The organism is Mesorhizobium sp. WSM4307 (assembly GCF_007003945.1).
Taxonomy (GTDB): Bacteria; Pseudomonadota; Alphaproteobacteria; order Rhizobiales; family Rhizobiaceae; genus Mesorhizobium.
The window spans coordinates 163,228-261,470 of record NZ_VFTB01000012.1 but is presented as its reverse complement, the minus strand read 5'-3'; the positions used below and the strand labels follow the sequence as shown (position 1 = coordinate 261,470).

General features: G+C 64.6%; 87 protein-coding genes and 2 pseudogenes (1 of these 89 running past the window's edge). 31 read left to right on the top strand and 58 right to left on the bottom strand.

Translation table 11 applies throughout. The features are described from left to right. A partial coding sequence (locus tag FJV83_RS28350; RefSeq protein WP_142887461.1) for an alpha/beta hydrolase occupies positions 1–1,532 on the bottom strand: 1,532 nt, incomplete at its 3' end. Between the two features lie 195 nt (positions 1,533–1,727). Here FJV83_RS28350 and FJV83_RS28345 point away from each other — a divergent pair. Next, positions 1,728–2,363: a class I SAM-dependent methyltransferase gene (locus FJV83_RS28345; RefSeq protein ID WP_142885572.1), complete on the top strand. Its 636-nt coding sequence runs from the start codon at positions 1,728–1,730 to the stop codon at positions 2,361–2,363. A gap of 134 nt (positions 2,364–2,497) precedes the next feature. Here the strand turns inward: FJV83_RS28345 and FJV83_RS28340 are convergent, their stop codons facing one another. After that, positions 2,498–4,000, bottom strand: a complete 1,503-nt coding sequence (locus FJV83_RS28340; protein WP_095775187.1) for an ATP-binding protein — start codon at positions 3,998–4,000, stop codon at positions 2,498–2,500. 312 nt (positions 4,001–4,312) lie between these two features. Continuing rightward, a complete protein-coding gene (locus tag FJV83_RS28335) occupies positions 4,313–4,966 on the bottom strand; it encodes a glutathione S-transferase family protein (protein ID WP_142885591.1) in 654 nt (217 codons plus the stop codon). Between the two features lie 167 nt (positions 4,967–5,133). On the opposite strand from FJV83_RS28335, the gene FJV83_RS28330 reads away from it, so the two are divergent. Continuing rightward, positions 5,134–5,442: a hypothetical protein gene (locus tag FJV83_RS28330; RefSeq protein WP_019859393.1), complete on the top strand. Its 309-nt coding sequence runs from the start codon at positions 5,134–5,136 to the stop codon at positions 5,440–5,442. Between the two features lie 86 nt (positions 5,443–5,528). Here the strand turns inward: FJV83_RS28330 and FJV83_RS28325 are convergent, their stop codons facing one another. The 4 genes from FJV83_RS28325 to FJV83_RS28310 form a co-directional block, all read right to left on the bottom strand. After that, positions 5,529–5,900 carry an endonuclease domain-containing protein gene (locus tag FJV83_RS28325; RefSeq protein WP_142885571.1) on the bottom strand — a complete coding sequence of 124 codons (372 nt, stop codon included), beginning with the start codon at positions 5,898–5,900 and terminating at the stop codon, positions 5,529–5,531. Between the two features lie 102 nt (positions 5,901–6,002). Then, on the bottom strand, positions 6,003–6,833 hold the full coding sequence (locus tag FJV83_RS28320) for an aldo/keto reductase (RefSeq protein ID WP_142885570.1): 831 nt from the start codon (positions 6,831–6,833) through the stop codon (positions 6,003–6,005). A gap of 140 nt (positions 6,834–6,973) precedes the next feature. Continuing rightward, positions 6,974–7,606, bottom strand: a complete 633-nt coding sequence (locus FJV83_RS28315) for a PQQ-binding-like beta-propeller repeat protein (RefSeq protein ID WP_095789377.1) — start codon at positions 7,604–7,606, stop codon at positions 6,974–6,976. Between the two features lie 102 nt (positions 7,607–7,708). Beyond that, on the bottom strand, positions 7,709–8,929 hold the full coding sequence (locus tag FJV83_RS28310) for a helix-turn-helix domain-containing protein (RefSeq protein WP_142885569.1): 1,221 nt from the start codon (positions 8,927–8,929) through the stop codon (positions 7,709–7,711). Positions 8,930–9,316: 387 nt separating this feature from the next. Between FJV83_RS28310 and FJV83_RS28305 the strand changes: the two genes are divergently transcribed. The 3 genes from FJV83_RS28305 (at position 9,317) to FJV83_RS28295 (ending at position 11,585) form a co-directional block, all read left to right on the top strand. Further along, on the top strand, positions 9,317–10,066 hold the full coding sequence (locus FJV83_RS28305) for a thioredoxin family protein (protein WP_142885568.1): 750 nt from the start codon (positions 9,317–9,319) through the stop codon (positions 10,064–10,066). A 194-nt stretch (positions 10,067–10,260) separates the two neighbouring features. Further along, the gene (locus FJV83_RS28300) at positions 10,261–10,530 is read left to right on the top strand and encodes a hypothetical protein (RefSeq protein WP_095775183.1); all 270 of its coding nucleotides are present in this window, start codon (positions 10,261–10,263) and stop codon (positions 10,528–10,530) included. Between the two features lie 50 nt (positions 10,531–10,580). Beyond that, entirely contained in the window at positions 10,581–11,585 is a 1,005-nt protein-coding gene (locus FJV83_RS28295; protein ID WP_095775182.1) for an NAD(P)-dependent alcohol dehydrogenase, read from the top strand. A 44-nt stretch (positions 11,586–11,629) separates the two neighbouring features. On the opposite strand, the gene FJV83_RS28290 is transcribed toward FJV83_RS28295, so the two are convergent. Both FJV83_RS28290 and FJV83_RS28285 read right to left on the bottom strand, forming a co-directional pair. Next, on the bottom strand, positions 11,630–12,388 hold the full coding sequence (locus FJV83_RS28290) for an ABC transporter ATP-binding protein (RefSeq protein WP_095775181.1): 759 nt from the start codon (positions 12,386–12,388) through the stop codon (positions 11,630–11,632). Next, the gene (locus FJV83_RS28285) at positions 12,381–13,541 is read right to left on the bottom strand and encodes a hypothetical protein (protein ID WP_142885567.1); all 1,161 of its coding nucleotides are present in this window, start codon (positions 13,539–13,541) and stop codon (positions 12,381–12,383) included. The genes FJV83_RS28290 and FJV83_RS28285 overlap by 8 nt, the downstream gene beginning before the upstream one ends. A gap of 216 nt (positions 13,542–13,757) precedes the next feature. Between FJV83_RS28285 and FJV83_RS28280 the strand changes: the two genes are divergently transcribed. Further along, on the top strand, positions 13,758–14,030 hold the full coding sequence (locus FJV83_RS28280) for a hypothetical protein (protein WP_019859410.1): 273 nt from the start codon (positions 13,758–13,760) through the stop codon (positions 14,028–14,030). Positions 14,031–14,049: 19 nt separating this feature from the next. Here FJV83_RS28280 and FJV83_RS28275 read toward each other — a convergent pair whose 3' ends face one another. The 7 genes from FJV83_RS28275 to FJV83_RS28245 form a co-directional block, all read right to left on the bottom strand. Beyond that, positions 14,050–14,280, bottom strand: coding sequence for a bestrophin family ion channel (locus tag FJV83_RS28275; RefSeq protein WP_348629235.1), 231 nt, complete (start codon positions 14,278–14,280; stop codon positions 14,050–14,052). 14 nt (positions 14,281–14,294) lie between these two features. Then, the gene (locus tag FJV83_RS28270) at positions 14,295–15,443 is read right to left on the bottom strand and encodes a substrate-binding domain-containing protein (protein ID WP_095789354.1); all 1,149 of its coding nucleotides are present in this window, start codon (positions 15,441–15,443) and stop codon (positions 14,295–14,297) included. Positions 15,444–15,516: 73 nt separating this feature from the next. After that, positions 15,517–16,503 (bottom strand): ABC transporter permease, encoded by a 987-nt coding sequence (locus FJV83_RS28265; RefSeq protein ID WP_095775177.1) that lies wholly within the window; start codon positions 16,501–16,503, stop codon positions 15,517–15,519. Beyond that, complete coding sequence (locus FJV83_RS28260; protein ID WP_095775176.1) at positions 16,500–18,071, bottom strand: sugar ABC transporter ATP-binding protein; 1,572 nt, start codon at positions 18,069–18,071, stop codon at positions 16,500–16,502. Before FJV83_RS28260 ends, FJV83_RS28265 begins: the two co-directional genes overlap by 4 nt. 103 nt (positions 18,072–18,174) lie before the next feature. Further along, positions 18,175–18,921, bottom strand: a complete 747-nt coding sequence (locus FJV83_RS28255; protein WP_095793513.1) for a DeoR/GlpR family DNA-binding transcription regulator — start codon at positions 18,919–18,921, stop codon at positions 18,175–18,177. A 92-nt stretch (positions 18,922–19,013) separates the two neighbouring features. Further along, a complete protein-coding gene (locus FJV83_RS28250) occupies positions 19,014–19,250 on the bottom strand; it encodes a hypothetical protein (RefSeq protein ID WP_142885566.1) in 237 nt (78 codons plus the stop codon). A 4-nt stretch (positions 19,251–19,254) separates the two neighbouring features. Beyond that, positions 19,255–19,869, bottom strand: a complete 615-nt coding sequence (locus FJV83_RS28245; RefSeq protein ID WP_142885565.1) for a TetR/AcrR family transcriptional regulator — start codon at positions 19,867–19,869, stop codon at positions 19,255–19,257. Positions 19,870–20,114: 245 nt separating this feature from the next. Here FJV83_RS28245 and FJV83_RS28240 point away from each other — a divergent pair, with 245 nt between their 5' ends. Genes FJV83_RS28240 through FJV83_RS28230 form a run of 3 tightly spaced genes read left to right on the top strand, consistent with a single transcriptional unit; the run spans position 20,115 to position 23,877 of the window. Further along, positions 20,115–20,588 (top strand): (2Fe-2S)-binding protein, encoded by a 474-nt coding sequence (locus FJV83_RS28240; RefSeq protein WP_095789350.1) that lies wholly within the window; start codon positions 20,115–20,117, stop codon positions 20,586–20,588. Further along, positions 20,585–21,568: a xanthine dehydrogenase family protein subunit M gene (locus FJV83_RS28235; RefSeq protein WP_142885564.1), complete on the top strand. Its 984-nt coding sequence runs from the start codon at positions 20,585–20,587 to the stop codon at positions 21,566–21,568. Before FJV83_RS28240 ends, FJV83_RS28235 begins: the two co-directional genes overlap by 4 nt. Continuing rightward, complete coding sequence (locus FJV83_RS28230) at positions 21,565–23,877, top strand: xanthine dehydrogenase family protein molybdopterin-binding subunit (protein WP_142885563.1); 2,313 nt, start codon at positions 21,565–21,567, stop codon at positions 23,875–23,877. Before FJV83_RS28235 ends, FJV83_RS28230 begins: the two co-directional genes overlap by 4 nt. 57 nt (positions 23,878–23,934) lie before the next feature. On the opposite strand, the gene FJV83_RS28225 is transcribed toward FJV83_RS28230, so the two are convergent. After that, positions 23,935–24,945, bottom strand: a complete 1,011-nt coding sequence (locus tag FJV83_RS28225) for an NAD(P)-dependent alcohol dehydrogenase (protein WP_095775171.1) — start codon at positions 24,943–24,945, stop codon at positions 23,935–23,937. 96 nt (positions 24,946–25,041) lie between these two features. Between FJV83_RS28225 and FJV83_RS28220 the strand changes: the two genes are divergently transcribed. Then, entirely contained in the window at positions 25,042–25,971 is a 930-nt protein-coding gene (locus FJV83_RS28220) for a LysR family transcriptional regulator (RefSeq protein ID WP_095775170.1), read from the top strand. 89 nt (positions 25,972–26,060) lie between these two features. Here the strand turns inward: FJV83_RS28220 and FJV83_RS28215 are convergent, their stop codons facing one another. Beyond that, positions 26,061–26,444 (bottom strand): SgcJ/EcaC family oxidoreductase, encoded by a 384-nt coding sequence (locus tag FJV83_RS28215; RefSeq protein ID WP_095775169.1) that lies wholly within the window; start codon positions 26,442–26,444, stop codon positions 26,061–26,063. Positions 26,445–26,586: 142 nt separating this feature from the next. Here FJV83_RS28215 and FJV83_RS28210 point away from each other — a divergent pair, with 142 nt between their 5' ends. Both FJV83_RS28210 and FJV83_RS28205 read left to right on the top strand, forming a co-directional pair. After that, the gene (locus FJV83_RS28210) at positions 26,587–26,796 is read left to right on the top strand and encodes a hypothetical protein (protein WP_095775168.1); all 210 of its coding nucleotides are present in this window, start codon (positions 26,587–26,589) and stop codon (positions 26,794–26,796) included. Positions 26,797–26,830: 34 nt separating this feature from the next. Continuing rightward, positions 26,831–27,220 carry a VOC family protein gene (locus tag FJV83_RS28205; protein WP_142885562.1) on the top strand — a complete coding sequence of 130 codons (390 nt, stop codon included), beginning with the start codon at positions 26,831–26,833 and terminating at the stop codon, positions 27,218–27,220. A gap of 236 nt (positions 27,221–27,456) precedes the next feature. Here FJV83_RS28205 and FJV83_RS28200 read toward each other — a convergent pair whose 3' ends face one another. The 3 genes from FJV83_RS28200 to FJV83_RS28190 form a co-directional block, all read right to left on the bottom strand. Further along, complete coding sequence (locus FJV83_RS28200) at positions 27,457–28,215, bottom strand: slipin family protein (protein ID WP_095775166.1); 759 nt, start codon at positions 28,213–28,215, stop codon at positions 27,457–27,459. Next, positions 28,212–29,633: a nodulation protein NfeD gene (locus FJV83_RS28195; protein ID WP_142885561.1), complete on the bottom strand. Its 1,422-nt coding sequence runs from the start codon at positions 29,631–29,633 to the stop codon at positions 28,212–28,214. Before FJV83_RS28195 ends, FJV83_RS28200 begins: the two co-directional genes overlap by 4 nt. Before the next feature lie 317 nt (positions 29,634–29,950). Further along, a complete protein-coding gene (locus tag FJV83_RS28190; protein WP_095789346.1) occupies positions 29,951–31,096 on the bottom strand; it encodes a helix-turn-helix transcriptional regulator in 1,146 nt (381 codons plus the stop codon). Positions 31,097–31,375: 279 nt separating this feature from the next. Here FJV83_RS28190 and FJV83_RS28185 point away from each other — a divergent pair, with 279 nt between their 5' ends. Together FJV83_RS28185 and FJV83_RS28180 are read left to right on the top strand one after the other, a co-directional pair. Further along, positions 31,376–32,338: an AraC family transcriptional regulator gene (locus tag FJV83_RS28185; protein WP_142885560.1), complete on the top strand. Its 963-nt coding sequence runs from the start codon at positions 31,376–31,378 to the stop codon at positions 32,336–32,338. Between the two features lie 230 nt (positions 32,339–32,568). Beyond that, entirely contained in the window at positions 32,569–37,113 is a 4,545-nt protein-coding gene (locus FJV83_RS28180) for an autotransporter domain-containing protein (protein WP_142885559.1), read from the top strand. Between the two features lie 59 nt (positions 37,114–37,172). Here the strand turns inward: FJV83_RS28180 and FJV83_RS28175 are convergent, their stop codons facing one another. The 5 genes from FJV83_RS28175 to FJV83_RS28155 form a co-directional block, all read right to left on the bottom strand. Further along, positions 37,173–38,054, bottom strand: a complete 882-nt coding sequence (locus tag FJV83_RS28175) for a DMT family transporter (protein WP_095775162.1) — start codon at positions 38,052–38,054, stop codon at positions 37,173–37,175. Positions 38,055–38,193: 139 nt separating this feature from the next. After that, positions 38,194–38,880 carry an aspartyl/asparaginyl beta-hydroxylase domain-containing protein gene (locus tag FJV83_RS28170; protein WP_095775161.1) on the bottom strand — a complete coding sequence of 229 codons (687 nt, stop codon included), beginning with the start codon at positions 38,878–38,880 and terminating at the stop codon, positions 38,194–38,196. A gap of 177 nt (positions 38,881–39,057) precedes the next feature. Beyond that, positions 39,058–40,353 carry an HlyD family type I secretion periplasmic adaptor subunit gene (locus FJV83_RS28165; protein WP_095775203.1) on the bottom strand — a complete coding sequence of 432 codons (1,296 nt, stop codon included), beginning with the start codon at positions 40,351–40,353 and terminating at the stop codon, positions 39,058–39,060. An 11-nt stretch (positions 40,354–40,364) separates the two neighbouring features. Continuing rightward, the gene (locus tag FJV83_RS28160; protein WP_142885590.1) at positions 40,365–42,098 is read right to left on the bottom strand and encodes a type I secretion system permease/ATPase; all 1,734 of its coding nucleotides are present in this window, start codon (positions 42,096–42,098) and stop codon (positions 40,365–40,367) included. A gap of 309 nt (positions 42,099–42,407) precedes the next feature. Next, positions 42,408–44,843, bottom strand: coding sequence for a hypothetical protein (locus tag FJV83_RS28155; RefSeq protein WP_185973348.1), 2,436 nt, complete (start codon positions 44,841–44,843; stop codon positions 42,408–42,410). Between the two features lie 476 nt (positions 44,844–45,319). Here FJV83_RS28155 and FJV83_RS28150 point away from each other — a divergent pair, with 476 nt between their 5' ends. Continuing rightward, positions 45,320–46,168 carry a response regulator transcription factor gene (locus FJV83_RS28150; protein WP_142876934.1) on the top strand — a complete coding sequence of 283 codons (849 nt, stop codon included), beginning with the start codon at positions 45,320–45,322 and terminating at the stop codon, positions 46,166–46,168. A 48-nt stretch (positions 46,169–46,216) separates the two neighbouring features. On the opposite strand, the gene FJV83_RS28145 is transcribed toward FJV83_RS28150, so the two are convergent. From FJV83_RS28145 to FJV83_RS28120, 6 genes are all read right to left on the bottom strand, one after another. Continuing rightward, positions 46,217–47,707, bottom strand: a complete 1,491-nt coding sequence (locus FJV83_RS28145; protein ID WP_142885557.1) for an efflux transporter outer membrane subunit — start codon at positions 47,705–47,707, stop codon at positions 46,217–46,219. An 11-nt stretch (positions 47,708–47,718) separates the two neighbouring features. Beyond that, positions 47,719–50,862, bottom strand: a complete 3,144-nt coding sequence (locus FJV83_RS28140) for an efflux RND transporter permease subunit (protein WP_142885556.1) — start codon at positions 50,860–50,862, stop codon at positions 47,719–47,721. A 3-nt stretch (positions 50,863–50,865) separates the two neighbouring features. After that, entirely contained in the window at positions 50,866–52,161 is a 1,296-nt protein-coding gene (locus FJV83_RS28135; protein ID WP_142885555.1) for an efflux RND transporter periplasmic adaptor subunit, read from the bottom strand. Further along, positions 52,145–52,531 (bottom strand): hypothetical protein, encoded by a 387-nt coding sequence (locus tag FJV83_RS28130; protein ID WP_142885554.1) that lies wholly within the window; start codon positions 52,529–52,531, stop codon positions 52,145–52,147. Before FJV83_RS28130 ends, FJV83_RS28135 begins: the two co-directional genes overlap by 17 nt. Further along, complete coding sequence (locus FJV83_RS28125) at positions 52,512–52,724, bottom strand: hypothetical protein (protein WP_095789336.1); 213 nt, start codon at positions 52,722–52,724, stop codon at positions 52,512–52,514. The genes FJV83_RS28130 and FJV83_RS28125 overlap by 20 nt, the downstream gene beginning before the upstream one ends. A gap of 132 nt (positions 52,725–52,856) precedes the next feature. Beyond that, positions 52,857–53,537 (bottom strand): hypothetical protein, encoded by a 681-nt coding sequence (locus FJV83_RS28120; protein ID WP_095793534.1) that lies wholly within the window; start codon positions 53,535–53,537, stop codon positions 52,857–52,859. A 224-nt stretch (positions 53,538–53,761) separates the two neighbouring features. On the opposite strand from FJV83_RS28120, the gene FJV83_RS28115 reads away from it, so the two are divergent. The 7 genes from FJV83_RS28115 (at position 53,762) to FJV83_RS28085 (ending at position 61,482) form a co-directional block, all read left to right on the top strand. Then, on the top strand, positions 53,762–54,487 hold the full coding sequence (locus tag FJV83_RS28115) for a response regulator (protein ID WP_095775152.1): 726 nt from the start codon (positions 53,762–53,764) through the stop codon (positions 54,485–54,487). Then, a complete protein-coding gene (locus tag FJV83_RS28110) occupies positions 54,484–55,725 on the top strand; it encodes an ATP-binding protein (protein WP_095775151.1) in 1,242 nt (413 codons plus the stop codon). Before FJV83_RS28115 ends, FJV83_RS28110 begins: the two co-directional genes overlap by 4 nt. Positions 55,726–56,042: 317 nt before the next feature. Beyond that, positions 56,043–56,387: a hypothetical protein gene (locus tag FJV83_RS28105; protein ID WP_095789334.1), complete on the top strand. Its 345-nt coding sequence runs from the start codon at positions 56,043–56,045 to the stop codon at positions 56,385–56,387. Then, positions 56,387–57,559, top strand: coding sequence for an acyltransferase (locus tag FJV83_RS28100; RefSeq protein WP_142885553.1), 1,173 nt, complete (start codon positions 56,387–56,389; stop codon positions 57,557–57,559). The genes FJV83_RS28105 and FJV83_RS28100 overlap by 1 nt, the downstream gene beginning before the upstream one ends. Further along, positions 57,556–58,662 (top strand): glycosyltransferase family A protein, encoded by a 1,107-nt coding sequence (locus FJV83_RS28095; protein WP_142885552.1) that lies wholly within the window; start codon positions 57,556–57,558, stop codon positions 58,660–58,662. Before FJV83_RS28100 ends, FJV83_RS28095 begins: the two co-directional genes overlap by 4 nt. 4 nt (positions 58,663–58,666) lie before the next feature. After that, positions 58,667–59,698 (top strand): glycosyltransferase, encoded by a 1,032-nt coding sequence (locus tag FJV83_RS28090; RefSeq protein WP_095793539.1) that lies wholly within the window; start codon positions 58,667–58,669, stop codon positions 59,696–59,698. Next, positions 59,698–61,482 (top strand): ABC transporter ATP-binding protein, encoded by a 1,785-nt coding sequence (locus tag FJV83_RS28085; protein WP_142885551.1) that lies wholly within the window; start codon positions 59,698–59,700, stop codon positions 61,480–61,482. The genes FJV83_RS28090 and FJV83_RS28085 overlap by 1 nt, the downstream gene beginning before the upstream one ends. Before the next feature lie 478 nt (positions 61,483–61,960). Here FJV83_RS28085 and minE read toward each other — a convergent pair whose 3' ends face one another. From minE to FJV83_RS28010, 15 genes are all read right to left on the bottom strand, one after another. Then, a complete protein-coding gene (minE, locus tag FJV83_RS28080) occupies positions 61,961–62,233 on the bottom strand; it encodes a cell division topological specificity factor MinE (RefSeq protein WP_027047075.1) in 273 nt (90 codons plus the stop codon). Beyond that, a complete protein-coding gene (gene minD / locus FJV83_RS28075) occupies positions 62,230–63,045 on the bottom strand; it encodes a septum site-determining protein MinD (protein WP_010910549.1) in 816 nt (271 codons plus the stop codon). Before minD ends, minE begins: the two co-directional genes overlap by 4 nt. Positions 63,046–63,150: 105 nt before the next feature. Continuing rightward, positions 63,151–63,972, bottom strand: a complete 822-nt coding sequence (gene minC, locus FJV83_RS28070; RefSeq protein WP_142885550.1) for a septum site-determining protein MinC — start codon at positions 63,970–63,972, stop codon at positions 63,151–63,153. Between the two features lie 217 nt (positions 63,973–64,189). Next, positions 64,190–65,887: a response regulator receiver domain gene (locus tag FJV83_RS28065; protein ID WP_142885549.1), complete on the bottom strand. Its 1,698-nt coding sequence runs from the start codon at positions 65,885–65,887 to the stop codon at positions 64,190–64,192. Then, a complete protein-coding gene (locus tag FJV83_RS28060; protein ID WP_142885548.1) occupies positions 65,884–68,808 on the bottom strand; it encodes an ATP-binding protein in 2,925 nt (974 codons plus the stop codon). Before FJV83_RS28060 ends, FJV83_RS28065 begins: the two co-directional genes overlap by 4 nt. A 28-nt stretch (positions 68,809–68,836) precedes the next feature. Beyond that, positions 68,837–69,295, bottom strand: a complete 459-nt coding sequence (locus FJV83_RS28055; RefSeq protein ID WP_210248215.1) for a very short patch repair endonuclease — start codon at positions 69,293–69,295, stop codon at positions 68,837–68,839. Next, positions 69,288–70,316 carry a DNA cytosine methyltransferase gene (locus FJV83_RS28050; protein ID WP_210248214.1) on the bottom strand — a complete coding sequence of 343 codons (1,029 nt, stop codon included), beginning with the start codon at positions 70,314–70,316 and terminating at the stop codon, positions 69,288–69,290. Before FJV83_RS28050 ends, FJV83_RS28055 begins: the two co-directional genes overlap by 8 nt. Positions 70,317–70,481: 165 nt before the next feature. Further along, positions 70,482–70,631: a hypothetical protein gene (locus FJV83_RS28045; protein WP_010910556.1), complete on the bottom strand. Its 150-nt coding sequence runs from the start codon at positions 70,629–70,631 to the stop codon at positions 70,482–70,484. Between the two features lie 15 nt (positions 70,632–70,646). Continuing rightward, positions 70,647–70,964, bottom strand: a complete 318-nt coding sequence (locus tag FJV83_RS28040; RefSeq protein ID WP_142885547.1) for a DUF2934 domain-containing protein — start codon at positions 70,962–70,964, stop codon at positions 70,647–70,649. Positions 70,965–71,079: 115 nt separating this feature from the next. Continuing rightward, positions 71,080–71,685, bottom strand: a complete 606-nt coding sequence (locus tag FJV83_RS28035; protein WP_246691932.1) for a BA14K family protein — start codon at positions 71,683–71,685, stop codon at positions 71,080–71,082. A 120-nt stretch (positions 71,686–71,805) separates the two neighbouring features. After that, positions 71,806–72,327, bottom strand: a complete 522-nt coding sequence (locus tag FJV83_RS28030) for a DoxX family protein (RefSeq protein ID WP_142885545.1) — start codon at positions 72,325–72,327, stop codon at positions 71,806–71,808. Between the two features lie 537 nt (positions 72,328–72,864). Further along, on the bottom strand, positions 72,865–73,344 hold the full coding sequence (locus FJV83_RS28025) for a tetratricopeptide repeat protein (RefSeq protein WP_142885544.1): 480 nt from the start codon (positions 73,342–73,344) through the stop codon (positions 72,865–72,867). 176 nt (positions 73,345–73,520) lie between these two features. Further along, positions 73,521–74,492, bottom strand: coding sequence for an MBL fold metallo-hydrolase (locus FJV83_RS28020; RefSeq protein WP_142885543.1), 972 nt, complete (start codon positions 74,490–74,492; stop codon positions 73,521–73,523). A gap of 112 nt (positions 74,493–74,604) precedes the next feature. Continuing rightward, on the bottom strand, positions 74,605–74,826 hold the full coding sequence (locus tag FJV83_RS28015) for a DUF680 domain-containing protein (RefSeq protein ID WP_142885542.1): 222 nt from the start codon (positions 74,824–74,826) through the stop codon (positions 74,605–74,607). Between the two features lie 53 nt (positions 74,827–74,879). Then, positions 74,880–75,128, bottom strand: a complete 249-nt coding sequence (locus tag FJV83_RS28010; RefSeq protein ID WP_095775135.1) for a DUF680 domain-containing protein — start codon at positions 75,126–75,128, stop codon at positions 74,880–74,882. Positions 75,129–75,549: 421 nt separating this feature from the next. On the opposite strand from FJV83_RS28010, the gene FJV83_RS28005 reads away from it, so the two are divergent. The 3 genes from FJV83_RS28005 to FJV83_RS27995 are packed head-to-tail and all read left to right on the top strand — an operon-like array spanning position 75,550 to position 80,774. Next, entirely contained in the window at positions 75,550–79,680 is a 4,131-nt protein-coding gene (locus tag FJV83_RS28005; RefSeq protein WP_142885541.1) for a Pls/PosA family non-ribosomal peptide synthetase, read from the top strand. Then, a complete protein-coding gene (locus tag FJV83_RS28000) occupies positions 79,677–80,132 on the top strand; it encodes a GNAT family N-acetyltransferase (protein WP_142885540.1) in 456 nt (151 codons plus the stop codon). Before FJV83_RS28005 ends, FJV83_RS28000 begins: the two co-directional genes overlap by 4 nt. A 3-nt stretch (positions 80,133–80,135) precedes the next feature. Further along, complete coding sequence (locus FJV83_RS27995) at positions 80,136–80,774, top strand: 4'-phosphopantetheinyl transferase superfamily protein (RefSeq protein WP_142885539.1); 639 nt, start codon at positions 80,136–80,138, stop codon at positions 80,772–80,774. Between the two features lie 7 nt (positions 80,775–80,781). On the opposite strand, the gene FJV83_RS27990 is transcribed toward FJV83_RS27995, so the two are convergent. The 3 genes from FJV83_RS27990 to FJV83_RS27980 form a co-directional block, all read right to left on the bottom strand. Beyond that, a complete protein-coding gene (locus FJV83_RS27990; RefSeq protein ID WP_142885538.1) occupies positions 80,782–81,876 on the bottom strand; it encodes a KamA family radical SAM protein in 1,095 nt (364 codons plus the stop codon). Positions 81,877–82,074: 198 nt separating this feature from the next. Continuing rightward, positions 82,075–82,965, bottom strand: a complete 891-nt coding sequence (locus FJV83_RS27985) for an NmrA family NAD(P)-binding protein (protein ID WP_142885537.1) — start codon at positions 82,963–82,965, stop codon at positions 82,075–82,077. Next, the gene (locus FJV83_RS27980; RefSeq protein ID WP_142885536.1) at positions 82,962–83,144 is read right to left on the bottom strand and encodes a DUF1127 domain-containing protein; all 183 of its coding nucleotides are present in this window, start codon (positions 83,142–83,144) and stop codon (positions 82,962–82,964) included. The genes FJV83_RS27985 and FJV83_RS27980 overlap by 4 nt, the downstream gene beginning before the upstream one ends. Positions 83,145–83,360: 216 nt before the next feature. On the opposite strand from FJV83_RS27980, the gene gcvA reads away from it, so the two are divergent. Next, positions 83,361–84,272 carry a transcriptional regulator GcvA gene (gcvA, locus tag FJV83_RS27975; RefSeq protein ID WP_142885535.1) on the top strand — a complete coding sequence of 304 codons (912 nt, stop codon included), beginning with the start codon at positions 83,361–83,363 and terminating at the stop codon, positions 84,270–84,272. A 147-nt stretch (positions 84,273–84,419) separates the two neighbouring features. Here the strand turns inward: gcvA and FJV83_RS27970 are convergent, their stop codons facing one another. Then, a complete protein-coding gene (locus FJV83_RS27970) occupies positions 84,420–84,632 on the bottom strand; it encodes a 4-oxalocrotonate tautomerase family protein (RefSeq protein ID WP_095789312.1) in 213 nt (70 codons plus the stop codon). Positions 84,633–84,756: 124 nt separating this feature from the next. Further along, positions 84,757–85,515: an SDR family oxidoreductase gene (locus FJV83_RS27965; RefSeq protein WP_142885534.1), complete on the bottom strand. Its 759-nt coding sequence runs from the start codon at positions 85,513–85,515 to the stop codon at positions 84,757–84,759. A gap of 103 nt (positions 85,516–85,618) precedes the next feature. Here FJV83_RS27965 and FJV83_RS27960 point away from each other — a divergent pair, with 103 nt between their 5' ends. Together FJV83_RS27960 and FJV83_RS27955 are read left to right on the top strand one after the other, a co-directional pair. Then, the gene (locus FJV83_RS27960) at positions 85,619–86,512 is read left to right on the top strand and encodes a LysR family transcriptional regulator (RefSeq protein WP_095789310.1); all 894 of its coding nucleotides are present in this window, start codon (positions 85,619–85,621) and stop codon (positions 86,510–86,512) included. Positions 86,513–86,633: 121 nt separating this feature from the next. Further along, entirely contained in the window at positions 86,634–87,569 is a 936-nt protein-coding gene (locus FJV83_RS27955; protein WP_142885533.1) for a hypothetical protein, read from the top strand. 96 nt (positions 87,570–87,665) lie between these two features. Here the strand turns inward: FJV83_RS27955 and FJV83_RS27950 are convergent, their stop codons facing one another. The 3 genes from FJV83_RS27950 to FJV83_RS27940 form a co-directional block, all read right to left on the bottom strand. Next, entirely contained in the window at positions 87,666–88,784 is a 1,119-nt protein-coding gene (locus tag FJV83_RS27950; protein WP_142885532.1) for a substrate-binding protein, read from the bottom strand. A 71-nt stretch (positions 88,785–88,855) separates the two neighbouring features. Next, positions 88,856–89,128 carry a hypothetical protein gene (locus FJV83_RS27945; protein WP_010910579.1) on the bottom strand — a complete coding sequence of 91 codons (273 nt, stop codon included), beginning with the start codon at positions 89,126–89,128 and terminating at the stop codon, positions 88,856–88,858. Between the two features lie 90 nt (positions 89,129–89,218). Continuing rightward, positions 89,219–90,796: an HD domain-containing phosphohydrolase gene (locus FJV83_RS27940; protein WP_142885531.1), complete on the bottom strand. Its 1,578-nt coding sequence runs from the start codon at positions 90,794–90,796 to the stop codon at positions 89,219–89,221. A gap of 266 nt (positions 90,797–91,062) precedes the next feature. Between FJV83_RS27940 and FJV83_RS27935 the strand changes: the two genes are divergently transcribed. Further along, positions 91,063–92,886, top strand: coding sequence for an adenylate/guanylate cyclase domain-containing protein (locus tag FJV83_RS27935; protein ID WP_142885530.1), 1,824 nt, complete (start codon positions 91,063–91,065; stop codon positions 92,884–92,886). Between the two features lie 563 nt (positions 92,887–93,449). Here the strand turns inward: FJV83_RS27935 and FJV83_RS27930 are convergent. Next, a pseudogene (locus FJV83_RS27930) lies at positions 93,450–93,974 on the bottom strand (zinc-binding dehydrogenase); the annotation flags it as partial. A gap of 3 nt (positions 93,975–93,977) precedes the next feature. Between FJV83_RS27930 and FJV83_RS27925 the strand changes: the two are divergent. After that, positions 93,978–94,502 (top strand): annotated as a pseudogene (locus FJV83_RS27925) (substrate-binding domain-containing protein); the annotation flags it as partial. A gap of 59 nt (positions 94,503–94,561) precedes the next feature. Here FJV83_RS27925 and FJV83_RS27920 read toward each other — a convergent pair. Together FJV83_RS27920 and FJV83_RS27910 are read right to left on the bottom strand one after the other, a co-directional pair. Next, positions 94,562–95,584: an ABC transporter ATP-binding protein gene (locus tag FJV83_RS27920; RefSeq protein WP_142885529.1), complete on the bottom strand. Its 1,023-nt coding sequence runs from the start codon at positions 95,582–95,584 to the stop codon at positions 94,562–94,564. Positions 95,585–96,496: 912 nt separating this feature from the next. After that, positions 96,497–98,047, bottom strand: a complete 1,551-nt coding sequence (locus FJV83_RS27910; protein WP_142885527.1) for a serine hydrolase — start codon at positions 98,045–98,047, stop codon at positions 96,497–96,499. Positions 98,048–98,222: 175 nt separating this feature from the next. On the opposite strand from FJV83_RS27910, the gene FJV83_RS27905 reads away from it, so the two are divergent. After that, a protein-coding gene (locus tag FJV83_RS27905; protein WP_142885526.1) for an acyl-CoA synthetase crosses the window boundary here: on the top strand, positions 98,223–98,243 show its start. 1,626 nt of this gene lie beyond the right edge of the window; only the first 21 of its 1,647 coding nucleotides appear in the window; it begins with the start codon at positions 98,223–98,225; its stop codon lies beyond the right edge, outside the window.

The following is a 98,243-nucleotide window of genomic DNA, read 5'->3' as shown; positions in this document are numbered from 1 at the left end:
CCCCTTACCATCCCCGCAATCCCCTCCAGCAGCGCCCTCTGCTCGCCCACCCAGAACCAGTGGTCCTCCCCCTCCACCTCGACAAACCGCGCCCCCGCTATCCGCGCCGCCAGATACCGCCCGGCCTCGACCCGCACCGCCCGGTCGCCGGTGCGGTGCAGCACCAGCGTCGGCGCCCTGACCTTTGACAGCAGCGGCCGCACGTCGGCGTCGCGCAGCGCCTGCAGCAGGCCGGCCACCGCGCCGGGGCTGGAGGCGGCCCGGAGCAGGCCGGCCCACCAGGCGCGCGCCTGGCGGTCGGAGGCGAGGCTGGGCGCGAAGGTTTCGATTTCCGCCGGGCCGCCCCAGCCGGCGAGCAGGCGCTGCTGCCACAGATCATATTGCGCCGAGGTGAGCGCGAAGGGATAGTCGGGCGCGCGGCTGCCCTTGGCGAGCGAGCCCCACAGGACCAGGCCGGTCAGGCGGTCGGGATGGTCGACGGCGAAGCGGATGCAGCCCGGCCCGCCCTCCGAGGCGCCGACCAGCACGGCGCGGCGGCTGCCGGCCGCGTCCATCACCGCCAGTATGTCGCGCGCTGTGGCCTCGACGGTCGGGCGGGCGCCGACGCGGTCGGACAGGCCCATGCCGCGCCGGTCGAACAGGATCAGCCGGCCGAGCCGCGACACCGCACCGAGCCAGGCGCGGCAGCTCCTGTCTTCCCAGATGCGCTCGACATGCGAGATGAAGCCGGGAACGAGCACGATATCGGCCGGGCCGCTGCCCATCGTCTGGTAGGCGATATGGATGCCGTCCACGGCGACATAGCGGGTTCTCGGCATCTCCGCTTCGGCATCGCTGGCGCGCAGCAGAGCGAGCGTCGCCGGGTCGGGCGCCACGCCGAGTTCGTCGCGCAGCAGCCGCGTACAGGTCTCGCCCTGGCGCTCGGCGGCCGCCCGGTCGCCGGCGGCCAGATGGGCGCGGATCAAATGGCGGTGTGCGCTTTCGCTCAACGGGTCGAGGGCGGCAAGGCGCGTTGCGTGCATCACGGCGCCGCGCGCGTCGCCGCCGGCGATCCTGGCCTCCACCAGCCGCTCCAGCGCCTGCACCAGCCGGCTGCGCAAGGCCTCGCGGCGGAAGAACACCCATTCCTCGAATTCGGGACAATCCGGCAGCGCGAAGCCGGCGAGATAGTCGCCGGTGTAGAGGCCGGCGGCCTCGTCGAGCAGACCGGCATCGCAGGCATGGTCGAAGGCGATGGCGTCGGCCTCGACCGGGAGCCCCGGGCGCAGGCTGAGCGACGCCGCGCCGGCTGATATCATCTCCTCGCCGAACGCGACGCGGATCTTGTACAGCGTGCGCCGCAGGCGGGCGCGGGCGGCTTGCGCGTCGGCCTCGGGCCACAGCAGCGTGGCGGCGACCTCTCGCGCCACCGGTCCTCCGGCCTCGGCAAGGTAGATGACAAGCGCGGCCGCCTTGCGCAAGGCGAGCTCTACCCGCCGCCCGTTCAGCCGGAACTCCGGAAAACCCAGAAGTCTGAGTTGTATCGGCTCCATCGATCCGCACGCGGCCGCGCAAGGAGAGGACGTTGAGGGGACGCCGGCCTTCTATCCACCCCCCGGTTTCGCGCCGATCCGGCCCGATCAACTCCCTTGGAGCGAGAAATGTCACCGGTCAATACATCAAGCCATCGCACTTCAGAACCGCTTGGCGGCTGCCGCGTCCCTGCCGCCGGGCATGGAGGCTGAATCATGTGCCAGACCTGCCTCTCCTGGTATGCGCGCTGCGTCGCCCCCTATTTCGTCCATGCCGGCTGTTCGGCCGGCACATTCACGCGGATGCGCAGTCGCGTCATCCCGAGGGCTGAAGGTGTCGTCGTCGAGGTCGGCTTCGGCTCGGGCCTCAACCTGCCCTATTACGACGCCGCCAGGGTGGAGCGGCTGGTCGGCGTCGACCCCGACGGCACCATGCTCGGCCTCGCCGCGCCGAAGAGCCGCGCCATGCCGTTCGCCGTCGAATGCATCCGCGCCGGCGGCGAAAGCCTGCCTTTGGCCGATGGCATCGCCGACACGGTGGTCGTCACCTATGCCTTCTGCACCATTCCGGACCCCGAGGCCGCGCTCAGCGAAATCCGCCGCGTCCTGAAGCCGACAGGCCGGCTGATCTTCATCGAGCACGGCCAGGCCGAGGGACCGCGCTGCCGCCGCTGGCAGCAGCGGCTGAACCGGTTGTGGGGTTCGATCGCCGGCGGCTGCCACCTCAACCGCGATCCGCTGAGCCTGATCGGCGGGGCGGGTTTTCGCCTGCTCGAGGTGCAGCACGGCCGGTTTCCCCTGCCCCTATGGCAGTTGGGCAGCCACCACGCCGGCATCGCGGCCGCAGGCTGACCGGCCTGCACCGGCCGCGCGTTCATTTGACCGCTGGCCTTGCAGGGAACCCAGCCTGCAAGGCTGCCCGGCCCAGGGTCATCTTGCCCCGTTCATCGATGTCGCGCCGCACTTGCCTGGCGCCATGGCCGCCCTCACAGCGCCAGGCTCCCCTGCTCCGCCTCCTCGGCATCGGGGTCGCCGGGGGCGGTGGCCCAGGCGAGTTCGACCAGCGTCACGGTGCGCTTTCCGGTGCCGTCGAGCTGGCAGACGATCAGCCCCTGCTCCTCGATATAGGTCAGCAGGCGCCGGGCGCGGCGCAGCGAGTGCGAGCCATAGGCGCGTGCGATCGCGGCGTCGCTCGGGCACGGCCAGCCTTCCTTCGCCGCCCGCGCGATCATCATGAACACGCCCTGCATGTCGTCGGGCAGCAGCGAGGCGCGCACGGAAACGTCCCGCCAAGCGTCGTCCTGCGTCGTTTCGGAGCCGAGGCCTGCGCGGGCGCGCGTCAGCATGCGGCGGAATTCGGCGAGGTCCGGCACCACCGAGGCCAGGCCCTCGATGCGGCAGCGCACCACGAATTCCTGATAGAGCACGCCGATCACGCGAAAACCCGCATCGGGCTGTGCCAGGATGGCGCGCAGCACGCGGTCGACCCGCTCGCGCCGTTCCGCCAGGTCCTCGGCGCTGATTTGCGGCTCCGCCGGTTCGGGGCGGATTTCCAGCGCCGCCGATTTCGCCGCCATCAGCTGGTCGAGCAGGTCCGGCGACGCCACCCGGCGCGGCGTGCGCACCGTCTCGGGCGGCGGCGCCGCCAGGATGATCGCGCGGGCATCCTCCAGCGCTGCCTCCGGCATCGCCATCAGCCGCGGCGTGCCGTTGCGCGGACTGGTGTCGGTCGGGCCGATGCGCAGGCCGAGCGGCCGGCGCGACAGTGCCGGCCCCAGCGCCATGAACTGCCCCCGCTCCAGGTCGCGAAAAGCTTCCGCCTGGCGCCGCTCCATGCCGAGCAGATCGGCGGCGCGCGCCATGTCGATGTCGAGGAAGGTGCGGCCCATGAGGAAATTGGAGGCTTCGGCCGCGACATTCTTGGCGAGCTTGGCCAGACGCTGCGTGGCGATGATGCCGGCCAGCCCGCGCTTGCGGCCACGGCACATCAGGTTGGTCATGGCGCCGAGCGAGAGTTTGCGCGCCTCGTCGGAAACCTCGCCGGCCACCGCCGGCGCGAACAGCTGCGCCTCGTCCACCACCACCAGCATCGGATACCAGTGGTCGCGGGCGACCTCGAACAGCCCGCCGAGGAAGGCGGCGGCGCGGCGCATCTGGTTTTCGGCGTCGAGCCCTTCGAGGTTGAGCACGGTGGAGACGCGGTGGATGCGCGCCCGCTCGCCGGCCGCCTGCAGGCCGCGCTCGGTGTGCTCCTCGGCATCGATCACCAGATGGCCGTAGCGCTCGCCGAGCGAAACGAAGTCGCCTTCGGGATCGACAATGGTCTGCTGCACCCAGGGCGCGCTCTGCTCCAGCAGCCGGCGCAGAAGATGCGATTTGCCGGAGCCGGAATTGCCCTGCACCAGAAGGCGGGTCGCCAGCAGTTCCTCGAGATCGAGGTTCGCTGGGGCGCCCGCCGTGGTGTGTCCCATCTCGATCGCAACGGTCATGTCTCGACTCAAAAAGGTCTCCTGCGCGGCATGGGGCTTAGCAACCCAGGCGCGGCCCGTCGAGCACCGATGGCCGGCGGCCCGGTGTTGCGCACAGTTGTGAGGAAAGGGCCGCCAGGAACGGCCGCCGTCAGCCGCCCCTGTGGATAGTAACCACTCATTCACCATGGGCCGGCGTTGCGGTTGCGGAGGCCGGCCATCCGTTTAGCCTGACCTTGCATCGCGCCCCAACGAGATGCACCCCAACGCCCCAGACGGCGGCCGGCGTCTTCAAGTTTCGTTTCTGTATGCGCCGGTCGTCAGTTTTGTCAGCTACAGCGCCGCACCTTGCCGCGGCATCGGTGCCAGGGGCGGTGCATCCAGGCCCTCGAAAGGGTCGCGCCAGGCGTCGATGGCTTCGAGCCGGCGATACCAGCGGTCGAGCGCGGGATAGTCGCCGAGCGGCAGGCCGGCGGCATCGTTGAACGGCAGGAAGGCCGCCATGCGGAAATCGGCATAGGAAAGCGACGTTCCGACCAGCCATTGCCGGCCGGCCAGTTCCGCCTCCAGGATCGCGGCCCCCTTGTGGAACTCTTCCAGCCCCTTGCTGACCTTGTCCTCGTCGATCGGCCCGATGCCATAGCGCTGCTTGGTGCCGCGCTCGAAATGCACGGTGTCGCAGGCGCGCATGAAATTCTCCTTGCCCCAGCTCAGCCAGCGGATCATGTCGGGTTCGTCCTCGCCGGTGCGCCAGAAATCGGAACGCGCCGCGCGCGACAACCGGCAGGCTATGGCGTCGGCCTCCCACAGACTGCCGCTGGGCCATGCCAGGATGGGAATGGAGAGGTTGGGATTGAGCGGCCGGAATCGCTCCGCTTGCTCCGGCGCAAAGGGTGACGCGAATTCGAAGGCCACCTCGGCCTTGAGATGGCGCGCCACCGCGACCGCCAGGCGCGGATTGGGATTGCGGCTGAAATACAGTGTCATTTCGCCCACGGCCGGCTCGATCTTGTCATTCATGAGTGTCTCTCCTCGTCCTGGCGAACATGCCAGACCAAGGACGCGTCTGGCAGGCGCAATCCGACAAAGTGTGGGTTGACCACCATCGATGGCGAGGCGACACTTCATATCGCACCAAGGCAGGAGGAATTGCGATGGACGAGCCCGAACGGTGGCGCCACATGTCGACGGCACCCAAGGACGGCAGCCGGATCCTGGTCACGGTCCGTCCCTCCGAACAGGGGCCGGCGGAAGTCGACCTCGCCTACTGGTCGCGCGGCGACCAGTTCGCCGGTGAAGGCTGGCGGGCATCGGATTCCTCGCCCGGCCGCGTCGTCGAATATGCCGAACCGGAGCTGAAGTGCTGGATGCCCATGCCCTCGGCCAACCTCAGCCGCGGCGGCTCGATGCCCGCCCCCTGGGAAGGCGACGACGCACAACAGCTGGATGGGTCCGGGATTTAGCGAACGCGGCCGGCGAAGCCGCCAATCTCCCCCCTCGTGGGGGAGATGTCCGGCAGGACAGAGGGGGGCGCTGTCCCGCCAGCCTATCAGGGTGTGCCAGCTAGCCCTGCAACGATGATGATATGCTGGCAGACATTGTCGATATCGCGGATGACATCGTCGTTCCAGAACCGCAAAACAGTCCAGCCATCCTGTTCCAGGCGCTTTGTCCTTGAGGCGTCGGCGGCTGCAAGGTCTGCATCAGCATGCTGAGAGCCATCGAGCTCCACGATGAGCTTTTTCTGCGGACAGGCAAAATCGACGATATGGCCGGCGATCGGGAGTTGCCGGCGAAAGCCAAGCCCCATCAACCGATGTGCGCGAAGCGCATTCCAGAGCTTTAACTCGGCATCGGTCATGGCTTTGCGCATGGACCGTGCGTGCAATCGATTCTGTGGAGGCAATGGAGTATGAGGCATGGCTGCCTTTTAGATTGACGCTAGCGCCCTACGGCGCCCCCCTCTGTCCTGCCGGACATCTCCCCCACAAGGGGGGAGATCGGCAGCTTCCCTGCAGGCTCTTCAAAACAAAAATGCCGCCGTCGCCGGGTTCGGTCCGTCGCGGCCATCGGCCGAATCCATGCCCGCGATCGTCTTCAGGTCCTGCGCGTCCAGCTCGAAGTCGAAGACATCGAAATTGGCCGCGATGCGGTCCTGGCGGACCGATTTGGGGATGACGATCAGCCCTTGCTGGAGATGCCACCGGATGATCGTCTGCGCGGCGGATTTGCCGTGCTTGCGGGCGATGCCCGCGATCGTCGGATCGCCGAGCAGCCGGCCGCTGCCGAGCGGGCTCCAGCTCTCCGTCTGGATGTCATGCCCGGCATGAAATTCCCTGAGCGCGCGCTGCTGGAAACGCGGATGCAGCTCGATCTGGTTGGCCACCGGGACCACGCCGGTCTCGCCGATGATGCGCTCCAGATGGTCCCTGTTGAAATTCGAAACGCCGATCGACTTGATGCGCCCCGCCTGCTTCAGCTCGACAAGGGTCTTCCAGGCCTCGACATATTTGTCGCGGCTGGGCACCGGCCAGTGGATCAGGAACAGGTCGATCTGCTCGATGCCGAGCTTCTTCATCGTGTCGTCGAAGGCGCGGAGCGCCGCGTCGCGCTCGTGCGCGCCGTTGCGCAGCTTCGAGGTGATGTACAGCTCGCTCCTCGGCACATCGGCGGCGCGGATCGCCTCGCCGACGCCCTCCTCGTTCTGGTAGCCCTGCGCGGTGTCGATCAGCCGGTAGCCGGCCTTGATCGCCCAGCCCACCACGTCGGCGGTGATGCCGCGATCGACCTGCCACACGCCAAGGCCCAGCTGGGGAATGGCGGTGCCGTCGTTCAGCGTGATCGGTTCGGGCATGGTCGGATCCTTTGCGAAGAAATGTCCGGGCGGTCGCCCGACCCAGCCTATCTAAGGCACGTGCCGGGACGACGACCAGTCGCCGGCGGATAAATTCGCCGGCGACTCACGGACTTGATGTCTTCGTCAGGAGAACCGGCTCATTTCGGCCGGCGCACCGCCCGCACCATCGGGGTGGAAGTGCTGCCGCAGAACAGGCGGTCGCCACCGTCGGATTCCAGCCCCGAGACGGTCATGCCGGCAGGCATGTCGAGCCTCTCCAGAAGCTTGCCGGTTTTCGGGTCGACGCGGCGCAGATCGCTCTCGTCGCCCTCCAAGGTGGCGTGCCACAATTCGCCATCCACCCAGGTCACACCGGTGACGAAGCGGCTGGATTCGATGCTGCGCAGGATTTTCCCGGTCTCGGGGTCGATCTGGTGGATCTTGCGCTCGCGGTACTGCCCCACCCAGAGCGTGCCTTCGGCCCAGGTGAGCCCGGAATCGCGGCCGCCGCCGGGCGCCGGGATCGTGGCGAGCACCGCGCCGGTATCGGGATCGATCTTCTGGATGCGATCATTGGCGAGCTGGAAGAAATGCCGGCCGTCAAAGGCGGTGCCGGCATGTGCGGCGACATCGATCGAACGCAGCGTCTGACCGCTTTGCGGATCGAAGGCGTTCAGCCTGTCGCCCGAGGCAAACCAGACGTTCTCGCCGTCATAGCTCACCCCATGTATCCGCTCCACACCCGGAAAGGGTCCGTATTCGCACAGGATTTCGGCCGGTGAATGCTTCATGTCTTGATCCTCGATTGTGGTCGTCATCCGCTGATCTTCGGTACGGGATTTAGGCGTGTCGAGATTCCGGTCAGGCCGGCCTCACCTGAATCTCGCCACAACTTAGCCGTTCGGCAGCGGCGCCGGGAGTAACAAGGTGGTCGTGAATCCGGCCACCGGCGGCGTCATCCAGCGGCGCGCCCGGCCATGGCCGAAAGACTGCACCTTGCCGGCCTCGGCGAGCGGCTCGAGCGCCCGCTGCACGCTGCGCTGGCCGGTTCCGAGCGCCAGCGCCAACGCCGAGCTCGACCAGGCTTCGCCATCGGCGAGCAAGGCCAGCACGGCGGCGTGCCGTTCTTCGATCGGCCGCGCCAGCACCATCACCGCGCGCGCCAGGCGCGGCGCCAGCGTGAAACCGCGCTTGGTGGCGCTGATGTCGGCAAGTGCTGCAAGCTCGGCGCGCAGCCGGCCGATCTCGACGCGCAGCCGGGCGCGGTGCGATTCATCGGCATGCTTGCCGCCAAAGGCCCGCGCCACGAGTTCCTCGCGCGAGACATCTCCGGGCGAGGCTTCTGCGAGTGCGCGCGCCAGCGCGAACAGCACCGGCCGGCTCGCCAGCGAGACTGTTCGGTCCCCGGCGCGCACGGTGTAGCGAAAGGCATCGACGACCAGCGCCGGCGATGCCTGCAGCGCCTCGACCTCCTCGAGCAGCAACGGCCGCTCCGTGCCTTGGGTGATCAGCCGCGCCGCCGGCGTTTCCAGCGCCAGGGATGCGCTGTCGACTTCGGCCATGAGGCCTGGAATACCCGCCTGGCGGGCGGCGTTGCGCGCCCATTCCAGCGCCGCGCGCGCCGGCCGGGTCCGCAGGCGCCGCATGGCGATGCCGGCGACGGCGAGCTCATGCGCGGCCCGTGCAGCTGGCGGCAGCGGCGTCGGGTCGAGCCCGGCCAGCACATGCTCGGCCTCGTCGAGCCGGCCGATCAACAGTAGGCGCCGCACCTTGAGATGACCCGCATGCGCCGCGTTCAGCCGGTCGCCATGCTTTTCCAGCGTCGTGCGCGCCGCGTCGAGCGCCTTGGCCGGCCAGCCCAGGTCACGCGAGACCAGCGCGATCTCGGCCTCGGCGACGATGCATCTGGCGCGCGCGACGGCCTCTTTCGGGCTGAAGGCGCGCGCCGCCCGCCGCAACAGAAGCTTGGCGCGGTCGAAGTCGCCGAGCTGCGCCATGGCGATGCCGCGCAGCGCCAGCGCCGGCGCATCCTCGCGCAAGGCGACGCGGTCGAGCGCGCCGAGCGGATCGCCCGCCGCCAGCGCCAATGCCGCCGCGGTGATCAGCGAGTCCATGCAAATCCCGTCAAACTTGTAACTCCCACCGCGGCACGTTTGCGCCCTAGCTTAAATCACCACCGCCGGTCAGCAAGTCGCAACGGCGCGATGGAGACCTAGCCATGTGGCTGAGGCCGTCATCGGCACCGTTGACGCCAATTCCGGCACTCGCTAGCCTGAGCATCTCAGGTATTAACAGTAAGCATCTCATTAGGGATAGTTGAAAATGCCTGCAACCGACAATCTCGAACACACCGCACGGCCCCGCCACCCCTGCTGCGCCGGGCCGGACGATTCCAATCCCGTCGCGGATGTAACTCACCCCACCCCGCCTCATCGCTCTACCCTGGATCCCAACGCGATCGCAGGCCGCGACGGCGCCATGACTGACAGAGGAGAAGACCAATGACCAAGCACATGACGATGAAGACCCCGCCGGTCGTTTCGCGGCAGGAATGGGACGCCGCCCGCGAAAAGATGCTGGTGAAGGAGAAGGCGACGCTCCGCGCCAAGGATGCGCTCGCCGCCGAACGCCGGCGCATGCCGTGGATGGAAGTGGACAAGGCCTATGTGTTCGAGGGCCCCAACGGCAAGGCAAGCCTGCTCGACCTGTTCGAAGGCCGCCGCCAGCTGATCGTCTACCGCGCCTTCTACGAGCCGGGCGTCTATGGTTGGCCCGATCATGCCTGCCGCGGCTGCTCGCTCGGCGCCGACCAGGTCGGCCACCTCGCCCATCTCAACGCCCGCAACACCACGCTGGCCTACGCCTCGCGCGCGCCGCAGGCTGACATTGTCAGGCTGAAGGCGCGGATGGGCTGGGAGATGCCCTGGTACACGATCACCGACAGCTTCGACAAGGATTTCGGCGTCGACGAATGGCACGGCCACAACGTCTTCATCCATGACGGCGACCGCGTCTTCCGTACCTATTTCATCAGCATCCGCGGCGACGAGCAGATGGGCACGGTCTGGAGCTATCTCGATGCCACCCCGCTCGGCCGCCAGGAGATCTGGGAGGATTCGCCCGAAGGCTATCCCCAGACGCCGCTCTACAGCTGGTGGAACTGGCACGACAATTACGAAGCTGGCGCCGACAAGAAATGGGCCGAAGTGGCCGCCGCCGGCGAAGCCGCCTTCAGGGACAAGGGTGAGTAGCAGGAACTGGCGAGAACCAAGCCCCTGTCCAGCCTGGGTTCCTCGCTCGAGCGAGGTGGCTCGGCGAAGCCGAGACGGAGAGGCTGCGCCCGAAGGTCCCCTCTCCGTCCGCTTCGCGGACACCTCTCCTCCGCCTGTAGCGGGGGCGAGGAACCCAAGTTCTGACGGGCCGCAACCATCACGGGATCAAGATCATGAGCGATATCCATTCTGGTACCGGCAGCGCGACCCCTGAAAACACCAGCACCCTTGGCATCGCCGACTGGCTATGCCTCGCGGCGGCACCCACCTTCGCCCTGATGGCCCTGCTCTCCTGCCTTCAAGGCGGCGACGCGGCGATGCTGTGCATGGGCGCCTCGCCGCTGACCGGCCCGTTAACCGGGATGCCGGCCATGTATCTCCTGATGAGCGCCTTCCACCTGGCGCCCTGGCTGCGGGTGATTTCCGGCCGCCAGATTCGATAGCGCCGGCGCGCGCCGCCTGCATCAAACATCCCACATTTCGGAGAAGGCAGATGAAGCTCGTCAGGCTTAGAGCGCCGGGTGGCCTGGACAGGCTCGACCTGGTCGAGGAAGATCCGCCCCAGCCGGGACCCGGCGACGTGATGGTCAGGATCCGCGCCTGCTCGCTGAACATGCGCGACGATTTCGCCGTGCAGGGCAAGACACCCCTGGCCGACCGCCGCGTTCCGCTGTCCGACGGTGCCGGCGACGTGATCGCCGTCGGCAGCAATGTCGATGCGCTCAAGCCCGGCGACAGCGTCGTCAGTGTCTTCTATCCCTGGTGGCTGGATGGCGACATGACGCCCGCCACCAGGCGCGACATCCCGGGAGAAAGTTTCGACGGCTTCGCCAGCGAATATGTCTGCATGCCCGCGCAGGCCTTCACCAAAGCTCCCGCGGGCTATACGCACGCGCAAGCGGCGGCGCTCACCTGCACCGGCGTCACTGCCTGGCGAGGCCTGGTCGTGTGCGGCAAGGTCAAGCCCGGAGACACGGTTCTGGTTCTCGGCACCGGCAGCGTGTCGCTGTTTGCGCTGCAATTCGCCAAGGCCGCCGGCGCCAGGGTCATCGCCACCTCCTCCGATGAGGAAAAGCTGGAGCGGTTAAGCCGCCTCGGCGCCGACGCCGTCATCAACTACAAGGCCGTGCCGGACTGGAGCCGCAAGGTTCGAGAGTTGACGGACGGACGCGGCGTCGATCACGTGATCGAAGTCGGCGGCCCGGCCACGCTGGCGCAATCCCTAACCGCCTGCCGGACAGGCGGCCACATCGCCCTGATCGGCGTGCTCACCGGCTTTGCGGCTGATGTCTCGATCCCGGCCATATTCTCGAACCAGATCCGCATCAGCGGCATTTCGATCGGCAGCCGGGCGGACCAGGAGGACATGATCCGCGCGATAGAGGCCAATCGCATCAAACCCGTCATCGACCGCCGCTTCCCCCTGCGCGAGATAGCCGCCGCCTTCACGCACTACGCAGCGCGGAAGCATTTCGGCAAGGTATGCCTGGAGGTTTGAGCCCTGCGTGACCGCAGCGATCGCGAAACGACTGCAACGTGCCCTCACCCATCGACCGCCTGGACCGTCAGTGCCTGCATGACTTCGGCTTCGAAGGCGCCGGGCATCTGGCCAGCCTCGGCCAGTTGCCTTGCGTGCCAGTCGCGCGCCATGCGGCCATCGGCCAGGAGGACGGCGCGGTTGCACAGTCCCGGCACCGCTTCCACGACATGGGTGGAGATGATGACGGCATGGCGGCCACTGGAAGCCAGGGCCAGGATGATGCGCTTCACCTCAAAGCCGGCGAGCGGATCGAGGCCGTTCAGGGACTCATCGAGGATCAGCAGCGGTGGCGCGCCAAGCAAGGCCGCGGCAATGGCGATCTTGGCCCGCGTGCCGAGTGAATATTCGGCGATCGGCCGTTCAATCCAGCGCTTGAGCCCGAGCCGTTCGGCGACATCGACGCCAGGCCAGTCGTCTTCGGCGCAACCGCGGATCGAGGCGACGAGTTGAAGGTATTGCCGCCCGCTCAGCGCCGCCGGCAGGTCGGATGGATCGACGGCAAGGCCGAAGCCTGACTTGGCGCGTTCCGGTGCCCTGGCAAGGTCGGCGCCGTCGATCGCCACGGTCCCTCCGAGCGGCCGGATCTGGCCCGTGATCGCCCTGAGCAAGGTGGACTTGCCCGAGCCGTTGGCGCCGAGCAGGCCCAGCACGTCGCCCCGTTCGAGCGACAGATCGATGCCGCTGACGACCGCGCGACGACCATACCCGGCGCTGAGCCCGCGAACCGCGAGGATTTCGGCGGGATCGACGCTGCTATCCATGGCGATATCTCCGTTGCGCCTGGTGCCACAGAAACAGGACAAGGGCGGCAAAGCCGATCAGCACCGTGCGCCCATATTCGAGCGTCTCGTAGCTGGCGTAGGCAATGGCGCCGAGGAAGCTCAGCGCGGCAACGAACGGCGCGGTCATGAAATAGGCGGCAAACACCGCATAGGCGCCGTTCAGCGCCAGCAGCCAGAAGCCGCTGGCGAGCGGCATCGCCCAGGCCGACGGCTCCGCCGCCAGGGCGGCGCCCGCCGGCAAGAGAAAGAAGGCAAGCGACAACTGCAGCGGCAGCCGCGCCAGGCGCAGCCAGGCCCTGACGAAGCCGAGCGGAGCCGTGCGCAGCACCGGCGAGCCGAGCGGATGGAACCGAGCGCTCAGCATGAACACCAGAAGGCCCCCGGTCAGCCCTGCCATGGCCGCCGGCACGGCATCATGGTGGACAAGGCTGATGGAGCCGGCAACGACCGCCGCGAGGCCGAAAAGGATGCCTGCTCCCGCCAGCCGCCATGAAAACCTTACGCGCCCGGCGGGCAGACCCCAGGCCCAGCTCGAGAGCCAGGCCGGCGTCGATCGATCGAAGGCGCCGAGCGACGGGCGGCGCCCGCCCGGATCGCTCACCGGATCGGTATTGTCGGCGTGGACCAGGCCGCGAGCGCTCCGCAGGCGCAGCACCGCCGCCGCGCCAAATCCGGCGCCAAACAGCATCGCGGCACCGAGACCCCAGGCCGGCGCCAGTGGCTTTGCGATGACGAAACAGCCAAGGCCCACTGTCGCCGCGACGATGAAGGCAAGGGGAACGCCCAGCGCGCATGCCGCCACCGCCGCCATGCGCCGGCGCTCCATGAGTGAAAGCGGCAGTGCTTTCAGGAACGGCGCGAAGGCACACGACAGGCAAAGTCTTGCGATTGCACTGCCGGCGAAGCCGCCAAGGCAAAGAAGCGATCCCGGCAGGCCGGCCGTCCACAGCGCCTGTGCCTGCCGCAGCGCGGTGGATGCCGCCTGCAAGGCGACGACGATGTCGGCAATGGCGTAGGCGAGCAGCGCCCCGCCGCCAGCGACGATCCATGCAAGGTCGCGTCGGCGCATCGAGCGCAGGCCAGCCGAGAGCTCGCGCCAAATCAGGGTCAGGACAAGCCTGTCGTGCCGCATTGTTCCATCTTTGCGATCGCCAGCGGTTGGACATCGACATAGGTCGGCGACGATTGTGCCGCCAGTAGGGCCGTCGTGGCTCAGTCCCCGGGACGGACGTATATCAGCAACCGCTAATTGACAGTCTACGGGAAACAGCGCTCACTGGCCCGTACAGGTGGATCGCAGCATCAGGCGGGCGATATCGACCGCCGGCGTCACCCTGGGGAGGATGCCATGCCAACCGTAATCGGCCATCACAACATCTCGAAAGACAGCAAGCACTGGCTCAGTTCACCCAAGCGCAAGGAGCTTTTCGGCTCGCTGGGGATCACCAACATCCGCACCTTCGTCGATCCGCAGAACCCGAAGCGGGTGGCCGTGATGATGGACGTGCCGGACATGGACAAGATGGCCGCGCTGATGCAGAGCAAGGCGGCCGCCGACGCCATGGCGCACGATGGCGTGGTGCCGGAATCGCTGGTGATCCTCGTCGAAGCGAAAGCGTAGCCGCGCCAGATCAGGCACTTCAGGTTGCGATGTCGTTGACGGGCAGCAAGGGCTTGGGCAGGTCAGCCTCGCCAAGTCCGGCGCGCAGTTCGATCTCGATGTCGCGGCAGATCTGCGAGATCGGAACGTCGTTGGCATTGCCTTCGAATGGGTTGGCGCTGCCCTCGCCGACCTGGTCGAGAGACATGTAGGCCCAGCCCAGAATGGTCGTTCCGGCTGGTGGCGCGGGGTCTCTCCCGCGCCCACGCAATCACCTCAATTACCTCAATTGCACTTCGGCTTGGCGCTGTTGCAGGCGTCGACGAGCTCGGCCGGCGGATCCTTGTGGAAGACGGTCTTGAAGGATTCCAGCACGTTGGACTGCACCACCGGCAGCGACTGCACGCCGACCCAGGCCGGCGTGGGTTGCCCGATCAGCGCCTTCATCATCGCCATCGCTTCGGCCACACCCTGGTCATAGGGGCGCTGAGAGCCGGTAGCCTTGAGCGGGCCGCCCTTGGCGATTTCGATCGCCGACTGCAGGCCGAGATCGACCGTGGTGATCGGAATGTCGATGCCTTGCGCCCGCATCGAGGACAGCGTGTCCAGCGCCGGCTGGTCCCAGACCGCGAACAGGCCCTTCACATCCGGATTGCCGGTGAGGAAGTCGCCGGAGATCTGCGAGACCTTCGAGGGATCGGTGAAGTCGACCTGCTTCATGACGATGTCGGGCCGGTTCTTCTTCATCCACTCGCCGACGCCCTTGGTGCGCTCATTGGTGCTGAAATAGTCGACGCCGAAATTCACCAGGCCGATCGTGCCGCCCTTGGGCATGCAGGAGGCCAGGATCTGCGCAGCGATCTGGCCGTTGCCCTGGCTGTCGGCCGAGATCATCGAGGCAAAATCCTTTGGAGATGAGAGGCCAACCGGGATGCTATCCATGAACACCAGCTTGATGCCGGCCTCGCCCACCTTCTTGTAGGTCGGCGCCGTCGCGGTGAAATCGACGGGAATGGAAATGATGCCGTCCGGATGCTGCTGGATGGTGTTCTCGATATCGGCGATCTGCTTGTCGACCTGATATTCGGCCGACGCCACGCCGGTGACGGTGACGCCATATTTGGCCAGCGTTTCGCTAATGCCTTGCACCTGCAATTGCGACCAGTCGAGGTTCACCGTCTGCATGGAAATGCCGACCTTGAACTTGCCGGCCTTGACCTTGGCGGCCTCGTCATCGGTCAGCTTCAGCTCGTCGGGCGAGGCTGCCTTTTCACCGTGCGGGCCTTGGCCGACAATGCCCTTGGGGCCGAGCGTCGCCATGTCGACGCCGCTAACGCAGGTGTCCGGCGTTTGCGCGAGGCTGAGGGTCGTCGACAGCGCGAAGGCGCTGGCGGCGAGGCTCAATGTGCAGAAAAGCGAGTGAACCGATTTCATGACTTCCTCCGTTGATTGTTGATATTGTCTTGCCGTTTGGAGCCGGCGGCTTCTGCTGATTTCCGCGTGCGCCTTACCTCCTCGTGAACGCGACAGCGGCGACGATGATTGCTCCTTTAATGACGAGTTGCAGTGACGAGCTGACGCCGAGCAGCACCAGCCCGTTGTTGAGCGTGCCGATGATCAGGCTGCCGAGCAGCGTGCCGAGCACGAAGCCGCGGCCGCCGAACAGGCTGCAGCCGCCAAGGATGACCGAGGCGATGACATCGAGCTCCATGCCTTGCACCACATCGGGCCGCGCCGCGTGCGAGCGCGCCGACAGGATCAGCGACGCCAGCCCGGCGAGCGTCCCGGTCAGCACGAAGGCAAGCGTCGTGACCTGCTTGATATGCACGCCGGAATAGAGCGCGGCCGTCGGGTTGCCGCCGGCGGCGTAAACCCGCCGCCCATAGACGCTGTAGTGCAGCAGCAAGATGCCGGCGATGGTGACGCCGAGCGTCCACAGGATCGGCGCCGGGATACCGAGCACCGAGCCTTCGCCGAAGATCGCGAAATAGTACTCGTTGGTGATGATGACCGGCTTGGTGTTGGTGACCATCAGCGCCAGCCCGCGTGCGCCGCTCAGCGTGCCCAATGTCACCAGGAAGGACGGGATTTCCAGACGCGTGGTCAAGACGCCGTTGAGCAGCCCGATCAGCGCCCCGGTGCCCAGCCCGGCCACGGCGCCGACGACCCAGTTGTTGGCGACAAAGGCCATCGCCAGCGACGCGCTCATGCCCGAAAGTGCCAGCGTCGAGGCCACCGACAGGTCGATCTGCCTGGAGATGATGACGAATGTCATGCCCACCGCAATGATCGACACCAGCGTCGTCTGACGGCCGATGTTGAGAAAATTGTCGATAGACAGGAACCATGGTGACGCCAGGCTGAAAACGATCAGCATGACGGCGAAGGCGACATAGAGCATGTAGGGACGCTCGCCCTTGAGCAGATGCTGCAAGGCCGAGCGCCCGCTCGGTTGGTTGGTGGCGGCTTTTGCCGGGCTCTGGATGTCGGTCATGCCGCGTGCTCTTCCGATGGCTGCGAAAGTTGAATGAGGTGATGCAGGTCCTCGGCGCTGCCGAATTCCGGCCGCGCGATCGTCCTGGTGATGCGGCCATCGACGACGATCGAGATGCGGTCGCAGAGCTGCAGCAGTTCGGAGAGATCCGAAGACACCAGCAGCACCCCGCTGCCGGCCGCCGCAGCAGTGCGAATGACGCCGTAAATCTCCTCGCGCGCGCCGACATCGACCCCGACCGTCGGCTCGTCGAGCAACAGCACGCGCGGTCGTGGCTCGTTCCATTTGCCGAACACGACCTTCTGCTGGTTGCCGCCCGACAGGTTCTTCACCATGGTCGACGCGCTCGGCGCCTTTACCGCTAGCCTGCGCATCGCCGCATTGGCGTGTTCGCTCGCCGGCCGGCGCTGCAGCCAGCCAAGGCGCGAGAAATAAGGCAGCCGCGGCAGGGTCAGATTGCGCTCGATCGAATGTTCGAGGACCAGGCCCTGGACGTGCCGGTCCTCCGGCACCAGTGCGATGCCTTGCCCGATCGCCGCCGCCGGGTCTGTTCCCTTCAGCGACACGCCGTCCAGGCTGGCCTCGCCCGACTGGATGGGCCGCAGGCCGAAGATGGTCTGCAGGATTTCGGTGCGTCCGCTGCCGATCAGCCCGGCAAGGCCGTGGATTTCGCCCGCGCGCAATTCGAGACTGGCCCCGTCGAGCCGGTCATTGCTGACGCCTTTCAATTCGAGCACGGGCTTTTCAGAGGAACCGGCGGACGGCGCCTGCCCTTGTCCGGATGCGGCGCCATCTGCTTTCAGCACAGCGTGATCCGGCCCGACGATCGCGCCGACCAATTGCCGCATATTGGTTTGCGCCGTGACGAAAGTCCCGGCGTTCTGGCCGTCGCGGAACACCGTCACCCGGTTCGAAATGCGGAACACTTCGTTGAGGCGGTGGGTGACGTAGATCACCCCGACGCCGCGTGCTGCGACTGCACGGATCGCCTCGAACAGGATCTTCTCCTCATCATCGGTCAGCGCCGAGGTCGGCTCGTCGAGGATGAGCAGGCGGACATCGCCCATCAGCGCCTTGGCGATCTCGGTCATCTGGCGATAGGCGAAGGGCAGCGAGCCGACCATGGCGCGGGCATCGAGCGGAATGTTCTGCGATTTGAGGAAGGCCTCGGCCTGCGCCACCAGCTGGCGCTTTTTCAGGAAGCCGAGCCGCGTCTGCGGCTCTCGCCCCAAAAGCAGATTGTCGGCGACCGACAGCGACTCGACCAGACTCAGATCCTGGTAAACCACCGCCACGCCGGCATCGCGCGACTGGGCGGGCGAAGAAAACGAGACAGGCTTCCCGTCGATTTCGATCGAGCCGCCATCATGCACGTGCACGCCGCTCAGGATCTTGATCAGCGTCGACTTGCCGGCGCCGTTTTCGCCGAGCAGTGCGTGGACTTCACCGGACAGGATCTCGAGGCTGACGCCGCGCAGCGCATTGACGCCGCCGAACCGCTTCCTGACGCCCTCGACGCGCAGCAAGGGAGCCTCGGAAATCAGCGCAATCGAACCCTGTTCGACCATGACGCCCGCACTTCCTCCCGTTGACGCGTCCCCTACCCCCGTCGAGTCCCTTTTGAGACTTCTCTTACTTTTTTTGTGACTTTTCCATCAGACCAGTAAAATGTCAAACGGCCTGCGGCAGGAATGAATCCGGCCCGACCTCGCCATGTTCGGTGATGATGGCGTCGAAGCCGTCCATGGCCGAAAAAAAGGCCCGCTTGAGCTTGCCGATCTTGCTCGAGTCGATGACCAGATAATTTTCGCGCGCCAGGCTCATCACCTTCTGCTTCACCACCGCTTCGTGGAAATGCTCGCAGGTGGCGCCGCGCTTGGCGTCGACGCCGGCGGCCGACAGGAAGGCTGCGTTGATGCCGACGCTGTTCAGAATGTCGAAATCATGCGTGCCCGAGAAAGACGCCGAGGCCGGATGATAGACACCACCCAGCATGATGATGGTGACATTGGGCTTGCGGCTCAGGCGTTCCGCGACATTCATGGCGTAACATATTGCCGTTATTTGATAATTGTCGGGAATGAGATCGATCAGATGGATCAGCGTCGTGCCGCAGTCGATGAAGATCGTCTCGTCGGGCCGTATCTTGCGCACCGCATGCACACAGGCTTCGCGCTTTGCCGCCGCATGGCTGTCGGCCGCGGTCGCCAGTTCATAGGGAATATCGGCCTCGATCTCGGCCGCCGCCAATATGTGCCCGCCGAGATAGGCGATCTGCCCCTGGTTGGTGGCGATGTCACGCCGCACCGTCATCTCGGAAACGCCGAGCAGCGCTGCCGCTTCGCTGAGATGGATAACCCGCCGCTGCGACAGCAGATCGATAAGCCGTGCCGTCCTTTGCGCCTTGCGAGCCGTCATGCGTGGGCCTGTGCATCCCTTGAAATGTGAGGATTTTAACAACCGCTCGCATTTGGTTGCAAGCCCTGCGTCCCGCTTCGCTCTAGATCTCTTTAGGTGCGGCGCGAAAGATAATCGCGAAGGCGATGCAAGCGCCGTTGAATCTCCAGCTTATCGAAGAGAAATGGGCCGCCGCCGGGTCTATAGCTCGCGAGATCTATGACCACGTCTTGAACAAGCTGATCGTCGGGATGGGCCGCGTCGAGCAACGCTTCCAGATTGTTGTCGGCTGCCAGGCTGGTGTCCTCCCCGCTGACGAACCTTGTCAGCAGCAAGCTGAGGTCGTCCACGATGTCAGCCCTTCCCCGCCCCGAACCGCAACCCGTCCATCAACAGCTTGACCAGCCGCCGCGAACGGTCGCGCCACTCCGGCGTATCGGGCGCTGAGTAGATGCCCGACAGCGCGTACAGCACGTCGGAGGCATCGACGTCGCCACGGATGGTGCCGTCGGCCACCGCCGCCTCGACCAGTTGGCGCAAGGCCTGCGAGACCCGCCCCGACGTGTCGGAGAACAGGGTGGAATTGGTTGTCAGCAGGATGCGCAGGCTGGTCGCCAGGCCACGCTTGGTGGCGATGTAGTCGACGAAGCGCCGCATCCATTCTTCCAGCGCGACATCGGAGGGATGTTTCGCGGCAAGCTCGCCGGCGGCGGCGCACAGCGCCTCGACCTCGCGGCGGTAGACCACCTCGACCAGATGCTCGCGCGTCGGGAAATGCCGGTAGAGCGTGCCGATGCCGACGCCGGCGCGACGCGCGATCTCCTCCAGCGAGGCATCGATGCCGCGCTCGGCAAACACCGAAGCCGCCACCTCGACCAGCCGGTCGCGGTTGCGCCGGGCATCCGCGCGCAGCGGCTTTTCCTCTGCGGCGGTCTTCGTTTCGGCGATCGCGGACGGCTCGACGGCCAATTTTTTCTCCACATTGTGTCAGGGGCTTGAACCCGGCCGGGTCAGCCCCCACGTAATAAACGGAGGCACCTCCGCTTTAGTGGAGTGCCTTCATCATATAAGAAGGGGAACGGGTATGTCACGTCTTTCAAAGCCGCAAGCCACAGCTCCCCTGCCAGCCGGGGATTGACGAAGACGCCCTTGCCCTCCCCCGCCCCGACACCAGATCATTCCCCTCAGCGTCAAGCAACTGGAGCCAGACGCCCATGACGAAAATCCCCGTCCATCTCGACATCAACGGCCGGCACCACGAATTGCAGATTGAGCCGCGCGTGACGCTGCTCGATGCTCTGCGCGAGCGGCTCGGCCTGACCGGCACCAAGAAGGGCTGCGACCATGGCCAGTGCGGCGCCTGCACCGTGCACATAGACGGCGAGCGCGTGCTGGCTTGTCTGACGCTGGCCGCGCAAGCCGAGGGCCGCGCCATCACCACCATAGAGGGGCTTGCACGGGAGGGCGAACTGCATCCCGTGCAGGCTGCCTTCCTCGAACGGGACGCCTTCCAGTGCGGCTATTGCACGCCCGGCCAGATCATGTCGGCGGTGGCCTGCATCCGCGAGGGCCATGCCGGCTCCGACGAGGAAATCCGCGAATACATGGCCGGCAATCTCTGCCGCTGCGGCGCCTATCCGCACATCGTTGCCGCCGTCCGCCAGGCAGCCCAGGAGTTCGCATCATGAGGGATTTTTCATACCTGCGCGCCACTTCCACTGACGCCGCACGCCAGGCGGCCGCCCTGCCCGGCGCCATGCTGCTGGCCGGCGGCACCACGCTGATCGACCTCGCCAAATGCGGCGTCGCCGAGCCCGACACGTTGGTCGACATCACCCATCTCAAGGGGCTCGACCGGATCGCGGTCGACGAGCGCGGCGCCACCATCGGCGCGCTCGCCAGAATGGGCCATGTCGCCGACCATGCCGACATCAAGAGCCGCTTCCCCGCCATCTCGGAAGCGCTGTGGCAGGCGGCGTCGGCGCAGATCCGCAACATGGCGACCATCGGCGGCAATCTGATGCAGCGCACGCGCTGCCCCTATTTCCGCGATCCCGTGAATTTTGCCGCCTGCAACAAGCGTGTATCAGGCAGCGGCTGTTCGGCCATCGGCGGAGTCACCAGGGGACACGCGGTGCTCGGCACCAGCGAGGCCTGTATCGCCACGTACCCTGGCGACCTCGCCACCGCCTTGGTCGCCTTCGACGCAACAGTTCATCTGGGCGAGCGCAAGCTTCTGGTGGACGACTTCTTCCTGCTGCCCGGCACCACGCCCGACAGGGAACACGCGATCGAGCCGGGCGAGATGATCACCGCAATTGCAATCCCCGGCTCCGCAGCAGCCCGCCGCTCGACCTATCTGAAGATCCGCGACCGGCAATCCTATGAATTCGCCGCCGCGAGTGCCGCTGTCGGCATCGAATTCGAAGCAGATGGCCGCACCATCCGCGATCTGCGCGTCGCGCTCGGCGGCGTCGCGACCAAGCCCTGGCGCGTCCGTGCCGTGGAAGACGCCCTGAAGGGGAAGGTGCTGGAGCCGGAAACCGTCCGTGCCGCCAGCCTGCTCGCCGTCGAAGGCGCCGTCGACCATGGCGCCAACCATTACAAGATCGAGCTCGCGCCGCGCGCTGTCGCGCGCGCCATCCTCAAATTGGGAGAGACGGCATGACCGTTCACAACATCAGAGTTGGTGAATCGAAACGGGGCGACGCCTCCGACGGCACACTGGCGGAGGCCGTCGGCGGCCGGCTGTCGCGCGTCGACGGCCCGGCCAAGATCACCGGTGCCGCGAAATACGCGGTCGAACAGCAGCTCGAAGGACTGGCTTACGCCGTGCTGGTCGAAAGCACGATCGCCTCGGGCAAGGTACGCGCGATCGACACGGCAAGCGCTGAAGCCTCGCCCGGCGTGCTGCGAGTGCTGACGCCGGATACCATCATCAGCCTGAGGACCGCGTCGGACTGGCTCGGCACGCCGCCGCCGGACAAGCCCTATTGCCCGCTGGCCCGCGACATCACCTTCTCGGGCCAGCATGTCGCGGCGGTTGTCGCCGAAACCTTCGAGCAGGCGGTCGCCGCGGCGGCCCTGGTCAACGTCAGCTACGACGAGACGCCTTCCATCGTCGACCTCAGCGACGGCAAGGCCGGTGACGGCATTGCGATCGACGCCATGACCAAGGAATGGGGCGATGCGCCCGCCGCCTTCGCCGCCGCGCCGGTGCGCATCTGCGCCGCCTACAACACGCCGCGCGAATACCAGGCGCCGATGGAGCCGCATGGCCTGATTGCGCGCTGGGAAGGTGATCGTCTGACCGTGTGGGAGCCGAGCCAGTGGCTCGACGGCATGGCCCGCACCTATGCCGAATGGTTCGAAGTGCCGTTCGAGAATGTGCGGCTGGTCTCGCCCTATATTGGCGGCGGCTTCGGCTCCAAGGCGCTGGCGCTGAGCCACGGTGCGGTGGCGGCAAGTGCCGCCAAAATGATCGGCCGCCCGGTGAAGCTGGTGATGACGCGGCCGCAGACCTTTACCGGCTATGGCGGCCGCGCCGCGACGCGCCAGACCGTGACCATCGGCGCCGACCGCGACGGCGTGATCCAGTCGATCGTGCATCGCGGCGTCAATGAAACGTCCATCGACGGCATGTGGGTCGAGCCGCTGGGTTCGGTCACCTCGATCATGTACGCGACGCCGAATTTCTCCTCGAAGCAGAATGTCGTGCGGGTCAATTCCGTGGTGCCGGGCGCCATGCGCGCGCCGGGCGAAAATCCCTCGGCCTTCGGCATCGAAAGCGCCATCGACGAGCTCGCCTATGAGGTCGGCATCGATCCATTGGAAATCCGCCTGCGCAACTATGCCGAACAGGATCCGCACACGAAAAAGGCCTGGTCGACCAGGCAGTTGCGCGAGGCTTTTGCCGCGGGCGCCGAACGCTTCGGCTGGTCCAGGCGCTCGCCGAAACCGCGCTCGATGCGCGACGGCAACCAGCTGATCGGCTGGGGCGTCGCCGCCGGCACCTATCCGGTGCGGCGCGCCTATGGCGAGGCTGTCGTGCGCATCCTGGCCGACGGTTCGGTCGAGGTCGAAAGCTCCTCGATCGACATGGGCCAGGGCACCTACACCATCCTGGCGCAGACCGCCGCCGAGACGCTCGGCGTGCCGGCCGACGATGTTGTGGTGAAGCTCGGCGACTCCCGCTTTGCCCGCGCCGGCGTCAGCGGCGGCTCACGGCTGGCCGGCGTGATGACGGGTGCTGTTCACAAGGCCGCGACCTCGGCGCTCGATCAACTGGTGGGGCTCGCCATCAGTGATCCGCGCTCGCCCTTCCACGCACTGCAGGCCAACACTCTGGTTGTCGCCAATGGCCGCATCGGCTCGCCGCGCGGCGACGGTCCCGATGTCTCGATCGCCGAACTGCTCAAGAGCGTCGGCCGCGACCGCATCGAGGCGACCGGCGACACCATGCCGGCCAATTCGACCGCCGAGGACCGCTACAAGAACTACACCACCATCGCCATGGCGTTGCCGCACACCGAGGGCGACTATTCGCGTTATTCCTGGTGCGCGCATTTCATCGAGGTCCGCGTCGACGAGGATTTCGGCACGGTGCGCGTCTCGCGCGTGGTATCGGCGCTGGATTCCGGCCGGCTCTACAACCCCAAGCTCGCCGAAAGCCAATGGAAGGGCGGCATCATCATGGGCATCGGCCAGGCGCTGCTGGAAGAAGGCATCATGGATCGCCGCCATGGCCGCATCGTCAACAACAACCTCGCCGACTACCTTGTGCCGACCAATGCCGACATCCCGGACATCGAGGTGATCTCGGTCGGCATTCCCGACCCGCACTCCTCGGCGCTCGGCGGCAAGGGTGTGGGTGAACTGGGCATCGTCGGTGTCGCGCCCGCGATCGCCAATGCGGTGTTCCACGCGACGGGGAAGAGGGTACGCGATTTGCCGATCACGCTGGAGAAGCTGATCTGAAATGGAGCGCGTAATCTCCTTTTGCGGTGGAGATTACGCGCTCGGTCACTTTCGCCCCTACCACTCCAGCCCGAACACCAGCTTGCCGAAGTGCAGGCCGCCGGCGGCCATGTGGGCGTAGGCCTCGGTCGCCTCGTCAGGTGAAAACACCTTGTCGACGACCGGCTTGATCCCCGCGGCGCCGATGGCGCGGGCGGCGTCGCGAAGGTCGGACACCGACCCGGTGTTGTTGCCGATCACCTTCAGCGCCTTGATGATGATCGGCAGCAGGTTGATCGTGGCCTCGGCGCCGGTGACGAAACCGATGGTGAACAGCGTGCCGCCGGGCGCGGTGGCGTTGACGGCGCGGGCGAAGGTGGCGGTGCCGCCGGTCTCGACGACGAGGTCGGCGCCGAGCCCGCCCGTCAGCTCAAGCACCTTGCCGTCCCAGTCTGACGTCGCGCGGTAGTTGATGAGATGATCGGCGCCCAGCGCCTTCGCCCGTTCCAGCTTCTCGTCCGACGACGAGGTGATGATGACGGTGGCGCCTGCGGCTTTCGCCAGCTGCAGGGTGAAGATCGAGACGCCGCCCGTGCCGAGCAGCACGACGACCGAGCCCGGCCCGACATTGGCGGCGCGGATGGCGTTCCATGCCGTGGTGCCGGCGATCGGCAATGTCGACGCCGCCTCGAAGGAGAGATGCGCCGGGACCGGCACGAGCGAATTGGCCGGCAGCGCCACATATTCGGCCAGCGACCCCGGCAGCGAGATGCCGCGCATCTGCGTCATCTCGTAGGGCCGCGGCCGGCCGCCGATCCAGCGCGGCTTGGCATGGGCGACGACGCGATCGCCCGTGCTGAAACTCGTAACGCCCTCGCCCAGCGCGACGATCTCGCCGGCGCCGTCGGCAACGGGGATGAGCGGAAAGCTCGGGCCCGGATAATTGCCGCTCGCCACCGCGACATCGACGAAATTGAGGCTTGCCGCACGCTGGCGGATCAGCACCTCGCCGCGCTGCGGTTCGGGGGTGGCGACGGTGGCGGCACGGAAGGCGTCGAGCCTGGGTTGGCTCAGTTCGATGGCTTTCATGGTTTCACTCCGGTGAGATGATTGAGGGTTGAGTGAACCTATCTGTTGCGCTATTTATGGATAATCGTTCCATTTTGCATTTGAGTAATGCGAAACATGCAGCAATCTCATGAACCGGCGGCCCTTGCCGAAATGGCGGCCTTCGCGGCCATCGCCGAGGCGCGCTCCTTCACCAGGGCGGCGGCGCGTGTCGGGCGCGACGCGACCATCCTGTCGCGGCGCCTGCAATCGCTGGAGGAGCGGCTGGGGGTCAGGCTGCTGCATCGCACGACACGCAGCGTGTCGCTGACCGAAGCCGGTGCCGAATTCCTGGTGCGCGTGCGCGCCATCCTCGCCTCCGTCGACGAGGCCGAGGCCGCCGCGTCGGCGCATGCCGGTGGCAGCCCGCGCGGCCTGCTCAGGCTGGCGCTGCCTGGCACGTTCGGGCGCATGTGGATTGGACCGCTGCTGCCGCAATTCCTTGCCGAATTTCCCGATATCCGCATCGAGGCCGAATTCTCCAACCGCTTCGCCGATCTGGTCGCCGAGAATTTCGACGTCGCCGTGCGGCTCGGCGCGCTGGAGGATTCGCGCCTGGTGGCACGCAAGGTGGCGACGCGGCGCCGGCTGCTTTGCGCCGCCCCCGCCTATCTCGCCCGAAGAGGCAGGCCACGGACGCCGCAGGCGCTGCTCGAACATTCCTGCCTGGGCTTCAGCGGCTTCCAGACCTTTCCGGCCTGGGAGATGACCGACCACGAGGGCCGGCGCGCACGCGTCGAGGTTTCCGGGCCGTTGGTCAGCGACGATGCCGAGGTGCTGGTCGAGGCCGCGGTGCAGGGCCTCGGCCTGATGATGAGCACCGACTGGCTGATCGGACGCGAACTCGCCGACGGACGGCTGGTGCCTGTCCTGGAGGAGTGGACGCTGGCCGATGAAGGCGCGGTCTATGTCGTCGTGCCCTCGGCCAAGGGACAAGCCGCCAAGACCCGCGCCTTCGCCGACTGGATCGGTAAGCGATTTTCGCCGGAGCCACCCTGGCGAAGGTAAGGGCGACGTAGCGGGCGTTCGCGCCGGCGATCGAACGCGGTGCACACACCCCAAAAAAAGGGGAGATAGGCACTTCCGGCGGTCGCGCCCTACCCTTTCGCCGCCAGCAAATTCGCATCCCGCGCCAGCCGCCAGCGGCCGTCATTCTCCTTGCGCAGCAACGTCAGCGTATAGCCCGACCGATGCACCGGCTCGCCGCCGGGCGGTGTCGCCGTCATATCGATGCGGTTGCGTATATAGGCCCAGTCGCCGAGCAGTTTGAGCTCAACGATCTCGCTGTCGCCATCGATCTTGGTCTCTCCCATGCTCCTGGAGGTGGCGGCGAAGGCTTCCTTGCCGAAGGGCTCCTTGCCGGGAACCATGAAGACGACATCGTCCGTCATCAGGCCAAGCACGGTCTCCAGATCGCCATTCCGGCTCGCCGCCATCCAGGTCTCGACCACGTGGCGGATCGCGGTTGCGTCATCGGTCATCGGTTTATCTCCTTGCAATCGTCGGCGATCGGATTGTCGTAAATACCTAGTGCAATCGCCTTCGCCAGCAACGCCGCAGGCGGAACCCGAGCGCTATCGCCCGCGTTTTGTGACGGAGGACTCCACGAAATGGAGAAGGACAATGGCAAGCGCAGCTGACCGCGATCCGCGGCACCACACACAGAAGATGCAGAAGGCATTCAAGGAGATTCAGGACCACCTGCGGGAAGATGTCGCAAAGGTCGATGAGCCCCAGTTCAAGGCGATGTTCGAGACGTCGGCGGAGGTTCTGGGCGGATTGATCAAGGCGTTCCAGGATTATGAGCAGAAGAATGAAGCAGCTTGGCGGTAGCCTGGCTTCGTCGTGAAAAAAGAGAGGCAGGACCATGTCCGCGTCCGCGACTGTCAATGTCCGCTATATGGTCAGCGATGTCGATGACGCCGTGGCCTGGTACACGCAGCATCTGGGGTTTGAGCAACTTTCGAACCATGCGCCGGCGTTCGTGGACGTCAGACGCGGAGCGCTTCGCCTGCTTTTGAGCGGTCCGACCAGCTCGGCGGGCAGACCGATGCCCGACGGTGAACAGCCGGGACCCGGAGGTTGGAACCGCATTCATCTGATCGTCGAGGACCTGGCGGCGGAGGTCGCCCGGTTGCGCACTGCGGGCCTCAACTTCCGCAATGAAATCGTGACGGGGCCAGGCGGCTCGCAGATCTTGCTGGTCGACCCTTCCGGCAATCTGGTGGAACTGTTCGAGCCGGCCAAGAGCAGATAAGCGATCCACTCAGGGGAGATTGGCAGCTCGCCGGTTTTCACCAATCTCTATATGATGCCCCCCGCCACGGTGGGGACCGATAATGAAAAGCGCGCTGGCAATCGTCGCACTAGCACTTGTAGCCACCCCTTTCGCCCATGCCGCACCTTGCGACTGGTCGCCCGGATGGAGGAGGACGAAGGCGGCGAGGCCGATTGACTCTGCCGACGAGGGAAGAGACCGGCAGCGTCAATGCCTCACTTCCCCTGCCCCTTCATGAACTGGCTGAGCAGATCCACCGGCAGCGGGAACACCACCGTCGACGAGCGCTCGCCGGCAATGTCGTGCAGGGCCTCGAAATAGCGCAGTTGCATGGCCTGCGGCTCGGCCGCCAGCATCCGGCCCGCCTCGACCAGTTTCGCCGCCGCCTGCTGCTCGCCATCGGCATTGATCACCTTGGCGCGCCGCAGCCGCTCGGCCTCGGCCTGCTTGGCGATGGCGCGGATCATGCTCTCGTTCAGGTCGACATGCTTGATCTCGACATTCGAGACCTTGATGCCCCAGGCGTCGGTGCGCTGGTCGAGGATCTCCTGGATGTCGCTGTTGAGCTTGTCGCGCTCGGCCAGCATCTCGTCGAGCTCGTGCTTGCCGAGCACCGAGCGCAGGGTGGTCTGCGCCAGCTGGTTGGTGGCGGCCATGTAGTCCGCGACCTGGATGATCGCGCGCTCGGCGTCGACGATGCGGAAATAGAGCACCGCGTTCACCTTCACCGAGACGTTGTCGCGCGAAATCACGTCCTGCGGCGGCACATCCTGCACCACCACCCGCAGGTCGACCTTCACCATCTGCTGCACGAAGGGGACGAGGATGATGAGGCCAGGACCCTTGACCCCGGTGAAGCGGCCAAGCGTGAAGACCACGCCGCGCTGATATTCCCTGAGGATACGGACAGCCGCCGACAGGAACATGATCACGACCAGCGCAACGACCAGATAGGCCACATAACCAACCATCATTGTCTTGCTCCATTCCTTGCCGCATCGCGCCGCCGCACGGTCAGCACGAGGTCGCTTATCTCGGTCACCTCGACGCTGTCGCCGGCTGCGATCGGTTCGTCCGCCCTTGCCCGCCAGCGCTCGCCCAAAGCCAGCACATGGCCCTCGCCGCCCTGCCAGTCGAGGATCTCGACCGGCAGGCCGCGCATCGCCTCGCCGCCGACGCGCGGCGGGTTCTTGCGTGCCGCCCAGACATAGGTGCCGGTCAGCAGCGCCAGCCCAAGCGTCAGCGCGGCGGCGGGGCCGATGACGGCCCATGACATGGCAAAGCCCGGCCCCTCCACCCTCAGCAGCATGGCGGCGCCGAAAAGAAAGGCGGCCACGCCGCTGACCCCAAGCAAGACGGTGGGATTGAGGGCCTCGATGATGAGGAAGGCGATGCCGAGCAGCATCAGCGCAAGGCCGGTATAGTTGATCGGCAGGAGGTTGAGCGCATAGAGCCCGAGCACCAGGCAGATGGTGCCGATGACGCCGGGCGCGACCGCGCCGGGACTGGTGAACTCGAAGACGATGCCATAGACTCCGACCAGCATCAGGATGACCGCGATGTTCGGATCGGTGATGACCGAAAGAAGCTGGATGAACCAGCCGGGCTCCAGCGTCTCGACCGGCAGCCCCTTGGTCGCCAGCACCACTTTTTTGCCGGCCACATCGACGGTGCGCCCATCGGCCAGTTGCAACAGCTCGGTGGTGTCGTGTGCGACGAAGTCGATGACATGCTGCTGCAGCGCCGCATTGGCCGACAGGCTTGCCGCCTCGCGCACCGCCTTCTCGCCCCAGTCGCCATTGCGCCCGCGCAGTTCGGCGAGCGAGCGGATCAGGGCGACCGCGTCATTGGTCACCTTGGCCATCATCGCGTCGCCCGCCGGCCGACCATCCTCACCCTTCTGGTCGCCTTGGCCCTTTTGGTCGCCCCGGTTCTTCTGGTCGCCCTGGTTCTTCTGGTCGCCATTGTCGCCGCCCGGCAGCGACGGCAGCCCGCCGATCTCGACCGGTGTCGCCGCGCCGAGATTGGTGCCGGGCGCCATCGCCGCGATATGGGTAGCGTAGAGGATATAGGTGCCGGCACTCGCCGCATGGCCTCCGGCCGGCGCGACATAGCCGATGACGGGCACCGGCGAGGCCAGGATGTCGGCGATCATCTCGCGCATCGAGGTGACCAGCCCGCCGGGCGTATCGAGTTGCAGGATGATGACTGCGGCGTCCCGCTTGGCGGCGACATCGAGCGCTTCCTCGAGTTGCCTGGTGCTCGCCGGCCCGATGGCGCCGTCAATGGCGACGCTCAGCGCAACCTTCTCGTTCCCAGCCGAGGCGAAGGGAGAAAACGCAGCCGCGGCGACAAAAGCCACGGCAAGAAAGGCCACCCGCGCGAAGGACACGCTCAACGCTCCATGGACTCAATATGGGTGGTGTCCCGGCGAAGTCCAATGGGAAGCTGATGGCGTCGATTGGGGCGAAGGCCGATGTGACGGCGAATGGCGTTTCCCGCGCGGCACGTGCGAGGGGCGTTCGGCGACGCGCCGGTGTTGCATTGTCTCGCGCCTGGCGTCTTGGGCTGGATCGCACTGGAATTGCCCTGGAATGCGCCCCCGCGCTTTCCCGACCGCTGTCGCCGATCAGCCGCGGCCGATCGGCGCCTCAGGAAATCGCTGATTCCTCGGCGAGGCGGAGATTGGCAACCTCAGCCGGCCCCGCACTATGATCCGGGAGCCGCGACGGGCGTGCCAATATCCGCAATGAGTTTGACCAGATCGGCCTGGCGGCGCGTGCCGGTCTTGGCGAAGATGCGGTTGAGGTGGGTCTTCAGCGTGTTCTCGCCGATGCCGAGCGACAACGCGCTTCTGGACGCGGACAACCCGCTGCCGATGCGCAGCAGTACCCGCGCCTCCGCCGGCGTGAGATCGAACAGCGTGGTCAGGACGGCCTCCGGCAGTGGCGAAGAGGACGTCGTGGTCGAGACGAAGACAGCGGCACAGGCGGGCCGGAAAGCCGCGCGCGCGGTGCCTTCGCTCAGCGGCAGCACATAGGCGACGGCGGGCGGCTGGCCCGGGGCCGAAATGGGCAGACCGATGCCGCGTGACCCAAGCGAGCCATCCGCGTCCGCGGCGCCGGCGATCGCTTCCAGCAAGGCGCGGGCAACCGCCGCATTCTCCGTCTGCAGTACACCGTTCCTGGAAAGAATGGGACCGTGTCCCGACAGCATCAGCTCGGCGGCTCCATTGGCATGGAGGATCGTGCCGTTGGCGCCGGTCAGAACGACCGGCACGGCGAGATGGTCAAGCGCCGCGCGATAGAGATTGGCGGCCATGCGAGCCTGATCGAGCAGATCGCCGATCAGCGACGCACGGCGCAGATGCGGCGAGAGCATTGCCAGGAAGCGCTGCTCCTCGGCCGAAATCACCCCCCTGCTTGCCCGCGTGGTGCAACCCATGAGCCCGATCCGGTCCGGCGTATGAACGAATTTGGTGATGCAGCCCTCACGCAATCCCTGCGGTTTGGCCCAATTCTGAAAAAAGGGCGTCCGCTGGAGGTCAGCTTCGCTCATATGCGACAGTGTCGCGACGGGCGTGTCGATATCGCCGACGACCGCGGCCTTCAGCCCGGGAATCGCGTCAAAGTCATAATCCTCCTGGAGCACGCGCATCCGTTCCGGATCCCACGGTGATTGGGCCGCGAAGCGGCCGTGATTGCCGGCGGTGCTGGCAAGCGCGATGGTGGCATAGGCCGCATCCATGGCTTCGGTGATGCGGACCATTACCCCAGTCCACCCGTCGGGGTTCAACACGCAGTCGTAGATATCGCCGACAATCGAATAAAGGACTTCGCTGCTCAGCCTTTCCACCGTTTCTCCTACACCCCGGCATGCCCGCCCTCCCATGATGGATGGTGGGCAAAAGATGAAACCAGCAATTTTGGACGGCGGGTCGGTGCAAGGACGCCGACCGCGTCTGGACGATTTTGCTGGCGTCATACTTTCGGGTGACGCCAAGCGTGATTGAGCTCGACTAAAGGTCCAATTCGATCCGTTGAACGCTTGGCGACCTATGTCGCTGGTTATTCCTGGAATGGAAAGCGCCGCGTTCGATTTTTTTGAGACTGCGGGTTTAGCGGGGGCGCTTCCTTGTCAAGAAAGACGGTGTTCTCATCGACCGATTTGCCGCCGCATCTTGGCGAAAGCGACCGTTTTTCCCTCTGGCAGGACATCCATGTCGCCGAGATCTGGTCGGTCGAATACGGCATATCGGAAAAACTGCCTTTCCAGGCCGCGATCGAAGCCACGGCCGTCGGATCGCTGGTGCTTGGCCAGATGGCCGGAACGATCCGGCAGGCGACGCGGAAGGCGAGCAACATCGCCGATGACGGCAATGACGGCTACCTGCTGCTGATCAACAAGGCCGACACCGTGCTGAGCGGGGCGCAGGCCGGCCGTGAATACGGCGTCGGTCAGGGGGAAGCCGTCCTGGTCACCGCGGCGGAAGCGCTGAAAATGACCGGCGCAGACTGGAATGTGTGGACGAACGTGGTCGTGCCACGCGCAGTCCTCACCCAGGCCTTCCCGCAGATCGATGACAGGCTGGCGTTGAAGATCGGCGCCGAAAACGAAGCTCTCGATTTCCTCAAACGCTATTGCCAATTGCTCGAGACCGGCCCCCCTCTCGCCTCGCCCGATCTCATAACACATGCCACGGATACGATCGTCGACCTGATCGGGCTGGTGACCGGCGCGAAGGGCGAGGCTGCCGAACTGGCCGGCCTGCGCGGCCTGCGGGCGGCGAGACTGCAGGCAATCCTGGCCAAGATCACCGACAATTTCGCCAACCCCGGCATCTCCGCGCAAGGCGTCGCGAAGGAACTCGGGCTGTCGGCGCGCTATGTCCAGGATCTGCTCCAGGAGACAGGCGTCAGCTTTTCCGAACGTGTTCTCGAACAGCGCTTGCAGGGAGCACGCAAGATGCTCTCGCAAAGGCACAATGACGCCATGCGCGTCAGCGAAATTGCGCTGATAAACGGCTTCAGCGACGTGTCCTACTTCAACCGCTGTTTCCGCCGCCGTTTCGGCCACACGCCAACGAGCGTGCGATAGATTCGGATGGTTCCGCTGCGGACGGGCGACATGATCCCCTTCCTTCCGGGGCGGCGGTCGGTCCTTCAGCCGCGCCCGAAGCGACCGATGATGCCAAACCATCACAGTGCAGGGAAAAGCCACCGCACCTCGCTCCAGTCCAATTCCGGTGCGGCCCTGCCCAAGACAACAGCGTGCCGCCGATGACATGTCAGCGCCAGGGCGAAACGACTGCCATATCAGGGGATTGAATGCCGCAACACGAATTTGCAAGCCGCAAGGCGAAGGCGTTGAAGTATCTGGCGCTGACGTCGACCGCGCTGGTCTGTCTCGGCCAGCCAATCACTGCCTCGGCAGACGCGATATGGACCGGCGCTGCCTCCACGGACTGGTTCACCGCCGGAAACTGGAAAAACAGCACTGTTCCCACCTCGGGTGACGACGTCGTGCTCAATCCGAAGTTTCCGAATCCGACCGTGATAGATGGGGCAAATGCGGCCGCGCATAATCTCCTTCTTGGCACCATTGCGAGCTACACAGGCTCGCTGACGATCAAAAGCGGCGGCACGCTCGCCAGCAGTGCCGGCTTTGTAGGCTACCTTACGGACGCGAACGGGGTCGTGACCGTTACGGGAGCAGGCTCGGCCTGGAACAACAGTTCGGACCTCTTCCTTGCCGCCAGTCCGGGCAGCACCGGCACCTTGACGATCTCCAACGGCGGCGCGGTCAGCGACACGGTGGGTCATGTCGGCTCCGGCGGCACCGGCACCGCGACCGTCGACGGGATCGGCTCGACCTGGACAAACAGCGGCGACCTGTACATCGCCGAACATGGCACGGGCACGCTGAACATCACCAAGGGCGGCGCGGTCAGCAATGCGGTAGGCACTATCGGCTGGCATGCGGGCTCCAACGGCGCGGTGACGGTCGATGGTGCGGGTTCGACCTGGACAAACAGTTCGTCGCTCTTCATCGGCCATGCCGGCGTCGGCACTCTGACCATCTCCAACGGCGGCGCAGTAAGCAATTCCCTCGGTTCGATTGGTGAGCAGGCCGGTTCCAGTGGCTCAGCGACTGTCACCGGCGTCGGCTCGTCCTGGACCAATTCCGGCAATCTACTTGTCGGCTGGGGCGGCGCCGGCACGCTGACGATCCAGAGCGGCGGCGTGGTGAGCAGCGCCAACGGCCAGATCGGCGCCAAATCCGGCTCGACCGGCAGCGTGACAGTCGCCGGCGCCGGCTCGTCCTGGACCAATTCCGGCGAGCTTTATGTCGGCTGGAGCGGCGGCGGCACGCTGACGGTCCAGAACGGTGGCACGGTGAGCAATACCAACGGCTATATCGGTGACAATTTCAGCCCGGCCGCCGCCGCGACGGTGGACGGTGCGGGCTCGCACTGGAGCAATTCCGGCCTTCTCTCCATCGGCAATTACGGTGCCGGCGCGCTGACGATCCAGAACGGCGGCGCAGTGAGCGCCATGTCGGGTTACCTCGGCATCAATGCCGATTCGAGCGGCACCCTTACAGTCACCGGAAGCGGATCGAGCTGGAGCGACACGAACGGCCTCTACGTTGGAAATGGCGGCACTGGCATACTGAACATCCAGAACGGCGGTCTCGTCAGCAGCAACATCGGCTTTGTCGGTGCCATAGCGGGCTCGACCGGCACGGCGACGGTCGATGGCATAGGTTCGATCTGGAGCATCGCGTCGAGCCTGTTTGTCGGCGACGCCGGCACGGGCACGTTGACGATTTCGAATGGCGGCACGGTCAGCAATGGCGCGGGGGTCATTGGCGCGAAAGCAGGCTCGACCGGCATGGCATTCGTCGATGGCGCGGGTTCGACCTGGACGAATAGCGGCGATGTGCAGGTCGGGCTTGATGGTTCCGGCACGTTGAACATTACAAATGGAGGCAGTGTCAGCGATGTCAATGCCGTGCTTGGATACGGTGCCGGCGTAGGTACCGGTATCGTAGATGGTGCGGGTTCGAGTTGGTCCAACAGCGGCTATCTACAGGTCGGCGCCGGTTCGATCTCCACATTGGCGATCACGAATGGCGGCGTCGTAAGCGCAGGTAGCGGTTCGGTGGATTCTTCGAGTAAGGCGACTGTCGATGGCATCGGCTCGACCTGGATGAACGTCGGCGGCTTTACTGTGGGCGTTGGCGGAGCAGGCACCGTTTCCGTGTCAGGAGGGGGTGCCCTCGGCGACGTAGACGGCATTTTGGGTTACTATCAGGGCTCCAGCGGAACCGCGACGGTGGATGGCGTGGGTTCGAACTGGGCGAATACCGGCAAACTCATTGTCGGCCAATCAGGAACCGGCACGCTCGATATCACCAATGGCGGCGCCGTCAGCAACCAGACTGGCTCCGTGGGCTACGACGTGGGGTCCGTGGGCACCGTCACGGTAGATGGACCGACTTCGAGCTGGACCAATTTCTCGGACCTGCGCGTCGGCTATTTCGGTACGGGCAAGTTGACGATCTCGAATGGCGGCAGCGTCGTCAACCTGGTGAGCACTGTAGGTTCCGCCGCGGGCGCCATCGGCGCCGTGACGGTCGACGGCGTCGGCTCGGTCTGGACCAACAATTCTTCCCTCTATCTCGGCGAAAACGGCACCGGCACGCTGGCGATCTCAAACGGCGGTACGGTCACCAGCTCTGCCGGCTATCTGGCTTTTGAGGCCGGGTCCACGGGGACGGCCGCAGTCAGCGGCGCGGGCTCAACCTGGACCAGCGGCAACCTCCTTCTCGTCGGTCAGCGTGGTACGGGCTCATTGACCGTCTCGAACGGCGGCAAGGTCTCCAGCACCACTGGCAATCTAGGCTTTTATGCCGGGTCCACCGGCAAGGCTGACGTCAGCGGGCCCGGCTCGACATGGGCCAATAGCGGAGATCTCGATATCGGCCTTGGTGGCACAGGCACGCTGACGGTCTCGGATGGCGGCGCCGTGTCGGCCGGCGGCGCGGTCAACATCGCCTTGCTGGCGGGCTCCGTCGGCACGCTGAACATCGGTGCAGCGAGTGGATCGCCGGCGGCGGCCGCGGGCACGCTCGATGCGGCGAGCATCCAGTTCGGCGCCGGCACCGGCACGCTCAATTTCAACCATACCAGCACGAACAATGGCTTCGCTTCGGCGATCAGCGGACTGGGGACGATCAACCAGATCGCCGGCAACACCAAGTTGACCGGCAATTCCTCCGGCTTCACCGGAACGACGAACGTTCTCGGCGGCGGCCTCTATGTCAACGGCTCGCTCGGCGGCGCGATCAATGTCACCGGCGGCCTGCTTGGCGGGTCGGGCACGGCAGGCAATGTGACCATTGCTTCGGGCGGCACCTTTGCACCGGGCAATTCGATCGGGACGATCAATGTCAGCAACACAACCTTCTCGGCGGGTTCGATTTATGCGGTTGAAGTCGAAAGCGGCGGCACATCCGATCGGATCAGCGCCATCGGTACGGTGACGATCGGCGGCGGCACGGTCGACGTCATCCCCTATCCGGATTATGCGACCGGCACGACCTATACGATCGTCACGGCGGCAGGCGGTGTCACCGGCGCCTTCGACAAGGTCAGTTTTGGAGGCAGCAGCTCGATCTTCATTGCGCCGACGCTCACCTATGACGCGAACAATGTCTATCTCAACCTGGCCAAGGCAAGCTTTGCCAGTGCAGGCCTGACGCCCAACCAGATCGCCACCGGCGGCGGCGCCGACAGCCTTGGCGCCGGCAATCCGATCTTCGATGCCATCCTGCTGCTGCCGACGGCGGCGGCCGCCCAGGACGCCTTCGACCAGCTCTCGGGCGAGATCCATGCCTCGGCCAAGGGCATGCTGCTGGAAGACAGCCGTTTCCTCCGCGACGCCGCCACCAACCGCATCGATGCTGCCTTCGGCGATGCCGGCGCGGCACCACTGCCGGTCATGGCCTATGGCGAGGGCGGACCGGAAATGGTGGCCGCCGACACCGATCGCTTCGCTGTCTGGGGCCAAGCTTTCGGCTCATGGGGCAAGGTGGATTCCGACGGCAACGCCGCCGCCTTCGACCGTTCGACCGGCGGCCTGCTGGCCGGCGCTGACACACTGCTCGGCGGCTGGCGCGTCGGTGTTCTCGGCGGCTACAGCCATTCGTCCTTCGACGCCGATGATCGCAATTCCTCCGGCAAGAGCGACAGCTACCATCTCGGCCTCTATGGCGGCACCAATTGGGGCGCCATCGCCTTCCGCACCGGTGCCGCCTACAGCTGGAGCAGCCTCTCGACCAGGCGCTCCGTCGCCTTCAACGGCTTCACGGATGCGCTCTCGGCCGACTACGACGCCGGCACCGCGCAGATGTTCGGCGAACTCGCCTACAAAGCTGATGCCGGCAGCTTCAAGTTCGAACCCTTCGCCAACCTCGCCTATGTCAGCCTGCGCACTGACGGCTTTAGCGAAACCGGCGGTGCGGCGGCCTTGACCAGCGCCGGCGCGAGCACCAACGCCACCTTCACCACGCTCGGCCTGCGCGGCTCGACCGATTTTGCGCTTGGCGGCGTCAATGCCACCGCGCGCGGCATGCTCGGCTGGCGCCACGCTTTTGGCGACGTCACACCGACCTCGAGCTTCGCCTTCGCCGGCGGCGACGCCTTCACCATCGCCGGCGTGCCGATCGCCAGGGATGCGGCCGTCATCGAAGCCGGTTTCGACATGAGAATGTCGCCCAATGCGATGCTCGGCCTGTCCTATTCCGGGCAGTTCGGCGGCGGCGCCGTCGACAACGGCGCCAAGGCAAGCCTCAGCGTCAAGTTCTGACGACAACAGGCCGCCGGCTCGCGCCAAATTGACGTCGCCATGCGGTCTGGCATCCACCTCTATTCCGGCGACGGCACCGGCGGCTTCGAGGTCAGCGCCGTCCCGGCGGCAGCGACAATGACGGCGGCGATGCCGGCCAGTTGCGGCGGGGTCAGGCTTTCGTGCAGGAACAGGAAGCCGGCCAGCGCGCCGAGTCCCGGCTCCAGGCAGGTCAGCGTGCCGTAGATGCGGGCTGGCATGCGGGTCAGCGCCACCATCTCCAGGAAGAAAGGCAGCGCGCTGGAAAACAGGCCGACGAGCAGCGCGCTGGCCAGGACCGACGGCGCCAGCAGCCCCGTTCCCGCCTGCGCCACGCCGAAGGGCAGCACCAGCACGGCGGCGATCGCCATGCCATAGGCGGTGGTGCGGGTGCCAAGCTCCGCACCCGCCTTCTGTGCCAGCACGATATAGAGCGCCCAGAAGCCGCCTGCCGCCAGCGCCAGCATCACCCCGGTCGGATCGAGCGGCTGCAAAGAGTGGATGAAGGGCGACAACAGGATGATGCCGGCCAGCGCAAGCGCGATCCAGGCGAAGTCGCTGGCGCGCCGCGAAGCCAGCGTCGCCACCAGCAGCGGCCCGGAAAATTCCAGCGCCACGGCGACGCCGAGCGGGATCCTGGCAAGGGCTGCATAAAACAGCAGGTTGAGCGCGCAGAGCGTCACCCCATAGGCGACCAGCCACGGCAAGGTGGCGCGCGTCGGCCGCATCTGCCAGGGCCGCAGCACCGCGATCAGCATCAGCGCGCCGATCACCAGCCGCAGCGTCGTCGTGCCTTGCGCGCCGATTTGCGGGAACAGGGTTTTGGCGAAGGTGGCGCCGATCTGGATCGACACCATGGCCCCCATCAGCGCCGCGACAGGCAAGGGCGCCGCTTCGCGCCTGGCAACCGGCATCGATGTCACTTCGGTTTGTCCTTCCCTGCCGCGATATGCTGACGCGGCGGTATCGGCATAGGCCGAACCGGCCCGCCTGTCCTGAGGCAGTGAAGGCGGCTTGATAGGGTCAAGACAGGTGTCGAGGCGCGCTGGCGCCCTCGCCGTTTCAGCCGCTGAACGACACGCCCCTGCGGCGCATGCCCGCCTGCACGCCGCGCACGATCATCCGGGACAGCATTTCCATGTCCCAGGGCATGCCCGGGCGCCAGACATCCAAGAGCAGGGCTATGCGCGCTTCATCGGCGTTGTTTATCACCTCGTGCGGATAGGTGTCGTCCCACAGCATGCCTTCGCCGTCACTGATCCGTCTTTCCTGATGGTCGATCATCATGATGGTTGCCGGGCGGCCATCGGCCTGGCGCGGGATGACCAGGCCTAGGTGAAACCGCATGATGCCGCGGAACGGCCCGCGATGGCTGGGTATGTGCTTGCGCGGCGCCAGGAACGAGATCGCCGCCGATTTGACTTCCGGGCATTCGGCGAGCAAGCGGCTGAGCACCGGCATGCGCGCCAGGTTCTCCGGCACCGCCATGTCATAGGCCTTGAGCACGAACATGCGCCAGTCGAGACCGTCATTGGCCGAGATATCGGCCTGCTCCGGCATGATGTCATGGAAGCGCGGGACCTTGCCCAGACGCACGCCAAGCGCTTCGTCGCGTATGTCGCGCCAGGCGCCGGTGAATTTCGCCGCGTTCGGAAATTCGCTGGCGGAATCGAGGATCGCCGGCGCGTCAATGCGCCTTTCATAGACACGCCGGATAACATCGGATGCAAGATCGTAGGTGCGCGACATCGCATGGCCTCCGTCGCATCATAAACGGACGGCCCCGATTTTGGTTACACATTTTGTTCACGACGCCGTGCGCTGGCCCCGCCAGCCGTGGCACGATCACCAGCAGCCCTGCCGTCCGTGGATGAAAAGACCGATCATCGTGCGCAGGCCGAGGCCTGCCCCGCAATTGCAGTTCCCTCATTCCCTGAAGGCGCGGCTGATCTGATCCTGCAGCGGTTTGACGAGATAGGAGATCACGGTCCGGTCCGCGGTCTTGATGAAGGATTCGACCGGCATGCCGGGAACCAGCCTGACCTCGCCGAGGCGTGCCACCTCGGCATGCGTGGTCGCGATGCGAACGGTGTAGTAGCTGATGCCGGTGCGCTGGTCGGTCGTCGTGTCCGGTGAGGTCAGTTCGACCGTGCCGTTGATTTGCGGCGTGGTGCGCTGGTTGAAGGCCGAGAAGCGCAGCGCCGCCGGCTGGCCGACCCAGAGCTGGTCGATGTCGCTCGGCGCGATCTTGGCCTCGACCGTCAGGCTGTCGCTGTCGGGCACGATCTGCATGATCGTCTGGCCAGGGGTGATCACGCCGCCGATGGTGTGGGCGATGGACTGCTGCACGACGCCGTCCTGCGGCGCGCGGATGTCGATGCGCCTGAGCTGGTCCTCGGCGGCGATCTTGCGTTCCGTCAGCTCGCCGACCTTGCCGTCGATCTCGCGCAAATCCTTGTTGACGTCGGTGCCGAGTTCGAGGTCGATCTGGAGGATCTGCAAATTGATCTCGGCGATCTTGCCCTGGGCCTGTGCCAGGGCCGCAGTCAGCTGGCCGCGCTCGCCGTCGAGCCGGGCCGACTCGCGCTCCATGGCGGTCAGGCGATCGATCGAGATCAGCCGCTTCTTCCACAGTGCGCGTATGCTGGCCAGTTCCTCCTCGACGAGCGTGATTTCCTGCGACTTGGCTTCGACCTGCGCCGTGTCGCCGCCAATCTCCTTCTGCAGCTGCTGGATGCGCTCCTGCAGCTGGCTCTTCTGGCCGGAACGACCCGCACGCCTTGTCTCGAAAACCTGTTGCTCGCCGGCCATCATCTCGGCGATCGCCGGATCGCCGCGGCGATCGAGAAGCTCTTGCGGAAAGACGATGGTGTCGGAGCCCCGGCGTTCGGCCTCGAGGCGCGCCTCGCGTGCCGACAGCTGGTCAAGCGCCTTGGTGACGACGGCAAGGTTGGCCGCCGGCACGGTCGGGTCGAGGCGCACGAGCAGCGCTCCGCGCTTGACCCGGTCGCCGTCACGCGCCGCGATCTCGCCGACGATGCCTCCGGTCGAATGCTGCACATCCTTGACGTGGGAATCGACGACGAGGACCCCGGAGGCGATGACCGCTCCCGAAATCCGCGTCAGCGAGGCCCAGCCGCCGACGCCGCCGACCAGCAGCGCGACCGCAATGAGGCCCAAACGCATGTAGTGCCGGATGGATTGGTGAGAGGTGCCTTGCATCGTTGCGCCTCTCACTCGCCCGCCGCCGCCACGCCGGGCGATGGCGCCGGCCCTTCGGTGGCGAGCCTGAGGTGCGGCACGGTGGCCACGGCCGGTTGCGGCCGCGGAAACAGCTTGGCCAGAACCTCGTCCTTGAGGCCGAACGCCTGGACGCGGCCCTGGTTCATGGCGAGGATGAAATCGACCGTGCCGAGCGCGCTTGGCCGGTGGGCCACGAGCACGACGATGCCGCCACGCTGCCGCACCGAAACGATCGCCTGGAACAGCGCCTGCTCCCCTTCGGCGTCGAGGTTGGAATTGGGCTCGTCGAGCACCACCAGGAACGGATCGCGATAGAGCGCGCGGGCCAGCGCGATGCGCTGGCGCTGGCCGGCCGAGACGGCCTCGCCGAGTTCGCCGATCTGCGTCTCGTACCCGTCGCGGAAACCGACGATGAGATCATGCGCGCCGGCTGCCCTGGCGGCTGCGATCACCAATGCGGGATCGGCGTCGGGCTCGAAACGCGCGATGTTCTCGGCGATCGAGCCGGCAAACAGTTCGACGTCCTGCGGCAGATAACCGATGAACTTGCCTCGGTCCTCCGGCGACCACTGGTCGAGGTCGGCGCCGTCGAGCCTGATCCTGCCGGCGGCGGACGGCCAGGCGCCGACGAGCGCCCTGACCAGCGTCGACTTGCCCGAACCGCTCTGGCCGATAATGCCGACGGCATGTCCCGCTTCCAGCGCAAAGCTGGCGTCCTGCACCAGCAGCCGCGGCGTGCCGGGCGCGGCGACGCTGGCGTTCTGCATGAAGACGTGGCGGCTCGGTGCCGGCATGGCCATCGGCTCGGCATCGGCCGGCAATGCGGCGAGAATCCTGGTCAGCCGTTGCCAGCCCTGCCGCGCCGTCACGAAACCTTTCCAGTTGGCGATGACCAGATCGACGGGCGCCAACGCCCTGCCGCTCAGGATGGAGGCGGTGATGATGATGCCCGCGGTCGCCTGCTGGTCGATCACCAGCCAGGCGCCGAGGCCGAGCATGGCCGACTGCAAGAGCATGCGCAGCACCTTGGACACGGCGCCGAAGCCTCCGGCGATGTCGCTGACGCTGCGCTGCTCGGCGAGGTAGTCGCGGTTGGCCTCTTCCCATCGTTTCGCCATCCGGCCGCCCATGCCGAGGGCCGCGATGACTTCCGCGTTGCGGTTGCCGGTCGTGGTCAGGCCGTTGCGGACGATGCCGGTCTGGGTGCCCGATGTGACCGGCTTGCGCGTCAGCCGCTCGGCGAAGATGGTCAACAGCACGAGCACGATCGCGCCGATCAGGGCCGTCACGCCAAGAAGCACGTGGAACATGAAGATGATGGCCAGATAGAGTGGCAGCCACGGCAGATCGAACAGCGCGGTCGGCCCGGAGCCCGACAGGAAGGTCCGCACGCTGTCGAGATCGCGCACCGGCTGCATGGTGTCACCGTTGCGCCCGACCTTGAGCGGCAGCTTGAGGACGCTGGAATAGACACGAGCGCCCAGCGCCTCGTCGAGCGCGCCGCCGATGCGCACCAGGATGCGACCGCGGATGAAATCGAGCACGCCTTGGCCGGCATAGAGGACGGCCACAAGCAGGCTGAGGCCGATCAGCGTCGGCACGCTGCGGCTCGGCAGCACGCGATCATAGACCTCAAGCATATAGATCGAACTGGACAGCATCAGCACATTGAGAACACCGCTGAACAGCGCGATGGCGATGAAGGCCGAGCGGCAGGATTTCATCGCCGCCGCGAGTTCCGACCCCTGCTGCCGGGCTTTGGGTGGCCGCTGCCGGACATCGGGACTGGCAGGGCCTCGCGCCGCCGCCGCGACGCGGGGGGCATCCGAACCGGGATCTGCGGTATCGCGAGTGCGTGCCCGAACCAGCGCAAACGCGCCAAATCCCGCCAGGGCCAGGCAGGCCGACACAAGGCCAGGCGACCGCGCCAGCATGCCGCCCAGCCCCGAAAAAACGGCGCAGGCGATCAAAACCAGACCCAAGGTCCTTGCCTGCGCCAAGCTGAAGATGGTGGAGCCCCTTCCCATGCCGTGTCATGCGGGCGGCGCCGCGGCTAAGGCACCCGGCCGGAAGGCCGGGGCCTGCCTCAGGCGATGCCCGTCAGGCCCCCAACGCAGCGTGAGCCAGAATTGATCGAGCGTATTGGGATGCTCGTCGACGATGTTGGTCCCATCGAACCAGGCTACATGGCCCCCCGCCCCGGATGTCACCAATTGCCCCTGGTTGAACCACATCAGCGCGTTCTTCAGGCCCTCGCCGTCGGCTGTGATGCCGGAGCTTGGATCGGTGACGTCGACATATTTGGTCCAGGCATCCGAGCTGGTCTTGACGGCACTGCCCGCCAGCGCCGTACCGGCGGCGTTGGTGTCGATTTTGCCGTCATGGTTTGTGTCGAGATTGACCAGACCGGCCCATGCCCCCTCGCCCTTCAGCCACATCACCGCCTCGCTGATCAGGTCGTTGGGCTGGGCGACGTGGTTGTCGATGTTGAGCTGGGTGGCGATCGCCTGCTGCAGCATGATGATGCGGGCGTCGCCACCAGTCGAGCTCGATTCGATGGTCTTAGCCAGGGAGTTCGAGATCAGCAGGGTGTGTTCGCCGACGTCGACAGCGCCGTTGCCATTGCTGTCGCCGAGCAGCAGGTTGCCGTCGTGGCGCGGGTTGATGTCCAGGCCCCAGATGACGCCACTGTTGAAAGCGCTTTTGGTGGGATTGCTCTCGTGGCCCGTGACGCCATCCCACGCATCGGTGTGGCTGCCCCAAAAACCTTGCGTCAGCGCCTTGTTCGAGAAGCCCTCGTAATCGCTGCTGTCGAAGGCTTGCGGCGTGCGCGGATGTCCGGCGGTGTCGACATAGGCATCGGTGGTGGCCGTTGCATTGTTCGAGTAATCGCCAAGCACCGCGATGCCGGTGGCCTTGTAATGCCAGGTCTCGCCGATGTCGAATACGCCGTCGACGTTGGCGTCGCCAATGTTATGGCTGAGATCGCCCCCGAGGATCGCGGTGATCGTGACGCCCTTGTCGTCGGTGACGGCTGGATTGGCGAGCGCGACATTGCCGTCATTCGTTACATCGTAGGTCCAGGTCACGGCCTGGCCCTGGAAAATGTTGAGGCCATGGTCGACGCCGTTGGTCTTCTTGTCGAGCGTGATATGCGGATTGGCGCCGAAGTAGCCGGAATCGTCGGTGGCGGTGTCGGTCCGGGTGTGGAGGGCATCGTCGGTGAAGGAGCCGGAGGCGGTGCCGGTGTTGCTGTAAGGGCCGGTTACGGAGGTGCCGCTTGCCGAGAACTTCCAGACTTCGCCGATGTCGAGCATGTTGTTGTTGTTGATGTCGCCGATGTTGGTGACATGGCCGTTGCCGGTCACCGCGACCGGCGTCACGCCGCCGTCGCTGTCGCTGACCGTGACGTCAGACAGGGCGACGTTGCCGCCATTGGTTACCGTGTATTCCCACGAGATCGGTTCGTTGGTCAGGATCGTCAGATGGTCGCCCTTGGCCCCATCGTCGACCGTCACCTTGTCGATGACGATCTGCGGATCGGCGCCGAAATAGCTGGAGGCGTCGTCGTCGGTGACGTTGACTGACCCGGCCGAGCCCGTGACCGTGCCGACATTGGCGTAATCGCCGACGACAGCCGTGCCGGCGCTCGTGCCAATGAAGCTCCAGTGCTCAGTGGTGTCGAGCTTGCCATCATGGTTGGTGTCGCCGATGTTGAAGCCGCCGCTGAGAACCGCCGTCACGACCACGTCATTGTGGTCGTCGGTGACGACAATGTTCGACAGGGCGACATTACCGGTGTTGCTGACCGTGTATTGCCAACTGATCGTATCGCCGGCGAGCACGCTCAGCCCGTCGCCGATCGCCGCGCCGTCGACCGTTACCTTGTCGATGCCTATTCCAGGCGTATCAGTGCCAGTGCCGGGTGTCGTAAGGGTGCGCCACTCCTCGAAGCCGCCATTGGAACCGGAGAAGCTCGAATAAAGCGTCAGATAGGAACCGTCAGGCACGGTGCCAAAGAGACTAACTGGAACAAGAACCCGGTAGTCATCGGTTCCTGAGCCATGATTGGCATCGATCAGCGCTTGAGCGCCGCCAAGATCGAAGATCGAGGTGAATCCGGCACCGAGGGAGCCGGCACTGAAATCAGTAAGTGAGGCTGGCTGGTCCGAAATATAGAACTTCAGGTCAGTCAGCGTAATCGCATCGTTGGTCGAGTTGTTGCTTTCGTTGAGGTCCAGCCGGAATTCCAGGTAGGCTGTTCCCCCGATCTCGATCGACTGAATGTCACTGTACAGCAGGCTGTGCGTGAAGGATGATTTGTTGTCGAGGACGTTGCCGTTCTGATCAGTGTTGAAGCCCTCCTCGACACCCGTCGCCTGCAGCCGCAGGAAGGAATCGTAGTTGCCGGTTCCCGAACCTTCGGTCGTTGCCTCGAGAAGGACACCGCCGCCAATATCTGTCGCCATTACCATTTCCTCCACAGTGTCGTCCGGTCAGCGCTCATGTCGCGACCGTCTATCCAGGTTGACTGCAAGCTCCGAGCGCCCGGCTCCCGCGGAACGCGGCATACCGACGAGCGATCGTTTCGTGAAAAGAAGGGGACGCATTTGGACAAAGTTCTGGAGCGGCGGCGAAGTCTGAACTCGCCTCTCCAGCCATCGCTGGACGACGGAACACAGGTGCCGTCTTGCTGCTTGCCACGCTCACGCCCCATAGCCCAGGCTCGCCCGATCGACGCCGACCGCCAGAACCTTAATATTCCCCTAACCATATTTCGCAGGTTGCAATGAGCACGTCCATATAACCGCGGTTATAGGCGCAAATGAAAATTCAGCATCGTTAAATAGCATCGTTATTTCAGTAAAAACCACGACGTTAGCCGAACTGTATAAAACTATTTCCGTGTTTTACTCTCAAAGACGAGATGAGTTGATTAAGGTCCATGATCTCATCAAATCACGAACTGGCAATGACGCACCGGAACTGCTCTGTTTTCAATCCGGCACCACGCACCTTGGTGCCGGAAGCGTATCGGCATCAATTAGTAGTTGCTAATTCTTATCGGAGGCGCGATGCTGCTGCCGGGGTGGGTTATCGCATGGGGTGTGCGAGCCGGATGGGGTTGGAGCGTATGGTCACCACTGTGTTCATTGTCGACGACCATCCGCTGCTCCTGCACGGCCTGGAAAACCTGATTGCCCGCGACCCCGGCTATAGGGTTGTCGGCTCGGCGCTGGACGGCAGGAGCGCTGTGACCAGGATCAGGCAGGACTTGCCCGACATCGCGGTGATCGATCTGAACATGCCGGGGTTCAGCGGGCTCGACGTTGCCGTAGAACTCGGCAAGGAAACGCCGGCCACGCGCTGTGTGATGTTGACGGCTGGCGCGTCACAAGGCCAGCTTTACGATGTGGTCATGGCCGGCGTCGCCGGGATCGTGCTGAAGGAGTCCGCCGTCGGCACGCTGCTGAGATGCATCGACCAGGTCGCCGCCGGCGGTCACTGGTTGCCTGCCGAAATTATCGGGGAAGCCCTTGAGATTGAGGCCTCCCGCCGGATCAAATGGCAGAAGCTGTCGTCACGGCTGACCAGACGGGAATTGGAGATTGCCCGGCTCGTTGCCACGGACAAGCCATACGAGCGGATCGCGCTCGATATCGGCATCTCGAAAGGCACGCTGAAAATCCATATGAACAACATCTATCGCAAGTTGGAGGTCGCCTCGCGTGCCCAGCTTTTGCAACTGGCCGCCGGCCAGACCGGACTGAACGCCCGCATCGGAAGCGAATGAGGCCGCCATCGCAAATGCCGCGCAGCCCCCATGGCAGGCGCAAACCTGTCACTGCGCCGTCACCTTGGCCAGCCTTGGCCCGGTCTTGATGTCGACGATCTCGGGTTTCGTGCTGTCGATCACACCATCCCAGCCGCCGCCGAGCGCCTTGTTGAGGGCGATGTAGTTGGTCGCCAACAGCACGCGGCTTTGCAGCAGCGAGTCTTCCGCCGAGTAGAGCGAGCGCTGGGCGTCGAGCACGTCGAGCAGGCTGGTCTCGCCGGCCTTGTAGAGTGTGCCTTCGAGATTTGCCGCCTCGCCATAGGATTTCGCCGACGCGGCAAGCTTGCTGATCCGGATGCGCTCCTGTGCCATCAGCACCAGCGCATTCTCGACATCCTCCAGCGCGGTCAGCACCGAGGACCGGTAGGCGATGAAATACTGGTCGCGCTGCGCCCGGGCGACGTCGGCGGCCGCCTGCAACTGGCCGGCATTGAACAGCGGTACGCTGATCGTCGGCCCAAAGGACCAGCCGATCGACGAGTTCTTGCCGAGGTCGCCGAGATTGAGCGCCGCCGTGCTGATGTTCCCCGTCAGGCTGACCGAGGGATAGCGTGCCGCCTCGGCCTGGCCGACCTTGGCGGTGTATTGCGCGTATTGCCGCTCGGCCATGCGCACATCCGGGCGCGACAAAAGGATGTCGGCGGGAATGCCCGTCGGCATCGGCAGGCGCGGCGACGGGATCGGCCCGCCGCGCTTCAGCCGCACGCTGAGTGCGGCCGGCGGCCGGCCGGTGAGCACCGACAGGCGATGCACCGCCTCGGCATAGCTTGCCTCCAGCGTCGGCACCGTGGCCTCGGTGCTGGCCGCCTGCCCCATCGCCTTGGCGACGTCGGCGGCCGTCGCCGACCCTGCCAGGGCCATGGTGCGGGTGAGTTCGGCGGTCTGCCGCTGCGAAACGGCCGAGCGCCGGGCGAGCGCTATGCGGGCCTGGTAGCCGCGCGCCTGGGCGTAGTAGGACGCGACATCGCCGACCATGGTCAGATGCGTCGAGCGCAATTCCTCTTGCGCGGCGTCGACGCCGTAGCGCGCCGCCTCGACGCCCCTGCGGTTGGCGCCGAACAGGTCGAGTTCCCAGGTGGCATCGAAACCGGCCTGATATTCGCTGTAGATGGAATTGCTCCCCGATGTGGTCTCGGATGACTTGTTGCGCGTGACGGAACCGGAGCCGTCCAGCGACGGCAGCAACGTGCCGGCGCTTTGGCGATAGCTGGCGCGCGCCTCGCGGATCTTGGCCTTGGCGGTGGCGACGTCGAGATTGCCGGCGACCGCTTCCTCCACAAGCGTGTTGAGCTGCGGATCGCGCAGGCGCTGCCACCATTGCGACAGCTGCGCCGGCTGGACGGATTTCGTCGGTTTCTCGCCGCTCCAGTTTGCCGGCATCGGCAGGATGGGCGTGCGATAGTCGGGGCCGACGACGCATCCGGTGAGCAGAACAGCCGTGATCATGGGCACAATGAGCCGCCCCGCGGCCACCGGGCCACGTTCAAAACCTGTCATGGGAAGTTTCCTTATTGCTGGTTGGCTGTCGCCGGCTTCTCGCCCGTATCTTGTCTAGCCGCCCTGCCCTGGAAGATGCGCCGCACGGTGACGAACAGCAGCGGCACCAGGAAGACGCCGATCACCGTTGCCGCGATCATGCCGCCCATCACGCCGATGCCGACCGAGTTCTGCGCCCCCGAACCGGCGCCGCTGGCGATGGCGAGCGGCGTGACGCCGAGGATGAAGGCCAGTGACGTCATCAGGATCGGCCGCAATCGTTGTCGCGCCGCCTCCAGCGTCGCCTCGACCAGCCCCATGCCGGCCGCCTGCCGCTCTATGGCGAACTCGACGATCAGGATGGCGTTCTTGGAAGCCAGCCCGATCGTGGTCAGCAGGCCGACCTTGAAATAGACGTCGTTGGTCTGGCCGAACAGCGTTGCCGCCGCGAGCGCGCCGAAAATGCCGATCGGCACAGACAGCATGACCGCGAACGGGATCGACCAGCTCTCGTAGAGTGCCGCCAGGCACAGGAACACGACCAGGGCCGAGATCGCATAGAGCGACAGCGCCTGGTTGCCCGAAAGCCGCTCCTGATGCGACAGCCCGGTCCATTCGTGGGAATATCCGGGCGGCAGCTGCGCCACCAGCCTGTCGATCTCGTCCATCGCCGCACCCGAGCTCACGCCCGCGGCCGCCGCGCCCTGGATCTCGACCGCCGCCGAGCCATTGTAGCGTTCCAGCCTGGGTGAACCGAATGTCCAGTGGCTGGAGGCGAAGGCCGAGAACGGCACCATGGCGCCGCTGGCATTGCGCACCTGCCATTTGTCCAAATCCTGCGGCTGCATGCGGAAATTCGGATCCGACTGCAGATAGACCGGCTTGACGCGTCCGCGATCGATGAAATCGTTGACATAGTCGCTGCCCCAGGCGGTCGACAGCGTGTTGTTGATATCGGCAAGGCTGACGCCGAGCGCGCTGGCTTTTTCCTGGTCGATGTCGACCGAGAATTGCGGCTGGTCCTCCTGGCCGTTGGGGCGCGTGTTGGCGAGCACCTTGCTCTGGCCGGCCAGGGCCAGAAGCTGGTTGCGCGTCTGGATCAGCGCGTCATGGCCGGCGCCATTGACGTCCTGCAGGTAGAAGTCGAAGCCGTTGGTGTTGCCAAAGCCCTGGATGGCGGGCGGCGCGAGCGCGAAGACCTGCGCGTCCCTGATCTTGGAGAAAGCCCCCATGGCGCGGCCGGCGATCGCCTGCGCGGCGGAAGCCGGCGATTTGCGCTGGCTGAAATCCTTCAGCCGCACGAAACCGATGCCGACATTCTGCCCGGCGCCACCGAAGCCGAAGCCCGACGCGGTGAAGACACCTTCGACCGCATCCTTCTCGTCCTTGAGATAGTGCTCGGTCACCTGTGCCAGCACGCGCTCGGTGCGGTCCTGCGTCGCGCCGACCGGCAATTGCACGCTGGTGATCAGGATGCCCTGGTCTTCTTCCGGCAGGAACGAGCTCGGCAGCCTGGAAAACATCCAGCCCATGGCAATGACGATGGCGAGGAAGACGGCCAGGAAGCGCCACGACCGGTTGATGATACCGTGCGAGCCATCGCGATAGGCTGTCGTGCCGTGGTCGAAGACGCGGTTGAACCAGCCGAACGGACCGGTTTGCGTCGCATGGTCCTTCGGCCGTCGCAGGATCGTGGCGCACAGAGCCGGCGTCAGCACCAGTGCGACCAGCACGGACAGCACCATGGCCGAGACAATGGTCACCGAGAACTGCCGGTAGATGATGCCGGTCGAGCCGCCGAAGAAGGCCATCGGCACGAACACCGCCGACAGCACGGTGGCGATGCCGACCAGCGCGCCGGTGATCTCGTTCATCGATTTTCGCGTCGCCTCTTTCGGCGAAAGGTCTTCCTCCTGCATGACGCGTTCGACATTCTCGACCACGACGATGGCATCGTCGACCAGCAGGCCGATGGCCAGCACCATGGCAAACATCGTCAGCGTGTTGACCGAATAACCGAACAGCGACAGCACGCCGAACGTGCCGAGCAGCACCACCGGCACGGCGATGGTCGGGATGATCGTCGCTCGCAAATTCTGCAGGAAGACGAACATCACCAGAAACACCAGCACGATCGCCTCGGCCAGCGTCTTGACCACCTCCTCGATCGACAGCCGCACGAAGGGCGAGGTGTCGTAGGGGTAGACGACCTCGACGCCTTGCGGGAAGGTCGAGCTCAGCCGGTTGATCGTCGTGCGTACCGCCTCCGCGGTGCTGATGGCGTTGGCGCCGGTCGCCAGATTGACCGCGAGACCCGCCGCCGGCATGCCGTTGTAATTGGCCTGCGTCGTGTAGCTTTCAGCACCGAGCTCAACGGTGGCGACGTCGTTGAGGCGCGCCAGCGAGCCGTCCGTCTGGCTCTTCAGGATGATGTTGCGGAACTGCTCGGCGGTCTGCAGCCGGCTCTTCGAGGTCACCGTTGCATTGAGCTGCTGGCCCTTGCGCGCCGGCAGGCCGCCGAGCTGGCCGGCCGAGACCTGCGTGTTCTGCGCTTCGATCGCCGAGGCCACGTCGCTCGGCATCAGCGCGTATTTGGCGAGCTTGTCCGGATCGAGCCAGATGCGCATGGCATAGCCCGAGCCGAAAAGCTGCGTCGAGCCGACGCCTTCGACGCGCTTCAGCGTGTCGTTGATGGTGCTGTCGACATAGTCGGCGAGATCGGTCGAATTCATCTTGCCGTCGCTTGAGACGAAGCCGATGACCATCAGGAAGCCGGTGGAGGATTTCGAGACGGTGATGCCGTTGCTCTGCACCACCTGCGGCAGCTGCGACTGCACCAGCTGCAGCTTGTTCTGCGTCTGCACCTGGGCGGTGTCGGGATCGGCCGCACTGGTGAAGGTCAGCGTGATCGAGGCCGAGCCGGTCGAGGTCGAGGTGGCCGTCATGTAGTCGAGATTGTCGATGCCGGTCATGCCTTGCTCGATGACCTTGGTCACCGAGTTTTCGACCGTTTGCGCATCGGCTCCGGGATAGCTGGCGCTGATGCTGACCGTTGTCGGCGCGATCTGCGGGTACTGCGAGATCGGCAGCGTGGTAAGCGCGAGCAGGCCGCCCAGCATGATCACTATGGCGATCACCCAGGCGAAGATCGGCCGGTTGATGAAGAATGCTGACATCGCTCAATTCCCGGCCGAGGCGGCGCCTTGCGCCGGTTTCTGGCCACTATCGGCAACATTGGAGGTGGAAGGTGCGGTCGAAGAGGTCTGCGCCCGGTCCTTCACCTCGCCGGTCGTCTCGTCGATCGTCACCTCAACGCCGCTGGCATCGCCGCCCGGGCGCACCAGCTGCAGCCCTTCGACGATGACACGGTCGCCGTCGCCAATGCCCGAATCCACCAGCCAGTTGTTGCCGACGCTGTTGCGCACGGCCAGGACGCGCGTCTCGACCTTCCCTTGCGCGTTGATGATCATGGCGGTCGCCTCGCCCTTGGTGTTGCGGGTAACGGCGCGCTGCGGCACCAGGAAACTGTTCTGGGCGACACCCTCCTCGACCAGCGCGCGCACATACATGCCCGGCAGAAGCAGACGGTCAGGATTGGGGAACTCGGCCCTGAGCGCAAAGGTGCCGGTGGTCTGGTCGACATTGGCGCCGGCGAATTCCAGCTTGCCGGTCTGCCGATAGATGGTGCCGTTCTCGAGCTTCAGCTTGACGCTGACATTAGGGCCGCTGAACTTCAGCCGCCCTTCTGAAATCGCCTTGCGCAGGTTGAGCAGATTGGTGCTCGACTGGGTGACGTCGACATTGATCGGATCGAGCGAGCGGATGGTGGTCAGCACGGTTTCCTGGTTAGTGGTCACCAGCGCGCCCGGCGTCAGCGTCGATTTGTCGATGCGGCCGGCGATCGGCGCGGTGATCGAGGTGCGGTCGAGGCTGATGCGCGCCGTTTCCGCACTGGCCTTGGCCGAGGCGACATCCGCCTGAGCCTGCGCCAGCGTGGCGGCGGCATCGTCATAATCCTGTTTGGAAACAACGTTCTGCTTCAAAAGGCCGGCATAACGGTCGAACTTGGCTTGCGCCGTCGGCACCGCCGCTTCGGCTTTTTGCTGTGCCGCGACCGCGCTGTCATAAGATGCCTTGTAGCTGGCCGGATCGATGAGGTAGAGCGGCTGCCCCGCCACAACTTCGGCGCCCTCCTTGAACAGGCGCTGCCGGATGATGCCGTCCACCTGCGGGCGCACCTCGGCAACCAGCGAGGCCGCGGTGCGCCCTGGCAGTTCGGCCGTGATCGCCACCGATTGCGGATGCAGCGTGACGACGCCGACTTCCGGCTTGCCGACACCGCCCATGCCGGCCGGGGCCTTGCCCTGCTCCTGCGAGCAGGCTGCCAGGAGAACCGTGGCGGCAAGCACTGCTGCCCAGGGCGCGAGCCGGCGCTGCTTGGCCGGCAAAGAAGGCTGACTAGTCTTGACGCGCATGGTCTGAAACTTTCCCTGGGGTTGCGGTCGCCTCGGCATCGGATCGCTCGGCCGGGAGCGAACCCGGACGCCGGCCAAAACGGGCAAGACCGGGCGCGGTCGACGAAACCTGAGAGCCGACAGAGGCGATCAATATCGTGACAACGGGCTGCGCCCGCTTGCGGGCGACGTCGAGTGAAGCTTCGAAGCGGCTCATGTCGCGCGCCTTCTGCGTGGCCAGGCGACAAGCAAGGCCAAGTTCCTGGCCGCAATGCCCACTGGCGCCAGCATGCCGAGCGACGCGGACAAGCCAAGCGGCATGCCGGCGAGGAGCCTGAAAACGCGCGGCACTGCCCTGGACCGTGGCCACTTCATGCAATTCGGCGGTCATGATGTCCGTGGCTAATGGGTTGCCGCGAAGCCGGCAGCGACAAGCGCCAGGCGGCAAAATGCAGGCGCACCGCGCCCTTCAGCGTATCGGCCGGCAGCGCCGCCGGCGTGGCGGCATGACGGGCGCGCTGGCCGAGCGAGAGCCTCGGGCTCATCGATGCGATCAGCCGCAGCATCATCATGGCTTCCCACATTGCCGTGCTTCCATTGCGTGAATTGGTACGTGAATTGAACGGTGGGATGGCGGAACATGCCGCCATCCCACGAAACCGGCCGGCCCGGGGACGGGTTGGGCGCCGGGCCGGCCGGGCAGCCGGTCGAAGTTGTCAGCCGTTCCCGGGCTGGGATGGCGGAAGCTGTCCGCCCTGGTCGGGCGGACCTCCAGCTCCGGCTGCGTCATCCGGCGGACCGCCCCAGGGACCGGGGGGTGGTCCGTGGGGGCGCTCTGCCGAAGCGAGGATTTCGAGCTGTTCGGGCGAGAGCTTGGTGCGCAGCGCGGCGATCGCGTCCTTCAGCTTGGCGGCCGAGGCCGCACGCGCCGTGACCTCGTCCGCCAGCCTCTCCTGGAAGGCGAAAGGATCAGGCTTTCCAGCCGGACCCGCATCGTGACCCTTGGCCTCGGGGTCGCCAGGGACTGGACCATCGGGGCCGCCAGCACCGCCAGGACCGCGATCATGCCTCGGCGGCGCAAGCACGGCCTGCAGCGCGCTGGTGTAGTCGCGCCAGGCGTCGAGTTGCTCACTGCGGATTCCGACGCGCGTCTCCAGCGCCGCCAGCCGGGCGGCCAGCATGAATTCCGGCGGTGGTCCCATGCGGTGCGGGCCCCAACCCTGAGGACCAGGCCGCATCGGCCCATGGGGGCCGGGCATCGGGCCATGGTCCGGCCCATTCTGGAGAGCGATGACCGGCGGCTCGCCGGGCGCGGCGCCCGGATCGGGCTGTGCCGCCATCACGGGGTGGATTGCGGCGACGGAAAACAGGCCGAGCGCAAGAAGTCTGCTTCGCATGACGGTGTTCCTTTCTCTCATGCATCGGACGGCCATGAGGATAGGAAGCCTGTTTGTCCGCTTCGCGTCGGCATGTTGCCGAAGGTTTCCGCAAAGCGGCAATTTGTTTCCGAATGTTTCCCGCCCCCGGCCAGAAACATTGCGTTGCAATTTTCCATGCCGCTGGCGCGCGCTCTCCCTATAATCACCGTCGAGCCCCTATCATCACGGGCAAGGGCACGATCATGCAATCACAACCCCATATCCTGGTCGTCGACGACGACCGCGAGATCCGCACGCTGCTCGGCCGCTATCTCGACGGCCAAGGCTTTCGCGTCTCGGTGGCGGCGGACCGGCGCGAATGCGAGCAGAAGCTGGGCGCCGGCCAGTTCGACCTCGTCGTGCTCGACGTCATGCTGCCGGATGGGTCGGGACTGGACATCTGCCGCACCTTGCGCGACCGCAAGCCGCATATCCCCGTCATTCTGCTGACGGCGCTGAAGGAAGATGTCGACCGCATCATCGGCCTTGAGCTCGGCGCCGACGATTATCTCGGCAAGCCCTTCAACCCGCGCGAGCTCACCGCCCGCATCCGCGCCGTGCTGCGGCGCGCCGCGCCCGAGGAGGCGCCGGCGCCGCGCCCCCGCATCTACCGCTTCGCCAGCTACCGGCTGGAACCCGACACCCGCAAGGTGACGGATCGGCGGGGCGAGCTCATCGACCTCACCGGCGCCGAGTTCGACCTGTTGCAGGTGTTCCTCGACCGCCCCGGCCGGCTGCTGTCGCGCGACCAGCTGCTTGACCTCACGCAGGGCCGCGAGCGCGACCCGCTCGAACGCTCGGTCGACGTGCTGATGAGCCGGCTGCGCCGCAAATTCGCCGACACCGGCGATGGGCCGCTGTTCAAGACCGTGCGCAATGGCGGGTACCAGCTCACCGCGCGCGTCGAGACGGTGGAGACGCCGGCGTGAACTCGCTGCGCCGCCGCCTCATCCTGTTGCTTGTCGCCTCGATCGTCGGCGTCGTCGGCCTGGCGACGGCCGCCGTCATCAGCGTGCGCGGCGGCGGGCCGCCGCCCGAACTCGTCGTGCCCTGGGTTGCCCAGCAGATGGAACTCGTGGTGCGCCTGCTGCCAGGGCCTATCCCCGATGTGCTGCAGGTCCAGTTCACCGACCATCCGGCCGGTGGCAGGATCGCCCGCGCGGAGACGGCGATGCTCACCGACATCCTGCGCCGCCGCGGCTTCAACTTGCTGGCTTTCGTCAGCGAAAGGATTGGTGGACCCGGCCAGATCGCATCGGTGCAGTTGCCCGACAATCGCTGGGCGATCGTCGAGGTGCCCCATCTCCAGCCGCCGGGGCGCGAATGGCTGATCCTGGCAGGCTGGATCTCGCTGATCGTGGCCGGCGCCACGGCCGTCTCGGTCTATTTCACCTCGGTGCTGATCCGGCCGCTGGAGATGCTGGAGGCGGCCGTCTCCAAGATCGGTAGCGACGGCGTGCTGGCAGCGGTGCCGGAAGTGGGGTCGGCCGAGGTCAAGGCGACGGCGCATGCGCTGAACCAGCTGTCGTCGCGGCTGAAGGTGGCCATGGAAAGCCGCATGCGGCTGGTGGCCGCCGCCGGCCATGACCTGCGCACGCCGATGACGCGCATGCGGCTGCGCGCCGAATTCCTCGACGAAGACCGAGACAAGTGGCTTCACGACCTCGATGAGCTCGACCGCATCGCCGACAGCGCCATCCGCCTGGTGCGCGAGGAGGTAAATCAGGACGCCGTCGAGCCACTGGACCTGGAAAAGATGGTGCGCGACATCGAAGCCGAGATGGTCTCGCTCGGCCATGCCGTCTCGATCGGTCCTCTGGACAAGGTCTCGGTGCGCGCCGGAGCGCTCGGCCTGCGCCGCGCGCTGCGCAATCTGATCGTCAACGCCGCCACCCACGGCAAGGCCTGCGCCATCGCGCTCGCCGCCACCGACAGGCGCGCCGTGCTGACCATTTCCGACAACGGCCCGGGCATCCCGCCCGACCTGATCAACAAGGCCTTCGAGCCCTTCTTCCGCGTCGACCCCGGCCGCCAGCAATTCATCCCCGGCGCGGGGCTCGGCCTAGCCATCGCCAAGGAGATCATCGAGCGTTACGGCGGAACGGTGACTCTGGAGAACCGCAAGGGTGGCGGTTTGACGCAGACGGTGGTGTTTGCGGCGGTGTGAGGCGCCGGCAAGCCACGGTCTCTTTGCCGTGTGAAAGGCCTTTGCAACACCCTGCGGCTTGGCCGAATGCCTGTCCTTTGAGGGAAGCAAGCCGCGTGGTCGCCCGACGAAAGAAGGCGACTATGCTGCACCGCAGAAGCCAATGATTTCAGTAAATTCACCGGATAATTTTGAACGAGCCCAAATAGATAAAATGTAGATTCTAAAATCCCGCGGTCTTTTTAACGAAAATTCGGGCGCTACCTATCCCTCTGGGTAGCAATGCTTCCAATCAACCAAAGCGAGCAGGCCAATACAACTCGAACCATAAGGTTGAAATGCTGTGGAAAATCGCCAAAATCCGAAAAACCGGCGGCTTTCTGCCAATTTTTGGCCTTGCTCACATAAGTATTTCAGCTCGCAAGATTTTTTGTGTTGCGCTGCACAATGCGGTGACCGAACCATCCGCCGGGGGACTCATTTGCGACTGGACATACGCCGTGAAGGATCCCGCCGGGTTCACCGACTTGAGCCGTCCGTCCGTCGATTGCGAGATCGACGCAGGCAGGCTCGCACAGCGCGGATTTGATGGTGTCCCGCCGAATTTCGTGTGCATTGGTCTGCCGCTCGAAATCGCACGCCAGCTTCATCGCGGACATCACGCCGCCGGTGGAAGCCGCTGATGGCAAACGCCCGCGACATCCAGCTGGATGCACTCAGGGCCATCGCCGTGACGATGGTGATGTACTCGCATTTCTACGCGGCGGGAGGATCTTCGTTCTGGGGCCATATTGGCGTGCGGCTGTTCTTCGTTCTGAGCGGCTTCCTGATCACCCGCCTGCTCCTGGAAGCGCGTTCGGCCGCCGCGTTTGAAGCCGGCCCGGCGCTGCGGTCCTTCTACATCAGGCGGGCGCTGCGGATATTCCCTCCCTATTTTGCCGTGCTGGGTTTCGTCTGGCTGTTTGACCTGGAGCAGTCCAGGGGATCGCTGGTCTGGCATGCGCTTTACCTGTCGAATTTCTGGTATGCGCTGCGCAACGACTGGAACCCCTGGGTGCTGTGCCATTTCTGGAGCCTGAGCATCGAGGAGCAGTTCTATATTGCCTGGCCGCTGGTCGTCCTGCTGGCCCCATACCGGCGCTTCGAACAGATCTGCATCGGCGTCATCGCGCTGTCGCTGGCCTATCGCTTCTACTGGCCGATCACCGCCACCCCGGCGCTGGCGCGCGACCTGCTGCCGCCGGCATCCATGGACGCGTTGGCGTCGGGCGCGCTGCTTGCCTGCTGGCGGTCGAGGGGCGCCGGCCTGCCGCAATGGATGCGGCTGGGCTGGCCTGCCTTCGCGGCCGCGTTCCTGATGATCGAGTGGTTTGTCCCGGCGCCTGCCGATCCGACGCTGGAGTGGGCCCGCTGGCTGCTGCTGCAAATCCTGCCCCTGGTGCCGCTGATGGCCATCGTCGCCGCCTGTTCGCGCGGCCTTGGCGGCATCCCTGGCAGGTTTGCGGAGCTGCCGCCGCTGCTCGCCCTTGGCCGTATCAGCTACGGCGTCTATCTCTATCACCCGATATTGCTGTCGCTCGCCATCAAGTCGCAGCCCTGGATTCCGCTCAATGTCTCGGAGCAAGGGCCGGGACGGTTCCTGGTTGCAAGCACCGCCACGATTGTCGTGGCCTCGATTTCCTGGCTGGTCTTCGAAAGGCCGCTCAACAGTCTCAAGCGCCACTTCCCCTATGTCAGGCGAGCTCAGGCCGGTCATGCCGGCTGGTTTGCGAGGCCGGTGCAAGCCTATCCCGGCGGATCGCCCGATGGCCGCGCGCCAGCCCTCGACCTCCCGCGAACGGATGCAAGACCATGACCGCCGCGCCGCTCGTCTCCGTCCTGCTGCCTATCTACAATGCCGGACCCTACCTTGCCGCGGCACTTGGAAGCATCCTGCGGCAGGACTACGGCCGCCTGGAGGTCATCGCGATCGACGACGGCTCGAGCGACAATTCGCTCGAAATCCTAGAGCGACACCGGCAGGCCGACAGCCGCGTCTCGATCATCTCGCGCGAAAACCGCGGCCTCGTCGCGACGCTCAACGAAGGACTGGCGGTTGCGAGCGGCGAGCTGGTCGCGCGGATGGACGCCGACGACGTCGCCTATCCCTGGCGCCTGTCGCGCCAGGTGGCGCTGTTCGAACAGCGGCCCGAACTCGGCTTCTGCGGCGCCGGCGTCGACATGTTGATCCGCGGCCGCATCGCCAGGGGCAAGCCCGATCCGGTGTTCCGGTCCGGCCGCATGCCCATATTGGCGATGTTCTTCACCATCTTCATGCACCCGACGGTCGTCTACAACAGGAAGGTCATCGAAGACGCCGACCTCAACTACGACCCGACCTACAGGCACGCCGAGGATTTCGATCTCTTCCGGCGGCTGACCGCCCGCTATCCGGCGGCCATGATGCCCGAAAACCTGCTCGTCTACCGCGTCCATCAGGCAAGCGTGACCAGCCGGCACAGCGAGGAGATGCGCAGGACGCATTTGCGGATCGTGGCCGAGAATCTCGAGCGCGAGGGCCTCGCGGAAGCCACGCGCGACCTGCGCGACATCGGCGAAGCGGTCGATTTCGACACGATTACCCGTGCGGCCGACTTCATTCTCGCGTTGGAGGAGCGGATCCGCTCGCTGCCGGACGAGACGCGGCCGAGCTTCGAGGCCGGCGCGCTCAACCTGTTCTATTTCCTCTACCAGCTCGTCGCCGACGAAAAGCAGCCCGCACTGGCGCATGAACTGCTGACGCGGACCGCGAAGTGGAACGCCATCCGGCGGCGTGAGAAATATGCGCTGCGGCCGGGCGCCTGGGCGCCCTGGCTGAGCCGCGCCTCGCTGTCGGCCGGCAAGCAAGCGGACGCCGTGGAATATTTCTTCAAATCCGCCCCCGCCGCGGCGGTTCTGGCATCTCATCGGGTGGGCTAGGGGCATGACCGTCAAAGCCCACCAACCTCTGCGGCGCGATCGTTCGACGGCGCTTGTCGGCGCGCCGGCCGGCCCGCGACCGGAACGATCGGCGCCGGAAGTCAGCTTCATCATCTGCACGCGCAACCGCGTCGCGGTGCTCGAGGCCTGCATCAAGTCGGTGCAGGCCGCGTGCCGTGCCCATGCCGGCTTCGCGGCCGAACTCGTGGTCGTCGACAACGGCTCGAGCGACCGCACGGCGGAACGCCTGGCCGGCATCGCCGCCATGTCGGATATTCCACTGACGCCTGTTTGCGAGCCGCGCCCCGGCCTGGCGGCCGCCCGTAACGCCGGGCTGAGGCGCGCCAGGGGGCGCGTGCTGGTCTTCGTCGATGATGATTGCGCCGTGCATTGCGACTATCTGCGCGACCTGGAGCGGCATTATTCTTCCGGGGAACAGGGGCTCATTCGCGGAGGCCGTGTCGAGCTTGGGGATCCCAGGGACCTGCCTTTCACGATCAAGCGATCGCGGGTGCGCGAGCGGCTGACGCCCGATATTCACCCCGGCGGCTTCGTGCTCGGCTGCAACATGACGATGCACCGCGACGTCGCGGCCCGCATCGGCTATTTCGACGAGCGCTTCGGCGCGGGCGGGCCCTTGCGGTCGGCGGAGGATACCGATTACCTCGTGCGGGCGGTGCTGCTCGGCATCCCGGTCGAGTATGTGCCCGACATGACGATATTCCACCACCATGGCCGGCGCGATCGCAAAGCCATCGAAAAGCTCCACCGCGACTACAGCCTGGGCAATGGCGGGCTCTGCCTGAAACATGTCCGCCACGCGCCCTGGCTGCTTCGCCATTTCTACTGGGCCGCGAGAGGCGCCTTGCGGGAATTGGCGGGCGGGCCCGCCTTCGATCGCGAACTCGATCTGTCGCACTGGCCGATCGTCGGCATGAATGTGCTCGGCGCGGCCAGATACGCGCTGCTCCTGCTGGCCGGACGGCCGCAGGCCGAGCCGGTGCGGCAGGACCAGCAAGCCAATGCCGAGGCCTGATGCCATTGCTCCCGCCTAGCTTGCCGATGCTGTTCCGCGCCTTCGGAACGCGGCAACTGCGCCTGGTTCCGGCCGTGGTGGGCCTCGGCCTGGTCAGCGCTGCCCTCGAAGGGTTCGGCATCGGCCTGATCATCCCCCTGCTGGGCATCATCATGGGACACGCCGGTGCGACGGGAATGGCCGGCTTCTCCGCTGTTCTCCAGCAAGTTGGATCAGGCTTCAGCGAGCGCGACCGGCTTGTCGTCATCTCGGCCGCCATCCTCGGCTCGATCATCCTGAAGAACGTCTTCGCCTTCGCCAACACGCTGCTGACGACCTTCATCTCCGGCAAGGCCAGTCATTCGATCCGCAGCGCATTGTCGGAGCAGCTCCTGCGGGTCGGCTATCCCTTCTTCCTGCGGCAAAGCCCCGGACGGCTGCTCAACATCATCTCGAACGAATCCTGGCGGGCGTCCGATGCCATCCAGATCATGCTGTCGGCGATCGTCAGCGCATCGGCCGCCATCATCCTGCTGGCCTTTCTGCTGCTGCTGTCCTGGCGCATGACGCTGCTGGTCACGCTCGGACTGGCGCTCGTCCAGATCGCGCACGCCATCCTCTCGGCCAATCTGAAGGAGCCCAGCCGCAGCGTCGCTTCGCGCAACAGCCACCTCGCCTCGCAGATGCTGCATCTGGTGCATGCCGGACGCCTGATCCGCATCTTCGGCCAGGAGGGCCGGGAGAAGGCGATCTTCGACACCGCGTCCGATGCGGTCCGCCGCGCCTCCTTCGTCCTGCAGGTCCGCCAGGGCGCTTTGCCGCCGCTGACGGAGGTTCTCCACGCCATGCTGTTCCTGGCGGTGGTGATCGGCGCCTGGCTGGCGCAGGTGAGTTTCCCGCTGATCATCGCCTTCGTCATCCTGCTCTACAGGCTACAGCCGCATATGCGGGCCCTGCAGGGCTCGTGGAGCCAGCTGCAGGGCCTGAGCGGATCGCTGGAAGAGGTGACATGGATGCTGGATCCCGCCGGCAAGCCCGGGCCGCCGCAAGGCGACGGGCCGTTCCACGGTTTGCGCCGGGGCATCGGGTTCGATGATGTGACGTTCACCTATTCCGGCACGGACCAGCGTGAGGTGGTGCTGCATGCGGCGACGTTCGACATCAACAGTGGCCGCTCGACGGCGCTGATCGGCCGCTCCGGCGCCGGCAAGACAACGATCGTCAACCTTCTGTGCCGCTTCGTGGAACCGGACAGCGGCAGGATCCTGGTCGATGGATCGCCACTGGACCGCATCGACGCCAGCCAATGGCGGCGCCACATCGCGCTGGCCAGCCAGGAGCTGGAACTGGTCGATGGCACGATCTTCGAAAACATAAGCTACGGCCAGGACGCGGCGACGCTTGGCGACGCCGAGCGCGCCGCGAGACTGGCCGAGGCGCATGAATTCATCGAACGGCTGCCTCAGGGCTACGAGACGCTCGTCGGCTACCGGGGCGTCAATCTGTCGGCGGGACAGAGGCAACGGATCGCGCTGGCCAGGGCCCTGGTGCGCGACCCCGATCTGCTCATCCTCGACGAAGCCACCAATGCGGTCGACGGGCTGTCGGAGGCGGCCATCGTCGAGACCCTGAAGTCGAGGGCCGGACGGCGCACGACCATCGTCATCAGCCACCATCACAGCACCATCTCGTTCTGCGACGACGTGGTGATCCTGAGCGGTGGCCGGGTGAAGAAGCAGGCCCCTTTCGGCGCCCTGGCGTCGCTCTCGATGGACGAGCTCTACCAGCATGAACCGCAGGACTGACAAGGGCCGGGGCCGCGATTCCCGGCACGGCCCTAGGCAATCCGAATCAACGGCCCATGACGTGCCGCTGGCACCCTGCGCGATCGCACCAATGCCATGCGGTGCGCGGACTCGCTACCGTTCCTTCACGGCGGACCTGTCGATCCGCCCAGGCCGGTGCCCATCGCTTACTCTCCAGATGCGGCGCCGGCCTCCCCTTGCTCTGGTCATCCGCCGCCTTGCGCAAAACGGCGGCGTTCGCAGTGGCGTGAGGGGGCTGGGGCCGCCCTCGCAGAACCTGGGTTCCTCTCCCCCATGAAATGGGGGGTCCGAAGGACGGGCGAGACCCGTGGCTCGCCCCGGCCCCCCCCCCCCCCCCCCGCTTCGCGGGGGCGAGGAACGCAAGTCTTGGGGCGTCGCGCAGCCCCCACCCCGTCTCGCAATCTCCGCTTTGCTCCGACTGCGAGCCGACCCTCCCCACAAGGGGGAGGGTAAAGAATCAGCCCGCGATCGCCATCGGCACGGCGCTCTTGTTGGGGATCTGGATATCGATCTCCAGCGTCGACATGGTCTCGCCGCGGTCCATCGAGACCTGCAGGTAATCCTGGTCGATCTGCACGTGCTTGGCGATCACCGCCATGATCTCCTCGCGCAGGATGGAGACGAGGTCGGGCTGGCTGCGGTTGCGGCGCTCATAGGCGAGCAGCACTTGCAGCCGCTCGCGCGCCACCGGCGCGCTGGAGCGCCGCTTGAAAAGGTCGAACACGTTCATGCCGCCCTCCTTCCCAACAGACGGTCGAGGAAACCTTTGCGCTCGAAGGGGACGACGACCGGCAGATCCTCGCCTTCCAGCCGCCTTGCGGCGTCGATATAGGCCTTGGCCGCGGTGTTGAGCGGCTCCGACAGCGTCACCGGCGCCCCGAGATTGGAGGCGCGCAGCACGTCCTGGCTTTCCGGAATGATGCCGAGCAGCGGCACCGACAGGATTTCCAGCACATCGTCGATGGACAGCATTTCACCGCGCGCGGCCCGCCCCGCGTCATAGCGGGTGACCAGCACGTGCTTGGCGATCTGCTCGCCCTGTTCGGCGCGCATGGTGCGGGCGTCGAGCAGGCCGATGATGCGGTCGGAATCGCGCACCGACGACACTTCCGGATTGGTGACGATGACCGCCTCGTCGGCAAAGCGCATGGCGAGCTGCGCGCCGCGCTCGATGCCGGCCGGGCTGTCGCAGAAGACATAGTCGAACACCGAGCGCAGCTTGTCGATGACTTCGCCGACGCCCTCCTCGGTCAGCGCGTCCTTGTCGCGCGTCTGCGAGGCCGGCAGCAGGAACAGCGTGTCGACGCGCTTGTCGCGGATCAGCGCCTGCGACAGCTTGGCCGTGCCCTGGATGACGTTGACGAGGTCGAACACCACGCGGCGTTCGGCGCCCATGATCAGGTCGAGATTCCTGAGGCCGACGTCGAAATCGACGAGCGCCACCTTCTTGCCGGTCTTGGCCACGGCGGCACCGAGCGCCGCCGTCGAGGTGGTCTTGCCGACGCCCCCCTTGCCCGATGTGACCACCACTACCTTGCCCATGAAAAAAGCCTCCGTTGTTATCAGTTTGTTGTCCCGGGCCGGCTTGCCGGCCTTTATTCAGTCAGCGGTCGTCAGCTCCCAAGCCGCTTCAGCTCCCAAGCCGCTTCAACTCAAAGTCTCGACGCGCAGGCCGTCGCCGTCGAGGAAGGCCTGCACCGGCTTGCCGCGCGAAACCCCTTCCATCTCCTCGGCGGTGATGTACCAGCCGTCGACCGACAGAAGCTCGGCCTCGTTGCGGCGACAGAAGATGCGCGCGGCGGTGTTGCCGAGCGCGCCCGCCGAAGCGCGCCCGCGCAGCGTGCCGTAGACATGGATCGAGCCGGCGGCGACGATCTCCGAACCGGACGCGACCGAGCCCAGCACGATGACATCGCCATGCGCATGCATGATCGCCTGGCCGGAGCGGATCGGCGTCTTGATCATCAGCGTGCCCGAATCGTAGTGCGAAACCTGCGGCCCGCTTTGGTCAGTCTTGCTTGCGCCAGCCTTGCCCTTGGCAACGCCGCCGGCGTCCGCGCCATGGTCCGGCTCCCTGCCCTCGGCGGTCTTGCCGTCCGGCTTGCCGGAAGCCTCTTGCCCGCCCTTGCGGCCGGGCAGCAGCCCATCCGTCGTCGCCTCCTTGGCGCCGACCAGCAGAGGCGGCAGGTCGGGCCCAAGCGAGGCCCCTTCCAGCTCGATGGCATAGATGCGGATGCCGCGCGTCCCCAGCTCCGCCACAAGTGCCGCGATCTCGCTCGTCTGCGGCTTCAAAGCGTTCAGATCGAGCAGCACCGGCCGCCCGGCAAAATAGCCCGGCGAATTGCCGATCCAGTGATCCAGCCCCTGCAGCCACTCCACCATGGGCGCTTCCGGGGTCAATGTGAAAGCGACGAAAGAACGGGCACGAAAGCGGATGGATTTGGCCTCGAGGGGGGCGGCAAAGGTCACGGCTGGCGAATCCTTACTGAGAGGTAAACGCTAGCGAGGGAATGGTTAACGAATGGTTAACGGAGGGGGTGTGGGGGAGCGTCGGAACTAAGGTTCCTGACACTCGGGCCCGGCCTCAGATTCTGTTGCGCGCTGCAAGACGTCGAGGGCACAGACAACAACTATCGCCTGATCGATCCGACCCTCCACCTAGGCAGCTCTCGTGACGACCGACTCGCTAATCCTCGGGCTGGGACCTTCGCAACCATTCTAAATCGTCCACACCGACACTGTGCATCCGAGCGCCTATCTGACTAGCAAAACTCTGAGCCTTCATAGGCTTTAGGTCGCCGATCCATTGGTATTTATTTTCATCTTTGTCTACAAAGATGTATCTACCGTCGTCTTTCACCGCAAAGACACGCTTCCTAGCCTCATCTCTAGTAAATAGTATCATAACCGCATCTCTAGGTTTCCCATCTACAATAACGAGAGCACCTTCATCCAGCAGTTCTTGCTTCAACACTAGGTGGAATTTGCCGTCAGCAATCCGAGCGGTCTGGAAAGGAAACATTGTATCTCCGCTAAGGCGAACACTATCGCAAGCGGGCTGAAAGCAAACGAGAAAAGGCGGTTGATCAGCGGAAGGGTTAAGACGCTTTAGGACTGTTCCAATCGATAAGAAGGGGACCCAGCCTTGAGGCATAGGCGCGCCCCCTAATGCTTCATTTCGGAAAGTAGATAGCCTCGCTAGGCGCTTGTTGTTCGCTAGCACGCTGGGGTCGTCGTCGTAAAATACCCGCGCGATGTTGAGGATTTTAATCGGCGTTGGAGCGCCTTTCGTAGCGTCGCCGTACTTCACCTGTTTTCCCTTATTAAAGGCTGTCGGCCCATTCGCTACGGTCGCATGTAGAAGCTCCGCCCCAAGCATCGCGACTCCATCCCCGAAAATCCGATCTGGCTGGCCCGCTATCCACGCACCAATCGCCTTAGCGCCCAAAAATGTTTCGGCTATCCCGTTAGTTTCTATAACGTTGCGGAGCTCATCAGATAGAAGCTCGACCGCGAACGCATCGGCATCGTCAGGATCGGGCAAGGCGCACCGATGACCAACGAACGCTCCGTCGAGCGAGCGGTTGAACAACGCCAAAATATGCAGTGCAGCATCACGAACTACGGCAATAGCACTGACCGCAAAAGTCGGAAGAAGTCCATCAACGAGCCGTGTAAATTCCTCGACCAATCTCTCTGGAAGTGCAGCCTCAGCCACCTGTTCCTGGTCTGCTCCGGTAGTTCCACTTTTATTGATGAAGACGATTCGAGTTGCTGGTCCCTCAAGCCACACGGCATCGCGAATTGAGAAGAGGCCCGCTGTATTTTTGTCTTCGTTCAAGAACGCCAGCAACTCTGTAGCCATAGCTGAGCGCCCAGGATTGCTCGTGTAGACAACGATCAAACGAAGTCGACCTCTCCGACGCGCATCCTCGCTAAGCAACTGACGAACTGTTTCCTTCGCTCGCTGCGAACTGCCCCGGTCTAGGTACCAATCAACAATAATGATGTCAGCGTGCGCCGCCGCACCTGCCGACATCTTAGCCGCGTCATCATTTGGTGCAGGTCGAAAAATTCCACAGATAACCGAGTGCGATAGAAATGCATCGGTAATCGCCTTAGCATCAAGGGAATTTTTGGATATGCTGCGCTTGACTGATAGCGGCTCCCTCGACGTATCCCCTGCGTCGACCGATGGTGCAGGTTTTGAAGCGGCCGGAACAGCAGCTTCTAGTGTCAGGACGCTGCCGGAAGATCGGGTAGCTTTCTTTGGCTCATCGTCAATTGCTGATATAAGTTCAATATCATCATCAATAAGAAGTGCGGACTGAAGAAAACGCTGAACGGCTTCCTTTCTGAGCCCCTGCAACTCCGCCGGCGTCATGCGAGTTCCGCTAATTTTTCCGAGCGCCCAATGCGAAACGCTACTGGGAACTCGCTTCCCTCTTGCATAAGGCTGATATCGTAGCCTTCTTTCAGTAAGGCTTGTCTAGACAGGTAAAGTCCCATTCCTCGCCCCCCTGGCTTAGTAGTCTCTCCAAAATCAAATATACGGCTAGAAATTCGCCGGTCTATACCCGGTCCCGTATTCGCAACGACGAAACTCCGCGCGTCAGCATCCAGCAAAATGTGGCGCCTGCCTCGCGGCACGGTTGTCATCCAATAAATTGCGTTGTCGACCAAATTGACAAAAACAGGAAGTATGTTTGATGCGTAGACGTGAACCGATTTACGAAGAAAGTTTGGTGTCGCTGTAATAACAACTTTGTGTCGATGAAGTCGGTCACCAAAGACTTCATCTAAATAATTTCGGATTTCCTCCCCGCTCAGATCCACCGCTGACCGGTTTAATCGCCTGCTCATAGGAGCGAACAAGCCCAAGTAAGTCTCAAGATGTTCGAAACTTGTCTTAAGATCGGTGTAAAGCTCGTTCAGATCCGGCGTGCCAGCGGCCCAAGGCTTCAACCTTCGTATTACACCTTTGATAGAACGAACTGAGTTGGAGAATTCGTGCTGTACAATACCCAACGCCATTCCAACTTGTGCTAATTCCACATAGGAATCGAGCTGCTCTCGATACGCTTCCACTTGACCCTCAAGAGCTCCTGTCACCTCGTCAAGTGTCTCCCGCTGCTTCACGGCTCCAGTAAGAGACATTAGCTGGTCGCGCAGTCCCTCAAGAGAGTTTTGGGCTTCAAGGGCGGATGCATCAATACGGTGCTCCCAGTCACTTTGCAACGATCGAAGCTGCATATCACTCAATGAGCTTGTGTTTGTCCGATTAAACTCGGCAAATGTACCCTCTATTTCTATAGATAGCTGCGAAATACTGGTACGAATGGCCTCATCTACATTCTCCGACAATTCGGTGACGCGTTCCTTTACCTCCCGCCGAAGGCGTGTAGCATCGCCAGTCACTCCTTGCTTTCGTGCTTCAAGCCCCGCGCTCAAACGCCGTCGCTCATCGAGCCCACGCTGCTTACCAGCAGCACCTATCAAAGAAAAAATTTCATCCGCCACGGGTTCAAAGATATCCGTCTCCAGTTTATCAAAATTCTTCAAATAGGCGTTCCAGTCCGCAGCTACCGCGCGGCTAAGTCCCAGCCCCCGTGGTTTGGAAATCTTAGAACTTTCTACTAAGCTCCTCATCCCCGCACGTGCGTTCTGTTCGATCTCCAAGAGCACCGCGCTCGCCCGATCAGGGTCGGCGATATTTGACGCTACGCGCAAACGAGAACGTACATCTTCCAGAAGCGATTTTGTCTGGAATGCCTGTTTACCGCCTTCGAGATCATCAAAGAATGTTGCGAGACGCGCTGTAAAATCTTGGCGACGCTTACGCGATAGACCTTCTCGACGGGCAAGCACGGCAACTTCGCGATTGAGGGCCGCTTTCTGAGCGTTGAACTCCGTTCCGAATACCGAGTTCGGTCGAAAAAAATCAATCGCCAATCGGGAAAAGAAGTTTTCGAGCATATTGGTCATTTGCCGATAAGCAACGTTCGCGCGAAACCCCTCTCGCCCAGCCTTCTCAACCAGATTGAAATTATCCTGATAACTAATCTCGATCGCACCCATTATCCGCCTATAAGAAAAGTACCAGTCCTGAGCACTCTTGGTGCGTCGGCGCTCGATATTAAGGAAATCATAGTCGGAATTTCCGTAGGGTAGAATCCGAATTCCATCTCTATATACATAAAGCCCGCCAATGCGATTTAGCTTCGCACTGATTAGCGCCCATTCGTCTGGTGGGAGGCGAGAGTCTTTGGCCAGGCCTTGCACATAACCAAATGCAATGCGGAACGGTCCGCACTCTGTCTGTCGTCCAGCTGCTTCTGGCCACACTATTTTATGGGGAACGGCAGGCTGGTCATACACCGCCACAGTTCCAGAAAACTGACCAAACTCGTCGAAGCGACCTTGAACATGGTGGTCGGCGGAATTGAACTCCTCGGGCGTGAAGAATGTACTTCCACCAATGAGTTCGTCTACAACTCCATCCTCTCTATGGTCTCGGAACTCTGCATCGAACTGCGATGCTGCCCGCTCTGGCATCATAGTGTTGCTGAAGCCGAGCAGCATCTTTTCGAGCGGCGATGCCGCATCTTCCGCTTTGCCGTCGATATCGGCACGAAGAATTGGGTTGGCTGGACGGACATAGAAATGTGTACCGCATCCATCGTCCGCGAGTGACGGCGCCCTGAGCTTGCGGGCGACATTGTCAATGTCGAAGTCTGCCAGTACTAGCTCTTGCTCTATCCTCGCCTTGGCGACCGGTGCCACTGCTCCACCTAGCGCATGAAGGTTGGCTCGAATGGCATCTACAAGGGTATGCACAAGCGCGCGATCGGGAAGCGTACCACCTGGTAGTTCGACAATCGGAATATCAATCTGAGCAAGATCGATTCCCGGTAGTTCAAATAGCCCCCAGTGTATGAGACATACGACAAGGTTAGACACGGGACGGGTTTTGCCAGCTCGGGTAAGGACGAGTACTTGCGGACCAACAGCTGCAATGGCAAGTCGTCCAATCCCTTTTTCACCCATTATTGGGCGTCTGGTCATGCCCTCTGGAATGGGTGAGTCGAGATCATTGTTGGCGCCGACTTTTGCCTCGGTACCAATAGTCAGCCATCGCTTTTCGAACTCCTCGCGAGACATGCCATAGCCGTCATCACGAAGCACCAAAAGATCGTCCGCGCGAAAATAGTCCACCTCCACTCGATTGGCATATGCGTCATGCGCATTCTTGAAAAGCTCGTGAATGGCCGTAGGTATGCCGGCAATCTGCTGGCGACCCAGCATGTCAACGGCCCGAGCTCGCACAGAGATCTTAGCCAAGATCGGGACCCGTTTGTCGGTTAGCCGCGCTTTCTATTGCGACCAACGCAGCAATAATCCTATCGACGGCAACTTCGACCTCCTCGTGCTCCCAGATTCTCAAGACTTGCCAATTCGCATCGAGCAGTGCGGTGTCCGTGTCATTGTCGCGTACCTGATTTTGATGCAGTTTTATGGCCCACCAATCGTTGTTCGAGCGCGGCACGTTCCTGTGCAACTCACAACCATGCCAGAAGCATCCGTCGACGAACACAGCTAGGCGCTGCTTCATAAGGGCAATATCAATCGTGCGGCGGGGTCTGTTGGGGACGCCTATTTGGACACGAAAACGCCTGCCCCGGCGATGCAGTGCTGACCTGAGCTTGATCTCTGGTTCCGTACCTGCAGTTCTCTGTTCCCGCATATACAGCGAGACCGCATTCGATTGTGCGACGGGGCGAGCTTCAGCCAAGGGCTACCTCGAACGCGGTTGCGAATGATCGAATCATGGCCGGTGGCACTGCATTACCGATTTGGATAGCAATCTGTCGCGCGGTACCAGAAAAAATATATTGGTCGCCGAAGGACTGCAGGCGGGCAGCTTCACGTAGGGTTATTGCGCGATTTTGCGATGGATGGGCAAAACGACCACGAGTAATATCCGTACACCCAGTGGTAAGCGTCGGCGCAACATCTCGCCATTTCATTCTACCATACACGTCTGGAAATCCGGTTTGCTGCCTGTGACATTTTAACACCAAGTGATTTGGCAATTCTGCCCTGCTTCCGCCGTCGTGGGAAATAGCCTCCAATCTGGCGATCGCGATGTCGGAATGCTTTCGGGCAAAATGGAGAATATCGTCGGGATCGCGTTCTCCGGAGGCCAAGGTGCGAAGGTCAGCAATAGCGTCTTGCACGGTCCGCTTTGTTGAACGCGGCTTCGCATCGTCAAAGCGTTTCAGACAATTTGGGTCTTTAGCTGCCACCACTATACAACGGCGGCGACGTTGGGGTACTCCATAGAACGAGGCGTCTTCGACGTTTGGTCCGCTTACTGTGTAACCTGCTCGCCCAAGTAAACGGAACAATCGTTGAATGATGTCTTGATAATCTGGGCCTACCAATCCAGGCACGTTCTCGAACAACACAAGCTTAGGCTTCAAGGCTCGGACGGCTGCAAGCGACTTAAGTATCAGCGTTTCTCGAACTGGATCGCTGCCGCGTTTTCGATTCTGACTGCTGAATGGCTGGCACGGGGCGCAAACCACCAGCAGGTCGATCACTTCCGAGCCAACCTGTTTCTTCAGCGCGTCGATCGTCGAACGTTTGGCGAGATCTGCTTCAAAGAATGCCACCTCGGGGTGATTTGCCCGATAGGTGCTTGCGGCCACAGGATCGATATCCACAGCAGCAACGACCGCCCAACCAGCAGACTTCAATCCAGCGGTAACGCCGCCGCTACCGCTAAAGAGGTCAACTGCTTTACGAGCCAAATGCGGCCCCCACGGCTCGAATGGAATTCGCCATAGTCTAGCTGCGTCGGGTTTTACAAGCAATTAAACAGTTGAAGGTGATGGGCCTACAGGCGTTTCGCATTTTTGGCCAGCCGTCCATGCCGACGATTGTAAACATAGACGCTGACTTGCGTCATCGCCCCCTCAATGCCGCTTGAAATACTGCACCTCCTTCTCATGCTTCTCCGCCGCTTCGCGCGTGTCAAACGTGCCCAGGTTGCGCCGTTTCCCGGTCTTCTCGTCCTTCTTGCGGGAATAGAGCCGGTATTTGCCGTCCTTGAGTTTGCGGATCATCTTCGCTCTCCCTGATCAGGATTTGGCGCGCTTCCTGGCCTTCAGCCCGCGCGCTGCCTGCTCGATTGCGGCGCGGTCGGTGCCGAGGCGGTCGAGCAGCGCTTGTGCCTCATCGCCCGAAATGCCGGTGCGCATGGCCAGTTCCTCCACCTCCAGCACGTCGGTGCTGGCGATCTCGCGCGGCAGCGCGTCGTCGGCTGTCAGCGGCAGTGCCGCTTCCCTGTCTATCTCGGCCTCGGCCCGGTGCCAGTGATGCTCGGGATCGCCGCCGCCTTCACGCTCCCATATCTGGTATGCGCGCTTCTGGATCTTCTCGTGCCGTTCGTCGCCCATTGTCGTTCCTCCTTCGCGTCAGGGATGAACGCCGCGGTGATGGGATTGATCCAAAAAATCTGCGTGATCGCTGGTCCAGGCGGAACTGCCGGATGGGTGGGAGGGCGCGCGGCGCCTATTCGCACTGGCGCCTCGGTCCACCGGAGTATGGCTGGTAGCTGTTGTCCTCGGGACGGTAGGAGCGGTAGCGGCTGAAGCAGGATTGGACGTGGTCGTCCGAAAGGTCCGCCGTCGCCACCACAGGCGCGGCGCCACCCTCGACATAGCTGACTTCGTCGGGCTGCTGCGCGGCGTGGCCGGCGTCGGCACTGGTGTCGAGATAGGGCGAGACGCAGGGGCGCTGCTGTCCGCTGTAGGACATGTAGCTGTTGTCGTCGGGGTTGTAGGAGCGGTAGCGGTCCGCGCACCAGCTGAGATGAGCCGCCGGCAGCCTGGCCGGCTGCTCGCCCGCATCGGGCGCCACCGCGCTGGTAGTGGTCGGGTCGGCCGCCCTGGCGGCGGGATCGGGCGCGGGAGGCTGCGCGGCGGCCACGCGCTCCAGGCCCGGCGCGGCCTTGTCCACGGGCTGTGCGTCCTTGGTCCACAGCTGCGAGACACTGCCGGCGGGCCTGGCCTGATGCACCGGCTTGGCCAGTATCAGCCAGGCGGCGAAAGCCAGTCCGCTGGCAAAGACCGCAAGGGTGAGGACGAAGCCTGCGACCAGTGCCAGAACCGCTTTCATCACACACTCCTTGAGCCTCCGCTAATAGAATGCGGAGCACCGGGCCTGGTTCCAGCGAGCGGGCGTGTTGCAGGGCCCTGGAGCGGCATGCCGATCCGCGACGCGGCAGGCCTTGCTGCCTTAAACCGGCAGCCGCACATCCGCGGAGAACTGGTTCTCCACGGCCAGCAAGGCCCTGACCATTTCCTTGTCGCGCTGGCGCTTTTGCAGATACCCGGCCAGCAGCCAGTCCAGCGAGAACCGGCCGGCGCCAACGGCGGCCAGCACGAACATGCCGCCTGATATGGCCAGGTCCTTTTCGAAATGCAGCAGCTCGTTCTGGCTGGCGAAGTTGACATGGAACAGCAAGGCCGTGGCCAGGCAGAACAGGCCGAGCCCGATGCCGCCCAGCCGCGTCAGCAGGCCTGAAGCCACCGAGAGCCCTGCCCCCAGTTGCAGCGCGATGGTGGCGACGAACAGCGGCAACCCGACGCCAAGTGCTGCCATCGCCTTGGCGGCGCCGTCGAAATGGGTGGCCAGCGTCACGCCCTCATGCAGGAAGATGAAGGACATGAGCAGGCGGCCGGCAAGCAGCGTCACGTCCCTGATGTGGTATTTCGCGGCGAGGCCGGTGAGCTTCGCGGCGATTTCGTTCGGTGTCATGGTCAGCCTCCAATTTTTGAGCACAGGCAAGCGCCGCCCGCCGTGGGACGCGCGCAAGCACGGCGCCTGACGGGTCTGATCTTCGAAAGGGCCGGAGCCGGCTCGAGGGAGAGGCGCCGGCTCCGGCAATGGGCGCCAGCCACGAGCGCCCAAACTGGTGGTGGGGGACTGAATCGGCCAGTACCAGTCCCCAACTCGGGCCGCTTGGCGGCCACCTCTCCCCCAGTCCGCGACTGACCAGCTCGAGGCTTGATTGCCACGTGGTTCCCCCAATCCGTCGCTGCTTCGCAGCGCCACCTTTCCCCCCTCCGGAGGGAAAGGAAGGGAGCATTGCCGGACGAGCGTTGCCGGCAAAAAGCCTGGCGCCTTTCCTCTGCCCCGTCGATCGGGGGGTCCGAAGGACGGGCGAGACCCGTGGCTCGCCCCGGCAGTGGCTCGGCGAAGCCGAGACGGAGTGGGGGTCGACCGACGCAGCATAAGACAATGCATGGCCAAGCTCATGGCCACGTCCGTGGGGGAGTTGGAACGGGTCACCGCTTACTGCGTCACCTTGGTGTCGATGGCCTTCTGCAGGTCGGAAAGCTCCTCGCAGCCGGCGGGGCAGAGTTTCTGCAGCGAGGCCAGCTGCTCCTTGGCCTTGTTCATGTCGCCGGTCTCGACATAGAGCTCGCCCAGATATTCTCGGGCGGCCTTGTGGTCGGGCTTCAGCTCCAGCGCCTTGTTGTAATAGGTCAGCGCGGTGGTGACGTCGCCGGTCTTGCGCAGCGTGAAGCCGAGCAGATTGTAGACGTCGGCCTGCTGGTTGTCCTGTGCGAGGTCGCGCAGATCGGCCAGCGCGCCCTTGTAATCCTTGGCGGCGATCTTGGCCTGGACGGCGGTGAGGTCGGGCGCATCGGCCCCCTCGATATCATCCACCGCATAGGCCGGCATGATCGTTGCGACGGGAACGATGGTCAGCACGGCGATGGCGCCGAGCAGGCCGAACAGGGCGTTTCTGCCCAAAAGAAGCTGTTTCATTGTCTTTCTCGCTTTGGTTTGTGCGTTAGCGTTGAGAGACCGTTTCGAAATTCGCTTTGGCGAGTCATATGATGGTGGTTTCGAGAACCGGAGCGGAGCGGACGTTCGGGTCCGTGAGCACCGGAAGCGCAGAAAACGCCTTCAGATGGCCGCCAGAGTAGAGTTTCCAAACGGTCTCAAATCTGAACGGGAGAGAAGCCATAGGCACTCCCGTCCTTGACGAAGACGCCGGTGCCGGGGAACGGGAAATGCGACCCGGAAATGCGGATGTTGTCCGCGATCACCCGGTCGATGATCTTGTGGCGCGTGGCAATCGCGGTCGGCCCATCCTGGTCGTAGGCGCCCTGCCATTCCGGATGCGGCGCCAGCAGGGCCGGCACATACATGGTGTCGGCCGAGATCATCAGCTGCTCCTTGCCGGAATTGGCGAGGTACACCGAATGTCCCGGCGTGTGGCCGGGCGCGGCGACGATCTGGATGCCCGGCGCCACTTCCGCGCCGTCCTGAACCAGCTTCCAGTTCTTCCATTTCGGGAAGTTTTCGGCGATGCGCTTGCCCGCCGGCTTGCGGCCCTCCGGCAGCTTGGCCAGCCGGCTCGGGTCGGTCCACCAATTGTATTCGGTGGCGTTGACGATCAGCTCCGCATTGGGGAACACCGGCGTGTTGGTGCCCTTCTCCATCAGGCCCCAGACATGGTCGGGGTGGAAATGCGAGATCATGATGGTGTCGATCGCCTTGTAGTCGATGCCGGCGGCGGCCATGTTGGCCGGCAGGTGCGTGGCATTGGCCTGCCACTGGCCGACGCCCGAGCCCGCATCCATCATGATCAGCTTGCCGCCCATCTTCAGCACGACGACGGTGAGCGGGATGGGCATGAACTCGGTGGTCAGCCCCGCCTTGGCAAGCGCCGCCTTGGTGTCTTCGACCGAGACATCCTTGATGAAGGCCGGGTCGTGCGGCTTCTTCCAGATGCCGTCGTAGATGGCGGTGACCTCGATGTCGCCGACCGTGTATTTGTAGAAGCCGACGGTCGGCTCGACCGGCGTCTGCGCGAAAGCGGGGTGGGTGAATTCGAGCTTGCCGGCAAGGCCGAAAGCGGCAGCGGCGGCGGCGGATTGAAGCACTGTGCGGCGTGTCATGGTGAACATGGTGGTCTCCTGGGTTGTTGTGGCGGAAGGGCGACGGAGGGCCACGCCACATGGCCCTCCGTCCTGATCGCGGGCTGGGTCAGGACCCTCGAGAGCGGTCCGGACCCAGAACTCAGTTGCCCCAGATGCCCTGGCCTGGTTCGTCCGCGTCAGATTTCGTTGTCGCCTGGACACCGAGCCGGACCATGTCGGCCTTGCGGATCGAGGCGGTGTGGGTGTTGTCGACCATGGCGGCCGTCTGGTTGGCGGTGCGGTCGCCAAAATGATCGCTGCCGGCAAAGACGCCGGTGGTGGCCACGAGGATGGCGGCGGCGGTGAGAGCGAGGGTTTTCATGTCGGTGCTTCCTGTTTGTGAGGTTTGAGAAGGAGTTCGAAGGTCGGGGGCGCTCAGCGGCCCCAGAGACCGTCGTCGTTGTGCCGGTTGATGATGTCCTGGACCGAACCTTGGCTCGGCCCGGTCGTCACCTTGGTGTCGACGCCGGCCGGGTGCGCGGTGTAGGGGATCGAGGCGGTGGCATTGGTGTCGACGGAAGCGACAGGCTGATTGACGGTGTCGGCGCCGAAATGGTCGCTGCCGGCAAAGGCGGCACTCGAGGCAAGCAACATCGCGGCCACGCTGAGAGCGAGCTTGGTCATGTTCGTAAATCCTTGTTTCGTTTCTTCGCGTCGCGGACCGGATTGGCCCCGCTGAAGGGAAGACCCGGCAAGGCGGTGCTTTATTCCCGGGGGTGGTGAGATTTTTTTGAGAGGCGGGGATTCAAGGGGCGCGGCCAGACAGGATCTGGGTGAAAGGCGGCGGCATCACCTCCGGAAAAGACCTTCAAGGGCAAGGCAGGAGGAGCGCTCAGACACAATTCAGAAACAAGTTTCAACAATTCGGAAAAACTGGCGAAAAGATCGGATGGCATAACCATCCCGCGGGGGCTGTGGGGACTTCCTTTTCGGAACTTTCGGTCCGCCATCGACAAGGGTCAAATTGCAGCAGCGGCACTGCCGAAAATGCCTGCTCGAACGGCGGCATGAACAGCCGGGCGATGCGCGGCCAGGACGAGAAAGCATGGAAATGGATTACGGTGTCGACTTTGCCAGCCTGGACAGGGACACGGCACGACCAGGCGCGGAGCCCGAAACCGGGCTGGCCCAAAATGGCCTGGCGGGCGTCGATACCCTTGTAAGGGCCGCTCAGCGGGCCGCGCATGCCCAGATTCTGACCGGCGCCGATTTCGCCCGCGCAGGCCAGCCCGACGAGCGGCTCGACGCGTTCTTCGAAGAGCTCGCCGCAACATTCGCCACCTTGCCGGCGGTGATCTCCGACGGAAATGTCTGGACGTATCAGGAGCTGGACAGCCGCGCCAACCAGTTCGCCCGTGTGCTGATCAAGCGCGGCGTGCGGCCGGGCCACCGGGTCGGGCTCATTCTCGACCGGTCGGCGGAGACCTATGTCGCCTTGCTTGCCGTCGTGAAGGCGGGGGCCGCCTTCGTGCCGCTGGCCACCGCCTTTCCGCAAGAGCGCATGGCGCTCATCATCGAAGACGCCAGCGTCAGCCTGATCGTCACCATCGCCACCTATGCGTCGCGGGCCGACCAACTGCCGGTCCCCCATGTGCTGATCGACAGCGCCGCCGCCGAGATCGCCAGACAGTCCAGCGCGCCGCTGAAGCCGCAAAAGGCGCCGGCGGAAGACATTTGCTACATCCTGTACACGTCGGGAACGACCGGCAGGCCGAAGGGCGTGGCCATCCGGCACCAGAGCTTCGTCAACTTCATCCGGGTCGCCGCCGCATCCTACGGCTACAGGCCGGGCGATCGCGTCTACCAGGGCATGACGATTGCCTTCGACTTTTCCTCCGAGGAGATCTGGGTGCCGTTCGTCGCCGGCGCGACCGTGGTGCCCGCGCCCGGCCAGATGCCGCTCGTCGGCGAGGAACTGGCGGATTTCCTGCGATACCATGAAATCACCTGCATGGCCTGCAGCCCGACGCTGCTGTCGTCGATGACATCGGATGTGCCCAGCCTGCGCACGCTGCTGGTCGGCGGCGAGGCCTGCCCGCACAATCTGGTGGTGCGCTGGTCGACGCCGGGCCGGCAGATCCTCAACACCTATGGCCCGACCGAGGCGACCGTCACGGCTACGATGGGCGCGCTGACGCCGGACAAGCCCGTCACCATCGGCGCGCCGCTGCCCACCTATTCCATCGTCATCCTCGACCCGTCGCTGCCGGAACTGGCCGAGCCCAGTGAACTGGGCGAGATCGGCATTGCCGGCATCGGGCTCGCGGTCGGCTACCTCAACAGGCAAGACCTGACGGAACAGAAGTTCATCGCCGATTTCATCGGCCTGCCGAACAACCCGTCGCAGCGCATCTACCGCACGGGCGACCTTGGCCGGATCAACGGCGATGGCGAGATCGAATATGCCGGGCGCATCGACACCCAGGTCAAGATCCGCGGCTATCGCATCGAGCTCGGCGAGATCGAGGCGGTGCTGCTGGACCAGCCGGAGATCGCGCAGGCGGCCGTCACCACCTGGGAGATCGAGCCCGGCCGCGTCGAACTCGTCGCCTATTACGCGCCCAAGGCCGGCCAGCCGGCGCTCTCGCGCGCCGATCTCGCCCAGACGATGAAGCGTCGCCTGCCGGACTACATGGTGCCTTCCTATCTCGAGGAACTGCCCGCGATCCCGATGACGGTCTCCAACAAGGTGGACCTTCGCCAGCTGCCGAAGCCGACAAGCGTGCGGCTTTCCGCCGACCGGGAGATGGTTGCCCCCGGCAATGACGACGAGCGCTTCCTGGCCGAGGCCCTGGCCGCGGTGCTGAAATTCGACGAGGTCTCGGTCGAGGACAATTTCTTCGACGATCTCGGCGCCAACTCCCTGCTGATGGCGCATTTCTGCGCCCGCGTGCGCACTCGCAAGGAATGGGCGACGACGTCCATGCGCGACATCTATCTCCATCCGACGGTGGCGCGCCTGGCCAAGCACCTGAGCGTCTCGGAAGAGGTGACGACCGCCGCCAACGAGCCTGTTCTCACCCGCCGGGCATCGAATCTTGCCTACTGGACCTGTGGAATGGCGCAGTTGCTGTTCTACGCGGTCTACAGCTATGCGGGCCTGTGGGCGCTCAACATCGGCCTCAACTGGATGTATGACACGCTCGACGATCCGCTGCAGCTCTATATCAGGTGCGTGGCGCTATCGGCCGGCGTGTTCTTCGGCATGACGGGCTTTGCCGTCCTGGCGAAATGGGTACTCGTCGGCCGCTGGAAGGCGGAAGCCTTCCCCATCTGGGGCCTGCGCTACTACCGCTTCTGGGTGGTCAAGACCTTGATCCGCACCGCCCCTGTCGTGCTGTTCCGCGGCAGCCCGCTCTACAGCTTCTATCTGCAGATGCTGGGAACCAGGATCGGGAAGAACGCCGTCATCGAATCCAAATCCGTGCCTGTCTGTACGGATCTGATCTCGATTGGCGCCAACACCATCCTGCGCAAGGAATCGCTGATCCTCGGCTTTCGCGCGCAGTCCGGCTACATCCACATGGGACCGCTGACCATCGGCCGCGATGCCTTCGTCGGCGTCGGCTCGACGCTCGACATCGACACATCCATCGGCGACGGCGCCCAGCTCGGCCATTCGTCCTCGCTGCAGCGCGGGCAAAGCATCCCCGATGGCGAACACTGGCATGGCTCGCCGGCCGTGCCGACCACGGCGGACTATTGCAAGGTGCGCAACGAAAACCCTTCCGACATCCGGCGCTTCCTCTTCGAGGCGGTCCAGCTGATCGGGCTGTTTGCCATTGTCATCCCGCTGCCGCTGCTGTTCCACAGCTATTGGGAAAATGTCGGCGACGACTACCAGGAGACGATCGGCGTGGTCGCCGTCGGCACCACGGTCACGCTTTTCGGCTACATCGCCACGGCTTTTATCGCCGCGACGGTGCTGCCGCGCCTGCTCAGCGTGATCCTGAAACCCGGCCGCACCTACACGCTTTACGGCTTCCGCTACTGGCTGCAGGCCGCCACCGAGTTCACCAGCAATTCCCGCGTGCTGGGGCTGCTGTTCGGCGACAGTTCGGCAATCGTCTATTACATGCGCGCCATCGGCTGGAACCTCAACAAGGTGGTGCAGACCGGCTCCAATTTCGGCTCCAACCAGCAGCACGAAAACCCGCTTCTGTGCGAGATCGGCACCGAGACCATGGTGTCGGACGGCCTGTTCATGATCAACATGCACAAATCCGCCTCCGCGTTCCGGCTCGAGCGGACGCGCATCGGCGAACGCAACTATCTTGGCAACAACATCTACTACCCGCCGGATGGACGCACGGGCGACAACGTCCTGCTTGGCACCAAGGTGATGATCCCCATCGATGGGCCGGTGCGCGAGAATGTCGGGCTGCTGGGTTCGCCTGCCTTTGAAATCCCGCGCATGGTCAATCGCGACAAGGAGCTCATCGCCGGCGTCGACGAGGCGGACCGACGCCAGCGCATCCCGCACAAGAACCTGCACAACGCCGTGACGATCCTCCTGTTCATGGCCACGCAATGGGTCATGCTGTTCGCCACGCTGGCGATCTGGGACCGGGCCCTGAACTACTACACCGAATGGGCTGAAGTCGCTCTCTTCGCCGCCGTGCTCTTGACCTCGGCGATCACCATTCCGTTCTACATCTTTGTCGAGCGGGCAAGCCTTGGCTTCGGCAGGCTGAAGCCGCAGATGACGACGATCTACGACGTCGCCTTCTGGCGCCACGAACGCCATTGGAAGCTTGCCGATTCTCCGATCGTGCGCCTGTTCTCCGGCACGCCTTTCCGGCCGATGATCCTGCGCATGCTGGGCGTCAAGGTCGGCAAGCGGGTTTATGATGGCGGAGCCAACCTCACCGAGCGCTCCCTGGTCGAGATCGGCGATGATGTCACGCTCAACGAGGGCTGCGTCATCCAGGCTCACTCGCTGGAGGAAGGCGCGTTCAAGTCCGACTATATCCGCATCGGCAAAGGCTGCACGCTCGGACCGTCCGCCTTTGTCCATTACGGCGTCGTGATGGGCGAAGGCTCGGTGGCCGACACCGATTCCTTCGTGATGAAGGGCGAGGAGCTGGAACCCTACTCGATCTGGCGCGGCAACCCGGCCAAGCTGCATCGCTTCGTGATCCCGGTCACGAATGACGGCGCCAAGGCGTCGGCTTGAAGGCCGGAGACATCCGTCTCGCCCCGGTGACCAAGGCCAATCGGGCCTTGGTCGCGTCGCTGGAACTGGCGCCGGAGCAGATGGATTTTGTCGCCGGCAACGCGGAGTCGCTGGAGGAGTCCCAATCCGACGAGGACGCGCGGCCCCGCGCAATCATGGCCGGGGATCGCATCGTCGGTTTCCTGATGTACGACGCGCCGGAAGATGACGACGAGGCGCGCATCTACCGCTTCATGATCGACCGCGCCTGGCAGGGCAGAGGCTACGGCAAGGCCGCGTTGCGCGCGGTGCTGCACGAGATCGGCGGGCTCGGTCACGTCAGGCACGTCTCGATCTGCTACGAACCGGAGAATGAAGCGGCACGCCAGCTCTATCGCACCGCCGGTTTCGTGGAAGAAGGGCTCGACGAGGACGGAGAAATGATCGCCGACCTCGTCCTGGCGAAGGGATGACCATTGACCCGGCCGCCCTCCCCTGAAGCCGCGCTGGCCGAGGCGATGGCGGCAATCGCGCCCCGGAATGTCCTGACCGGATGCCGGGTGATAGGCCATGCGGACGAGACCCATCTGCTGCCCGAGGAAGCGCGCTCCATCCCCGCGCGCCGGCCGGCCATGCGGCGCGCCAGCGGCGCCGCCCGCTGGATCGCGCACCGGCTGCTGGCCGATGCCGGCATCAGCGACCTCGCCATCCCACGCGCGCCATCCGGCGCTCCGGTCTGGCCGGACGGGATAATTGGCTCGCTCGCCCATGACGACGACATGGCCGTCGCGGCGGTCGCGCCTGTCGGCGGTATCGTCTCTCTCGGCATTGACGTCGAGCCCGCCGAACCCTTGCCCGACGACATTTTCGCGATCGTTGCAACCGGCGCGGATCGCACCGGCGCGGCGGATCCGCGGCTTGCCGGCCGCATCCTGTTTGCCGCCAAGGAGGCGGTCTACAAGGCAGCCTTTCCGCTCGATCGCCAGGTGCTGGGCTACGAGGATATCGCCGTGGACCTCGATGCCGGCCGCGCGACGACGAAGACCGGCCGCATGGTCAGCCTCGCCTACTGCGTCGCCCCGCGCCTGGTCGTGTTGGCGTTTGTCGGGCAATAGCGCGGATCTATTCGCCGACGATCTCCCGATAGGTCCTCACCACGCCGTCCTGGCCGCGTATCCGCCAGGTGTCCCCGTCGCGGCCCTCGATAGGACATGGCCCGAGCGACACCTTGCCGCCGCCTTCCGGCAGGTCGAGCACATAGACGGGATTGCAGATGCCCGACAGGCGTGCCCGCAGCGCTTCCACCAGCGCCTGGCCCTGCGCGATCGTGGTGCGCCGGTGCGCCATGCCGCGCGCCAGGTCGCCATGGTGCAGGTAGTAGGGTTTTACGCCCAGCCGGTACATCAGCTCGCGGCAGAGCTCCTCCAGCACGTCGATACTGTCGTTGACGCCCTTGAGCAGAACGCTCTGGTTGAGCAGCACGAAGCCCGCCTGCCGCATGATCCGGCATGCCACCTCGGTCGCGGGCGTGATCTCCCGCGCGTGGTTGAAATGCGTGACGACCGTGACCATCAGCCGGCCCTGCAGCGCAGCGACCAGCCCTGATGCGATGCGCGATGGCAGCGCCACCGGCACGCGCGTGTGGATGCGCAGGAGCCGCACATGCGGGATCGCCTCGATGCGCGCGAAGATTTCGGCCAGGGCCTTGTCGGGCAGCGACAGCGGGTCGCCGCCGGTCAGGATCACCTCGCGGATCTCGGGATGATCCGCGATATAGGCCAGCGCCGGCTCGAGCGCCTCGCGCGTGTAGCCGCGGCCGATCGAGGTCAGCGATTCCTTGCGGAAGCAGAACCGGCAGTAGACCGCGCATTGATAGGTTGGGAACAGCAGCACCCGGTCGGCATGGCGGTGCGTCAATCGCGGCACCGGACTGAACTCATGGTCGGCGATCGGATCGCCAAGCTCGCCCTCCACCTCCTCCAGTTCGCCCAGTGACGGGATGACTTGCGCTCGGATCGGATCGGCCGGGTCATTCCAGTCGATCAGGTCGAGATAGGCTTTTGGCGCACGCACCTTGTGCAGTGCGGCCGCCGCCTGAGCGGCTGCGCGCTCGGCCGGCGACAGCGGCAGGCGGTCGAGGTCGCGCACATGGCGCACGCCCTGGCGGACATCGTCCTGCCAGTCGGGGGCGCGGGTTGCATCTTTGAGGTCGGTCATTGCAGGTCTCGGAGTGGTCGCGCGGACCTATCGGCCGTAAGTAGGCTTCCGTCAACAACCGCGCTTGTCGCAGATTGTCTTGCGGCATGGGGGGAGGAACCTAGGTGTTGCAGCACCGCGAAGACCCCACCCGGAACCTCGGTCCAGTGGGGGCCTGGCGCAACGCTTGCAGAACCAGGTTCGTGACACACAACCTGATCACACAGCCGTTCCCGCCGCCATCGCCACAAAAGCACTCTCAATGCTCTCGAACCTCAGCTCCGGATAAAGCGCACCCGCCTCCGGAGTGTCCGTTTCAAGCGCGGTCTCGCCACGGATCCAGAAGGCCCGCAGCAGACCGAGGCCGGGGACCGCCGCGATCAACGCCTCCAGCTCCTGCGCGCTCATCTTCACGACACGCGGCGAGCGGCCGCTGACCCGACGCCACAGATCGATCATCGCGCCCTGCGTGATCCTGTTCCGCGCTATGCGGATCTCGCGGCGGACGGCATTGGGATCCTCCAGCGCGCGCATGGTGACGGCGGCGATATCCTTCTCGCTGACGAAGGTCGCCGGCACATTGCCATCGCCATAGAGCGTCACCTCATCCGGCGGCAGCACGGCCGAACCGAAGCGCGTCAGGTCGCCCAGCGTCGCCACCCAGGTGGAGAAGAAGCCGTTGGTGTAGATCACCGTATAGGGCAGATCCGCCTCCCTGACCGCGTCGAACACGGCCCTCTTGATGTCGAGCGGCGCGATCGTGCCGGGGGCGGCGGCGGCAAAGTCGAGGCCGAAGCCGGCGGAGGGCACGAAGCGGGAGACGCCGACATCCCTGACGGCGCGCACCAGCGTCATCTCGCTGGCCGAACCGACATGCACCGAACTGATGACGCGGTCGACCTTGCCGACGGCTCGCACAAGGCTGTCATAATCGTCGAGATCGCCGACATGCACCGTCGCGCCCAATTCCCTGAGCGGCCGCATCCGCTCTTCATTGCCTGAAGTGGCTGGCCGAACCAGGACATGCAGGCTGTCGCCATTGCGCGCGCTGGCCTTGGCCATTTCGCTGCCCAGAAGCCCCGTCGCGCCGATGATCAGGGTGCTGGTCATATCCCCCTCCCATTGTGCAAGATCGAACCGTCCCAGTCGCGCTCCAGGCCGATGTCCTGCAGGCGGCGGTCGGAAAACCGGGAAATCCGGCGCAGCACGCGGCGGCGCTCGAATGCCGCCGTGCTGCGCGTGGCAAGGCCGCTCATCGCGGCGCCGATGGGTCCAAGGGTCGAGGTCATTGTCTGTCTCCTATGTTCGTCAGGGTGCAAACGTGCCGGTGCCGCCCATCGGGCGAGCATGACGATCGCTCACACATATCGTTGGTCTTTCAACGCATCGGAGAACCGGAAAGGTCGATATAGATGCGCGGTACGCCCTGATACTGGGCATTTCCGGGCTGGACGACAAACGACTCTTTGTGCAGGATTTGTGAGCAACACTCACAGGTCGAGATCATGCCGCGACGATTGCCGCCCCTCACCGCCTTGCCCGCCTTCGACGCCGCCGCCCGGCATCTGAGCTTCTCCAGGGCGGCCGACGAGCTCAACCTCACCCATGGCGCGGTCAGCCGCGCCATCCGCAACATCGAGGACAGGCTCGGCATCCAGCTGTTCGATCGGGGAACGCGATCCGTGCGCCTGACCGCAGTGGGCGCGGCCTATGCGGTCGAGGTCGGCAAGGCGCTCGACCAGATCGCCGCCGCCACCATCGCCGCCACGCCCGACCGCTCGACGCGCATCCTGAACGTCTCGACGTCGGACGGCTTCGCCGGCCGCTGGCTGGTGCCGAGGCTGCATCGCTTCCACCGCGCCAATGCCGATATCGACGTGCGGCTGGCGACCTCGGGCGTGCTGGCCGATTTCGTCAGCGACGGCATCGACATCGCCATCCGCTACGGCAAGGGCGGCTACACCGGCGTGACGGCGGAATTTCTCGCCGACGAGGAGGTCTTCCCGGTCTGCAGCCCGGAACTGCTGCAAGGCGAGCATCCGCTGCGCCGGCCCGGGGACCTCAGGCACCACAAATTGATCCATGACGCCTTTCGCATCGACTGGGCGACGTGGCTGCAACTGGCCGGTGTCGATGGCATCGACCCCAAGCGCGGCGTGCGCTTCGATTCCGCCACCTTCGCCGTCGAGGCCGCCGTGCATGGCGAAGGCGTGCTGCTCGGCCGCAGCGCGCTGGTCTCGGCCGACCTCGCGGCAGGGCGGCTGGTGCGGCCCTTCGACCTCGCGCTGAAATCGGCGGCCAGCTACTATCTCGTCTATCCCGACGGCGCGCTGCGGCAGAAGAAGATCAGGGCGTTCCGCGACTGGCTGTTTGCCGAGGTGGCGGCTGACTGGGTCGGGATGTCTCGGAGGGATTGAGGATGATCTCGCCCCTTCTTGGGTGAGGAACACAAGTCTTCCAAGGGTAGCGCCAGCACCCGGACCTTCGGTCGGTGGGGCATCGCGGCGCTGCATGACCTGGGCTCCTCGCCCAGGGGGAAACAAGCGGCCCGAGACAGTGCGCGCCTACTCCTTGGCGCGATAGGCTTCCGGTATGACGAACACTTCGTCGGCCCGGCCATAGCCGCCGTCGGCGATCTCCTCGACCAGCACCATCGTGGTGGGCCGCACGCCTTCGCCGAAAAAGTCGACGAACATGGCTGTAGTCCGATGGATGAGGTCTTCCTTCTGCGCCTTGGAAAGTGCCGCCTGCGGCAGCTTGATATTGGCGAATGGCATGATCGTTTCCTTTCTGTAGGGATTGGGTTTTCAGGCTTTGGGATGGAGCAGGTCGGCAAGGCCGATCCGTTCCAGGAGTTGCGCGCACGCGGTGATCAGGATTGTCTGTTGCATGTCAGCCTCCTCAGATCGCGCCGCCATTGGCACGGATGATTTGTCCGTTGACCCAGCCACTGTCCGGTCCGGCCAGGAACGAGACCACGCCGGCAATGTCGTCCGGCTGGCCAAGCCGGCCGAGCGGGATCATCTTGGCCGTAGCCTCGATCTGCGCCGGGCTCTTGCCGTCCATGAACAGCGCGGTCTCGACCGGGCCGGGCGCCACGGCGTTGACCGTGACGCGGCGCCCGCCAAGCTCCTTGGCCAGGATATGCGTCATCGCCTCGACGGCCGCCTTGGTGGCGGCGTAGACGCCGTAGCCCGGCTGCAGGAAGCCGACGACGCTGCTGGAGAAATTGACGATGCGGCCACCGTCGCGAAGGCGTTTCGCGCCCTCGCGCATGCCCCGGAACACGCCGCCGAGATTGACCGCGATCTGCGCGTCGAAGGACGCATCGTCGGTCTGCGCGATCGGCGACAGCTTCATGATGCCGGCATTGTTGACCAGCATGTCGACGCCGCCGAAGGCCTTCTCACCGGCATCGAAAAGGGTGGCGATGCCTGTGGGATCGGCGATGTCGGCCTGTACGGCGATCGCCTTGCCGCCTTCGGCTTCGATCGAGCCGACGACCGCTTCGGCCTCGCCGCGGCCCCGTGCATAATTGACGACGACGGCGAAGCCGTCGCGGGCGAGCCGCTGCGCGATCGCCGCACCGATGCCCTTGGAAGCGCCGGTCACGATCGCGGTTCTGATTGGGTCGCCCGTCTTTGTCTGCTGGTTTGTCATGGGAGTCTCTCCGTGTTGCTGGTGACACGGATATAGATGCAGCCTCCTTTTGGATAATCAGCCGTCACTTGACATCACTATTCGGAAACTGCGAACAAAGGCCATGGATCGCCTGGACACGATGCGGCTCTTCGTTCGCGTGCTCGAGCGGCGCAGTTTCACCGCTGCCGCCGCCGATCTCGGCCTGCCGCGCTCAACCGCGACGGAAGCGATCCGCCGGCTCGAGGAACATCTCGGCGCACGTCTGCTGGAGCGGACGACGCGGCAGGTGAACGCCACGCAGGACGGCGAGGCCTATTACCGGCGCTGCCTCTCGATCCTGGCCGAGATCGAGGACGCGGAAGCCGCGTTCCGCAAGGCCGAGCCCTTCGGCCTGCTGCGCATCGACGCCAGCACGCTGCTCACCCGCACCTTCCTGCTGCCGCGCCTGCCGGAGTTTCTTGCGCGCTACCCCCGCATCGACCTGCAGATCGGCCAGAGCGACCGGCTGGTCGACCTCGTGCGCGAGGGGGTCGATTGCGTCATCCGCGTCGGCGAGCCGCCCGACAGCGGCATGATCATGCGCCGGCTGGGGATGATCCGCGAGATGACCTGCGCCAGCCCCGCCTACCTCGAACGTCACGGCGTGCCCGCCTCCCCCGACGCGCTCGACGGCCATCAGGCCGTGGGCTTCGTCTCGTCGCGCACCGGCGAGGTGCTGCCCTTCGAATTCACCGTCAACGGCAAGACCCGCGAGATCAGGCTGCCGGGCCGCGTCGCTGCCAACAATTCCGACACCGCCGCCGATCTGGCGCGGCTCGGCCTCGGCCTCATCCAGGCGCCGCGCTATCGCTTCGAGAAGGACCTTGCCCAGGGCACGCTGGTCGAAGTGCTGGCCGACTGCCCGCCCTCGCCGACGCCGCTATCGGCGCTCTACCCGCAGAACCGCCAGCTCTCGCCGCGCCTGCGCGTCTTCCTCGATTGGGCCGCGCACATCTTCGCCGAGGCCAATCTGTAGGGATGCGGCCATCGGTCCGTGCCCATCATGGGTCTCTCGCCGCCATCGACCCCATCGCCGACGAAACCATAGGTATTGAAGCAAAATAGCGGTATTCTGCGCGGGGTCTTGGGATAAGCGGATGGATTTCAGCACGGGTCATGGCTACCTCCTCATTGGCGGCCTCATCCTGGTCGGCACCGGGCTGCTGATCCTGTCGCTGATCGTCAATCTTGGCGTCGCCCACAGCGTGCGCAACGACGTGCGCCATCGCGAAAAGCTGCTCGAATATTATCGCAACATCTTCTCACAGCTGGGCGTGATCCTGATCGGCATCGGCGTGTCGCTGTTCATCTTCTTCTTCCAGCAGAACTATCAGGACCAGCGCCGGCGCGAGACGGAGCTGCAGCAGGTTCTCGCCAAACTCGCCGCGCGCATTGCCCGCGGCGCGCCGGTGATGCAGTCGCTGGAAGAATTCGACGAGTTGCTGGATGAAGGCGGGCCCTATCTCAGCCCCCAGCTCGGCGGCAAGAACACCGCCGTCAGCCTCCACGGGACAGAGCTCGGCAAACAGGCGGCCAGGATCCTGCTGGTCGAGCGCGACGTCGATCTCGCGGACTTCGAGGTGCTGAACCTGTCGCGCGATTTCGAATCCTCTTTCGTCGTCAACGAGCTCGATTCCAGGCTGTGGTTCGACATCGTGCGCGACGAGAGCGAGATCAAATACGCCACCACCCAGCTCGCCCTCGACTACAAGGACCTGCGGGACACGATCGGCGGCGATCCGGCGGAGGCAGCGGTCGCCGACCCGGAAAAGGAGAGCCGGGTCAAGCGGGAGGTGCTCGACATCTTCTACGATGCCGATCTGCTGCGCCAGCGCTCCAGGCAGCATCTGGCCCGCGCCTGCTGGCTGTTCAGCCAAGGGCGCGGCTTCATCGGCGCGGCCCCGGTCAATGCGATCGAGGCCGATGCCAGGTCGCATCAGGAATGGCTCGACGGGTCAAAACCGGTGTTGTCGCAGGCGAAGTCGGGCAGCGGCGACTGCTTCAAACTGCTCCGGTACGGCCAGGCGTCATGAGCCGGGAGCGAGCGGCAAGGCCCGCTGCTCTGGTGACAAAGCCAATCACTTTCAAAGACCGCGCCGGATGCGGACTGTCCGTTCCGACGCCGCCAGTTACCCCAGTTCGTCGCTGAGCGCGCGCTCGTTGGGATCGATCGAACCCAAATTCTTGACAACCCGGAACCGACCGCCCTGCGCCTGCGCGATGTACATGTTCATGCGGACATGGTGCTGGCCGGGGACCATTTCGGCCGGGCCACCCGGTCCCTCGCTGATGCGGGCGTGATCGAGCGCCCGGATGACCGCGTCCCGCTCGGCACTGCCCGCTTCCTTCACCGCCGCTTCCCACATCTTGATCGCCCGGTAGTGCCCGGTGCATCCGCTGCCCGCGGTGAGCGTAGCCCCACCGGGGAACCGCTCACCGTAGCGGCGCAACAGCGCGCGACCGAACGGTTCGTCGAGTTCCTGGTAGTAGTCGAGGCAGCTGTAGAGGCCCTCGATCTGATCGGACGGCACCAGATTGAAGAAGTTCTCGTCGAAGTAGGTGCAGACGATCTTGCCGCCGCGTTTGCCGAAACCGGCCTTGTGCAACTCTTCGAGGAACGGTGTCAGGCCCGGCGGGACGATGGTGTTGAAAACCACGTCGGTGCCGCTCGCCATGATCTGCTGCACCGTCCGCCGGAAATCGACGGAGTCCAGCGGAAAATACTCCTCGCCGACGATCTCGCCGCCATTGGCGCGCACCGCCCGGCTCGCCGCCTTGTTCAGCAGATGGGGCCAGATGTAGTCGGCCGACGGCAAATAGAACCGCTTCGCGCCGGTGCTGTTCATGAGCCATGGTATCAGCGGCTCGACCTGCTGGGCGGGCACGGGCCCGGTGCAGAAGATCAGCGGATCGTTTTCCTGTCCCTCATACTGTTCGGTGTAGATGTAGAGCGTCCTGCCCCGGGTGACCGCCTCGCTCTTGATGGCCAGGCGGGTCGAACTGTAGATGCCGCCGACGACCACGTCGACCTTGTCGACGTCGACCAGTTTCGCGGCCCTTGCCTTGGCAACGCTGTCCGTGGTCTCGCCATCCTCGATGACGAGTTCCACCGGCCGGCCGAGCAAGCCGCCTTTGGCGTTGATGTCGTCGACAAGCATGGTGGTGAGGTTCGCATTTGCGACGCCCATGAAAGACAATGGGCCGGTGAGTTCGGCGACAAGGCCGATCTTGATGGGTTTCGGATCCATTTGATTTCTCCAAATCTTGGGGTTCGTCGGGGGCGCGCCGCCTGGCGGCAGGCGGCGCCCGGTGCGGGACATCAGGCCTCGTAGTGGCCGAGCAGCAGTGCCGCCTGCGGCTTGCCGACATGGCCGGCTTCCTGCAGGATCGCTGGCACCTCCGGATCGGACACGAAATTCTTCCAGCCCTCGGCGTCCCAGTCGAAGATCGCCCAGACGCGGTCGGGCTCGCTGGGGTCGCGGAAGACGGTCGCGCCGTTCGAGCCGTGCAGCCGGCGCTTGTCGGCGCCCTTGGTCGAAAAGATACGGATGAAGTGATCGATATCAGCCACTTTGGTCGTTGCGAGCAGCATCTGATTTCCTCCTGTCGGTTGCGGCCGTCATTGGCCTGTCGACGGGATCACGATGCGCGCCCTGGAGCGGGCGCGCATGGGGTGGATTCCCTATGCCTGCGTTTCGCCTGGTCGGACAAGGCCGTGCTCGACCGCGTAGAGCGCGGCCGCGGCACGGGTGGTCACGCCGATCTTGGCATAGACGCTCTGGATATGGTGGTCCGCGGTCTTGGGCGAGATGTCGAGCTTTCGGGCCACTTCCTTCGCCGTAAGTCCGGCGGCGATCACGCGCAGCACCTCGACCTCGCGCGGCGTCATTCCGGCCAGCGCTCGCGGCACGGCCCGCCGCGACGGCTGCCCGGCGAAGGACAATACGGCCTCGGCGGCGTCGGGGCAGATACAGCCGTCACGCACGGCGGCTCGCAGCTGCGCCGCCGCCGCCTCGCTGGACAGCGCCTTGCGGTGCGGACGTTCCTCTCGCGACGTCTGGAAGGCTTCGGCGGCGGCCAGGATCCTTGCCGCCGGGGACAGGTCCGAGCCGCCGACCTTGCGGTGATAGCCCGAGCCGTCCAGGCGCTCGTGATGGCGAAGCACCAGCGCGGCCATCGCCTCGCCCTCGCGACCGAACGAGGCCAGGGCCCGCTCGCCGTAATAGGCGTGCAGCTGTGCCGCGTCGCGTTCGCGCACCGACAGCGGACCGTTGCGCATCCAGGTCGCCACCGGCACCACCAGTTCGCCGATGTCGTGGATGCAGCCCGACCAGCGCAGCGCGCGAACATCAGGGTCGGGCAGCCCGATCCGCTTGCCCGCACCCGCGGCCAGTTCCGACACCATCCTCGAATGGCCCTGCGTAAACGGCATGCGCATGTCGATCATGTCGGCTATGGCCAGGAACGCCTCGTCGCTGGCCCCCTCATCCAGCGTCACCGGCGGATCCGGCTCGAGCGCCAGGATGGTCTCGCGGTCGACCGTCGCGCCGATGCCCTCCATCAGGACCGCCGCGTTGGCCGAGACGAGCCGGGCCAGATCCGCTTCGTAAGGACCGTCGCCGCGGCTGGCGACGGTTTCGGCCATCCCGTCGATGCCAACGGCATCGCTGAGCGCAATCGCATCCTGCGCCAATGTGATCAGGCGCACGGCCGGCAGCACATCCTCGCCACTCAGCCCGCGCGGCAGGCCCTTGCCGTCCCAGCGTTCGTAGATCTGCCCGAGATTGCGCCGGATCTCGTCGGACAGGCCGATCCGCTCGCCGATCCGCTGCGCGACCTCGCAATGCGCGGTGAGCACCGGGCGGGCCACCACGAGCGCCTGCGACATCGCGGCCTCGATCGCCCTGCCCTGCGCGTCAGGCTCGAGATCGTAATAGAATCGCTTGAAGGCCTGCACGAAGACCCTGCCCAGTTCCGCTCGATTGCCCATGTCGAGACCGACAAGATCCTGGCGGAGCGCGATCTCGTCGCCGCACGTGGCCGACAGAAGGTCCGTGTCGGCATTGCAGCCGACATAGCGCAGCATCGACTGATGGTAGGCGCTGCGCCGAACCTCATCGGAAACACCCGCAAGCTCGGCGATCCGCATTGCAAGCACGCAGGATTTCAGCGCGAAGTCGCGAGAATGGCCCGTGGCGAGGTCCGAGGCATAGGCCAGGACCATCATGAAGTCCGCCCGGCGTATCGAGACAGCTGTCATCGCACACCCCCCAGTGAGCCCTATGCTAGCCCCCTGCACCGTCAATACCTAGGGGAAAAATCTCGAGCCGGATGCAGATCCTGCGAGAAACAGAGTGTTCTGTTTTGGGGCCGAGTTCTGACTGTCGGCTTCCGGGCGTCGAGGCTTGAATAGCTGCCGTTAGGCGCGCGCTAATTTCAACGACGACTTTCGCCAGGATCGCACCCATCGAATGGGGAGGCGCTCAACGGTTCGTTGTGCTAACCTCGATAGCCGCGGAGGGCGCTATGGGTGAGAATCGCAAGCTAGCCGCAATTCTAGCCGCAGACGTGGTCGGATATAGTCGGCTCGCCAGCGAAGACGAAGATCGCACCTTGGCGAGGTTGCGGGCACTACGCAGCGACCTGATCGATCCGACCATCGCCGTGCACAACGGGCGCGTGATCAAGCGCACCGGGGATGGAGCGCTGGTCGAGTTCCGCAGCGTGGTGGATGCCGTGCGCTGCGCTATCGAGGTGCAGAACGGAATGGTGGAGCGCAACGCCGGTGTACCGCAGGACCGTCGCATCGAGTTCCGGATCGGCATTCATCTGGGAGACGTTGTCGAGGAAAGCGACGGCGACCTGATGGGCGATGGTGTCAACATCGCTTCGCGTCTGGAGGGCGTTGCGGCGCCCGGGGCCATCTGCCTGTCCGAAGATGCCTATCGCCAGGTCAAAGCGAGGCTCAACCTCTCGGTCGCCGATCTCGGCAGCACGCAGCTCAAGAACATCGCCGAGCCGATCCGAGTTTATTCGCTGGCGGTCGGTGCCGCCGGCGCGAAGGCGATCGCGACGTCGGAACCCTCGACGAGCCGTCCGGCAGGATCAAAGTCGGCAAAGCTGTCGATCGCCGTCCTGCCGTTCGCCAATATGAGCGGCGACACCGAGCAGGACTACTTCGCCGACGGCATCAGCGAAGACATCATAACCGACCTGTCGAAGGTCGCCGGCCTCTCGGTCATCGCCCGCAACTCCAGCTTCACCTACAAAGGCAAGAACATCGATGTCCGGACGGTCGGGCGCGAGCTCGGCGTGACTGCGGTGCTCGAGGGCTCGATCCGCCGCGCCGGCAACCGCGTCAGGATCAATGCCCAGTTGATCGATGCGCGGACCGGGACCCATGTCTGGGCGGACCGCTACGACCGCGACATGACCGATATCTTCGCGCTGCAGGACGACGTGACGCACCGCATCGTCGAAGCCCTCAGGGTTGCCCTGACCCCGGCCGAGTCGGCGCGCATCGCCCATACACCAACGAGAAACATCCAGGCGCATGATCTTTTCCTGCGCGGGCGCGAGGTCTTGTCCGGTCCTGATAAGACAAACGAGACATTCGAGCGCGCGGTCGCCTTGTTCACCCAGGCAATTGAGCTCGACCCCGACTATGCCGAACCGTATGCCGGCCTGGCTCACGCTTACAACCACGACTTTCAGAACCACTGGAGCGGGCGCACCGACAGCAAGGAACTCTCTGCCCATTATAGTCGGCTGGCGCTCGAGAAGGACCCCAACCTGCCCTATGGGCATTACATGGCCGCGCTGGTGAAGTTTTGGGAGAAGGATCCGGCCGGACATCGCGAAGAGGTGGAGAAGGCGCTTGCTCTCAACCCCAACTTCGCACTGGCCTTCGGCCTGCGCGGGGTGGGCAACATCTACAACGGCGCGCCGCTGGAGGCGATTCCGGATCTGGAGCACGCGCTGCGCCTCGATCCGCTGCAGGGCCATTTGACCTGGCACTTCATCGGCTCGGCTTATCTCCTGGCCGGGCAGTACCAGAAAGCGGTCGAGGCATTTCGCGAGCGTATCCGCGTGTCGCCCAAGACCGACCTGTCGCGGGGGCTCCTTATTGCCGCGCTTGGCCACCTCGGCGACGTCGATGAAGCACGGCGCGTGAGCGCCGAGCTAAAAGAGATAAACCCGAGCTATCGCTTTTCAGAGCACGTGGGGCGGCTACCCTTCAGCAATCCGGCCGACGCCGAACGCATCCGGCAGGGCTACGCCAAGGCGGCGATACCCGAATACGCGGACGAAAGCCCTGCGCCTGCACTAGAGGTTTCGAGGGGCCGCTAGGTCGGCGGCGCGATGAAGGCCGGCACCATTATTAAGTGGGTTTCCCCATCTCGGTGTTGGTATTTTTGATGGTATCCAACCACCTGATGTATTTTGGCGATTGGCAGGATGAAGGACCAAAAATCCTGGCTTAGTGCCGTTTTCACCAGTTTGGTTGCACCCAGTTAGAATCCGGCAACCGGAATTGAACCGCCGCCAACCAGCTGTCTCATGCGACATCCGCTCATCGAGGACGATGTCCAGTAAGCCCAACTCCAGGACGAAATATGCAGAGCGACCAAGGTCCCTTGCCATCGCTACGTTAAGGCGCGAGGTCGCAGGCGGGTCAGCTTGGGGGCCGCAAGCAGACGGTCCGGATGCGGCATGCGGGTACCGATAGCAGATGCTTAACTGCGTAGACCCGAAGCGGGCGCGGACTGAATGTCAGAAAAGCGGCGCTTATGAAACGCTTCCAATTCAGCCTTCAGCTCGCAAACAGTCATGGTTGATTCGTCGATATCCTCGGCATTTTGATGTAAGCGCCCTGCCATGTTAGCGCCTCCAACGAAGTGCATCCACTGGAGTCAGCCGATCTCGATCACGAGCTTGCCTTTCGCGCTGCGGTCCTTGATGGCCTGGTGCGCAAGATGCGTCTGGTCGAGGCTGAAGCGGCGGGGATCCAGCTGAGGGATCACCTGTCCAGCCTCTACCAGCGTTGTCGCCTCGCGCAGGATCTCGCCATGGTGCACGCGTCCCTCGCCGGAGAGCATCGGCAGAAGCGTCAAGACGCCGGAATAAGTGGCGGCGCGGAAGGATAGCGGCGCCAGCGCATGGGTGCCCCAGCCGAGGCAGCTGACCACATGCCCGAAGCGGCGAATGGCATTGAAGGACCTGTCGAGCGTGGCCCCACCGACTGTGTCGTAGACTACGTCGAAGCCGGCTCCCGCGGTATGCTCGGCGACATAGTCCTCGACGGTCCGCGTCTTGTAGTCGATCGGTGTGGCGCCCAGCCCCGAGATGAAGTCCGCCTTCGCGGGCGAATCCGCTGAGAAGACCTCGGCGCCTAGAGCAACCGCGATCTGGATCGCGACATGTCCGACACCACCGGCGGCCTTGCCGAATTCGCTGACCTTCATCCGCGCGTCATTGTCGAACTTCTCACCGACCAACGGTTTTACAGTCTGCCGCGAAGGGAAGCGGATCTCGTCTTCCGAATCCGGCCATTCGGCGAGGCCGAGGTGATCTCTCGACGGCTGTTACGCATGGACTATGGCGTCTATATCCGCGCCGGCCAGCCACACCCTATGCCGGGCAACGGTGCGGGTTGTGCGATGGTACTGATGGACACGGCGTTCGGCGGCATGCCCGATGTGGCCTGGATCCAGCGAATGTTGCCCAAGGCGCATGTGGTCCTGCGGAGCAACAATCGCGAAGTCCAAGCCCGGCTCTGCGCCCTAGGCGCTGGGATTGCAGTGCTGCCACGCCCGCTTGGGGATCCCACGGAAGGTATCGAACGTGTCGATCTCGGAGAACCGCCGCCGACTCGCGATACGTGGATCGGCTATCATAGGGACATGCGGCGCATGCGCCGTCTCCGAGCGCTGGTCGATCTGGTGATCGAGCGGCTGGCGAATTGATCGGCACCAGGCACTGGTGGAAGGGCCAACATCCTCTCGATGTCTGGCAAGATCATCGATCAATTCTGGCTGTGCTCGGAATGTCCGGTCTGCGCGGGATGATCGCCGTCGACCCACTGGACGATCATCCGGAATTGCACTTTCGCTTCCGAATACGTGCGATAGAAGTCGAGAAGTTCTCCCGTGGGTTCGGACAATCGTTGAAAGCCCGAAATGAAGGCGACGACCGTGCCGATCGTCGTCTGCCCGCGGATCACAAGATAGCCGCCAACGATCAGGACCATTAGGGACCCCACCGCGTTGGCTATATTCAGCAATGTCTTCAGCCCGAATTTCAACAAATAGAATTCAATGCGATTGCTGAAGATCGTGCGTATGGTGCGGAAGGCTACTCGGCGCTTCGGCGAGTGGCTGGCGAAGGAATTGACTGCTTGGTTGCCAAGCTTTCGGACCAGCGCGACCTGCCGTTCCACGAGTGTGTTCAGGTCCTTCTGCATGTAAAGCGCAAGCAGGATCTGCGGCAGGAGTGACATACCGCTGACCAGAGCGATCACCGGCTGCATGTAGATCATGTAAGATACGACGGAGATCATGATCGTGACGTTGACTACGCATTCGGAGATGCTGGTGCCGACAAATCCGCCAACATAGTCGATCTCGTTGCCGATGATGCTGGCGGTCTGACCACTCCTTGCGTGGTCGCGAGCGGACCTTTGCGTGGCGACCAGAGCGAGTTGGTCGCGGGCCGTCTTGACCACGCTCTCTCCGAGCCAGCCCTGATAGACGATCATTGCGTATTTCAGCCCCGCATGCAGGAGTATAGTCGCAAGATACAGGCCGCCGAGCATCAGAAGTGCCCGTACGTTCTTGTCGGCGATCGCCACATCGACGACCCGTCTCTGCAGGTCGATAGGGATAAAGTTGGCCAAGGCAACCGAAATTGCGATCACGCTGATATAGACCTGATGCGTGCCGCTGGCGCGCCGGACAAAACTGGGAAACTTCTCGCCAGGGCGCATCGCATCGGCCCTCGGCTCAAACGGGGTGAAGCGCCCTGCAATTGTCGCGAAAATTCTGCTCACCTTCGGTACCCCTCCGTCGCCTCCAATTCCGGTCCAACCGCTAAGGACAACGTACCCTGTCGGTGACCAGCTGACAGGGCATTCTCAATCGGACCCCGAACTGTCGCTCGGCCATGCCTTGCGCGCCGGCATCGGTGAAGGCCGCGAGGCGCGACGATCAGGATCAGAACCAGCGGATTGCAAAACTGCCGCAACAGGACCGCCAGCGCCTGTTCTCGCCGATGATCGGCGAACGTGTTTGGCCCGTTGCGCGCCTCGGTCGAAGTCAGCCCGGCAGGCCGAGAGCGGCATTCCTGCAGCACCTCGATAGCCGGTCGCGACCAGTAGGGCTCGCCAACGCCGCGCCACGTTGGGGATGCTGGGTTCTCGATCATCACGGTTTGATAGCGAAGAAGGCCGCGAGCCCCCTTGATCGACATCAAGGCTGGAGGAATTTACGATCCGAGCTGAAGCAGGCAGGCTGCGCGATAGATGCGCAGGAGAGCTCAGAGCGTTGCGCGAACCGGGACCACCGTCCTGCCGGAGCCGCGCCCAGGTGCTAGAATTTGATATGAGGCCCTGCGGGCGCGATCTCTAAACGTCTGTGAGATCCTCGAAGGCCGAGAAGTAGCGCAAATGCGCCATCTCGCCTGTTCGCTAGAATGTCAGCTGTTGGGATGCGGCTATGGTCTGCTCAACGACCGACATCAGGCGCAAAGTGGACGTCGTTTTCGCAAAGTCCACCTCAGTAATGCGTCGAGAGAAGAATCCGATCGCTTGTCAGGCTGCTTCTAGCGCTGGCACTGTCGCCCATCGCGATCGCGTTGCGGCGCAGTGAACCATCGCATCGTCCTTTGCGGCGATCCGGCATCGGGCATCTGGAGCTGCGGCACAAGATCTGCGTCCCGGCGCGGCTTGTTGCCCTGTCCGCCCCTAGTCGCCCACGCGCCGCAGCGTGCCGAGATGATTGTCGTCGAGGAAGCCTATGGTCATGGCCGACGCCTTGCCGTCGGGGCCGACGACGAAGCTCACGCCGGTTGGCCTGTCCGGTGTCTCGGCATCGGGGAAGGTCAGGAAAAGATCGCCGTCGTAATGCGCCAGGGAATAGGACCGGGCGCCGGCCGGGCCGACCTTGAGCACAAGGCCGTCTCCGGCACTCGCCACGACAGCATCGCCGAAGAAGTCGTTGGCGTAGCGGCCGGCATAGGCATCGGCCGGCCTGGCCGGCCTTGCCGGAGATGGCGGCGCGGCATAGGTGGCCTTGGCCGCCGCGACCGCCGGGCCGAACATTCCGGCATAGATGCCGTCCCATGCCTTGACCCAGTCCTTCTGCACCGAACCGTCGAAGACGAGGTCGGCAAAACTGTCGGACAGCCCTTCCGGCACGCCGGTCGGAAAGGCGTTGGCGATGATGACGATGCCGAGCTTCTCCCGCGGGAAGATCGTCACCAGCGTGCGTGCGCCGACGCTGAAGGCACCGGCATGGCCCCAGCTCAGGCCATGCCGGCCGAATTCGACATTCCAGCCGAGGCCGTAGAAGGACTCGCCGCCGGAGACGGGGTTCTTGCCCCGCGTCATCAGCGGCACATGCGTCTGGTCGAGCGCATCGGCAGCTATCAGCGTCTTGCCGGCATAGACCCCGTTGCCGAGGATGAGGCGCACCCATTGCGAGAGATCGCGCGCGGTGGAACTGACGCCGCCGGCGGGCGCCTGCGCATCGGGATTGCGCTCTATCTTGGCGGCCCAGGCGCCATCGACCTTGATGTGCAGCGCGGCACGATCGGCGTGCTTGACGAAGTCCGAATGACGGGAACTGGTCGAGGCCATGCCAAGCGGACGGTAGAGCTGCTCCTCGGCGACCTGCTCCCAGGGCTTGCCTGTCGGCAGGGCGGCCGCGACGGCGCCCTCGGTCAGTCCGAAATTGCTGTAGGAGTAGCCGGCACGGAAGCTCGACGATGGCGGCACGAACCGCAGGCGATGCAGGATCTCGGCGCGGTCGTAGCCTATGTCCTCGAGGTCGTCTCCGGCGGTGCCGGGCAGCCCGCTGCGGTGCGAAAACAGGTCGCGGACGGTGAGTTGGCTGGTCGGATAGGGATCGGCCAGCCGGAAGGCCGGATCGAGGTCGGCGATCTTCGAATCCCAGGACACGATCCCGTCGCTGACCAGCGCCGCCACGATGGTGGCGGAGACCGGCTTGGAGAGCGAGGCGATCTGGAACACCGTGTCGGCGTCGACCGCCTCAGGCTTGCCGGCCTCGCGGTGGCCGAAACCCTTCAGGAAGATCACTTCGTCGTCGTGCACGACGCCGATGGCGAGACCGGGCACCCCACCGTCCGCGACGGCGCCTTGGGCGAGCGCTTCGAGCTTCGACAGGGCGACAGCGATGCGCTCCGGCGCAATGGTGTCGGCCGACGCGGCACGTGGCCAAAGCGCCACTACGGCGATGCAGACCCAGATTCGCCAGAGGTTCCGTCCCAGCCGCACGTCCGACCCTCCTCTCCTGCATTCACCTGGCTATGATACAGGCCGGTGCAAACGAGGCCAATGCCTGCCGCCCCACGGTCCGCCTTCGTCGCAATCGACCATCACCACGATTTCAGGCAATCTGACGGATGAAGGCGCGCCATGGGGAGATGGAGCGCCGCCAGGGAGGACTGACATGACCGGCTTGCCACGCTAC

Coding starts and splice junctions, on each gene's coding strand:
- FJV83_RS28310 (WP_142885569.1), bottom strand. CDS start 8,929: ATGGACTCGCTGATCACCGCGGCGGCATTGGCGCTGGCGGCGGGCGAT.
- FJV83_RS28270 (WP_095789354.1), bottom strand. CDS start 15,443: ATGAAATCGGTTCACTCGCTTTTCTGCACATTGAGCCTCGCCGCCAGC.
- FJV83_RS28260 (WP_095775176.1), bottom strand. CDS start 18,071: ATGGTCGAACAGGGTTCGATTGCGCTGATTTCCGAGGCTCCCTTGCTG.
- FJV83_RS28325 (WP_142885571.1), bottom strand. CDS start 5,900: ATGCCTCATACTCCATTGCCTCCACAGAATCGATTGCACGCACGGTCC.
- minE (WP_027047075.1), bottom strand. CDS start 62,233: ATGAACGTGTTCGACCTTTTCAAGCGGCGCTCCAGCGCGCCGGTGGCG.
- FJV83_RS27940 (WP_142885531.1), bottom strand. CDS start 90,796: ATGACAGCTGTCTCGATACGCCGGGCGGACTTCATGATGGTCCTGGCC.
- FJV83_RS27980 (WP_142885536.1), bottom strand. CDS start 83,144: ATGACCTCGACCCTTGGACCCATCGGCGCCGCGATGAGCGGCCTTGCC.
- FJV83_RS28305 (WP_142885568.1), top strand. CDS start 9,317: ATGACCAAGCACATGACGATGAAGACCCCGCCGGTCGTTTCGCGGCAG.
- FJV83_RS28040 (WP_142885547.1), bottom strand. CDS start 70,964: ATGGGCGACGAACGGCACGAGAAGATCCAGAAGCGCGCATACCAGATA.
- FJV83_RS28320 (WP_142885570.1), bottom strand. CDS start 6,833: ATGCCCGAACCGATCACGCTGAACGACGGCACCGCCATTCCCCAGCTG.
- FJV83_RS28115 (WP_095775152.1), top strand. CDS start 53,762: ATGCAATCACAACCCCATATCCTGGTCGTCGACGACGACCGCGAGATC.
- FJV83_RS28215 (WP_095775169.1), bottom strand. CDS start 26,444: ATGACCGATGACGCAACCGCGATCCGCCACGTGGTCGAGACCTGGATG.
- FJV83_RS28315 (WP_095789377.1), bottom strand. CDS start 7,606: ATGAAGCATTCACCGGCCGAAATCCTGTGCGAATACGGACCCTTTCCG.
- FJV83_RS28160 (WP_142885590.1), bottom strand. CDS start 42,098: ATGAAATCCTGCCGCTCGGCCTTCATCGCCATCGCGCTGTTCAGCGGT.
- FJV83_RS28010 (WP_095775135.1), bottom strand. CDS start 75,128: ATGACCAAGCTCGCTCTCAGCGTGGCCGCGATGTTGCTTGCCTCGAGT.
- FJV83_RS28235 (WP_142885564.1), top strand. CDS start 20,585: ATGAGGGATTTTTCATACCTGCGCGCCACTTCCACTGACGCCGCACGC.
- FJV83_RS28130 (WP_142885554.1), bottom strand. CDS start 52,531: ATGACCGCCGAATTGCATGAAGTGGCCACGGTCCAGGGCAGTGCCGCG.
- FJV83_RS28020 (WP_142885543.1), bottom strand. CDS start 74,492: ATGTTCACCATGACACGCCGCACAGTGCTTCAATCCGCCGCCGCCGCT.
- FJV83_RS28095 (WP_142885552.1), top strand. CDS start 57,556: ATGACCGCCGCGCCGCTCGTCTCCGTCCTGCTGCCTATCTACAATGCC.
- FJV83_RS28035 (WP_246691932.1), bottom strand. CDS start 71,685: ATGAAAGCGGTTCTGGCACTGGTCGCAGGCTTCGTCCTCACCCTTGCG.
- FJV83_RS28025 (WP_142885544.1), bottom strand. CDS start 73,344: ATGAAACAGCTTCTTTTGGGCAGAAACGCCCTGTTCGGCCTGCTCGGC.
- FJV83_RS28285 (WP_142885567.1), bottom strand. CDS start 13,541: ATGCGGCACGACAGGCTTGTCCTGACCCTGATTTGGCGCGAGCTCTCG.
- FJV83_RS28330 (WP_019859393.1), top strand. CDS start 5,134: ATGGACGAGCCCGAACGGTGGCGCCACATGTCGACGGCACCCAAGGAC.
- FJV83_RS28030 (WP_142885545.1), bottom strand. CDS start 72,327: ATGACACCGAACGAAATCGCCGCGAAGCTCACCGGCCTCGCCGCGAAA.
- FJV83_RS28220 (WP_095775170.1), top strand. CDS start 25,042: ATGCAGCAATCTCATGAACCGGCGGCCCTTGCCGAAATGGCGGCCTTC.
- FJV83_RS28230 (WP_142885563.1), top strand. CDS start 21,565: ATGACCGTTCACAACATCAGAGTTGGTGAATCGAAACGGGGCGACGCC.
- FJV83_RS28100 (WP_142885553.1), top strand. CDS start 56,387: ATGGCAAACGCCCGCGACATCCAGCTGGATGCACTCAGGGCCATCGCC.
- FJV83_RS27945 (WP_010910579.1), bottom strand. CDS start 89,128: ATGCTGCTCGCAACGACCAAAGTGGCTGATATCGATCACTTCATCCGT.
- FJV83_RS28060 (WP_142885548.1), bottom strand. CDS start 68,808: ATGCTGGGTCGCCAGCAGATTGCCGGCATACCTACGGCCATTCACGAG.
- FJV83_RS27960 (WP_095789310.1), top strand. CDS start 85,619: ATGGATCGCCTGGACACGATGCGGCTCTTCGTTCGCGTGCTCGAGCGG.
- FJV83_RS28255 (WP_095793513.1), bottom strand. CDS start 18,921: ATGACGGCTCGCAAGGCGCAAAGGACGGCACGGCTTATCGATCTGCTG.
- FJV83_RS27985 (WP_142885537.1), bottom strand. CDS start 82,965: ATGACCAGCACCCTGATCATCGGCGCGACGGGGCTTCTGGGCAGCGAA.
- gcvA (WP_142885535.1), top strand. CDS start 83,361: ATGCCGCGACGATTGCCGCCCCTCACCGCCTTGCCCGCCTTCGACGCC.
- FJV83_RS28180 (WP_142885559.1), top strand. CDS start 32,569: ATGCCGCAACACGAATTTGCAAGCCGCAAGGCGAAGGCGTTGAAGTAT.
- FJV83_RS28335 (WP_142885591.1), bottom strand. CDS start 4,966: ATGACACTGTATTTCAGCCGCAATCCCAATCCGCGCCTGGCGGTCGCG.
- FJV83_RS28340 (WP_095775187.1), bottom strand. CDS start 4,000: ATGACCGTTGCGATCGAGATGGGACACACCACGGCGGGCGCCCCAGCG.
- FJV83_RS27965 (WP_142885534.1), bottom strand. CDS start 85,515: ATGACAAACCAGCAGACAAAGACGGGCGACCCAATCAGAACCGCGATC.
- FJV83_RS28170 (WP_095775161.1), bottom strand. CDS start 38,880: ATGTCGCGCACCTACGATCTTGCATCCGATGTTATCCGGCGTGTCTAT.
- FJV83_RS28015 (WP_142885542.1), bottom strand. CDS start 74,826: ATGAAAACCCTCGCTCTCACCGCCGCCGCCATCCTCGTGGCCACCACC.
- FJV83_RS28205 (WP_142885562.1), top strand. CDS start 26,831: ATGTCCGCGTCCGCGACTGTCAATGTCCGCTATATGGTCAGCGATGTC.
- FJV83_RS28210 (WP_095775168.1), top strand. CDS start 26,587: ATGGCAAGCGCAGCTGACCGCGATCCGCGGCACCACACACAGAAGATG.
- FJV83_RS28105 (WP_095789334.1), top strand. CDS start 56,043: ATGCTGTGGAAAATCGCCAAAATCCGAAAAACCGGCGGCTTTCTGCCA.
- FJV83_RS27990 (WP_142885538.1), bottom strand. CDS start 81,876: ATGACCGACCTCAAAGATGCAACCCGCGCCCCCGACTGGCAGGACGAT.
- FJV83_RS27950 (WP_142885532.1), bottom strand. CDS start 88,784: ATGGATCCGAAACCCATCAAGATCGGCCTTGTCGCCGAACTCACCGGC.
- FJV83_RS28225 (WP_095775171.1), bottom strand. CDS start 24,945: ATGAAAGCCATCGAACTGAGCCAACCCAGGCTCGACGCCTTCCGTGCC.
- FJV83_RS28005 (WP_142885541.1), top strand. CDS start 75,550: ATGGAAATGGATTACGGTGTCGACTTTGCCAGCCTGGACAGGGACACG.
- FJV83_RS28125 (WP_095789336.1), bottom strand. CDS start 52,724: ATGTGGGAAGCCATGATGATGCTGCGGCTGATCGCATCGATGAGCCCG.
- FJV83_RS28240 (WP_095789350.1), top strand. CDS start 20,115: ATGACGAAAATCCCCGTCCATCTCGACATCAACGGCCGGCACCACGAA.
- FJV83_RS27970 (WP_095789312.1), bottom strand. CDS start 84,632: ATGCCATTCGCCAATATCAAGCTGCCGCAGGCGGCACTTTCCAAGGCG.
- FJV83_RS28120 (WP_095793534.1), bottom strand. CDS start 53,537: ATGCGAAGCAGACTTCTTGCGCTCGGCCTGTTTTCCGTCGCCGCAATC.
- FJV83_RS28295 (WP_095775182.1), top strand. CDS start 10,581: ATGAAGCTCGTCAGGCTTAGAGCGCCGGGTGGCCTGGACAGGCTCGAC.
- FJV83_RS27935 (WP_142885530.1), top strand. CDS start 91,063: ATGGGTGAGAATCGCAAGCTAGCCGCAATTCTAGCCGCAGACGTGGTC.
- FJV83_RS28085 (WP_142885551.1), top strand. CDS start 59,698: ATGCCATTGCTCCCGCCTAGCTTGCCGATGCTGTTCCGCGCCTTCGGA.
- FJV83_RS28090 (WP_095793539.1), top strand. CDS start 58,667: ATGACCGTCAAAGCCCACCAACCTCTGCGGCGCGATCGTTCGACGGCG.
- FJV83_RS28345 (WP_142885572.1), top strand. CDS start 1,728: ATGTGCCAGACCTGCCTCTCCTGGTATGCGCGCTGCGTCGCCCCCTAT.
- FJV83_RS28140 (WP_142885556.1), bottom strand. CDS start 50,862: ATGTCAGCATTCTTCATCAACCGGCCGATCTTCGCCTGGGTGATCGCC.
- FJV83_RS28145 (WP_142885557.1), bottom strand. CDS start 47,707: ATGACAGGTTTTGAACGTGGCCCGGTGGCCGCGGGGCGGCTCATTGTG.
- FJV83_RS28165 (WP_095775203.1), bottom strand. CDS start 40,353: ATGCAAGGCACCTCTCACCAATCCATCCGGCACTACATGCGTTTGGGC.
- FJV83_RS28265 (WP_095775177.1), bottom strand. CDS start 16,503: ATGACCGACATCCAGAGCCCGGCAAAAGCCGCCACCAACCAACCGAGC.
- minD (WP_010910549.1), bottom strand. CDS start 63,045: ATGGGCAAGGTAGTGGTGGTCACATCGGGCAAGGGGGGCGTCGGCAAG.
- FJV83_RS28155 (WP_185973348.1), bottom strand. CDS start 44,843: ATGGCGACAGATATTGGCGGCGGTGTCCTTCTCGAGGCAACGACCGAA.
- FJV83_RS28300 (WP_095775183.1), top strand. CDS start 10,261: ATGAGCGATATCCATTCTGGTACCGGCAGCGCGACCCCTGAAAACACC.
- FJV83_RS28135 (WP_142885555.1), bottom strand. CDS start 52,161: ATGCGCGTCAAGACTAGTCAGCCTTCTTTGCCGGCCAAGCAGCGCCGG.
- FJV83_RS27955 (WP_142885533.1), top strand. CDS start 86,634: ATGGATTTCAGCACGGGTCATGGCTACCTCCTCATTGGCGGCCTCATC.
- FJV83_RS28045 (WP_010910556.1), bottom strand. CDS start 70,631: ATGATCCGCAAACTCAAGGACGGCAAATACCGGCTCTATTCCCGCAAG.
- FJV83_RS28065 (WP_142885549.1), bottom strand. CDS start 65,887: ATGACGCCGGCGGAGTTGCAGGGGCTCAGAAAGGAAGCCGTTCAGCGT.
- FJV83_RS28150 (WP_142876934.1), top strand. CDS start 45,320: ATGATCTCATCAAATCACGAACTGGCAATGACGCACCGGAACTGCTCT.
- FJV83_RS28200 (WP_095775166.1), bottom strand. CDS start 28,215: ATGATGGTTGGTTATGTGGCCTATCTGGTCGTTGCGCTGGTCGTGATC.
- FJV83_RS28290 (WP_095775181.1), bottom strand. CDS start 12,388: ATGGATAGCAGCGTCGATCCCGCCGAAATCCTCGCGGTTCGCGGGCTC.
- FJV83_RS28280 (WP_019859410.1), top strand. CDS start 13,758: ATGCCAACCGTAATCGGCCATCACAACATCTCGAAAGACAGCAAGCAC.